Raw genomic sequence first — 115,343 nt, forward strand, 5'->3', positions numbered from 1 at the left:
CCCCAAAAACCATAAACAGAACCCAAGCAAAAACGGCTTCAAAACCGGACATTTCTATCTAGCCGGAACCCGGACATTTGAATCTGGCCATGACAATCGGTTGTAGCGGCTAAGTTGTAATCTATGGCCAGCCCGAGATCTGCAACCTCTGGTTCTGTGATCCTCGTGGCTTGCGCAAATCTATCCGGAATCGATGTTCCGCGATGAAAACCGCACCGGTCGATCCTCAAAATGTCGCCAGCTGCTGTGAGCTGTAGAACTTGTCAGGGTTTTCGTCCGGTCGCTGTGCCGTTGGATCATCAGATGCCCAGCAGTCGCAAAACCTGGTTGGGTGAATCGGTGAATCAGTATCAGTCCGCGAGTCTCAGGCGCGCGGCGTCGTACGCGATACGTCTGGTGAGTACGGCCCACGCGATCCTGGCAAGCTTGTTGGCCACGGCACAGGCGACGACGTTCGCGTGCCGGCGCGTGAGCATCGAGCGGATCCACTCGCCAAGCCGGTCAGTTCGCTGGTTCACGCGTTGCATGACGGCCCGCGCGCCTTGTACGAGCAAGTGACGCAGGTGCCTGTCGCCGCGCTGATATGACTCCCGATGTCAATTGGGATGGGTTTCCAGGGGCAGCTCCGTGGCTGAAGCAAATTTCCTGAGGGCGGCGTAGCAGTAACTCTCGACGGTGGATCACGCTGATATTCGCGGGTTGGTTGCCGCATTACAGAGGTCCGTCTCATGAGCCTGCCGCTTCCTTACTACGCAAGTCGACTGTTGCCGTTGCCAAACGCGGTCGCGGATTGCTCGAATACCGGGCTGCGCCGCCTTCAGGAAACTTGGAGTTTGCAGTGGTGCGCGATCTGTATGAGCTCCTTTATGCGACCTGTACGTTGGAAGGCAAAGCAAATGCCATCCCCATTCGGCCGACGTCCCAGATGAAACCTGCCAGCTCGCGCGCGAAAGCTTCTTGCGGAACACCTCGTGGCCCTTCGCATCCTGCGCACGCAGATGGAAGACATGTTTGCCCAGATCGATGCCGATCAGCGTGACCTCGTTCATGGCGCTCTCCTCTATCGTGGACCGAACTGCTCATGGTAGAGCGGTCGCTGGGATCGGGCTGGCCATTTCACTATGTCCGCTTCTAGCTCGCCATGATTGCGCCCGGCGGCGGCGTTCCATGGGAGGGTTGAGAGTGATGACCCGCGCCGCGTGCTTGCGCGGCGCATGTGCAGCTAGTTCGACAGCGAATGGTCCTGCATAAGCATATCGGCCGCGCGTTCGCCGATCACGACGCAAGGCGCCATGGTATTCCCGGTCGTTACACGCGGTAGCACCGACGCATCCGCAATGCGCAGCCTGTCAATTCCGTACACGCGCAACCGGGAATCGACCACCGACATTTCATCGCGGCCCATCTTCGCGGTGCAGCTCTGGTGCGAATGGCTGACGGTCGCGTTACGGATAAACTCGTCCAACCCCTCGTCGTCAAACGTACCGGGTAGCCATTCACGTTTTGTGAACGGCCGCAGCGGCGCCGAATTGCCGACGTCGCGATTGAACTCAATGCAGCGCTTGAGCGTCTGCCGGTCTTGCGCGGTGGCAAGGAAATTCGCTTCGATCTCGACCGGATCCGACGGCTGAGCGCCGGTTAGCCTGATTCTCCCGCGGCTTACCGGACGCAGCACCGCGGTAGTCAGAGACCATGCGTTGCCTGGCATGCCGCGTTCGCCCGCCGCCTCCGGACTCGCATACGGCAGTTCACACAAAAACGATTGCAAGTCGGGCCGATCCAGTGTGCTGTCGCTTTTCCATAGCGCGGTCATTTCGGCGAGGTTGTTGCGGCCTTCGATGGGCTGTGGCGCCTCCCAAACGCAAGGCGCCATGAAGTGATCCTGAAAATTGCGGCCCACACCTTGCAAATGCTGAATGACCCGAATGCCGAAACGTCCCAATTCCGCCTCGTCGCCGATGCCCGATTGCATGAGCAACTTCGGCGTATGTATCGCACCAAGCGATAAAACGGTTTCGCATGTAGCATGCGCGCGCTTGAGCTCCCCCCGATGCAGATATTCGACGCCGTTCACGGTGCGTTGGTCGAATATTAGCCGCGTAACAAGCGCATCGGACAGGACGGTCAGATTCGGCCGATCCAGATACGGATGCACGTAGGCACGATATAGCGACACCCGCTTGCCGTCGCGCACGCACAGGTTTGTCAGCGCGACGCCGCCAGCGCCCTCCATCATTGCGCCGTTCTGGTCCTCAAACACCGGCACGCCTGCCTGCGCATAGGCCATGAGCCCGGCGTGCGCGATCGGATGCGGGTCGGGCGGCGGCTGCACGAACAGCAGACCGCCAGTACCGCGCCGCTGCGCATCCGGCGCGCCGTGCCAGTCCTCGATGCGCCGGTAGAGGCCTAGCACCGCGCGATAGCTCCAGCCGGGGTCGTCGAGTTCCGCGGCAAGGTCATCCCAGTCGGCCTGATGACCGCGCGACCAGGCCATCACATTGATGCTCGAACCGCCACCTAGCACCTTGCCCATCGCCATCGGAATGCTGCGGCCTTCCAGATGCTGATTCGGCGCGGCGCGAAAAAGCCAGTTCTGCGGGGCGCGGCGCAGTGCCGGCCATGCTGTTGCGGCTGTGATCTCCGCGATATCATCGCTGCCGCCCGCCTCCAGCAGCAGGACCTTGACGTCCGGATGCTCCGCAAGCCGGCGTGCCACAACCGAGCCTGATGCGCCCGCTCCGCAGACGATGAAATCGAAACGCGCATCCGGTACGTCTGGGCCGCCCGGCTTGGGCGCGGCAGATAAATCTGTCATCACAACCTCGTTATGACGATGGTTAAGTGTGAAGCGCCTTGAAGCGCATCGATTGAAAGCCGCTTGTCATGCCGAACGACGACCAGCGGCGAGCACGCACTCAGCTTCCAAACGCCACGTTGACGCGTGACGTTCACCATCGCTGCGACCGCACCGCGACGCTCGACTGAATAAGGAGTCAGCATGTACCCGGAAGGTTACTGGCTCGCGTGTGCGTCCCGCCCAAGCAATGCCTCACGGAAGCGGCTGCGCAACCACGGCCCGTCGCGCGGCGGCAGGCAGGTCGGCTCCGGTTTCGCGCTCACCTTGATGGCGGCAAGAACTGGCCCCTTGGCGCTCAGAAGGACATCGACATAATCTTCCAGCTCCTGCTGAGCGTGGATTGTCGACGTGCGCTCGAATCCTGCCGCACGCGCGATTGCCGCGATATCGACGCCGCGCCCGGCGTGGGCAAGCTGCATGCCGGTCTCAGCGTAGTATCCGTTGTCGATCACGACGACCGACAGGTTCAAGGGTTTGTCCACGCCCACCGTCGCCAGCGATCCCAGCCCCATCATCATCTCGCCGTCACCGACGAACACCACCACCCGCTTTTGCGGTTGCGCTAGCGCAAGTCCGAGGCCGACCATCACCGCACCGCCCATTGCACCCCATAGATAGAAATTTCGCGGAGTGTCGCCCGCGGCCGCTGCGTCGAACGTTGGATTGCCAAGGCTCGTGACAGCTAGAACATCATCCCGCCGGTCCCTGAGAATTCGCTTCACTACCCGTCGACGGTTCAAAAGCTCTGCTTGCAGGGTCATTTCCTACTCCTTTTTGAAGTTCTTGGTGCCAATCACGCGCTGGCCAATCAGCACGGCAACCATGCGCGACGTATTGAAGCCAAAATTCAACGCTGCCCGAACCGTTTCACCGACGTCCCTCGCATCGTCCGCGCGATAGACGTACACGCCCGCCGACTCCAGCGCATTCTGTGTGGACTTGCCCATCGCGACCTGCCATGGGTTGAACTCGCCCCACTCGCCACGCATCGTCACGATCATCACGATTGGCATACGGCATTCGTGCTGCAAAGACAGCATGTTGATACAGTTCCCGACCCCGCTCGACTGCAGAAGCAGCACGCCGCGCTGGCCGCCGATCCAGGCGCCACCGATCATCGCGACCCCCTCCTCCTCCGTTGTCAGTGAAACTGCGCGAATTTCATCGTCATCCTCACAGAGTTCGATAAGGCGTTTGTGGCCCGCGTCAGGCACATACGCTACCTGACGTACATCGGTGGCTTTAAGATGCTGAAAGATTGTTTCTGGCCAGATCGTAGACATGAGATCGAAATCTCCTTGATGAACTGAGAAAGTTGTTGCGCTTTCGGAGGTGACGACGCGCGAGAGTCGGACGACTACGATGAGCGTTTCCTCAACTCGCGCTGAGGAAACGCCTTAAACGGTCGATTCCTGCGTCGATTAGCGCCGGTTCACACGCGTAACACCAGCGTACGAAGCCCTCACCCTCGTGACCAAAAGCGCTCCCCGGCGCGAGACCGAGACCGACGTCGCGCACTAGCGACTTGCATAGCGAAAGGCTGTCTGTTATATCGCGCAATGAAAAGAAGACGTACATTGCACCACAGGGCGACTTTGCATCGATGCCGCAATTCAGGGAGAGCGAACGCAAAAGATAGTTACGCGAGGCATGCAGGTGTCGAACCAGGGTCTGTATCGCCATTTCCCCGTGCTCTACTGCCGCTACACCTGCGTGCTGCACGAATGATGGTGCGCACGAGGTGTTGTACTCGATGAGCTTGCAGAGATCGTCCATCACCCCCAAAGGGGCGATCATCCATCCAAGACGCCAGCCGGTCATCAGCCACGCTTTTGAAAACGAATTCACACAGATGACGCGCTCGTTACGTGCTGCGAGGTCAAGAAAGGACGGCGCAACGCGCAAGCCCACCTCGTCCGGCGTGAGGTCGATTCCATAGTAGAGACGTTCATATACCTCATCCGCTACGATCCAGATACCGTGTCTGCGACAGTGATCGAGAACGGTTCGTTGATCGTCCCGGCTCATTACCCACCCGGTCGGATTGTTCGGTGAGTTGATCATCAGCATCCGGGTATCCGGAGTGAGTGCGTCCAGCAACGCATCGAGATCGAGCGCCCAGCCGTTCCGGCCGTACCTCAGTGGAACAGTCTCGACGTACGCGCCCAGGATCTTTGGCATCTCAACGAGGTTCGGCCATAGCGGCGTAATCGCGACGACACGGTCGCCCGCACCCACGATCAGTTGAGTCGCCAACATCAGTGCGTTCACCCCGGCACTCGTCACCGCGACGTGATCGACCGACGTCGTGCCATGCAATCTGCTCACGTAACGCGAAAGAGCAGCGCGCAATGGATCGATCCCGAGGTTGTGCGTGTAGAACGTCGCGCCGTTAGTCAGGGCCGCGATCGCCGCCTCCCGAATGAATCCCGGGGTCGCAGAGTCGGACTCCCCGAACCAGAAGGGAACGATATCGGGCACCCCCATGCTGGCGTTGGCCACCTCGCGAATCTGCGAGGAACGTAGGATCCGCACTGCATCGCGGGCGTTGGGACCGCACATACGTTTGAAATTCAACGTGCTCATTTGATGCAACCACCAACCTGTTCTTTGAGACAACGACCGGAAATTCGTAGCCTGACGTCAGTCCGGACTCCATCCGGATGGCGTTCGGGCGCGCTCGATCCTCGCCATATCGCAGACCATATCGGCAATACCCGAGAAGTCGATCGCCCCCCTTCCGTTTGCTCTGGCAAGACTAAACGATGCGTGTACCGCCGATCCCACCGGCATCGGAACCTGAGTCGCGTGAGCCGCAGCCATCACGAGAGACAGATCCTTGTGCGCAAGGTCGATCGTAAATCCAGGCGCAGTATCGTCAGCAAGTACCTTGCTAGGGAAGTTGAGTCGAAGCTGTCCGTTGCTGGCCGAGGTCCCAAGGAGCACCTTTATCGTGCTCTTCAAGTCAAGGCCAAAACGTTGCGAGAGCGCGAGCGCCCGCCTCAGCGTTGACCTGACACAGCGTGATGGCGACATAATTGTTGACGAGCTTGGTTCGTCCTCCTGCCCCCACTCCGCCGCAGTGATAGACCATGGTGCCCATTGCATCGAGCAACGGCTTGATCCTCACGAAATCCGCGTCGCCTGCACCCACCATAAACAGGGATTCGCCGCGATCCGCATGCTCAGCAAGGCGGCCGACAGGCGCATCGACAACCGACATCCCATGTTGAACGGCTTCCCGATAAAGGCGGTCCGTGGCGAGGGGGTCAATGGTACTCATATCCACGAGCACGGTCCCTTCAGTGGCATTCGCAAAGATGCCACCGCTGCCCAACGCAACAGATTCCACTTCGACGGACGTTGGCAGCATGGTGATCACGATCGTGCAATCGCGTGCGAGTTGCGCTACGTCCGAACTTGCACTGGCACCCATGTCAACAAGATCCGCAACCGGGAGCGGGTTCAAATCCATTACCACAAGCTTGAATCCCTTTCTGACCAGGTTCGAAGCCATGGGCTTGCCCATGCGGCCCAAACCGATAAAACCGATCGTTTCCATTTCCATTCCTTACATAAGAATCACCCGACGACACGAATGCCGGGCGTCTACCCATAAGCGACGTACGCGGTCTTGCTGACTGTATAAAATTCGACGGCGCTCTTTCCTTGTTCGCCCAGTCCATAGCTTGATGCGTTTCTCCCTCCGAACGGGACGTGATAGTCCAGTCCCGCGGTTGGCAGGTTGACCATCGTCAATCCACTTTTCGCGTTGAGCCGAAAGTGCGTAGCCAGCTTGTGCGAACGTGTACAGATTCCAGATGACAGCCCGTAGTCCGTGTCGTTAGCAATGGCCAGTGCCTCGTCGTAGTCCGAAGCGCAAATCACGCAAGCGAACGGTCCAAATATTTCGTCGCGGTTGATGCGCATGCTATTGGTACCCAGCATCAACGTCGGCCTCATGAAAAAGCCCGGCGTTTTTGCCTCGACAAGATCACCGCCCTCCAGGAGTTCTGCACCCTCGTCTTTTCCAATCTGGATAGAGCGCTGAATGGAGTCGAGTTGACGCTGATTAATGATTGGACCAATGTCCGTGTCTTCGACGAGTGCGTCGCCCACCTTCAGCGAGCGCATCCGCTTCACGAGCGCCTCGACAAAGCGGTCATAGATCCGAGACATGACCACCAGACGGCTTGATGCGGTACAACGCTGCCCGGCAGAGAAGAACGCGCCGTTAGCCGCGCACTCAACCGCGACGTCGAGGTCCGCGTCGTCGAGCACTACGAGGGGGTTTTTCCCGCCCATCTCCAGCTGAATGCGCGCCATGCTGGGGATGGCCCGGCTGACGATCTCCCGTCCGGTGCACACGCTCCCGGTAAAACTGATCGCATCGACCTTTTCCGTCAGCGCAGGTCCGACGAGAGCGCCCGGCGCATTGATCATGTTCACTACCCCTGGAGGAAGCCCGTTACGCTCGAGAATTCTCATCAACTCCCATGCAATCGCGGGGGTTTCTTCCGACGGCTTGAACACAACCGTGTTGCCGAACGCCAAGGCTGGGGCGAGTTTCCACGCTGCAATTGCAACCGGGAAATTCCAGGGCGTGATGACCGCGACCACACCGACGGGCTCACGACTTGTCAGCACGCCAATTCCTGGGCGGACCGAAGGCAGGTTCTCGCCGCCATAACGAACGGCCTCACCGGAAAAGAACTGGAAGATTTGCATGGCCCGCACAACTTCCCCAATACCCTCCGCTCTTGTTTTTCCCGCTTCGCGTGACACAAGTTCACCCAGTTCGTCCCTGCGCGCGGATATTTCCATCGCGGCCTTCATCAAGATGTCGCTACGAAGCTGGGTTGTCGTTGCAGACCATGATGGAAGCGCTTCGCGCGCAGCCACAACGGCTAACCGCGCTTGCTTCGGATTTGCAAGCGCGAATTCTCCGATGCAATCTCCCAGATTTGAAGGGTTGATGCTCGCGATCGATTCGCCACTGCCTACCCATTCGCCGTTAATGAGATTTGGTTTTGCTGCCATACATCTCTCCGTTCATTCGTTCCATACCTGCTGCTTTAAGCACGGTCTCATGTTAAGAGTTGATGCAAGACCGTGTCGAATAGCATATGCTGATGCAAGCATCAGAATGTGAGATGGACTGAGCAGGCGTGCGGGCATGGACATTCGGCAAATCAGGGCTTTCCTGGCAGTTGCAGACACTGGGACCGTTACTCGGGCTTCCGAATTACTGCATGTTGTTCAACCAGCGGTGACGCGGCAGATCAAATTGCTGGAACAAGAACTGGGTAGCGCGCTCTTTTTACGCACGCGCCACGGAATGCAATTGACCGAGGCCGGAAGTCTTCTCGTTGATCGCGCCCGGAGAGCACTGCGCGAACTCGACATCGCGCGAGCGGAAATCCATCCGGATGAATCCGGAAAGCTTTCGGGCGTTGTTCGACTCGGACTCCTGCCGAGCAGTTGCGATATGGTGTCTGGAGCGCTAATGAAGGCAATGGACGAAGCCTTTCCGCGCATTCGCCTATCGCTTTCAATCGATTACTCAGATCCGCTGCTCAAGGCCCTCCTGAATGGCGAGGTAGATGTGGCGTTGCTCTACGACCCTGCGCCCGCCAAAGCACTCGACATGGAGCCGTTGTTAAGGGAGCCGCTCAGCCTCGTTGGATTGGCGTCGCAAGGGCTGACCGACGACGCACCGGTACCCGTGGCGGCGCTCGGGCGATCTCCGCTGATCTTGCCCTGTATGCACCATCGGCTCCGCAGTCTTGTCGAGCGGGCATGCGCGGTCGAAGGGGTGGAGATCACTATTGCCGCCGAAACTCACGCCCTTGCCGTTCAGAAGAGTCTCGTAGTGCGAGGGTATGGTATGACCGTGCTACCCCGGATCGCGGTTAGAGACGAACTGGAGCGGTCCATGCTGAGCGCAGCGCTTATCGACGCGCCTGAGTTTGCACGCACGATCGCGCTGGTGCAACCTGCGCCGTCCGCCCGTCAAACTTCGCGACAGGTTCGATGTACCGCGCGAGTTCTGCGCGAATGCATGCATGACATCGTCTTGAGCGGGGACTGGCTGGGGGCTGAATGGATTCGACATGAACCAGACAGGTCGCGCATCAGATCGCAGCGGTTTTAGCTGCATGCACGTTTCAGCAGGTACAACCGGCCGGCCGATCGATATGTGTCCACGTCGCGATTTCGATCAGGTTTCGTTGTGCCGCTGTCGTAAGGCTGATCGTTAGTGGATAATATCGCAGCCGTTGGCGGAATTGATACAGACCGCCGGCTCGCGAGCCTTGCCGAGTTGCCACTGCAGATGGCACTTGCCAGGACTCCTTCTGTCGACGTTCCAGCTCGATAGAAATCGACGCCGCGACCTAATAGCGGTCGACGCCGGCGGTTTCCCCCCTCACGCTCTCTGCCGACGAAGTCTGACCCATCGATTGGTCAGCACCGGCACCATCGCGCTGAAACACCGTCGGACTATTCCCGTATTGATTCTTGAACGCCCTGCTGAAATGCGCCGCACTAACAAACCCACATTGCCAGGCCACATCACAAATGCGAACGCGCTCGCCGCCGCTCGACAAAATCTTCTTCGCCCTTTCGAGCCGCTGCTGCAACAGATACCGCATCACAGACGATCCGTCACGTTCAAACAGTCTCGTCAAGTAACGCTTTGAAATCCCCGTCGCGTTAGCAATCATCTCGGGGCCAAGGTCCTCGTTCCCAACGTTGCGCTCAATGAACTGTTTCACCTTCTTCAGCATCACATCGGAACTTTGCTTACGCCTGCGGTCGGTCCGATCATCGGTAATGATCTCCATCAGATCGATCAGGTGATCGGCCACAAGCCTGCTGCCGTATTCGCTGCATCGTTCGCCATAAGCCGCCGCAGCGCCGAGCAACGATCTGAGCAACGCAACATCGGGCGAAGTCGAGTCCAGCATAAACATCTCGTGACCGGACACCGTTTTTGCCCTTTCCTCAAGAGAAGACTTCGGTACCCGCAAGATCATCCCACGTGAGTTTCCCGTCGACGTCTGCATATAGGGAATTCGAGCGTCCAAAAGAACAAGCAATGAAGACTCGGTAAGTTGAACCTTCGAACCGTCCTGCTCTATTTCAACAATGCCGCTCTCGATCAGATAAATCACAACAGCGTTCTTGCGCCAATTGTCGCACCCCGGCCCTGGACTCCATATCCATTGCTGCCGGGATAGATCGGCCGCCTCAAACCTCAGATCGCCCATGAACCACGACGTCGTGAGCAGAGCGCGCTCGCCCCCAGAGGCGAAATCGCATTCCATGCTCCAGTTGTTTCGTACCAGTGCGCGCCACTCTTCCTCCGTTTTGGCGCTGGTGTTGCTAAGGGCATGTGTAGCGAAAAACATATATTCGATAGCGACAGGTGGATCACTCACATCATGCGGGGCGCTAGTCCGATAGTCCGTTAGTTCGCTCGCCCGCTAGCCGGATAGCCAGCCCGACAGCCGTCTGTCCACTCTCCCCGCGTGAGAACCCGACGGCCGTGATGATGCTGCCAGGGCTATTGTCGTTCAGAAGCGAACCTGTTTTCCGTTGGCAGTACGTTTTGGCTTTCTCCACGTCGCATTCGATCTCTTATCACAGCTGAGGTCGAAGGCATTTCTTCGATCCTGGACAAAGATGACCAACAAAAAAAAGTCCCAACCAGTCGATCGTACACACCATCGTGTCATCGAGAATCGCTATTGTAAGAACGCTGATTCGCTAGCGATAAACTGTCACGTAAGTGCTGTTCTTATGCCATTAAGCGCACCTGCGTTTCTTTAATATCTGATCAAACGATTCTCTCGCCCGTTCACACACGTTCTGCGAACTCCACGCAACGAGCGCTGTCGAGCACTTAACGATCTGCTGGTCAGACAAGCCGGCGCATAGCGCTTCGTCGATCAAGATTCGTTGGGAAATCCGCATCGCTGCTGTTTTGCAGACGCTCTCATCGCTTAACTTGCTGAGCGCTTCAAGACAATTCGCGACATGCTTGGCGGTGAGTCGATCGCACATCGACGAATCCGACACGAGTCGCCTTGCCAGTTGAACGGCCGCTTTTCGACATATTTCGTCCGCGTGCCAGTGTGCCAAAGCATCAAGACAGACTGCCAGATGTCTTCCGTTGAGGTGATGTCTTAGCGGCCCGTCTTCGGCGATTCGCTTCGCGAGCCTCAAGCCCGCGGCGCGACATAATTCATCGTCGCTCCATATGACGAATGCGCCAAGGCAATTGGCCACACGCACACCGTTTAGCTGAACGACCAGCGGGTCCTCTGTTGCAACGCGGCCTGCCAGTAGCCTGACCACATGGGCACATATCCGCGAATCGCTCCATTTCGCAAGCGTGTTCAGGCAATGTGCGACGGCGAGACCGTTCAAGCCATATAGCAACTTCCGATCGGCAACGAGGTGTCCGGCCAATAGCGTGCCCGCTTTCGCACACTCGCTCTCTTCGTGCCATCTCCCTAGTGCATTCAGACAGCCCGGAATGACTGCACTATTAAGGTTATCCCGCAACGCGCGATCGCCTGCGATTCTGGCCGCGACGCGTATGCCCGCATAGCGACACAACGGCTCTTTGTCCCACTTCGACAACGCATCAAGACAGTTGACGACCTGTTGAGCACTGAGCGACCGGATCAAACCGCTGTCTTCCGCCAGTCTCGCGACTAATGCGAGCGCCGCGTCCCGGCAGGCTTTGGCCTTATCGAACCGTGCTAGTCCCTGCAGACAATCCACCGCCTGCTGACCATCGAGCGCATCGCAAAGATTCTTGTCGAGTTCGAGTGCCTTAACAAATTTCTGCGCTTCATGCGAAAAGGGTTCGCCAGTCTTAAGACGAGTCAGTTCACCAACGAACGTTTTCACGGTGCGACCAAGGACCGCCGAATCAAATCGCGTTAGCGGTTCATGAAATTCTTCAGCAGGCGCCTTGCCATTACCAGCAGGCGACACGTGAAGAAGTCTTAAATCGCCATTCATCCAATTCCTCTCTACGGTGCGCGGCGAGCGTATCTTGTGCCAACGTTTTGGACGACGCTTGACTGCCTCACCACAATCTCTTGTCCACGCGGGCCAGCAAGCGCTTTTGCCCTCAATGATTTCGCACCGTCGCCGTAAATGGCTCTGAGGCGGCCAGCAATGAAACAGATGTGATGCCGATTCTCGACATTTCGTTGGTTCAAGCTCAACGTGTCCACGGAGAACCGTATGCTTAGCATTAACAGCAATATCCCTTCCCTGGTTGCTCAGGAAAACCTGAACTCTTCCGGCAGCACGCTGTCGCAAGCGATCACCCGTCTTTCGTCGGGCAAACGTATCAACAGCGCGGCGGACGACGCAGCAGGTCTCGCCGTTTTCACGTCGATACAGACGCAGATTCTCGGTCTGAACCAGGGCGTGCAGAATGCCAACAACGGCGTATCGCTGGTGCAAACGGCCGGCACAGGCTTGAACCAGATCACGGCCAGTCTGCAGCGTATTCGCCAGCTGGCTGGCGAAGCGACGGGCGGCACGCTCACGGCGGCCAACCAGGCAGCGCTGCAACAAGAGGTGGCACAGCAGATCTCGGAAGTGAACCGTATCGCTTCGCAAACTCAGTTCAACAGCATCAACCTGCTAACTGGATCGGCTGGTGTCATTCAGGTGCAGGTTGGCGCGAACGTCGGCCAGACCGTTGCATTGGACCTGAGCCAAGGCGTTTCGGCCGCCTCGCTCGGAACCGGTTTCGTGCAGGCTGGCGACACGCTCGGCTCGATCACGGGCTTGAACCTGAACGCGGACGGCACGGAAGCCACGACCGCGAATGGCGCGATCAAACAGATCAATGTCCAGTCGAACGGCACCGGTGGTTTTACGTTCACCGATCAGAACGGCAACGCGATCTCGACGGCCGCATCGTCAGCACTGTTCACGACGCAGACGGCCAACGGCATCTCAGCACTGTCGTTGAATACGAGCGGCAACAGCGCGCTCGATCCGGCAAACGAACTCACCGCAATCTCGGGCGCATTCAGCTCGACTGCCGCGGCCGGCACGGTGTTCGGCACCATTTCGGGCATCAACATCGATGGCGCGACGGGTAAAGACGCTGCAAACGGCACGGCTAACACGGTTACGTCGATTACCGCGGAAGCAGACGGCAAGGGTGGCGTCAAATACGTCGACCAGCACAACCAGGCGCTCAGTTCGAGTGCTCAGGCGGCATTGTTCGGCGCGTCGAGCACGACCATTCCGGCCACGTTTGTCACTGCTCCAACCAGCGCGATCGGTTCGACCGCCGCAGGCCCTCAGCCCGCAGGCAGCGTGCTGGCGAGCGTGAACACGCTGAACCAGCCGACGTCCGTCGCGCAAATCGATATCAGCACGACGCAAGGCGCGAACAACGCAATCGAATCGATCGATAACGCGCTATCCACGATTTCGGGTATTCAGGCTACGCTCGGCGCGCTGCAAAACCGCTTCACGGCGATTGCGCAATCGCAGCAGAACGAGTCGACCGATCTGTCGAGCGCACAGTCGCAAATCGCCGACGCCGACTTCGCAATGGAAACGGCGAGCCTGAGCAAGGCGCAGGTGCTCCAGCAAGCGGGCGTCTCGGTTCTCGCTCAGGCGAACTCGTTGCCGCAACAAGTGCTCCGGCTGCTGCCGCAGTAAGCACGGAAGGCAACCGGTAGCAGAGCAAAATCTGCTACCGGTTTTGTAGCGCCGGTACGCGTGTGCGCGTATTGCCTGCTGAGAGGGGCAGTATTCCGGGAATCACTTCCAGCCGCGTTCGATGTGGCGCCTATGCTTGCCCACGGGACGCGGCAAGCCGCGCCCTACCGACCATCAGTGCGAATCGGGCATTGCTGTAGAGATAGCGCCGCCACATGCGACGAGGCTCCTGCGCCACGCGAAACAGCCACTCCAGACCACAGCGCTGAATCCACTTGGGCGCACGCCGGACTCTTCCGGCGATGACGTCGAACGCACCGCCGACTCCCATCACGAAATCGACGCCCAGTTCATGCTTCCAGCGGTTGATAAAGTTTTCCTTTTTCGGTGACGTAATCGCGACGAAAACAAGCCGCGCGCCAGAACGACGAATCTTCTCGACAAGCGCTGCTTCATCGTCCCAAAAGTATCCGTGGTGATAGCCCGCGAGGCGCAAGCCCATGTATCGCTCGGTGCAAACTTGCGCAACACGATGAACTACGTCAGGCGCCGCACCCAGCAAGAACACCGGGTAGCCTCGCGCCGCGGACAAACAGAGAAGTTGCCCGAACAGGTCCACCCCGGCAACGCGTTCCGACACGTTGTGACCGAGAATCCGTGCCCCCCAAACGACACCCATCCCGTCAATATTGATGATGTCGCAGGTTGCCACCGACGCGAACAAATCTTCGTCCGTTTGCATGTTGACGAGTTTCGCGACATTGACCACCGAATGAAGCGTTAATTTCCGCTCCTCGATCCTCCGCTCGATGAGTGCAACCGTCTCGTGCATCGACAAGACGTCCATGGGACAGCCAAACATTTCGATTCGAAACATGAAATAGAGAACTAACCTATCAATAGACGGAACACGACATCAAACAATCGAATCGATTTGTCGCCGCAACAGGCGCCCAATTCGCGCTATTCCAAACGACGAATTTACCCATTCGCGTCCACTGCCTCGCGGGATCGATTCGGTGAGTTCCGCCGCATTGACGATTGCGCAGGCAAGCGTGGCAGGTTCCAGGCAATCGACGATCACCGCCCACTCCTGTCGCAAAACCTCCATCACCGGCGGATGCCGGAATGCGACGATCGCAACGTCATGGCACTGCGCCTCGATGAAACTCATGCCAAACGAGTCGACTGTACTGGGTAGGCAGAAAACGCTCGCACGGCGAAGCAACACCTCTTTGTCGCCGCCTGACACCCAACCGGGAAACTCGACTCGCCCTGCTAGCCCGAGCAAGACCGCTTCCTTTTCGATCTGGTTCCGCAGCGGCCCGTCCCCGGCAACAATCATCCGGTAGGAAGCGGGCAAGTGTGACAGCGCGCGCACAGACTCCAGAATGCCTTTACCTGGCACAAGTCGCCCCATGACCAGAACGATGTGCTCATTTGCCGGCAACGCGAGCCGCTCGCCAGGCTGCGGGCCCGGTTGGTATGGATTCGGCACGACCGCAGCCTTGGCTGCGAGACCATGCGTGCGGAGCAACGACATCGCAAAGAACGACAGGACGACGGTCCTCGATGACAACCGGCTGAGACAGCCAATGACACGGCGCCATAGTCCACTCGACATATATTGTTCAAGGTAGGGCGTATGCAAATACACAACGTGCTTGCGGCCACATGCGCGCAGGAATGTTGCGATTGCAAGCATCCTGAGCAGGCAAAGTCCTGAACCGGGATGCAAATGAAACACCACCTTCTCTCTGCGTGCCTGCGACATCACGTACAAGCACCGCGGGAAAGCGATAAGCCACGGTCCGACCTTGCCCCACGCGCCCGCACCATTGTGTGTCGGGATGAAGACAGCCCGGCCCATTGTCTTCAGAACCTGCAGGTGCATTGGCACTACCGTCGCAACGCCGCCCTTGCCATTGCTGGGCTCCGTCGAAAGAACGACGTTGCAGATCCGGCGACGTGATGTCTCGCCAGCAGTCGTCGACACATACGACTCGCTGTCGCGACGCGACAACTGAAACCGCGAGCTTCGCCTTTGCAACACCAGGTTCCGGCCAACCGTAACCACGAGACACGCTATCAGCACGAGTTCGAAGTTGGTCGCCCTATCGGCGAAATACAGGACCGCCAGCGTGGCCACGAATACGGCGCAGGCTACGAGATTGATGCGCGCCGATTCTTTTCCCAATTCACGGACCATCAACACGTTGCTGTGCGCGATGCTCAACATGCTGACGCTGCCTTGCGCAGTCATGGTTAAGCCGCAGACGAGCAAGTATCCGAATTCCCGCGTCGGGACTTCGATATAGGCAATGCCCACGATAACCATCGAAGTCGCAACGAAGGTCGCCACGCATGCAATCCGGACCTCGCGATTCATTCTCGACGTGACCGATACAAGCGAATCACCGGATCCAGCCAGTTTGCTCATCTCGGGAAGCCGATAGAGCGAGATAGCTCGAGGAATCAGCGCGCTGATTGCACAAAAAGACGCCATCAACGAGATCACGCCTGCAAACGCGGGGCCTCTCGCGAAGTTCGCAATCGGAACCAGGCTGAGTGCCATGCCACCGGACAGAAAGTTTGTCAGCCCGAATTCGAGTCCCTTGGGTTCAAATTTCCCGAGCGCCACGGGCCCCTGAGGGAGACCTATCTTCGTTAGCATCAGGAATGAGGCACCGGTCAGCGCTACCCCTAACGGGACAGCGGCCGCGATGCCGAAGCGTCGAAGCCCGATGAGCAACGCCGCGCTCAATACAACCAGCAGCACGTCATACGCGAGCACGCGTCGATAGGCACGGCTCGCCAGAAAGTAGTGGCGCGCAAGCTGATATGAGGTCCATCCGGCGAGCACCGCCACGACGTCGACGCCCGAAACGTCAGTCTTGAGGAACGGCACGGTTCCAAGCACGCCTGCGCAGACGACGAGCGACGAGATTGCCGCCATCCAGACTAGCCGGTAGAACTCGCGCACGGCGTCGGCGGAGTCGCGCGCGGCCGGCACACGCACGAGCACCAACCCCGCCCAACCGATCGCCGTGAAGAAGGACAACATTTGCGCGATCGAATAGGCGGAGGCGGCGCGCCCCAGCGCATCCAGCGTGTACAAATGCTGAATCAGCACGAATGCCAGGATCCTGTATAAACCCGGCATACCGGTCACCACGATGGCCTCGCCTTTTCTCAACAGATCCGGCGATAGCACCCTCTGTGCAAAACTGATCATGTCGATCGCAACGTTAAATGCGTTGTATACGAGTGGCCAAGGCGCCAGTGTCGTTCGCGATCTTTGCTCGCGAGCAGACGATCGATACGTTTGAACGGCCCATGTTCAACCGCGATCACCATCATGTCGGCGCGCTTGATGCAGTGCCAGGCCGCCGGCCTGCGAATCGATCGCGCCACGCGATCCACAATCCGCTATCCATGCGACAGCAAACCGCGTGTGTCGATGACGACCTTCGCCTGCAGACGCACCGGGTCGATCCGCTTGAATGGCGTGTGATCGACGAGAATCACGATCACATCGGCCGATGCGATCGCGTCGTAGAGTCCGCACAGTTCCGCCTTCCCTGCCAGCGCGGGCGGCACGGCGCCTATGTTTGGCTCGACCACAAGCACGCGCGCAATGCCACGCTCCGCCAGTTCGCGCACGATGCCAAGCGCCGGGCTTTCGCGCAGGTCATCGATATCCGCCTTGAACGACAACCCGAGGCACGCGACCACCGGCTCCTTGAAACGCGTCGTCGCGCGCTCGATCCGTTCGAGCACATGGCGCGGCTTGTCATCGTTCACGACGCGCGCGGTGCGAATCAGGCGCGCCGTCTCAGGCGCCGCATCGACGATGAACCACGGATCGACCGCAATGCAATGCCCGCCGACACCGGGACCCGGCTGCAGGATATTCACGCGCGGATGGCGATTCGCGAGCCGGATCAGCTCCCACACGTTGATATCGAGCTGCTCGCAGATCAACGACAGTTCGTTCGCGAACGCAATGTTGACGTCGCGAAAGGCGTTCTCGGTCAGCTTGCACATCTCCGCGGTGCGCGCGTCCGTCAAAATGCAGTTGCCCGTGACGAAAATCTGATACAGCGCGCGCGCCGCTTCACCGCAGCGGGGCGTCATGCCACCGATCACGCGGTCGTTCTCGACCAGTTCGCGAATCACGTGGCCCGGCAACACGCGCTCGGGACAATGCCCGATGCGAATATCGGAAGCCTCGCCCGCCTGCTGCGGGAAGCTCAGGTCGGGCCGCATGTCGGCCATCCAGCGCGCCATCTGCTCAGTCGCGCCGACCGGCGACGTCGATTCGAGCACCACCAGATCGCCCTTCTTCAACACCGGCGCGATCGCGCGACTGGCCGCCTCGATATACGCGAGATCGGGCTTGTAGCCTTCGGCGAAAGGCGTCGGCACCGCGATCAGAAACGCATCGGCGGGCTCGGGCGTCACGGTCGCGCGCAGATAGCCTTGCGACACGACCGCATGCACCAGCATGTCCAGTTCGGGCTCGACGATATGAATCGCGCCGCGGTTGATCGTATCGACCGCATGCGGGTTCACGTCGACGCCGATCACGCGTTTGCGCCGCGCGGCAAACGCGGCTGCGGTCGGCAGGCCAATGTAGCCGAGTCCGACGACTGAAATGACTTCGAATTCCATACGGTACCTTTCGTGGGTTGACGTGCGTGACCGGCGTGACCGCCTGTCACAGCCGGCATGAGCTTGATCTAGGCGGATGTGCACGCGCTGGCGTCGCGCCGCCACGCGTACTGCAGTGCATCGGCGATCCGTTGCGCGGCGCGGCCGTCGCCGTACGGATTCGCGATGCGCGTCATCGCCGCGTACGCGTGCGGATCGTCGAGCAACGCGGCGACGCCTGCGACGATCGTGTCGGCGTCCGTGCCGACCAGCCTGACCACGCCCGCATCGACCGCTTCCTGCCGCTCGGTGGTATCGCGCATCACGAGCACGGGCTTGCCGAGCGACGGCGCCTCCTCCTGCACACCGCCGGAGTCCGTCAGAATCAGATCCGCGCGGTCCATCAACCGCACGAACGGCAAGTACTGAAGCGGCTCGATCAGATGCACATTCGCGATGCCGCCAAGCAGCCGGTTCACCGGCTCGCGGACCGCGGGGTTCAGATGAACCGGATAAACGATATCGACCTCCGGCCTCGCGCGCGCAATCCGCGCGAGCGCCGTGCCGATCCGCTCGAAGCCCGCGCCGAAGCTTTCGCGACGGTGGCCGGTCACCAGCAGCGTGCGTCTGCCCGGCGTTAAAGGCGGCAGATGCGCATCCGATGTAGCGGCCAGTTCCGGATTGCGCGCGAGCAATGCGCGCACGTCGAGCAACGCGTCGATCACGGTATTGCCGGTGACCACAATGCGCGAATCGTCGATCCCTTCCGCGAGCAGGTTTCGTCGCGCCCGTTCAGTCGGAGCAAAGTGCAGCGCCGCGAGCGCGCCAGTCAGCTTGCGGTTCGCTTCCTCGGGCCACGGCGACAGCAGATCGCCGGTACGCAAGCCCGCCTCCACATGCCCGACCGGCACACGCTGGTAAAACGCCGCGAGCGAAGACGCGAGCGTGGTCGTCGTGTCGCCATGCACGAGCACAAGATCCGGGCGACAGTCGCGGATCACATCGCGCATGCCGTGCATGATCGATGCGGTGACGTCGTACAGATCCTGGCCGCGCTTCATCACGTTCAGGTCGAAATGCGCACGGATGCAAAAGAGTTCGAGCACCTGATCGAGCATCTCGCGATGCTGTCCGGTCACGCAGACAAAGCAGTCGATGTCCGGTGTGGCGCTCAACCGCTTCACAAGCGGCGCCATCTTGATCGCTTCGGGCCGCGTGCCGAAGACCAGCAACACTCTCTTGTTCATATCCGCTCCAGCGCTGATTGACAGTCCGTTCATGGCGCGACGCTCTCGTACGGCGAGAACCCGCCATACGCGGTTGCGCGTTGCGGCACATCGCACAGCACGATGCCGCTGACCGCGACGCCGGCGCTGCCGAGCAGACGCATCGCGTGGCGCAGTTCGGCGGCCGAATGACGGCCATGGCGCATTGCCAGCAAGGTGGTTCCCGCATGCTTGCCGATCAGCATCGAATCGGTCACCGCGAGCACCGGCGGCGTATCGACGATCACCACGTCGTACGCACCTGAAAATTGTTTGATCGCGAGCGTGAAGCGCTCGTCCATCAGCAGTTCGGCGGGCGTCGCGGTGCTCGTGCCGCGCGACAGCACATCGAGCCCCGGCAGCACCTGCGGTTGCACCGCCCTTTGCGCGGTGGCGCCCGTTAGAAGGTCCGCGAGTCCCGGCTCGCGCGCGACGCCGACATACGATTCGATGCTGCCGCGCCGCAGATCCGCGTCGATCAGCAGTACCCGTTTGCCCGCCGCGGCCAGCACTGCGGCGAGATTCACTGACAGAAACGATTTGCCGACGCCCGGCCGTGGCCCGGTGACCATCACGACGTTGTTGATCGCATCGCCGCCCATGCGGAATTGCAACGCGGTGCGCAAGCTGCGAATGCCCTCGACCGCGACGTCTTGCGGCGCGCTGACCGCGAGCACGGCCAGCACGTTGCGCCCGCTGCGTTGCATACGCTGCAATTTGGCCTGGCGCGCGCTGTGCGAAATCGATGCATAGACCGGCACGCCGGCCGCATGCTCGATATCGATCGTGTGCTCGAGCCCGCCCGTGAGCGAGCGGCGCACAAAGGCCGCGCTGACGCCGAGCGCCAGACCGAGCAACGCGGCAACGCCGATCACCAGCGCCTTGCGCGGCTTGACCGGCTGTTCGGCGGTCACCGCGTAGTCGACGATGCGCGCGCTACCCTGCTGCCCTGCGCGCAGCACACGCAGTTGCTGCGCGCTGTCCATCAGCTTTGTATACAGCACGGTGTTCACTTCGACGTCGCGCTGCAGACCGAGCGCGACCTGCTGCATATCCGGCAGCGCCTTGACCTGCTGCTCGAGGCGGTCCTGCTCGCGCCGCAGGCTCGCGAGTTGCGCGTCGAGCGCGGCAAGCGACGGATGGCCCGCTGCAAAGCGCGGCACAAGTTCGTCGCGTTGCTGTTGCAGCGCGATCATCCTCGCTTTGCCATCGACGATCGAGCGCAACAGCAGCCGCGTCTCTTCCGCGAGGTCGACGGTGCCATGCCGGTTGCGAAACGCGTTATAGCGCTGTTCCGCGCGATCGAGCTCCGCACGCAGCCGCGGCAGTTGCAGATCGAGAAAATCGAGCATCTGCTGCGCCTGAGCCGACTTCAGGTCGACGTTGCGTTGCACGTAGCGCTGCGCGATCGTATTGACGGTCTGCGCGGTTTGCTCGCTGTCGTTGCCTTCCAGCACGATTGAAATCACGCCGGACTGCCGTGCCTTCTCCTTCACGTCGAGCGCGTCTTGCAGTGCTTCGGTGGTCAGTTGACGCGACGCGCGCGCAAGCGTGAACTCGGTGCCCTCACGCGCGACGAACGCCTCGACGTAGACGCGCAGCGGACCGTAGCGCGTCTTGCCGTCGACGGACTCGCCGGTCTCGCCGATCGCGACGACGGTGCCGTTCGGGTCGATCAGCGTGAACGAACGGCCCGCGCCGACACGCAGCGTGAATGGCGTGTCGTATAGCACGGGCGGTACATCGAATTGTTTGACGCGCAGCACCTCGCCGCCCCACGCGAAGCGCCCGAAGCCCCACATCGGCGTGCCGGGCTGGCCCGGCGTCGCGCCGCGTGCGAGCCACGCGCCGATCAGCGGAAAGTAGTGCGGCCGCGCATCGATCTCCAGATGCAGCGTGCGCACCGCATAATCGACCACCTGCCGCGAGCGGATCAGCTCGATCTCCGCCTCGGCGGTTCCCTTGCTGTCGAACAGTGCGGCGAGATCGCCGAGTTTCTCGTTGAGGAGACTCGTGCTGTCGTCGACCTGCACGATCGCGTCGGCCCGATACTTCGGCGCTGCGACAAATGCATAAGTCACGCCGAGCAGAAGCACCGCGACGGTGACCAGTGCGATCAACAACGCGTTCTCGCGCACCACCGCCGCGACCATCGACAGATCGATCTCATCGGGCTCACCGTGCGCATGCACGCCGTAATGGGTTTGCGTAGACATGACTTAGCCGCGCAGTTCACCGATGGCGTGTCGCCAGTCGGTGAGCCCTTGCTCGATCTGTGCGATTGCCAGCTCGAAGATGAATGGATTGCGCCGGTACGGGTCGACTACATCGAAGCCGCCGGCCTCCCCCAGACGCCTGACCTTGGGTTGTGCATCCGGCCACTTGCGCAGCAGCGCGTCGCGTTGTTCGTGCGTCATCGTCAGAATCAGTGCGGCGCCGCGCACGTGCCGCTCCGCAAGCGGCGTTGTCACATGTGTACTCAGATCAAGGCCGCGTTTGGCCATCAGTTGCACGGCAAGCGCATCCGCGCCGCGGCCGGCCGGCGCACGTACGCCGGCCGATGCGACCGCGACGCCCGGCATGCGGCTCGCGAGCAGCGCTTGCGCGACCGGGCTGCGGCACAGGTTGGCCGTGCACACCATCAGCACCCCGCCGCTCATTTGCCCACCACCGCGGCAGTCAGGCCAGCATTGATCGCCGGCAGCAACTGGCTCAGCACGCGGCTAAAGCGCGCAAGCCCGGTGCTATCGACATAGACGACGTCCTTCGGCTGCAGCTCGAACTGGTTCGCGAGCAGCATCGCAACCGGCGAACGCGCGTCGAGGTGATACACGCTGGGCGCGCCCGACAGTGCGCCGCGAATCACATACATCTGCGCGGCGTCGGCCGTCGTCTGGTTCAGGCTGCCAGCCTGCGACAACGCATCGCTCAACGTCAACCGGCCGGTTTTCATCGGCACCGCGGTCGCCGGGCGGTTGATCTCGCCCAACACGTACACGCCGTTCTCGTCGCGCGAAACGACGCGCAGCAGGTCGCCGTCACGCAGCACGATCTTCGCCGGGTTCCTCTGCTGCTCGAACAGTTGCGAAAGATTGACCGGATACGAGCGGCCGTCACGCACCAGCACCATGCGGCTCTGGTCGGCTGCCGTCGTGAAGCCGCCCGCGCGGCTCACTGCTTCGTAAAGCGTCATCGGGATGTCGTTGATCGGCTGCACGCCGGGCGTATGCACTTCGCCATCGACGTAGACGTGTGCGGAACGGAACGAGGCGACGCGCACGGTCACCTGCGGATTGCGGAACACGTTTGCGAGACGCCGCGCGAGACGCTCGCGCGCTTCGTCGGTCTTCAGCCCGGCGACCTGCACGCTGCCCGCATACGGAAACTGAATCGAGCCGGTATCGTCGACGACAAAACCAGCGGGCGCGTCCGCGGCGCGTGCCTGGGTCTGTGGCTGAGCGCCTAGCGCGGCGGCGAGCTCCGGGTGATCCCACACGGTAATCTGCAGCACATCGCCGGCGCCGAGCGTGTACGGGCGGGTCGTCGAAAACAGATCGGGCGCGGCCGTGCTCGCCGCGCCATCGCGCAGCTGCGCGAGCAGCGCCGCGTCGATTTCGTGGATCGGCACGCCGTCGGCGCTGGCTGTACCGGCACGCGTGGCTGCATTCCCTACGTTGCCTGTATCGGCGCGCGAGGCCGCGCTGCCCGCCTGGCCCGGCGCACTCGTGGCATCGCGCGCCATGCGCATGCCCGGCGCGACGGTGCACGCGCACAGCGCGACCGACGCGACTACCACCGACAGTGCGCAACGGACCATGGCCGTTGCGCGCACACCTTTCGATATCCTGCACAACATGAATTGGATTCAGCCGGTTTTTCGCGGCTTGCGTGCTCGTCGGGCCGACATCGGCTCGACCATTGATCACCGGGCAACACGCAATGGAAAAACTGAAAACCTCCCTTTTAAAGAGCCGCCCATCGTAAAAGCGTGCCTCAACCAAGTTCAGCCAATCTCCGAACCGTTTTCGCCACGCACTCATCTCTTTTTTGTCAACGATGGCAACGACGCGCGCCGCCACACGGCGACGCAACGCACCTTCACTGTGCGCGGTGCGTAACGTGCCGAAACACTTTTAACCATCGCTGCCCGCGCGCGGCGGGAACCGTATTGCGCGACACGCAGTCTGTTAAAGCTGCTAATCGCGGCTTGTCGCCCTTCGGATCCGATGTCAAAAACGTCAACCCGTCTTGTCGAACTTGATTTTTTCCGCGGACTGGTGCTGCTCGTGATCGTCGTCGATCACATCGGCGGCAGCATCCTGTCGCGCTTCACACTGCACACGTACGCGTTGTGCGATGCCGCTGAAGTGTTCGTGTTCCTCGGCGGCTTCGCGACGGCGACCGCCTATTGCTCGCTCGCCGCCCGGCACACCGAAGCGGTCGCGCGACAGCGTTTCCTGCGGCGCGGGCTCGAGTTGTATCGCGCGTTTCTGATCACCGCGGTACTGATGCTGGTCGTCACCGCCGCGTTCACCGCGTTGCGCGTGAACGCACCGAACCTCGCCACCACCGATCTCGACGATCTGCTCGACACACCCGCGCCGGTGCTGGGCGACCTTCTGCTGTTCCGGCGCCAGCCTTATCTCGCATCGGTGCTGCCGATGTACACGTTTTTCGCGTTGTCGGTGCCGGCCATCTTGCCACTCGCGCGTAGCAAGCCATGGCGGCTGCTCGCGGGCAGCGTCGCGCTGTGGGCGCTAGCACCCGCGATCGCCAGCAGCCTGCCGATCGCGGATGGCACTCAATGGGACTTCAACCCATGCGCGTGGCAGTTGATGTTCGTGCTCGGCGTGCTGGCGCGGTGCCAGCCGGTGTATGAACGCGCAAGCACGCACCGGCTCGGCTGGCTCGCCACGGTGGCGGCTGTTTGCGTGGTCGCGGCGGGCGCGTACTACAAGCTGTTCGTCGAGAACACGCCGATGGACAGCAGTGTCAAACAGAATCTGTCGTGGCTGCGCATCTCGAACTTCATCGCGATTGCATGGCTCGCCGCGCACCTGGTTCGCATCGGCTGGGCCCGGGTGCTCGCGCAGCGGTTGCCGTGGGTTACCCACATCGGACGGCAAGGGCTGCTATGCTTCGTCGCGGGCACGGTGATCTCGCTGGTCGTCGATTCGCTGCTCTATCAGGCGACGGGCGGCCTCCTCAACGTGCGCCTCGGCCTCGTGGCTGACGCGGTGGCAATCGGTGCGCTGATTGCCGTTGCGAAGGCATCGGCGCCGGTTTCGCGGGTGTTTGCGCTACGGTTCGGCAATACGTCGGGTTAAGCGCGCGCCGGCTGTTCGCTTACGCTACCGTCGTTTTCATCGTCCATGCGCAGACTGTTCCGCCCACTCGCCGACTTGCTGTGTTGTGCCGTAGCGCTCGCCGTCCCTGCTCACGCCGCCTTTGCCGCAAGCAGTGAAACGACCGCGGGTGGCACCCCAAGCTTGACGCTGGCGTCGCCTGCCGCGCAACCCAGTACGGTCGAGAGCCGCTCGTTCCATTCGAATGTGCTGCAGCGTGACTGGTCGTACGTGGTCTACCTGCCGCCCGGATATCATGCGCACGGGCGGCGCTACCCGGTGCTCTATCTGCTGCATGGGAATAACGACGACGCGATGCACTGGGTTACGCAAGGCCGTCTGCAAACCACCGCCGACAGCCTGATCGCACACAAGGACATTCCGCCGGTCGTGATCGTGATGCCGCAAGGCGGCACCGACTGGTATGTCGATCGCAAGGAAAAGATCGAAACCGCGTTCTTCACCGAATTGCTACCGGCCATCGAAGCGCACTATGCGGTCTTTGCAGACCGGAAGAACCGCGTGATCGGCGGTGCATCGATGGGTGGATTCGGCGCGCTGCGCTATGCGATGCTGCGGCCCGAGCAATTTTGCGGCGTGCTGCTGCTAAGCCCCGCGATCTATTCGACCGAGCCGCCGCCGCAATCTGCCGCGCGGCACGTCGGCGTGTTCGGCGAACACGGCTTCGATCCGGAAGTCTGGCACGCGCTGAACTATCCCGCGCTTTGGCAGCACTACGTGAGCCAGCCCTACCGGCTGCCGATGTTCATCGGCGCCGGCGACTACGAACTGGTGATCCAGGCCGAAGCGTCGACGCTATACAAGCGCTGGCGCGAGGCGGGCAACCCGGCGGCGTTGCGCATCATTGGCGGCGGCCATAACTGGGACTTGTGGGCGGTATTGCTGCCCGCCGCGCTCAAATACGCGCTGGCGTGTACACAGCCCGCGTGACCGGACCAAAGCGGAAAGCCAGAGCGACCCAGGCGGAGCCCAGGCGGAACCCAGGCGACATGCCTCCTCACGCGCGACCGCGCAATGACCCGATTGCTCTTATCGGACGAAATCGGTCCATAACACCATCAGGATCGTCATCAGCGCGGGGCCGATAAACACGCCGAGTAATCCGAAGGTTTCCGCGCCGCCAAGGATGCCGAACAGCACGAGCAGAAACGGCAGCCGCGTCGAGTTGCCGATCAGCACCGGCCGCACGAAGTGTTCCGCGATGAATACGACCGCGAAGCCGAATACGACGAGGCCGATCGCGCCAGCGGTGCTGCCTTGCAGAAACAGCCATAAGCCCGCGCCGCAGAACACGACCGGCGCGCAGAACGGCAGCATCGCCGCAATCGCGGTGATCAGCCCGAGCAGCGTCGCATGCGGCACGCCGGTCACCGCGTACGCGATGCCGAGCAGCGCCCCTTCGCCGATCCCGACCACCACCAGCCCCGACACCGTGCCGCGCACGGCCGCCGCCATGCGCTCGGCAATCTGCGCGCTCTGCGCGCCGAACGCGCGGCGCATCCCCTTGAGCACCGCGCCCGACAGGCTCGGCCCCGCCTGAAAAATCACGAACAGCGTGACAAGCGTGAAGCCGAACACCATCAACGCGTGCACGGCCCGGATACCGAAATGCCGGCCGAACGTGACCACCGCGTTGCCATGCAGCCCCTTCATCGCCGGCGACGCCTTCAACGGCTGTCCTAAGTTGGTGTTCCACCATTGCGTGACCTGCTCCGACCCGAACGGCAGATTCGCGATGAAGTCAGGAATCTGAATACCGTTCTGTTCGACGCTGTGCAGCCATACCGCGAGGTCGTGCGCCTCAGCGGCCGCCTGCGCGATGCCGATGCCGACCGGCAGCACGAGCACCAGCGCGATCACGATCGTCAACAGCGTCGCGATGATCGTCGTGCGGCCGTTCAGCCCGGGTTGCCGCTCGAGCTTTCGAAAAAGCGGCCATAGCGAGGTCGCGATCACGCACGCCCATGCGACGGCCGGGATGAAATCGCGCACCACCCATAGCGCCAGCAACACAAGTCCGGTATAGAGCGCGACCGATGCGAAGCGCTGCATCCTGCGGCGACCTTGCATCTCGGCGCCGGGTGGCGGCACGCGTGGCGGGGGCCCCGGAGGAACAGCGGGCGGGCGTGGAATCATATGGCCTCTTCATGTGTTATCGGGTGGCGAGGGCTGTTTGCCGGCATGCGCGAGACGTGCCGCGCGCGCCGGACAAGCCGCCGGTCTGCACATCTTAAAGGACGGGAACGCCCCGCCTGGCGGACCGTGCCGGCTCGCGCGACATACAACAGCGTGTTGCGGTAATGGGATCGATGGGGCGCCGGGCGGTGCTCAGCCCATTAACGCCGTACGGTTAAAAGCTTTCATCTCAATTATTTCGGATCAGGCAACAGTATTTCAACGCCCGCACAATGGCGCTGACGCGCCGACGGGACTACATTCGGGCACACCCGAATTTACGGAGCCGACCATGACGACGTTAGAGTGCGTACCACTGATCGGTGCCAACGGCCTGCGCATCGAGATTCTCGAGCGCTCCGAAAATACGCTGGTCATCCGCTGGGTCGAGCCCGGCAAATGCCACTATGGCGAACAGCGTTGGCGCCGCCGCTCGGCACACACTTCAGGCACGTGCGCAGTATCGCGCCGCAAGATCCGCCGCGGCGACGCGGTGTTCAAACCGGCTGAGCGGCCTGCGCCGCTGAACGCAGCCGCGATGATCGCCGCGGACATCCTGACGAATCTGATCAACGGCGTGTAGCCCGCCAAAACTCCGCGCGAGACGACATCGGGACACTCATCTCTTCATTACTGTTCGTTACAGGAGCGCCCCACATCAGGGCAATGGACGACCACTCGCCGACCCAACACGGCGAGCCGTTATACGAATGCACAGCCGAACGGCAAAACGGCACACATCGTCCCAAACGGCTTTTCGTGACACTACCTGGGTATCCCGAATAGCTCGTCTGTTCGCCTGCGTGGGTCAGCGCACCGAGCGTTGCCGCATATCGCGCCGATCGTCGTTTTTTCGTGCGACACCACGTCACGCAAGCAAATTCGGCCGCTGCTGAATTGAAACCACTCGTTGAACTAGAATGTTGGTGACGCTGCATCGATCAGCCGGACCGGCGAGCAATCGACAGGACCGCAAAACGAGTGCAGCCCGATCCGCCGACGCTTGCAATCGACTTGCAAAAAGCAGTCCCAAGCGCGTCGCAACTCAAACCGGCAGCACGCGGGAGGGTACCTTGTTCAAGCAATGGATACACAGCGCGCACAGCATCTCGCGGGTCGCATTGAGCAATACCCCGCTTTGTGCAGCCGAATTGCTATCGAGCGCGCGCGCGAACACCGGGCTACACGATTTCGGTGCGGAGCCCATTGAAGACGCGCTCGACCAGTTGCAGACCGCAGTCCACGAGGAAGCCGACCTGAACCTGTTCGGCCGCGTATCGACTCACTGGGACAACCTGCGGCTCCTCACGAATCTGCTGATTCTGCGCGACCGGGAACTGGCTGATCCGACCATCCTGCAGCGGCCGGTCACACAGCCTATTTTCGTGCTCGGCATGCCGCGCAGCGGCTCTTCGTTTCTCCACTCACTGCTCGCCGAAGATGGCGCAAGCTTTACGCCGCGCTGCTGGCAAGCAATCTACCCGTATCCGGATCATCCGGCAGCCGGGCGCCGCGCTGGCCCGGGCAAGGTGCAACGCCAGTTCGACTTGTTTCACCGGCTGGCGCCTGAGCTGCGCAACGTTCATCCGTTCGATGCGCTGACACCGCAGGAATGCACCGAGTTCACCGCGCACAGCTTCCGCAGCCTGCGTTTCGAGACCATCTACCATGTGCCGTCGTACAAGCGTTGGGTGCAGCAGGCCGGCCACGTGCAGGGGTATCGCACGCATCGGCGCTTCCTGCAGCATTTGCAAGGCGCGCGCGCGGTACGCTGTGTGCTGAAGTGCCCCGACCATGTATTCGCGATGGAAGCACTGCGCGAGGTGTATCCGGATGCGCGCGTGATCTTCACGCATCGCGATCCGCTGAAGGTGCTGCCGTCGGTCGCGCGGCTCACCGAGGTGTTGCGCCGCCCATTCGCGAAGCGCATCGATACGGATGCGATCGGGCACCAGGTGAGCGCCGACTGGGCAAACGGCGCACAGCAGATCGTCGCGGCGGACAAGCTCGACCTGTGGCCTGAAAAGCACGTGTTTCACGTGCACTACAAGGCGCTCACCGCGGCGCCGCTCGACACGATCCAGCGGATTTACGACCACTTCGGACTCGAGTTCACGCCGTCGTTCCGCGAGCGGCTGCACGAGCATATCGCGCGCAAGCCGGCCGGCGGATATGGCAAGAACGTCTACCGGTTTGCGGACTTCGGGCTGCGGCCCGACGAGGAGCGCGAGCGATATCGCGACTACATCGCGCACTTCGGTATCGATGAAGAAGTCGTCGTCCAGTGATATCCGCTTCTAAAGCCGTCGCCTGACGGGTTCGTGTTTCCCAGTTCGTCAAAGCACCTCGCACCCGCGGACTGTCACGTGGTACAAGCGATTTGCGCGAAAGGATAATCGGCCGGCCGGGCCGGTTATCCGGCGGTATAGGCCGCCACATCCCACTGTATCCTGCCGTCCCTTTCCCCCAAACCAAAGTATTGGAGCGATCGACCATCGTCACGCCGCGGCGTTCGATCGTATCCCTTTACGCAAAGTCGCTCCAAAACTAAATTTCAACCCATCGCAAACGCGATTGCACTACCCGGTCGGCGCAGGACCATCCCTCACGGGCCAGTCCAGTGGTCAAGCGCTGAATGGACCAGCTCCAATGGCCAGCCCGGATGAGCAAGCAAATTTGCGCTGATCACGTTGTAGCGTTTTAGCCGGCTCGATAGCCAGGTTCCGATTTCTTATCCCACTGTTAAGGAGTGCAAGTCATGAACAAGTTCACCGTCGCCGCTGTGCTCGCCGTTGGTCTTCTCGCCGGTCCGGTCGCGTCCTATGCGCAAACGCATGATCCGGTGACCCGTGCCGAAGTGCGTGCGAATCTGATCGCCGTCGAGAAAGCGGGCTACACGCCGTCGGCCGGCGAAGACGTCAACTATCCGGCGGACATCCAGGCAGCCGATGCGAAGATCGCCGCGCAGCAGGACAGCTCGTACGGCGGCGTTGCGCAAGGCACGTCGGCATCGGGCATGAAGAAGCATGGGTCGATGATGCGCTCGAACTGTGTCGGGCCGGTCAGCTTCTGCAACATTTACTTCGGTAGCTGACGCATTCGTTGCGATGAGGGTCCTGTGCGAATCGCGCACGGCACAGGACGCCTCCAGCAAAGGTTGTCCGGTTGTCTCGAACTTGTGCGCAGATGTAGCGCTTTCGCTCCCCCGTTGCAGTTCCCCTCGATACGGATCTACACATGAAACTTTCTACTCTCGCCGCATCGGTTGTCGCATTGTCCGCCTGCCTCTTCGGATCGACCGCCGCGGTTGCGCAAGATGCGCAGCCTGCCAGCGGCCCGGTCAAGAACATCGTGCTCGTGCATGGCGCGTGGGTCGATGGCTCCGGCTGGAAGCCAGTCTATGAAATCCTGACCAGGGACGGCTATCACGTGACGATGGTGCAGGAACCGCTGACGTCGCTCGAAGCCGATGTGGATGCAACCAAACGCGTGCTTGATCTGCAGAACGGGCCGACGATTCTGGTTGGGCATAGCTACGGCGGATCGATCATCACCGAAGCGGGCGTGCATCCGAACGTCGTGGGTCTCGTGTATGTGGCCGCGCATGCGCCGGCGGTGGGCGAGGATGAAGGCACGCTGGGCAAGGGCAAGCCGAGCTTCACCGCGCAGCAGCCGGGGGCTATCAAGAAGACGGCCGATGGTTATACCTACCTGACCCGCGCCGATTTTCCGAAGGATTTCGCCGCCGATTTACCGCTTAACCAGGCGAAGTTCGAGGCACAATCGCAAATCCTGACCGCCGCCCAGGTGTTCACGACGCCGTTGACCGCCGCGGCGTGGACCTCCAAGCCGAGTTGGGGCATCGTCGCGGGCGACGACAAGATCATCAATCCGGACCTGGAGCGCTGGTATTACGCACGCGCGAAGAGCCATACGACGGTGATTCCGGGCGCAAGCCACTCGGTTTATGAATCGCGGCCGCAGCAGGTCGCCGCAGTGATCGAAGATGCGGCGAAGCACGCGCAGAAGTAACAGGCGCGGTTTCTTTCCGATGTAAGCGCGGCGGGTATCGCTGACCCGCACCAACCCGCGAGCGCCCCGAAGCCAACCCGGGGCTGCCGGTCGAAGCCCGCCGCCGATGTTTGACCGTAGTCATTCCCCTTCCTCGTCCCGGACACCCCGCATTGCAGCGTCCGACTGCATGCGTTAAGGTGATCGTCAACGCGCCGCACTGCGGCGCGGTCCGCATCAGCACCCGCACCCGCCCTCACCCTGATTTGCGCCCATTTGCGTCCGGAGACTGCTCATGGCCGACACCGACAACGAAATTCCCCCGCTCGCGCAGGCTATTGCGCCCCAACAGTTCTCGCTCGACGTGCTGCTGGAAAAGTACGCGAAAGGCGACGAACGCACCGCCGACGACGTCTATCGCCGCGTCGCACGCGGCGTGGCAATGGCCGAACCGGAGGCGCTGCGCGCGCAGGTGGAAGAACGTTTCGTCGACAACCTGCGGCATGGCGCGCTTGGCGCGGGCCGCATCATGAGCGCGGCGGGCGCCGGTATCGCGGCGACCCTGATCAACTGTTTCGTGCAACCGGTCGGCGACAGTATTCAGGGCGTCGACGAAGAAGGACTGCCCGGCATCTATGTCGCGCTGCTGCAGGCTGCCGAAACGATGCGGCGCGGCGGCGGGGTCGGCTACAACTTTTCGGCGATCCGCCCGCACGGCGCGCGCGTGCATACGACAAGCTCGTCCGCGTCCGGCCCTTGCAGCTATATCGACGTATTCGATGCGTCGTGCCGCACGGTCGAAAGCGCCGGTTCGCGGCGCGGCGCGCAAATGGCGGTGCTGGACTGCACGCATCCCGACCTGCTCGAATTTATCGAGGCCAAGCATTCGAAGGGCCGCTGGAACAACTTCAATGTGTCGGTAGCCGTGACCGACGAATTCATGCAAGCGGTCGAAAGCGATCTGCCGTGGCAGCTCGTGCATCGCGCGGAACCGTCGCCTTCCATGCGCGCGGCATCCGGCCTGCGGCAACGCGACGATGGGCTATGGGTCTATGGCGAGCGCCGCGCGCGCGACATCTGGGACAGAATCATGCGCTCGACCTACGATGTCGCCGAGCCGGGCATCGTGTTCGTGTCGCGCATGAACGAGGACAACAATCTGCGCGCGATCGAAACGATCCGCGCGACCAATCCGTGCGGCGAGCAGCCGCTGCCGTCGTACGGCTGCTGCAACCTCGGGCCGCTGAATCTGACGCGCTTCGTGATCGACCCGTTCGCGCAGATGAAGCGCGGCACACCGTCGTTCGACTGGGAGGCGCTTGGCGCGCGCACACGCACCCAGGTGCGTTTTCTCGACAACGTACTCGACGTGACGCTGTGGCCACTTGCCGAGCAATACGACGAGTCGCGCGCGAAGCGGCGTATTGGTGTCGGCTTCACCGGCCTCGGCGACACGCTCGTGATGCTCGGCCTGCGTTACGACTCCGCGCAAGGCCGCGAATTTGCCGCGAAGGCCGCGCGCCTGATGCGCGACGAAGCGTACCGCGCGTCGGTCGAACTCGCGCGTGAGCGCGGTGCGTTTCCGCTCTTTAACGCCGCGCAGTATCTCGACGCCGGCACGTTCGCGTCGCGCTTGCCCGACGACATCAAGGATTCGATTCGCCGGCACGGCATCCGCAATAGCCACCTGCTGTCGATCGCGCCGACCGGCACCGTGAGCCTCGCATTCGCCGACAACGCGTCGAATGGCATCGAGCCCGCGTTTTCGTGGACTTATTCGCGGATGAAGGTGATGGCCGACGGCAGCCGTGCGTCGTTTGCGGTCGAAGACCACGCGTATCGGGTCTATCGCGAACTGGGCGGCGACGTCGAGCGTTTGCCCGACTATTTCATCAGCGCGCTCGAGATGTCCGCGCGCGATCACCTCGATATGATGGCCGCGGTGCAGCCGTATATCGACACGTCGATTTCGAAAACCGTGAACGTACCGGCCGACTACCCGTTCGACGCATTCGAAAGCCTGTACTTCGATGCGTGGAAAAGCGGCTTGAAGGGTCTTGCAACTTATCGCCCGAACGAGACGCTTGGCGCGGTGCTGAGCGTCGACACGCCACAGGCATCGGACGCGCTGTCCGGCACCGACATCGACCTCGATCCGCTGCGGATCGCGATCGATCATCGGCCGAAGGGCGAAATGCCGGCGATCATCGAGAAGGTCGAGTATCTGACGCAAGCGGGCAAGAAATCGCTGTATTTAGCGGTGTCGTTCATGCAGGTGACCGGACGCGTCGGCGGCGAAGATGTGACGATCGAGCGGCCCATCGAATTTTTTATCCCTGCCGGGCAACGCGACGAGTCGCAGCAATGGATTACCGCGACCATGCGCTCGTTGTCGCTGGCCGCGCGCGGCGGCTTTGTCGCGCGCAACTTGCAGGACCTGCGCAAGGTGTCGTGGGATCGCGGCCAGGTACGTCTTGGCGACGTGCAGCGGATCGACGGCACGCGTTCGCCCCGCTGGCACGATTCGGAGGTCGCGGCGCTCGCGTATGCGCTACAGCAGATCCTGCACCGGCGTGGTTTTCTCGATGCCGAGGGCAATCAGGTGCCTTCGCGACTGCTTGCGCGGCTGCCGCATACGCATGCGCTAGCGCTGCCGATCTCCGCGAACCTGAACGCGCAGGAAGCCGCGCAAGCCGATGACGATGCTGCTGCACAGGACGAGCCAGCATTGCATGGGCTGAGCACGATGCACGGCCGCAAGTGCGGAACGTGCGGCGCGAACGCGGTGATCCGCAAGGATGGCTGCGATTTCTGCACAGCGTGTGGGGAGATCGGCGCATGCGGGTAGTTGCGCGCCCATCCACAGGACGCGGCGCATACGCTTGCCCCGGTCTGGGGACTCGATGTCACAACGATCGAGCGGGCCAACGCACGCCGCAGCTACGTTGTGCGCGCGGTCGCCCCTCAGAATTTCGGCGAGCAGCAGACGATCGCCGATACGTTCTGCCGCAATGGCCTGCTGCCCGCGGAAGTCCCGACAAAGCAAGCGCCGTACAGGGATTTCACCGCAAAACAGGCGAAGACGATCGGCGGCTAACACGCACGCCGGCTGGCCAAGACCCATTCCGGCGCAGCATGAGTCGCAGCGCTTCGACACGTCACGACAAACTTGCCAATCTAACCGTTATCGCGCGCCGCGACATTCACCGCATGGCGTTGCCGTCAGATTGCGCGAGTACAATACGGCGTCGTCTCGACTCAACGGATAGCGCCCGCCGTCACCGTTGCGGGCAAGCCTTCTCGTCAAGCGTTCATGCACGATCCGTCGAACTCCGCTGCGGGGAAATTTTCGGCGTTGCGCGATCTGGCAACGCCGGGGCGCAGTGTCGCGCCGCGCCTCACCCTGGTCATCGCGGCGTTATGCTGCGTCGTTGTGACGATCGGCGCGGTGCTCTGGGGCGAACGGTATGCGGCCCAGGAAGTCGAGGCGCGCGAAAGTCTGATCGGCCACGACATGGTCGAATCGCTCGACCGCGTGCTCACCACCGTGCGTTCGCAGCGCCGCGACGCACTACGCGAACTGGTCGGCCAAAGCTGCGCGAAAGTCGCGATGCGGCTCGCCGAACTGGAAACGTACGTGCAGTATGTGCGCGGCATTAACCTCGTTGACCACAACCGGCTCTCTTGTTCATCGGTATTCGGACCGATGGATGTGCCGTTATCCGCGTATGTGCCGCCGCGCGATACACCCGAAACGCGCGACATCATCGTCAATCTGCTCGCCGGCACGCCGTTTCAGCCCGGCACGCCGGTCATTTCGATGTTTGAACCCACCGACATCGGCAGCGGCGTGCAGTACACGATCGAAGGCATCTACGTCGCGGATGCGCTCGCGCACGGCATCCGTTATGGCGCGCAGCAGGTCATTCTGCTGATGCCCGGTTCAGGCGTGCTGAACGACAAAGGCGAATTCACTACGGCGATCAAGGCGCCGGACCATGTCGGCACGCGCGTGCACTCGACGCAATGGCCATTTTCAGTTGCCGTGCTCGCATCGGACGGACTCGTCACGGAAATGCGCTGGAAATACGGCCTGCTGTTCGCGGCCGGCGCGATCCTCGTCAATCTGCTGATCGCCGCGATCGCACTGCTTGCGCTCGCGCCCCACCGGCAGTTGCTGGCCGCGGTGCGGCGCGGCCTGCGGCTTGGACAACTATACGTCGTCTATCAGCCGGTGGTCGAGATGGCGACGCGGAAAATCGTCGGCGTCGAAGCGCTGATCCGCTGGACGCATCCGCGTTGGGGCACGGTGAGCCCGTCGGTATTCATGGCGCAGGTCGAGCGCAGTCCGTTGCTGTCGAGCGTCACGCGTTTTGCGCTACGCACCGCGGCTGCCGACATCGCGCAACGCACCGATATCCGCCCGCTGCGCGTCGCGGTGAACGTCGCACCGATGGATCTGCAACGCAAGGACTTCGTTGCCGATGTGTTGGCGATCAACCATGCGCTTCCCTCCGGCGTCACCCTCGTACTTGAACTCACCGAGCGCTTCCTGCTGGAAAAGCAATCGCGCACGCAAGCCGTTTTCGACACGCTGAAAGCGAACGGCGTGTTATTCGCAATCGACGACTTCGGCACGCAGCATAGCAATCTCGATCTGCTTGGGCGCTTTCCGTTCGACTACGTGAAAATCGACGGCCAGTTCGTACGGCAAGTCGACAAAGGCGGCGCCGCGCTGATCAAGGCGATTGCCGCGGTCGCGAAGCATTTCGGCATGGAAGCGATCGCAGAAGGCGTCGAGACCGAGGCGCAGCATGCGGCGCTGCGCGAAGTGGGTGTGCCGTTTGCTCAAGGTTATCTGTATCAACGGCCGGTGCGCGCAAGCGAGCTTTTCGTCGAGCCGGAACCCCACATGACGACGACGCGTCTTTAGCGATGCTTTCGACTGCGGCCGCTTGCAAGGCGCCGCCGTCCGCTAGCGATGAGCCGGATTCAAAACGCATCGCCCGCTGATATCGATGCACGGCAATCGGTCGCTGATACGCGCCATCTTCGCACGGTCTATGCAGGCGACAGGAACAAACGCCGTGCTTTCGCCTATAGTGGCAGCGAACGTCGAAGCGATACGTGTATTACAAAATGCTTCGGCATCGCAACCAACCAACGTACACAACCGTTACAGGAGTTTGTCAGATTATGGAATATCGTCAGCTTGGCCGCTCGGGGCTCATGGTGTCGACCATCACGCTAGGCACGATGACAATGGGCGGTAAAGGCAAGTTCGCGCATGTCGGCAACGTCGGCCTCGATGAAGCACGCCGTCAGATCGACATGTGCATCGATGCAGGCGTCAATCTGATCGACACCGCGGATGTCTACTCGAATGGCGCATCCGAAGAGATCGTCGGCGCCGCGCTCGGCGGCAAACGCAAAGGCGACGTGCTGATCGCGACCAAGGCGCGCTTCGCAATGGGCGACGGGCCGAACGACCGCGGGCTGTCGCGCTATCACCTCGTGCGCGCGTGTGAAGCAAGCCTCAAGCGGCTGAACACCGACGTGATCGACCTGTACCAGGTGCATCAATGGGACGGGCTCACGCCGCTCGAAGAAACGCTCGAGGCACTCGACCTGCTGGTGAGGCAAGGCAAGGTCCGCTATGTCGGATGCTCGAACTACTCGGGCTGGCACCTGATGAAAGCGCTGCACATCAGCGAGCGCGACCGTTTGCCACGCTTTGTGAGCCAACAGATCCATTACACGCTCGAAGCGCGCGAGGCCGAGTATGAACTCGCGCCGATCGCTCAGGATCAAGGCCTCGGCATTCTCGTGTGGAGCCCGCTCGCGGGTGGACTGCTGTCCGGCAAGCATCGCCGCGACACGACGCCGGAAGGCACGCGCCAGCTCGCCGGCTGGACCGAGCCGCCGATCCGCGACGCCGAGCGGCTGTGGAATATCGTCGATGTGCTGGTCGAGGTCGCGGCCGAGCTCGAGGTTTCCGGCGCGCAGGTCGCGCTTGCATGGCTGCTCGGCCGGCCGGCCGTTTCGTCGGTGGTCATCGGCGGGCGCAACGAACAACAGCTGCGTGACAATCTCGGCGCGGCCAACCTCGTGCTGACGGCAGAGCAACGCGCACGCCTCGACGCAGTGAGCCTGCCCCCGCTGATCTATCCGTACTGGCACCAGTCGTGGACGGCAAGCGAGCGCCTCGGCCCCGTGGACCTGTCGCTGATCGGCCCGCATCTGAAGAAAGCGTGAAGCCCGCGCAAACGCAAACTGCGTGAAGTGACATAGACGGACTTCGTCACGGGCCTGCATCCTGCATCGCGATGCAGGCCTCCCGTCCGCGACACGCGGGCATGGCGTTTGCAACCGGGCGTTCATCATGAAGCTCGCCACGTTCAACATCAACGGTATCCGCTCGCGCCTGCCCTCGCTACTAGCGTGGCTGGACAAGGAGCAGCCGGATATCGCGTGCCTGCAGGAACTGAAGGCACCCGATTCCGCGTTTCCCGCGGACGAGCTTCGCGATGCCGGCTACGGCGCGATCTGGCATGGACAGACGTCGTGGAACGGCGTCGCGATTCTCGCGAAAGGCACGACACCGACCGAAACGCGGCGCGGGCTGCCCGGTGGCGACGCCGATACGCACAGCCGCTATATCGAGGCCGCCGTCGATGGATTGCTGGTCGGTTGCCTGTATCTGCCCAACGGCAATCCGCAACCGGGACCGAAGTTCGATTACAAGCTCGCCTGGTTCGAACGCCTGATCGCGTACGCGCAGACGCTTTATGAAAGCGGTCACCCGATCGTGCTCGCAGGCGATTACAACGTCGTCCCGACCGACTTCGATATTTACAACACCCGCTCGTGGTTAAAGGATGCGTTATTGCAGCCGGAGAGCCGCGAGTGCTACACGCGGCTCCTCGCGCAAGGCTGGACCGATGCATTGCGCTCCATCTATCCGGACCAGAAAGTATTCACGTTCTGGGATTACTTCAGGCGGCATTGGGAAACGAACTCGGGGCTGCGTATCGACCATCTGCTGTTGAGCGCGTCCGTCGCGCCCGCGCTGCGCTCGGCAGGCGTCGATACCTGGGTACGCGGCGAGCCGCATGCCAGCGATCATGCGCCTGCATGGATCGAACTGGATCCCGGCAAGCTGTCAGGCAAAGCGGCATCGACTGGCGCAGCGAAAAAAGTGGCGAAAAATGCAGCCGCGCAGGCCAACGAAAAGGCCGGCAAGCATTCCGCTCAAGACATGGCAGACCTCGCCGACCAGGCGCCGCAGACAACCCCAGCCCGGCGCGCACGCAAAACAGCGCCCGTCAAATCCAGCCCGACCGCCGCCGCGAAACGCAAGTCACCGACAGCAGCCCGCAAACCCCACAAGTAGAACCGGCCAACGCGACGCGTGCGGATATGGTATTCATGCAGCACAGCCACTCGCCCGAGCGCGCCACGCCATGACCGACCGCACTGCCCGCCCCCGCCCGCCGATGGCGCGCATCAAACGTCACACGTTGCGCACCGATGATGGACATCGCATCGCCTTCGCGGTCGCGGGCTCCGACACCGGAATACCGATCGTCGTGCTGCACGGTGGACCAGGCAGCGGCACCAATCGCAGCGTGCTCGATCTGTTCGACCTGAACCGCTTTCGCGTGGTCATGATCGATCAACGCGGCGCCGGCGCGTCGCGCCCGACAGGCAGCCTGCGGCGCAACAACACGGGCTGTCTGACCGACGATATCGAAGCTGTGCGAAAACGCCTCGGCATCGACCGTTGGGGTGTGCTCGGGGGTTCCTGGGGTGCGGCGCTCGCACTCGCGTATGCGGGCAGCCATCCGCAAGCGGTGCGGGGCGTGGTGCTGCGAGGGATGTTCCTGACGTCGGCACGCGAAGTCGACGGACTTTTTCTCGCTTCGCGCGGTCGCGCGCCACGCGAATGGCAGGCACTCGTGAAAGCCGCGCGCTGCACGCATCGGCAGCGGCTCTTCGATGCATGCGCAACGATACTGCTCCACTCGTGCAGCCATGCCGCGCAAAGGGCCGTCGCGCTGGCATGGTCACGCTATGAATACGCGGTGCTGATGTCGGCGCACCGCCGGCGCCGCACTCGCGCAACACGCCACAAGCCTGCCGCGGTGCGCAGGCAGATCGCGATGTACCAGGTTCAGTCGCACTATCTGCTGCATCGATGCTGGCTTGGCGAACCGCGCCTGTTGTCGCTTGCGCGCCGTGCCGCGCTGGCCGGCGTACCGATCGCAGCCGCGCATGGCACGCGCGATCCGGTATGTCCGGTGATCAATGTCGAACGCCTCGCGCGAGCCGTGCCACAAGCGCGCATAGAACGGGTCAATGCCGGACATCTCGGTAGCGAACCCACGTTGCGCGACGCGGTGAAACGCGCGATCGAGTCGCTCTGGTCGTGAGGCGCGAAACGCCGAAGCAGGACCGCGAGCAATGCGCGTCTGCGGCTCTGTTCGCTACCGCGACGGCGAGGGACTTACGGATGCGAGTAATCCGGACCGAGGTAGTCGTTATGCGTGGCGGCAGGCGCGCCGGCTTGACCCGATTGCGATGTCCCGCTCGTGGCAGGACCATAACCGGTGCGCTGTGCGGCGCCGTTTTGCGCGACCACCGCTGCTTCGGTGTCCAGCATCCCTGACGGGTAATGTGCGTCACCCTGATCGTAGAGACTCGCGTGTTGCTGCGCCTGCTGGAACTGCGCCAGTTCAGCCTGCACCTGAGCACGCGTGACCGGACCATTGGACTGCGCGAAAGAAACCACTGGGGTAGCGAGCACTGCCGCGAGCGCGACAACCTTAACAAACGATTTCATGGCCGAATTTCTCCCTAAGCCGTTGACCTTGCAGGACAGACACCTCTGTCTGCAACCGTGGAAAAGAGTCTAGCGGCGGGAGGTTTTAGGGTAAACCCTAATCTGGAGAATGGGCCTTTGCCAATTTCGAAGCGAATTATTCCGCGCTTCGAATGTGCATCTTTCTGTTTGCGGAAGCGTAGCGCGTCTGACTTCTAGCGTGTTTCGACAGGTACGAACCGGTTTTCTTCCACGGCTGATGCGGTATGCTTGCGCCTCTTCGTTCAACCCGACAAGCAACGATGTCCGACGAATTCGAAGTTCACGGTCCACACGATCACGCAGTCGAGCATGCAGGCGCGCATTCCAGCGACCCCAGCGCGTCGCGTATCGCGGTGATGACGGCTATCCTCGCCAGCATCGGCGCGATTGCTTCGTACCAGAGCGGCGCGAACGAGAACCTTGCGCTCTTTTACAAGAACGAAGCGGCAATCCGCAAAACCGAAGCGTCCGACCAATGGGCGTACTACCAGGCCAAAGGAGAGAAGCAGAATCTGGCCGAACTGGGCGCCGCGCTGAGCGACCCCGCGTCTGCCGGGCATACGAAGTTCGTCGCTGACGTAAAGCGGTACATCGCCGAGAAGGAGCCGATTCGCGCGAAGGCAGAAGGACTCGAAAACGACGCGAAGAAAGACAACGACGTCAGCGAGTCGCTTCAGCACCAGCATCATCGCTGGGCACAAGCGACGACACTGATCCAGATTTCGATTGCACTCGCCGCGATCACGCTGCTGACGAAGAAGAAGTGGCTGCAGAAGATGACCGCCGGGCTTGCGTTGATCGGTATGGGTGTCTTTGTGGCCGCGTGGCTCGGCGTGTAGTCATTCGCCTGGTTGCTCGCTTAGCTACTTGTGTAGTCACTCGCGTAATCACCGGTTTCGTCTCCCCTGTCGCCCCGTGCTGTCGATCATCGCGCTAGTTCGACGGCGCCTCGCGTAGACGATGCGTCGTCTGCGGCGCAGCCGCGGCCGCCGACGCCGCTTCGGACACACCGCGCGGCCCCTCGCGCACATCGGCCGGACGTGTCGAGCGGCCCGCCGCAGCCGGATACATCACCATCAGTGTGCGCAGCACGCCGTTCGTCCAGCCAAACCCGTCCTGCAGCGGATATTCACCACCACCCGCGGCCGTCGACCCGGCCTTCGCGTCGACGTCGTACTTTTCGACCAGTTTTCCAGTGCGCTGGTAATACGCGACGTTCGTCTGAATCCAGCGCGTCGCAATGTCGCTTGCCAGCGCGGCCTGACCGTAACGCCGCAAGCCCGCCACCGCCAGGTATTGCAGCGGAGCCCAGCCATTCGGCTCGTCCCACTGCTGCCCGGTCTGTACGGTCGTCGTCGCGAGTCCGCCCGCCCGTAGCAGTCGCGCGCGCACCGTCGCGCCGATCGCGGTTGCCTGCGCCTTGTCCGCCACACCAAAATAAAGCGGATAAACGGTCGCCGCGCTGAGCCGATGAGTGAGCTGCCGCGCGACGAAGTCGTAATCGCCGAATGCATGCATCTGCGGGTCCCACAAAACGCGGCGGATCGCCGCCGCGCGCGCGGCCGCGCGCCGTTCGAAACGCTCCGCATTGGCCGCATCGCCTTTCAGCCGGTACGCATGCGCAAGCGCGCGTTCGAGATCGGTCAGCAGGCAATTCAGATCGACAGGAACCAGCGACGTGACCTCGACTGTGCCGAGCGTTTTGCCGTCCTCAAACCAGCGCGAGCTGAAGTCCCAGCCGGTTTCGCCTCCGGCGCGCAGATTGCGCCACAGATCACCCGCGTTGCGCTGCGGTGTGTGAGACGCGGTGTCCACGTCCTCCCGGTACGATTCGTCGCGCGGCGTATCGCGTGCATCCCAATAGCGATTGAACAACGTGCCGTCCGGTAGCCGCACCAGGTGCCGATACGCACTGCCCGGCGCGAGATGGTCTTCGCCATCCATCCAGTAACGGTATTCGGCAAGCAGTTCGGGCAGATAACGCAGATAGACGCGATCGCCCTCACGCTCGGCGGCCAACTGCACCATCTGTGCGAAAAACGGCGGTTGCGAACGGCTCAGATAGTACGTGCGATTACCGTTCGGAATATGCCCGTAACGATCGATCAGCGTTGAAAAATTGTTGAGTTCGTCGTCGAGCAGATCCTCACGGCCGCTTTGCTCGAGACCGAGCATGATAAAGAACGAATCCCAGTAGTAGATTTCGTCGAAGCGATCGCCGGGCACGATATACGGATATGGCAGCGGCAACAGCGACGACCACGCGCTCGCGCTCCGGTCCGGATCGCGCTTCAGCACATTCCACAGCGTGTCGATATGCGCGGTGACGCTCTGGTTCGGATCGGACACGTAGCGTTTCGTCTCGCGTGAGGGCAGCTTGAAGTGCGATTCGACGAAGCGTCTCAGGTCGAACGCCGGTTGCGACTTCTGTTGCGCGTACTGCACGACGATGCGCGATGGTGTGTCGTCGGGAATCATGTCCGCGAACGTTTTGCTATCGGGAAAGAGGTGTGCGAGTTCGACGTCGCGATACAGCGCGCCATAAAGTTCCGAAGGCGGTACCGGCACCACCGGCGACGGCGTGCTGCGACCCGCGGTGCCGCTTGCCGCGTTGGCCGCGGCGTTCGTGCTTGCGGGAAGACTTGCCGCGGTTGCAGCCGCCGCGCCAGCCGTTGCATGCGCATCGGTTGCGGCGCTTTGCGTGGCCGCATCGGCAGACGCCGTGGCAGCCGCGATGCAGCCGGTTGCGACGAGTAGGGAAAAAAGTGAAATGGCGATCGCCCGCGCGCGGCGAGACATGTGTTGCGGCAGCATCTATTCAAGTCCTCGGGGTGCGGTACATGCTGATGAAAGACGCGAGCCGGCGCGCAATGTTCCCCAGATTGCAATACTTTCAGCGTTGCGAAGCACCGGTTTTTGCGCTCGCTCGTGCATACGATCAAGCCGACGATCGAGGCGCGAAGCGTGCGCGCGCAGGTTTCGTGCCGACATCGAGCGACAATCAGGCGGCAACAACTCGCATATCGCTCACGGGTTCGTTGCACGACTCACCGACATGTGGACATAATTGGGAGACGTCGCACGTCGAGGTGAGCACCATGCATGAGTCCGGTTCATCCGAATGCAGCACCCTTCATGCTGTGAGCGAGGCAACGGCAACGGTGCGCGATTTACGCCGCGTGCCGATTCACCCGGATCACTGGTATCCGCTAGCGTTGTCTCGCGAAGTCAAGCGCGGCCGCGCGCACGGCGTGCATTTCGCGGGCGAACCGATCGTGCTGGTGCGCACCGCATCCGGCACGGTGTTCGCACTCGAAGACCGCTGCGCGCACCGGCAGATTCCGCTGCACGATGGTGTGGTGGACGGCGAAACGATTCGCTGCTGTTATCACGGCTGGACCTATGACTGCACCGGTCAGTGCGTAAACATTCCGTATCTCGGCCGCGAGCGTTTGCCCAATGGCGTGCGCGCCTATCCATGCCGTGAAGTCGAGGGCCTCGTGTTTGTCTTTCCGGGCAATCCGGCGCTAGCCGAATCGACACCCCTGCCCTCGCTCGGCTCGGTCGCAAGCGATGCGTACAAGACGCGCCGCTACGCGCGCGAGGTGGCGTGCCATTACTCGTTCATGCATGAAAACCTGATGGATATGAACCATCAGTTTTTGCATCGCCGGGTGATGGGGAAAATGAACGCGCATACCGTGGGCCGCCGCCATGGCGACAACTGGGTGGAAGTCGACTACAGGCTGGCGCGCGAGGCCGGTATCCGGCCCCTTGGCGAGGCCGTGGTGCTCGGACCGGCGAGCGCGCCCAGCGAGACCAATGAAGACGTGATGACGATCCGCACGAGTTACCCGTATCAAACGCTGCAGATCCGCCACGCGAACGCGGCGTTGATGCTCGATCTATGGGCCGTTTACGTGCCGCTCGATCGCGAACAGCGCAGGACACGCGCCTATGGCCTCGTATCGATCAAGCGGCCGCGCATGCAGATATTGCTCGATATCGCGTGGCCGCTACTGATCTGGTTCACCGAACGCATCTTCAAGGAAGATCGCTGGGCCGTCGAGCGCGAGCAGGAAGCGCACGATGCGCAAGGCGGCGACTGGAATCACGAGGTTTTTCCGGTTATCAACGAACTGCGCGATCTGTTGCGCCGCTGCGGCGGCCCGTCAATGCGGCGGGTGATTCCGCTCGAAACGCCCACCGCATCGGCGGATTGACAGCAACCGATCACGCGTGCGCGCACTGCGTTTCAGGCGCTTGCGCGCGCCGCGCCGGACATCAGCGGCACCAGTCGAGGCCGCTCGCGGTCGCGCCTTCCGGGTTGTACTCACCGGCCACCCAGCCGTCGTAGCCGAGCCGGTCGAGCGTGCGGAACAGGAACGGAAAGTTGATCTCGCCGGTGCCTGGCTGGTGCCGGCCCGGATTGTCCGCAACCTGTATGTGCCCGATACGCGGCAGTAGCCGCTCGATCGTCGCCGCGAGTTCGCCTTCGCTGCGCTGCATATGGTAGATGTCGTATTGCAGCCAGAGATTGGCCTTGCCTGCATCGTCGAGCGCGCGAATTGTCACCGCGGACGTGTTCAGCATGAAACCCGGAATGTCATAGCGGTTACATGCCTCGACCATCAGGCGAATCCCGGCCTTCGCGGTTGCGTCGGCCGCATAGCGCAGATTGCCGGTCAGCGTGCGCCATACGAGGTCCGGGTCTTCGTTCACCGGCATGATGCCGGCGAGGCAGTTCAGACGCTCGACACCGAGCGTGCGCGCATACTCGATCGCCTTGGCGACGCCCGCGCGAAATTCGTCGACGCGCGTCGGCAAACACGCGAGGCCGCGTTCGCCGACGCTCCAGTCGCCGGCCGGCAGATTGTGCAACAGCGGCGTCAACTGGTTTTCGTCGATCCGCTGTTTGATCTCGTGCACATCGAATGCATAAGGAAACTGGAACTCGACAGCCTTGAAGCCCGCTTGCGCGGCGGCCGCGAAGCGATCGAGAAACGGAACTTCGGGGAACATCATCGTCAGATTGGCGGCAAAGCGTGGCATGACTCTTCCTTGATTTGAATCGGCAACAACATCATCAGAAACTGCAAAGCGAAGCTAACCCGGTACTGAATGTTGCACGCCCGGGTCACGTGCCTGGGTCACACGCCTCGCTCACTCACTCAGCAAACCGCGCTTGCGCAGCATCGGCTCCGCCTTCGGATCGCGCCCGCGAAATGCACGGAATGCGGCGCGCTCGTCGCGGCTGTCACCGGCGCTGTACACATGGCGTCTGAGCCGATCTGCCAGCGCCGGGTCGAACGCGTTGCCGGCTTCCATGAAAGCATCGAATGCTTCGGCTTCGAGTACTTCGGCCCACATATAAACGTAGTAACCTGCCGCATAGTGCGCGCCGCTGAAGATATGCGAGAAGTGCGGCAGACGGTGACGCATGCCGACTTCGCGCGGCACGCCCAGGCGTTCGCGCTCCTGTGCTTCAAAGCGCTCGATATCGATACTGTCCGCGTCTTTTTGCAGATGCAGCGCCATATCGATCAGCGCCGACGACGTATATGACACGGTCTCGAACCCTTCGTTGAACGTCTGCGACGCGCGAATACGCTCGATCAGTTCGGCCGGTATCGGCTCGCCTGACTCCACATGGCGCGCGTGCTTTTCGAGCACCTCGGCCACGGTCGCCCAGTTTTCCATCAGTTGCGAAGGCAGTTCGACATAGTCTTGCGGCACGTTGGTGCCGGATAGACGTCCATACGTCACATCCGACAGCAACCCGTGCAGCCCGTGCCCGAACTCATGAAACAGCGTGCGCACGTCGTCGAAGCTGAGCAGCGTCGGGCCGTCACTGTTGCGCGCGAAGTTATTGTTGTTCACGACGATCGGCTGAGCATCAATGCCGTCGCTGCGCCCATTGCGCATCTGCCGGCGATAGACATGCATCCATGCGCCGCCCTGCTTGTTCGGCCGCGCATAGTTGTCGCCAAGAAACACGCCGACCGGTTCGCCGCCGCGCCGCACTTCCCAGATGCGCACGTCCGGGTGATACAGCGCAACGCCGGTCTGCTCGACGAACTGCACACCGAACAGGCGTCCCGCGCAGTCGAACATCGCATTGATCATCGCGTCAACGCTGAAATACGGCTTCACCTGCGCATCGTCGAGTGCATAGCGGGCGATGCGCACCTTCTCCGCGAGGTAATACCAGTCCCACGGCTCGATATCGGTTGGTTCGCCGAGCGCGGCGGCCTGCTCAACCAGTGCCGCGCGTTCGCGCGCGACGCTCGCCTTCGCCGGCTCCCACACCTGGTCCAGCAACGCGTACACCGCGCGTGCATTGCCCGCCATCCGGTCGGACAGCGCATAGTCCGCGAAGCTGTCATAGCCGAGCAGGCGCGCCTGTTCCGCGCGCAGCGCGAGGATCTCGCGGGCAATCGGCCGGTTGTCGCGCCCTGCTGTTTCGCCGCGCGTCGTCCATGCACGCCACGCGGTTTCGCGCAGGTCGCGACGCGTCGAAAACGTCAGGAAGGGTTGCACCAGCGAGCGTGACAGCGTGATCACGTACCCGTCGACGCCGCGCTCACGCGCCGCGCCGCGCGCGGCCGCACGCACGAACGCCGGCAGCCCGGCGAGATCCGCATCGGACGCGAGCCGCAACTGATAAGCGGATTCATCGGCCAGCACGTTTTGCGCGAACTGTGTCTGCAGATTCGCAAGCTGGACGGCGATCGCCGCGAAGCGCTCACGCGCGGCGCCTGGCAGCGCGGCGCCGGTGCGAATGAAATCGGTATGCGTGCGCGTGAGCAGCCGCTGCTGTTCTTCGGTCAATTGCAGGCTCGACGCCTGCCGGTGCACCGCATCGAGCCTCGCGAAAAAGGCGGCGTGCATCGTCACTTTGCTGTCGTGCGCGGCAAGCAGCGGCGCCATCTCGCGTTCAACCGCCTGCAGTTCGGGCGGCGATTCCGATCCGCACAGATTCTCGAAAGTCAGCCGCACACGGTCGAGCTGCGCGCCGGCGGCGTCGAATGCGGCGACGGTGTTTTCGAATGTAGGCGCTTCCGTATTCGTTGCGAGCGCATCGATTTCCGCGAGATGCCGATCGAACAATACGGAAAAGGCCGGCGCAAAGTGTTCGGCGCGGATCTGCTCGAACGGCGGCAGCTGGTAGCGCGTTTGCCAGTCCTGCAACAGCGGGTTGGGTTGTCTGGTCATATCGATCACCGTTTCGGCTCACCTTCCGCGGTCGCCTCGGTCGCGGATATCTTGCGGCTATTTGACGAATGTCTGCTTGCACGTGGCTTTCGTCACGCGTGTGCTGCAATGCGAATGAACGGGCAGCGGCGCTGCAACCGCCATGATATGACAACGCGACAACGCCTGAAGCCGCGAGAGCGCCGCACTTTCCCGCCCTATCGCACAAACGTGCCTGATCCGTCTTCGTCGTAGTACTCGAGCGTCACGCGATCGCTGAGAAAACTTGCCTTCGAAATCGTGCCTGGCGCGGCATTCTCGTTGTACAGCGTGAACGTGAACACATCGCCGTCCCAATGGGTAACCGGCACGATGATCGGCACCGGCCCGATCCCCAGTAAAAGCGCGCCATTCTGTTCGCTCACTTGCAGCGGCCCGTAGTAATCGTTGCGGTAAGTGCCGGTATAGGCGGACAGCGCACGCGCCGGGAACGGCGCCGCTGGCCGCTGCGCGCCGACCAGCGATCCTTCCGGTTTCAGCAACCCGGCCAGCGCACCCGCATAGAGCGATGCCCAGTCGCGCTGGATCGAACCAAACTGGACGAGATCGAAAAACTGCGCGGTAATCGTCTCGGGTACGCCGATCGGGTATCCGTTGGTCAACACGATAATCGCGAGACCGGTGGATGGCACGGCGACAAAGTTCGTCGCCGCGCCGAGCGCGAACGCACCCGAATGGCTATAGGTGTCGCGTCCCGCCGCCGTAATGCCGACGTTAAAGCCGTAGCCGTAAAAGCCGGCTGGCCGCCCGTTGCCCGGCGGCGAACTCTGCACCTGTTTCGATATCGCGGCGTTCAGCGGCGCTTCTTCGACGATACGCTGGCCGTCGAGCATGCCGTTGCCGAGCATCATTGCGAGCCACCTGGCCATATCGTTGACGGACGAACTGACGCCGCCCGCCGGCGACTGTGCATCCGGCATCCTGGCTGGGCCGATCACCCAGTGGTCGCCGGTCTTCACATGGCCGACCGCGCGATTCTCGCGCGCCGCGAAATCCGCATACCGCGAACTCGTGCGGGTCATCTTTAAAGGCTGGTAAATCGCCTGCTCGGATAGCGACGCCCAGTCGGTGTGCGCTGCGGCAGCGACCGATTCCGCCGCCGCGGTCAGCCCGAAGTTCGTATAGAAGTACGACTGGCGAAACGGATGCAGCGGCAGATAGCGCAGTCGTCGCAGGATCTCGTCCCGATCGAAGCCGAGGTCTTCGAGACGATCGCCCGCATGATCCGGCAGACCCGAGCGGTGCGCGTACAGATCGGCAATCGTCACTTCCTTGCTGACCTCCGGGTCGGCGAGCGAGAACCACGGCAAATGGTCCCGCACCTTGGTGTCCCAGCTCACGCTGCCAAGCCCGACTTGCCGCGCGACGACGCTTGCGCCGACTGGCTTCGACAGCGATGCGAGCTGAAAAACCGTGTCCGCGTCGACTGGCTGACGCGTGCCGGCCTGACGCGTGCCGAAGCCTTTTGCATAGACTGTCCGCGCGCCGCGCACCACGGCGACGGCCAGTCCCGGTACGCCCGTGCGCGCCATCTGCGCGTTCACGAGCCGGTCGAGCTGGGCGATCGCATCGTTGATCTGTGCCGGTGGGATGGGCGCCGCCGGCTGCCGCGTGCGCGTGGCCGCAGTATCGCGAGGCGGCTTGCCATGCGCCGCGATTGACGCAAACAGCGGCCCATACGCGGGTGATAAAAGCACTGTGCGAAGCAGTCGACGCCGTCGTTCAAAGCCTGTCATCGCGCGTCTCCTCAGGGAGCGATCACATGAGTCTGATCACATCGCGCGCGGATGCATAGTGCAGTGCCCCTCACAGCGCAGCGGATTGCAGTCGATCGCGCCACGCTCCGACAGATTGCGTCAGCCGGCGAGCTTGTACGTCAGAAACAGCGTCGTGCGGCGATATCCGACGCGCTGGTAGACCAGAAAGCCCGCCTGCGTCGCATGCAGCGACGCCGCACGACGCGAAAAAAATAGTCAGTCGCGCGAAGTGGACGCACAGTCAGAACAAGCGACTCCACGCACCTCGCACCTGTTTTTTCGTCATGCTGTAGACTCGCGCGTGTCGTCGTAACAGGCCACCGCTCGCGCCTGTCAGCGACATTCCGTTCGCTTTCCACCTGTAATCAGGACTTTTCCTTGCAACTTCATATCTGGATCACTTACGCGCTGACGTGCTGCGCGATCGCGCTGTCGCCCGGACCCGGAGCGGTACTCGCGATGAGTCATGGCCTGTCGTACGGCGGCAGAAAGGCAACCGCGACGATCATCGGCCAGGAGTTCGGCCTCGCGTTTATTCTGATCGTGGCCGGCGCCGGCGTCGGTTCGCTGCTCACCGCATCGATGTGGGCTTTCATTGCGGTCAAGTTTTGCGGCGCCGCGTATCTGATCTACCTGGGTCTCGCGCAATGGCGCTCGAAGCAGGCGCCTTCCGAAGCCGACGCGCTCACCGCGCCGCCCGCATCGTGGCGAAAGCGATTCACGACAGGCCTGCTAACCAACGCGACCAACCCGAAGGGAATCGTCATTCTGGTCGCGATCCTGCCGCAATTCATCGACGCCCACGCGCCACTGGTGCCGCAACTGGCGATCATGACAATCACCATGAGCGTCGTCGATACGGTCATCATGCATGGCTACGCGTATGGCGCGAGTGCATTCCGGCGCGTACTGCGTAGCGAACGGGCGAGGCGCGTGCAGAACCGCTTCTTCGGCGGTCTGCTGATGGGCCTCGGCACCGCGCTCTTCTTTGCACGCCGGATTCCGACCACCTGAGCGTTAAGCGTTGCATTGCTACGGCGTGCGCCGGTGCCGGTCAGTCGAGCCGCGCGCCGCATCGACGTTACAGCCGCAGTTTGCGCACCACACTTGACTGGCTCATCCCGAGCGCCTTCGCGACATCACGCGTATTGCCGTACTCGCGCATCGCATCTTCAACCAGACCGCGCTCGAACCGCTCGACCTGCTGGCGGAACGTGCCGGGCTGCTGCTCCGCGATCTCGGGCGGCAGCACGCAATCGAGAAACTCCGGGCCGATCACATCGCTATCGCAGGTAACCATCACCCGTTCGATCACATTGCGCAATTCCCGCACATTGCCTGGCCAGTCGCACGCAATGAGCAGGGCCATCGCCTGTTCCGACATCACGCGGGACACGCCGTATTTCCGGTTGAACTCATTGACGAAGTGCAGCACGAGCGGCGCAATGTCGTCCTTGCGTTCGGTTAGAGGCGCAATTGCGATCGGCACGACATTGAGCCGATAGAACAGATCGTCGCGAAACGTTCGCTCGGCGACCATCGCTTTCAGATCGCGGTTGGTCGCCGCGATCACGCGCACGTCGACCGGAATCGCGCCCGTGCCACCCAGCCGCACAATCACCCGATCCTGCAGCACTTGCAGCAGCTTGACCTGCAGGTCGAGCGGCATATCGCCGATTTCGTCGAGAAATAGCGTCCCCTGCGACGCGAGTTCGATCAGCCCGGCCTTGCCTTGCCGCAGCGCACCGGTAAACGCGCCGGGCTCGTAGCCAAACAGTTCCGATTCGAGCAGCTCGCGCGGCAGCGCGCCGCAATTGATCTTGATCAGCGGACCACGCGCACGCGCGCTTTCCTTGTGAATCAACTGCGCGATCACGTCCTTGCCGACACCCGACTGGCCGGTGATCAGCACGGTCGCGTCCACTTTCGCGACGCGCATCGCCAGCGTCGCGATCCGCTGCATCGCGTCGCTGCGCAGCACGATGCCGTCGACCTGCAGGTTCTGCAGCCGCAGCGCTTCGATTTCCTGATCGACGCGCCGCAGATCCGCGCGGGCCTGAGCAAGTGCATCCTGCAACTGCAACAGTTCGGTGGTGTCGCGCGAGTTGATGATCACCTTGCGCACTCTGCCCTGCTCGTCGAACAGCGGTATGCCGGTTGCGAGGATCGTCTTGCCGGCGTGCGTCTGCTGCGTGGTTGAAATCCGCTGCCCGGTACGCGCGACCTGCGCGGCGACGACCGGACGGATCCAGCCTTTCTTTTCGAACTCCACAACGTGCTGTCCGATCATCTCGGACGCGTTCACGTCGTAGTTCCGTTCGCATCCGGGGTTGACCATCAGTGTCTTTCCGTTGCCGTCGGTGACAAAGATGCCATCGTACGAATACCGGAAGATTTCCCCGAAGTCGAGCGCCGCCTGACACAGCCGTCTGATCGAAGGAAAGAGCCCCGCATGCTCGCCCGCGGGCAATAGCAGCACGAGTGTCTGTTCGCTCACACGATGCACGCCGACATGAAACTCGCGGCCATCGATCGTGAAGTTGCCGTTATCGGGCGCGTTGGACGGCGCTGCGGATTGGTCGCCGTCATTGCCCGCGGCGGGTTTGGCGACGAACGCGTGCAGCGCCCGCGGATCATGTGTATCGATGCATTCGCGCACGAACGCGTTGTGCCAGACCCGTTGCGATCGCACAAACCAGGCAATGCCAACCGGTAGATCATCGAGCAGCGCTCGTAACGCGATGGCATCCATTAACCCGTCCTCTTCGCAGTCGTTTTCTCGAGCGACGCAGAATACAGCAGCGCTCCATCCCGCGCGCACGCATCGCCGATCCGATTCAATATTGACTCGCGGTGATTCAGCAATGGTTCGCAAACTGTATGCGATATGCGGCCGATCCGCGCTCATGCGGGCGAGCGCCGCGCTGCGCGCGACATTCGCGACTGTGGCGCAGAGCTTGCTTTAGTCGCGTACACCTATCGTCGCGTCACAACATTTCGGGTGAAATCGATGAAACCGATCAAAGGCGTTGTTTTCGATCTGTACGGCACGCTGTACGACGTGCACTCGGTCGCAAGCTTGTGCAGCCAGTTCTATCCCGGCCGGGGCCTCGAAATCAGTATGCTGTGGCGGCAAAAGCAGCTGGAATACACATGGCTGCGCAGTTTGATGGGCAGCTATGCGCCGTTCGAGCAGGTCACCGACGACGCGCTCGGCTTCGTCAGCAAGCAACTGAAGCTGAACCTCACGCCCGGCGCGCACGAAGCGCTGTGTAACGAATATCTGCAGATCAAACCGTATCCGGAGGTGCCCGGCACGCTCGCGAAGCTTCGCTCGCTGGGTCTGCCGCTCGCGATTCTGTCCAATGGATCACGACACTCGATACGCAGTGTCGTCAATCATTCCGACCTGGCGCCGCAATTCGACTATCTGCTGAGCGTTGACGAAGTGAGCGTGTTCAAGCCGCATCACGCTGCGTACGAACTCGCCGAACAGCGGATGGGCATTGCGCGCGGCGATCTGCTATTCGTGTCCTCGAACGCGTGGGATGCGAGCGGCGCGCGCCACTTCGGCTTCACGGTGTGCTGGGTCAACCGCAGCGGCAACACCTTCGACGAACTCGGAGAGCGTCCCGATCGCGTGATTGCGGGCCTCGACGAACTGGTCGGCCTGGTCGGCAGCGCTTCTGCATAGGCTCGTCACGTCGAGCCGCACGTGGACGCGACCGACCTCGCGTTCACCCGAACTTACAGGGTGCCAGACGTCACGCAGTCATCAGGCATCCGCGTCGTAACTGGCAACACTGGCAGATGGCTTTAGAAGAACATTCATTGATCCACATCCTGGACGCTGTGCCCGCGCTCCTATGGAGCGGTAGACCCGACGGACGCGCCGATTACGTCAACCGGTCATGGACGATTTTCACCGGCCGTGAGCACCGTGATCTGATCGGCGCAGGCTGGCATAACGCGTTGCATCCGGACGATTTGCGCCGCGTGCTCGATGCGCTGGGGCAGATCGACCGCAACGCGCGCGATCGCCAGATGGCCGTGCGTGTGCGCGATTCGCTAGCGCGCTATCACGTGTTCCTGATCGACATCGGCAAGAACGTCGAGCCGCGCGACGGATCGTCGTCGTTTTACGCGGCCGCGATCGAAATGTGCAATAGCGACGACGGGCATTATGCAAACCGCGCACTGGAACCTGATCGGGATTCACCGTGGACCCGCATACCGGTGATGATGTGGAGCGCACGCGCGGACGGCTATCTGGACTTCGTCAACGAACGCTGGACCCAACATACTGGCCTGCCGCTCGATGAAGCGCGCGGCGCCGGATGGCAGTCGGCGATTCACCCTGACGATCTGAATACAGCAACACGCGCGTGGCGAAAGCTGATCGAAAGTCACACCGAAGGCGCATCCGAATGCAGGATGGGCAGCACCGAGCACGGCTATCGCTGGAGCCTGTCGGTCGCCCATCCGCTGTGCGACGACTCCGGTAGCGTGATCCGCTGGTACGGCGCGGTGCTCGACATTGATGACTGCAAGCGCGCCGAAGACAAATTGCGGTTGAACCAGGACTATCTGAACGATGCGCAGCGATTGACCCAAACGGGTAGCTTCGCGTTCGATCCGTCGAGCGGCGCATTCTGCTGGTCCAGAGAAATGTACCGGATCTACGGCTACGAACCGAGCACGCAACCGAGCCTCGAACGGATCCTCGCGCGCACGCATCGCGAAGACGTCGGGAGCGTCGCTCGCATGTTCGATCAGATCGCCGCCGAACGGCACGATGTCGACATCGAATACCGCCTGCTGATGCCCGACGGCGAGATCAAACAGATCCGCATGCTTGCGCATCCGGTCGACCATCGAGGCAGTCAGTATCGATATGCGGGGACAGTGATCGACGTGACCGAAGCAAGAGCGGCGGACCGGCGGTTGCAGGAAGCTCACGCGGATCTCGCGCATGCGACGCGTATTGCGACGCTCGGCGAACTGACCGCGTCGATCGCGCACGAAGTGAGTCAGCCGCTCACCGCAATCGAAACCAACGGCGCGGCCAGCCTGCGCTGGCTGCAGCGCGACACGCCGGACCTGCACGAAGTGGAACTCGCGATCGAACGGATCAGACGCGATGCAAGACGCGCGAACGATGTGATTCGCCAGTTGCGCGCGCTGGCGCGCAAAGACGTGTCGGCGCGCAAGTCCGCCAGCATCAACGCGGTGATTCGCGATGCGATGCTGCTTGCGCGATCTCAATTGATCCGCGATCACGTGACGCTCGTACTCGATCTCGCGACCGGGCTGCCGCGCATCGACCTCGATGTCGTGCAAATGCAGCAGGTGATTATCAATCTTGTGACCAACGCGAGCCAGGCGATGAGCGGCATCGTCGGTCGCGCGCGCACGTTGACCGTGCGCACACTGCTGAACGATCGCGACGGCGTGCGCGTGATCGTGCGCGATGCGGGCACCGGTTTTCCCGACGACCACAACGAAACCATGTTCACACCATTTTTCACGACCAAACCGAACGGGATGGGCATGGGGCTATCGATCAGCCGCACGATTATCGAAAGCCATGGCGGCACGATCTGGGCGCTGAATAACGCGGGCCACGGCGCGCAGGTGATTGTCGATCTGCCGGGTCAGGAAGATCGCGTCGTCTGGCGTGACGGCCAGGCAGGCTAACCAAAGGAGCCGTTTTGGCGTCAAGGCCGCTCGTTGATCGGCCCCTCGACGTCAATCTTGCCGACCGCGCCCGCGGGCCCCTTCACAACCAGCGGACCGCGTACTTCGAGATCGCCATGCACGATAAGCGGCCCGCGCACGGTAAGCGGGCCGTAATAATTATTGTCGCCCGCGCGCCGGTCGGCATCGTCGGGCACGAGTTGCGCGACGCGCTCCGCGGTGAGCGGCCCGCGTACCTCGAGATTTCCTCCGACCTTAAGCGGTCCTTCGACCGTCACCGGCCCGCGCACGACCGCGGAACCGATAATGCTGAGCGGCCCGGTGGTGACCGGTTCGGCCGCGGCCGGAATGGATGCGACGATTGAAATGAGTCCGCACGCGGTTGCGCACAGACACGCGCGTACGCGCGCGCGCCGCGCGCCATCAGCGATAGAGTGATTCACGATGCCTCCCATGCAACGATGTTGCGTGAGGCCGTGCCGCGATTGGCCGGCGCCCGTTGTCTTTCTGTCCGTTCAGTCTACTTGTGTGAACGGCGAATGACAAACCGCTGCTCGGCGCGAATCTCTACCACCGCGCAACCAGCGAATTGACACCGCGCAGATTGCCGCGCTGATTCCAGCTCAGATTGTCGAGTTCCGTCAGTTCGAGATCGGGCAACCGTTCGAGCAACACGCCAAGCGCGGTCTCGAGTTCGATCAATGCCAGCCGGTAACCGATGCAATGGTGAATGCCTGCGCCGAACGACTGTACCCGGCCTTCGTCACGTCCGATATCGAGGCGATCCGGGTGAGTGAACTTCGCCGGGTCGCGATTGGCGGAACCGATCATCACGAAGATCGACGTATCGGGCGTCAACTCGACGCCATCGATTTCACTGTGTTCGAGCGGCGTGCGTATTGTGGCCTGAACCGGGCTGTCATAGCGCACGCATTCGAGCACCGCGTTGGGCATGCGCGACGGGTCGCGCTTGAGCAGCGCAAGCTGTTCCGGATGACGATGCAGCGCAATCAGCGCGTTGCCGATCATGTTCGACGTTGTTTCATGTCCGCCGATAAAAAGCAGAATCACGTTTGACACGATTTCATCTTGTGTCAGTTTCTCGCCATGCTCCTCGACGGTAACCAGCATCGATATCAGATCGTCGCCGGTGCGTGCGCGGCGCGCGTCGATCACGCCGATGAAATAACGCTCCAGTTCGTCGTATGCGGCCGTCGCGCGCACCAGATCCTCCGGCGTTATCGGCGCGGGGTCGAATACCTTTGCCACGCAACTTGCCGCGGCGCCGAGCGTTATCGCATCTTCGACAGGGATATCAAGCATCCGGCCGATAATGCCGACCGGCAGCGGAAACGCAAATTGTCGGGTGATATCGGCGGTTTCGTCATGCGCGAACGCATCGATCAGTTCATGACAGGAGCGGCGCGCGACATCCTTCATCGCTTCGACTTGCCGCGCATTGAACGCCTGCATCATCAGGCCGCGCAGGCGCGTATGCATCGGCGGGTTCAGCAGCAGAAACATACGGCTGAACCCCTGAAACAGCTTCATTTGCGGCGCGTCGTCGCCATACCGAACGCGCACGCTTTCGAGGTAGCTCTTGCCGAAGCGACGGTCGTGCAAGATCGAATCGACCACATCATAGTGCCCGCACATGACCGCTGTCGGCGCAACGCGCACAAAGCGCCCTTGCGCGCGAAGCTTTTCGTAGAACGGGTAAGGATTGTCGAAATTCTCACGCGTCGCGAGATCGGCCAGTTTCATGTCGTTTCCGGAAAAGATGGGATACGACTTAAAGACAGCCACGCCGGGCACTTTATTCCGTTTCCACGCCGCGTGCCCTGCACACGGCGCGTGGATCTTTTATCTCCGTCAGAGTTCTCAAATCGGTCAGATCGGCGTCAACACCGCTTCGCCGGCGAAATGACGCGTTGCGTTGTCGATGAAGTTGTTCACCGAAGCGGCGATCGCCTCGGGAGACGTGCCGGCCACATGCGGCGTTAGCACGACGTTGCGTAGCGACAGCAGCGCCTGCGGCGGCTCCGGTTCACCTTCGTACACGTCGAGCCCCGCGCCGGCAAGCGTGCCATGCGCGAGCGCATCCGCAAGCGCCGCCGTATCGACGACGCTGCCGCGTGCGACGTTCACGAGAAACCCGCGCGGCCCAAGGGCGTCGAGCACGGTACGGTCGACCATATGACGCGTGGCCGGCCCACCCGGCGTCGCGATGATCAGATAGTCGCTCCAGCGTGCAAGTTCGACAACGCTGTCGAAATACCGATACGCGGCATCGGCACGCGGCTTGCGATTGTGATAGCCGGTTTCGATGTCGAAACCGGCCGCACGGCGCGCGACCTTCAGGCCGATATTGCCAAGACCGACGATGCCCATCCGCTTGCCCGACACGGTCGGACGCATCGGCAACTGGTCGCGCCAGATGCCGTCGCGCGTCGCGCGGTCGCGATAAGCGACGTCGCGCACCGCGGCAAGCAGCAACGCAAATGCGTGATCGGCGACGCAGTCGTCATTGGTGCCCGCTCCGTTGCACAGCACGATGCCGCGTGCGCGCGCGTGATCGATTGCGATGTTTTCGTAGCCCGCGCCAAGTGCGCTGACGAATTCCAGCTTCGGCAACCGGTCGAGTTCCGCGGCCGTGAGACCGGTCGTGCCGTTAGTCAGCACCGCGCGAATCGCGGCGCCATGTGCCTCGATAGCCGCGAAGCGTTCCGCGGGAGTCGGCGCATAAACAATGTCGAAACCGGCGGCGACTGCCGAATAGCTGTCGTCATCGAGCGGTATCAGCACCAGTAGCGAAGGTTTATTCATAACCGGATACAAGCACGAAACGGTAAATAAAGGGGGAGAAAGGGAAACGGCTGACAAACATTAATCGGCTAACCGGACATTCGGGACACGCGAAGTTTAGCAGCGTGCGCTCAGTCATCGGACGTTCCTATACCTTGCGTCAGCGCGACATCCCTCAAGGTGTTCACATGGCCGCGCTCACCGGTTACGGCAATCCCACTCAACGTGATTCGCACGGTGCGCGAATACGAGCACGCCGGCGTGGCTACGATTCATCTGGAAGACCAGGTCCGCGCGAAACGCTTCGCCGATTTCACCGAAACCGTCGGCTTGCGTGAAATCGACTCGCTTGCGCAACGCTATCGTTAGCGCTGCGGCTAAGCGCGGGTTTATTTTTGGCAGCATCGTCAACCTTTACACGCACGTTTTACAACCGCCTTTCCCCGCAATTCCGCAGGCTTTCACCCGTCACGCTTCGCGCCAGCGCCCCCTCCAAAAATCTTTTTTGATCAGCTTGCCCGGTTATTTTGAGCCGTGCATTGTGCATTGTGCATCGCGTCATCCCAGATAGCGGAGACGCCGTTGCCGCGGCCGCCTGCGCCTGTGCGCTTGCGGAATCGATGAACCCGTTCGATGCCGATCACGATGCCGATCAACGCCCATGCCCCTTCCCCACCCGCGACGCCGCGCGATGCGGCCGCGGCGCCCGCGCGACTGCACGTCGCCGAACTGACTCACACGTTCGAAGCCGAAGACGGCGCGCCGGTGCCGATCTTTTCAGGTCTCGACTTCAGCGTCGGCAGCGGCGAGATCGTCTCGATTGTCGGCCGCAGCGGCGCGGGCAAGAGCACGCTGTTCAATCTGATTTCCGGGCTTTTACCGCCGCAATCGGGACGCATCGCGATCGGCCCGCGCGCCGACGGGTCGCCCGGACGCATCGCGTACATGCTGCAGAAAGACCTGCTGCTGCCGTGGCGTTCGGTGCTCGAAAACGCGGTGCTTGGCATCGAACTGTTTCGCAAGGTCACATCGCAAGACCTCGAGCGCGCGCGCCATATGCTCGCGCGCTACGGCCTTGGCACCGTCGCCGACGCGTATCCGCACGCGTTGTCGGGCGGCATGCGGCAGCGCGTCGCGCTGACGCGCACATTGCTGGTCGATCCGACGCTGGTGCTGCTCGACGAACCGTTCTCGGCACTCGACTACGAAACGCGTCTCGCGCTCGAGGACGACGTGATGGCGCTGCGCGAGACGAACGGCACCAGTGTTGTGCTCGTTACGCACGATATCGAGGAAGCGATTGCGATGAGCGATCGCGTGATCATTCTCGGCGGCCGGCCTGCGCGCATCGAACAGGCGCTCGATATCGAACTGACCGTCGACGGCACGCGTAGCGCCATCACCGCGCGCGAGGCGCCCGAATTTCGTACATGGCATGCGCGAATCTGGGGCGCACTACGCGGCCAGACGAGCGGACATGCGGGCGGACATGCAGGTCAACCCAATGGCCAACCGGGCCCATACCGAGGACTAGCAGCATGAGCGAAGCGATCCTTTCCAACCCGCCCGCGCCGGTGCGCGCGAGGCGCCGCGCGTCGCGCGATTACACCAGCGCCGCTGCGGTCACCGCGATCATGCTTGTACTGGTCGCGCTGTGGCAGACCGCCGCCGCGCGCGGATGGATCAACGGCCAGTTGTTCGGCTCGCCGGCCGGCATCTACAAGACCGCGCAGATCGGGCTCACGCAAGGCACGCTAATACCGGACACGCTAACCACGCTGTATGAAACGGTCGTCGGGCTGGTAGCCGGCAGTGGCCTTGGCATCGGTCTCGGCCTGCTGCTGTGGTTCGTGCCGCGCGTGTCCGGCGTCGCGGAAGGCTTCTCGGTGCTGCTCAACAGCATTCCGAAGATCGCGCTCGGACCGCTGATCGTGATCTGGTTCGGCTCGGACATGACGTCGAAGGTGTGGCTCGCCGGCATCTCGACGTTCGCCGTGGCGATGATCTCATCGTGCGCGGCCGCGCGTGAAGTCGACCGTGACCTGCTGAACCTGTTTCGCTCGTTCAACGCCCGGCCATCGATGATTTTCCGCAAGCTGATCGTGCCCGGCGCGCTGCCGTGGATCTTCTCGACGCTGCGCGTGAACATCGGCTTCGCGCTGATCGGCGCGGTGGTCGGCGAGTACATCGCGTCGCAAGCGGGTCTCGGGCATGAAGTGTTTGTCGCCGGTTCGCTGTTCGACCTCAATACCGTCTGGCTCGGCATTATCGTGCTGACGCTGATGGCCACGCTGCTCACCTGGATCGTTCAATTCGCTGAAAAAAGGATCGTCACATGGAAAACAAAACGATAAAGCGGCTGGCCGTCATCGCCGCCCTCTCGCTCGCTACGGGACTCGGATTTCAATGCGCGGATGCAGCGCCGCCTGAAAAGGTGGTGGTTTATCAGGCGTTCCAGTCGATCCAGTATCTGCCGCTTTATGTCGGTATCGATAAAGGTATCTTTGCGAAGTACGGGCTCGATGTGCAGAAAGTGACGGCCGGTGGCGGCGCCGCCGGTGTCGCGGCAGTAATCGGCGGTCATGCGGACTTTTCGCTGCAGGACCCGATGACCGCGATCCTCGCGAACCTGAAAGGCGCGACGCTGGTGAACGTCGCGAATGTGGTGGCGGGCGTGCCGGTCTGGGTGATCGCGCCGGGCAATTCGCCGCTGAAAACGCCGGCTGATCTTGCGGGCAAGAATGTGTCGACCGCGCTGCCACCGACCACCAGTACCTATCTGCTGCAACGTTTGATCAAGGAACAGAAGATCAACGACGTGAAGCTCAATACCGTGCAGATCGGCACGGAACTGTCGCCGGTCACCGCCGGGCGCGCGGACGCTGCCGCGCTTTACGAGCCGCAGGTCGATGAAGGCCTCGCGCAAGGTTACAAGATCGTCTACGGGTTCCCGAAAGCATACCCCGGCGGCTATGCATTCTCGACCATCGACACGCTCGCATCGACGATCAAGGACAAGCCGCAGATGGTGGCTGCGTTCGTCAAGGCGCTCGGCGAAGCGGAAGCGCTGATCCAGTCGTCGCCGGAAACCGCAAAGGCGGTCGCCGGCGCGGAATTTCCGACGCTGTCGAAGACCGTGGTCGATAATGCGGTCGAGCGCCTGATCAGCCAGAAAATCTACGCGCTAACGCCGGAGATTTCCGAACAGGCGTTCCGTAACGCGCTCGACTTGCAGGAATACATCGGCAACATCAAGCCGGGCTCGGTGACTTACGCTAGTGCAGTCGACAACTCTTTCGCAAAGGCGGCCGCCGCCGGAAAATAGGCTCACCATGCCGACGTGGCGGGCGCGACAGTTCAACTGCTGTCGCGCCCGCCACGCGGCAACGCACCTCATCCCTTCACGTAGAACAAACCTTCATGAACCTCGACAACCCGCCTTGGGTCACGACACTGATCGCGAGCCGCGGCGATGCGCAAGCGTGCGCATCGCGGCTCGAGCAGGCGCGTGCACGCGCCGACGAACTTGACCCGCAGTTGAAGGCTTTTACCTTTCGGCCCGATCATTACGACGGCGTGGACCACGCGGCTGCGAAGCCGCTCGCCGGCATGCCGATCGCCGTGAAAGACCTGATCGCGACCGCCGACATGCCGACCACTTATGGCTCCCCGGCGTACGCGGGCTACCTGCCCGCCGAAGACGCCGAGATTGTCTCGCGCATTCGCGCACTCGGCGGCATCGTGTTTGGCAAGACCGTCACGACTGAATTCGCGTGGCGGCAGCCGGGGCCCACCGTGAACCCGTGGAATCCGCTGCATACGCCGGGCGGCTCGTCGAGCGGCTCGGCTGCCGCAGTCGGCGCGGGTATCGTGCCGCTTGCGGTCGGCACACAAACGCTCGGTTCGGTGATCCGCCCTGCCGCTTATTGCGGCGTGGTCGGCTACAAGCCGACGCATGGCCGCGTACCGACCGCGGGCGCGCATCCGCTGTCGCAATCGCTTGACCATATCGGGTTCTTTGCGAAGCGCGTTGAAGATGTCGCGCTCGCGCAGGCGCTGTTCGTCGACGGCAAAGCCGACGTGCTCGCCTCTATCGACGCATGGAACGGCGCGTTCACGCCGCGCCGGCCGGTGTCGGTCGGTGTGATCCGCACGTCGCTCTGGTCGCGCGCCGACGCGCAACAGCAGGCGAATTTCGACCAGTCGATCGAGCGGTTGAAAGCCGCCGGCGTTGAGCCGCACGAACTCGAGTTGCGTGTGGACTTGCCGGTCATCGTCGACGCGTTGAATACGATCTTGCAGGTCGAAGCGCATCGCAACATCGGTCCGGTTGCTGCGAAGCATCCGGATAAGGTCAGCGACCGGATGAAAGCGCTAGTCGAAGCGGGCGCCGCGGTGCCGGCCGCGAAGTACGACGAAGCGCGCGCGTTGCAAAAGGAGCTTTCCGCGCAGTCAGCGGCATTTGTCGGCGGCTACGACGTGCTGGTATCGCCGCCGGCTACCGGTGGCGCGCCGCGCGGACTCGACGACACCGGCGACGCGACGTTCTGCGCCGCGTGGAGTTTTCTCGGCATGCCGGCCGTGACGATTCCGTCGGGTCGCACCGCGGACGGGATGCCGCTCGGCTTGCAACTGATCGGCGCACGCGACACGGACTTAAGCGTGCTGCAGTTCGCCGCGTGGGCGCAAGCGACGTTGCCTGCGTTCGGCTAGCCGTTTCATCCTCATCGACAAAAAGGCGCGCCTTGACCAGACACTTCCAGACCGCGCAGCAATATGTGTTGAATACGTTGCGCGCGGAGATTCTGAGCGGGCTTCATCCGGCGAATACGCGGCTGCGGCAGGAGGAAGTCGCGGCGCGCTTGCAGGTCAGCACGACGCCGGTACGCGAGGCGTTTCGCGATCTGCGCGCCGAGGGGCTGGTATCGATTGGGCCGAATCGGGGCGTCGTCACGCGCGGGCTGACCGCGACCGATGTCGACGAGATTTACGAGTTGCGGATGGTGCTTGAGCCGATGCTCGCGCAGAAGGCCTGCTTGAGAGCGAGCGGCACGCAGCTCGATGCGGCTCAAGCGTGCCATCGAACGATGCTCGCGACAGATTCGCCGGAAGCGTGGTCGGTGCTCAATGAGGCGTTTCATGAGCATCTGGTCGCGTGCGAGGCGCACACGCGGCTCTTCGCGATGGTGGGCGCGCTGTTCGCGGTCGCGCGACCGTATGTGGCGCTGGCCATGCATGTGCAGCAGGACATCATGGCCAGCAATAACGATGAGCATGCGGCGTTGCTGGCGGCTTATCGCGCGCGTGATGACGCCGCGGTGTATGAGCAGACGCGCGAGCATTTGAAGAACACGCTGGCCGCGGTGGTGCGCTGTGTGAGTGGCGGAGCGAACGGGGCGGCGGTGGTTGCGGTGGCGTGAAGGTAGCCATACAAGGATGTTCTCGATGAAGTCGAGCGCATCGCGTACTCCCCAAACCCGCTATTGCTTGCCCTGCGCATCGCATTGCCGGTCCGTGCTGTCGTGATCGGTAAGCCGCCCGGCTTCGGGGTGCGCTGAGGCCTCGCCTTGTTCCAGAGGGCACCCGTTGACGGTTTCGGGCGGATCGATAATACGGGCACCCGCCCTCTCGAGCGCTTCCTGGAATTCCGGGGACGCGAGGATGATCGTGCGTGCCGCGCTGCGCAAACGATCGATCGCGTCATCCGGCAACGCCAGCGATGTTGGCAATTGATTCAGATTACCCCGCTCGGATTTGTCAGAGAGCGCGTCGAACGACACATCGACGACATAGATATCGGTATCGGGTGCCTCCACGGCTTGGGCCAACGCTGGGTCCTTGTTATCCGCGAATGCGTCGGAATGGCGAATCTGGCGCAACAATGCCCAGCGCGCCTTGATGTCCTGCAGTAACTCAACTGATTCGGCGGAGAACCGGTCGATCGGCACGCCGACGGCCTGGACCAGCGTCCTGATTCCGCCTGGAGGACGCTCCGACAGGTTCCAGCTGGTCGACGGAGACGACGCCGCGTTCACCACAAAGATAATCAGTCTGCGCACGTTATCGAGCGGCGCAGGTTGCCCGGCTTCGTGCAGTGCCTCGAATGTTCCAATGAAATCCAGCACGCCGCGCAGGCCCAGATTGTCGGCCACGCCGCCATCCACCAGATGCAGGTACGGGTTCTGGGTCGCGTCGACAATTTCACGCAAGTCCTGCAATCGATTCAGAATGCGGCTCGCGGATCGCTGCTTGCGGTCGGTTTTGACAAGCGACAGAATCCACGCGGGTTCCTCGTAACCACACGTGCCGCCATAGTTATTGATCGTAATCGGAGCTAGCACCACCGGCACTGCCGACGATGCCGCGGCCGCCCGCGAAAGCTTGAACGGGCCGAGATCGGCACACATGACATCGAAGTTCTGCTGGAGAAAGACGATTCGCGATCCCGTCGTCAGCTCTGTTGAGCTGACTGCGATCATCGGACCGCCTGTGCGCTCGAGCTCAGCGAAGGTCGCATCGTTGAACAGGATTTCGTCATAGAGCTGCGCCGCGATCTCGGAGCGGCTCCAGCCCGCTGAGGCCAGCGCGGGCCAGTTCAACGGATTCAGGATCCGGGCGATGAGTTCGCCCTGCACGTTTCGCTTAAGAAAGCGATGCTCGTAGAAGTTAAACAGCTGCTCGCCGTACATCCCATACGCGAGCGCGGTAAAACTGCCGCCGGACACTCCGGTGATCAGGTCGACCTCATCGAGCAAACGGATCTTCTTGCCCGACGTGGTGGTCACTTCAATGCGCTGCAGCGTCTCCAGTGTGCCGTATGAAAATGCGGCCGCGCGCATTCCGCCACCGGAGAAAGCCAGAATGACCATGTCCTGCCTGCCATCCCTGCTTTCATCCAGACGGTCGAATGGGCTAATCTGCTCCGGATTGTATTTTTTGATCGGCGGGTTCACGGGTCGCGTCGCACAGCCGCCGAGCAACAGCAACGGTGTGACGACCAGTATTGCGGAGTGCTTCCATAAACGCGCGGCCATGTCCTCGGCGCCTGTCTGAATTCACCTGCCCAGCGGGCTATTTCGCTTTCGTCGCGCCCAGCGACACGGGCGTATGCGAATCGGCGATATCCACCCAGCCGCCACCCATCGCCTGATACACGCTGATCACCTGGATATAGCGCGACGCCTGCAAGCTGGCGAGGCTGAGCTCAGCGGCGAACAGGTCGTTTTCCGACACCAGCACGTCGAGATAGCCGATCAAACCATCTTCGAACTTGAGCCGCGACAGCCTCGCAAATTCGCGCAACGCATCGACGCGTTGTTGCTGAAAGTCAGTCTGCTCGATGGTCTTCTGTGAGCTGACCAGCGCATTGTCGGTATCGCTAAACGCGCCCAGTATCGTCTGCCGGTAGATCAGTTCGGCCTGGCGCTTTTGCGCCTCGGCCGACTGTACCTGGCCGCCAATCGCTCCCGACGTGAAGATCGGCCCAGTCACGCCGGCCGCGACTGACCAGAGCTGTGCCGGTCCGGAAAGAAAATCGCCGAAGGCCGTGCTGACCGAGCCCAACGCGCCGGTCAGCGAGATGGTTGGATAGTAAAGCGCCCGCGTGGCGCCGACGTTCGCATTGGCTGCGACCAGATTCTGTTCGGCTTGCAGAATATCGGGACGCCGTTCGAGCAAGGTCGAAGGCAGATCCGCCGGAATCACGGGAAGGTCCAGTTCTCTGACCGACTTGCCTCGCGGAATCGACTCCGGGTTGTGCCCCAGCAGGATCGAGATGCCGTTTTCCACGATTGCAATCTGCTGCTCGATCGCCGGTATCGCGGATTGCGCCAGCTTGTACTGGGAGCGCACCTGCGCGAGTTCCGTCTGGGAGACGAGACCGTCCCGGTAGCGCAACTCGAAGATACGTAGTGTTTCGCCAAAATTACGCGCGGTGGCCCGCGCGACTTCGAGTTGCCGGTCAAGTCCGCGCAGCGTGATGTAGCTGGTTGCAACGCCGGTCACGAGAGACAGCACGACGCCTCGCTGGGCCTGCTCGCTGGCGTATACCTGCGCTTGCGCGGCTTCGGTCAGACGTCTTACCCGACCGAACAGATCGATTTGCCAGGAAGCGGACAGCATGCCCTGATAGAGATTGAATACCGGATCGAGCGTCGGCGGCAGCGGTGGCATTCCGACCTCGCTAGCCCGGTTGCGGCTCACGTTAGCCCCATAGTTGATCTGCGGCAGCCCCTGTGAGCGTGTTGCGCGCAGCAAGCCGATGAACTGGTCGACGCGCGCCGCCGCGATGCGCACATCCAGATTCTCGCGCAGCGCGGTCAGGACCAGATCGTTCAACACCGGATCGTCGAACTGCTCCCACCACGCGGTGTTCACGACCTCTTCGGCCTCGGGCATTTCGATTCGCCATGTCGCCGGCACCTCCACCGTGGGGCGGCTGTAATCGGGTCCGACGGCCATGCAGCCGACCAGGCAAACGGTCGCGCAGGCAAGGATCGCAGCAAGCGTCAGCGTTCTCATGACGTACTCCAGGTTCTCAGGCGATCGTGTCAGCCGTGCGCAGGCGGTGCGCTCGCTCGCGCCACACACCTTAGCGCGCGACCGCCAGCAGACCACCGAACAGCAGTGCGGCCAGCAGCAGCGTCAGACAGGACACGGACCATCGCCGCACGAATGCATCCGTGCCCGAGCAGTACTGCGCGGCAACCACGCCGGCGCGCACCACGTGAGGCAGGACATCGCCGACATCCGTCGCTGGCAGGCACAACCGCTTCCTTCTAAATCGATTCCAGCCGATCGCGAGCACCCCGCCGGCCAGTACGGGCCAGAGTGCGGACCACAGCGCCGCCGGCGCCAGCGCCTCAGGTAACGTGCCGACAGGAATATCCAGATACAGCGCCCACGGGACGGCCAGCGACGCCAGCACCATCGCCAGCCATGCACCTGTCAGCGCCGCCGGAGCGCGAGCATGGGAATCCGCTGCTGCGCTCGCGCCCAGACATTGCAGGAAATGCAGCATCAGCACCGTGGTCGCGACTGAAGACGCGACCGCGATCGAACCCGCGAGACTATCGCCCAGCACATCCTTGGCCGCGAATTTGGCCAGTGCGCCGCCGGTAAGCGGCAATCCGCCAAGCCCGAGCGCAATGACAGCGGTGGGCACGCGCACCCGCCGCAACTTTGCGGTCCCCGTCAGCGCGACCACGCCCACAGCCAGAAACAGCGTGCCTTTTACCAGCAGATGATGGGCGGCATAGAACGCGGCGGCCACGACGGTAGAGGGATCGCCAGACGCGAGTCCGATGCCGATCACCGCCATCACGAAACCCATCTGGCTGACACTCGAATACGCCAGCACGATTTTCGGCTGAGCGTGCGTGATACCGATCGCCACACCATAGAACGCGCCGAACAGCCCCAGCGCCGCGAGGGGCATGCCGAAGTCTGGCCACGCGTGACCGAATGGCAGAAAGCGGAGCAACGCGATCACGCTCGCCTTGACCGCTGCGCCGCTGAGCACCGCCGCCGCCGGCGTCGGCGCTGCGCCATAGGCATACGGCATCCAGAAATGCAGCGGCACCAGGCCGGCCTTTATGCCAAGGCCGACAAGCAGCAAAAGCAAGGTGGGATCGCGCCATGGCGACTCCGGCAACGCCGCCGCGGCATCGCGAATCAGCAGACTGCCGCCTGGCGTGGCCTGGGCCAGCAGGACCAGCCCTCCGAGCAGGAAAGCCTCGGCTAGCAGCGCAATGCCAAGATAGAGCGCACCCGCGTACCGTGCATCGGGTCCATCGCCGTCGAGCACCAGCCCGCTCGCGCCGACGCTCAATACCGCCAGCATCAGATAGAAGCCAATCAGATCGGCGACCAGAAACACGCCCATGCTGCCGGTCATGGCCATCAACCAGCAGACGACGAATCCGTCGATACGTCGGCGATCGCGTAGAAAACGGGCGGCAAAAATTCCAGCGAACAGCCACAACAATGCCGCGCTGCCGAGCAACAACGCGCCCGGCGTATCGAGCGCGAAACGTAACGCGAAACGGCTGTTGCCGAGCACCAGGGTTTCGCTCTGACTGGCGCCGGCCGCCGCCAACGCAGGCAACGGAGCGATCGCGAACCACGCAGGCAACCGTCTGCGCAGATGCGCCGACGCACACAGCAGCAACATCAGCAACGGCACGCCGATGGCTGCGGCCATCAGACCTTCGGAGAGAGTCATGGCATCCCCGTCGCCGACATCACGGTGCGGCCGATTTGCGTCACGTCGACCGGCAGCAGCACCGCCAACCCGAGCAGGAACGAGCACATTGCGAGGCCCAGCACGGCGATCTGCCGATAACGGGGCACCTGCGTTTCAGGGATCCAGTCGGGCGCGGCGGGCTCCATCGAGCGCACGACCACCGTGAACACATAGATGCTCGTGAGCAAGCCACCGACGAGTATCACCAGCGCCCACCACCATTGCCCCGCCGCGAGCGCCGCCGATAGCAGCAGCCACTTGGCCAGAAAGCCCCCGGACGGCGGCAAGCCAATCAGCGCGATACCGGCCAGCGCGAAAGCGGTCACCGTCATCGGCAACGCCCGCGCGACTCCACGCAGGTCGGCCAGACGGTCGTGACCCAGCGTGCCGTAGATCAGCCCGGCCGCCAGGAACATCGCCGATTTTGCGGTCGCATGCGATACGGCCTGCAACAGACCACCCGTGACCGCCTGCGCGCTGTCGTGCTGGCCCGCGGCGATCGGAAACATCAGAAACAGATAGCCGATCTGCGCGACCGTCGAGTAAGCGATCAGAAGCTTCAGCCGTATCTGGCGCAGCGCCACCACATTGCCGAAGATAATCGCCGCGGCCCCCAGGCCCGCGAGCAGTTGCGTGAACGAGCCGCTGACGATGGCGGCGAATACATCGAGCCACAACCGCACAATCACGAACCAGGAGCCTTTGACGACGATTGCCGAAAGCAGCGCACTCGCGGCGGCGGGCGCGCCGGCGTGCGCAGGCGGCAGCCACAGGTGCAGCGGAAATAGCGCGGTTTTGGCCAGCATGCCTGCGCTCATCAACGCCACCGCAGCCCAGGCTAGCGGCTGCGCACCGATTCGTTCGGCGAGTAGCGCGATGTCCAGCGTGCCATACGCGCCATAAAGCAGAAATACGCCCAGCAAATAGAGCATCGAACCGATCAGCGCGAACAGCAAATAGCGTAACGCGGCCTGCAACGTTTCAGCCCGGCCATCGAGCGAAACCAGCGGGACACCTGCAAAGGTCAACAGTTCGAGCGCGACGTAAAGCGTAAAGATGTCTCCGCTCACGAACACCAGATTGAGCGATCCCCAAACCGCCAACAGCAACAGCCAGAAAGCGAACGGCGCACGCGCCTCGCCCGTGCCGGCCGGCGTGCCGAAATCGCCATTCGCGTAGAGCGCAACCGCGCCGGTCACCAACGCAACCACCAGCATCATGCAGACCGAGAGTCCGTCCGCGCGAAGCATCACGCCAAGCGGCGGCAACCAGCCGCCGAGCGGGTACCGCAAGGCGTCGCCGGAGTCCAGCAACCGTCGTGCAATCGCCAGCACGACGCCCAGGCCGCAGATGATCGTCACCCACGCCACGCTTTGCGCACGTCGACCGCCGAGCGCGAGGCCGGCCAGCATGCCGGCAAACGGCAACAACACGGCAAGCACTAGCAGCAGACCACCTGGTGTGGCCTGCTGCATGAGCGCGAGCGTGGTCACCGGGCCTCCACATCGGCGCAAGCTTGCGCCGATACGACGTCGCCGTCCGTAGAGAGAGAATTCGAGCCCGTTTCCGCAAACGTGCGCAGCATCAGCCCGACCGCCAGCGCGGATGCAGCGAACGAAACGACAATCGCGGTAATCAGCAGCGCCTGCGGCACCGGATCGCCGGACATGCCGGCGGCCGCGCCGCGGCGCGCGATCACCGCACAGGCGAGAAACACGCCGTTGCCGGTCAGGTTAAACGCAAGGACCTTGCGCAACGGCTGCGGGTTGACGATCAGCCCATATAGGCCAAGACCCACGAGCACCGCGGCGGTCAGGCCGAACAGCTGGGGCACGTTCATGCGCTCACCTCCGGCCGCTGCGGCGGCCCGACCAGCAGAAGCACCAGCGTGACCGCAAGCGAAGGCAGCAGCGCGACTTCGATCACGATGATCCACACTTTCGCCCAACCATCGGGGTACGCGAGGAAGGCGCCCGCGAGCGCGGCGCCAAGCAGCCCGAGCGCGATAAAGATGGCCGGGCCGACAACCAGCACGACACGCAACCAGCGCCAGCTCACCGCGGGCGCATCGCGCAGACCGGACATCATCACGAGCAGCCACATCGCGGCGATCACCGTGGCGCCCTGAAATTTGCCGCCCGGGTGATCGGCGCCGACCCAGAAAATGTAGATGCCGATCACAACGCCGACCGGCGGCAATACGCGCGCGAGATACACGAGGATGTCATTGGGACCGACCGCCTGCGCGAGACCCGGCCTGCCGCCCCAATAGCGGTCCGGCGCGAGCGACCACACGCCGACCACACCGAATAGCAACGCGATCGCTTCGAGCAGCGTATCGATCGCGCGGAACGACAGCAGCACCGCGGTAATCGGGTTACCTACACCTGTCGACTGAATCTGCCGTGATACGTCGGGCGCGAGACTTGGCGCGGGGTCCGGCAAGCTCAGCAGACACGCGGCGATCACACCGGCAACCGCCGACGCGAGCACCGCAGCCGCTACACGCGTCGCGAGGCTGGGTTCCTCAGCCTGCGCTGCCGCTTCGGTTGCATGCAGGCGGGACGCCGCGCGGATCAGCAGCGCACCGGTCAAGCCTGCGCCGATGGCCGCTTCGGTCAATGCGACGTCGACCGCGGCAAGCACCAGCCAGGCCAGCGTGAGCAATAAGCCATAAGGAATGAACCCGGCGACCGCGGCGAAGGTGTCGCGCACGACGATGGTCCAGAGCGCAAGCCCCAATAACAGGATTGCGATGCCGGTGCAGATCGCGAGGATCATCGGCTTTTCTCCTGCCGGCGTGCAGCACGCGCGATGAGTTGCGACACATCGGACGAGGTCAGCAGCACCAGTAGCCACACCACGATCAGCTTGAGCGCGACCAGCGGATGACCGGCTTGCGGCAGCAGCCCCAGCACCACGAGGCCCAGGCCGAGATTATCGGCCTTGGTCAGCGCATGCAGCCGCGTGTACGTATCAGGAAAGCGCAATAGCCCCACTGTACCGGCCACAAAGAAAAAAACTCCGGCAAGCAAGGCGACGGTCGTGTAGATATCAGCCAGGGTTTTCATCTTGTCTCCTCGTCGCGCACTCCGCTTTCTCCTTGCCGGTCCGCTTTGACGAACGCGACCGATGCAAACGCCGCGAGCACGGCAAGCGTCAACGCGACATCGACGACCGCCTCCACGCCGCTCGCGGTGCCCACCAGCAGCAGCGCCGCAATGCCCCCTGTACCGAACAGTTGCGCGGCCATCATGCGGTCGGCGCGCGTCGGACCGCGCAGCACGCTCGATAGCCCGACCGCCACCATCAGCAGCACCAGCGCGCAGATCGTAATCAGCACGTCAACCATTACGTTCTCCACTGATGAACGCGTTGGCGAGGCGCCGCTCTTCGTCAGCCAACTGCTCGCCAATCGGCTGCGACACATCGAGACAGTGGTAGACAAGCCCGTCGTCGGTGTCGTCAACCGGAAGCGAACCCGGCAGCAGACTGGTGACGATCGCGAAACCGTTGCGCGCCATGCCTGGCGGAAAACCGACGCGGTAGACCACGATGCCCGGATTCAATCGCAGCCGCGGGTTCAATGCGCGGCGCGCGACGTCGATTCCCGCGAGCAGAGACTGCGCGAGGAAATGCGGCACGAAGATCAGCAGCGCACCCACGCGCAACTTTCCCGCGGAAGGCGGCAGCAGACGCAGGCTCATCTGCGTCGCGACGAGTGTCGCGATCAGGCCGCAGATGAGATCGGACGGCTTCGCGCTCGGCATCAGGATGATCCAGAGCACCAGAAAACACAGCGCGCGTGCCAGCGCGACACGCCAGTGCGAACGCATATCGATCAGGAATACATGAAGGGATGTCGTGTTCATCGAAGAGTCACGCCTCCTCTATCGAAATTGCGCCGATCGCAACACTGGCGGCCGTCCGCCGGACGCAACCGGCGCAAGCTGCTTACGTCGGCCCGCCGGCCGTATCGGCACGCTGCAACGGCGCTTGGTCTGCATTGGCGAACACCACCATGTACAGCGCCGGCAGAAACACCAGGGTCAACAAGGTTGCCACCAGCAACCCGCCCATGATCGCGAAGGCCATTGCGCCCCAGAACACGGTCGGTGCGATCGGAATCAGGCCGAGCACGGTCGAAATCGAGGTCAGCATCATCGGCCGTATGCGCGACGTGCCTGACGCAACAACCGCTTCCAGCACACCTTTGCCCTCGTCGCGGAAGGTTTCGATCTGCACGATCAGGATCAGGCCGTTCTTCGCGATCATGCCGATCAACGCGAGAATCCCGAGAATGGCGACGAAGCCGAGCGGCCGGTTGAAAACCAGCAGCGCCAGCACCACGCCTATCAGACCCAAAGGCATCACCGAGACCACCATGGCCAGTCGTTTGAAGCTCACCAGCAGCACCATCATGCTCGTCAGCATCAACACGATCATCAGCGGGACGACGGCGAATACCGATGCTTGCGAGGCCGCACTTTCTTCGGACAGGCCGCCGGTCTCAACCCGGTAACCCTTGGGTAGCTTCGCGTTGAACGCCTTGATCTTCGGCTTCAGTTTTGCGACCACCTCGTCGGGCAGCGTGCCGTGCATCACGTCCGCGCGCACCGTGAGCGTCGGTACGCGGTTTCGCCTCCATATCAGCGGCGACTCCTGTTCCTCCGTGAACGTCGCGAACTGGCTGAGCGGAACCATCCGCCCGGCCGGTGTCGGCACCTGTAACGCACTCAACGTCTGCACGGTCACGGGCTGCTCTTCTTCCGCCCGCGCCACCACATTGATCAGGTAGATGTCGTCGCGCACCTGGGTGATCGGCGTGCCGGTAATGATGGTGTTCATGATGCTCGCCAGCGCAGCGGTGCTCACGCCGAGCTGACGTGCCTCATCCTGGTTGATGTGAATCCTGATCTGCCGGGCCGGCTCCATCCAGTCGAAGTTGATGTGGCGCGTTCGCTCGTCGCTCCCCAGGATGCCGGCCAGATCGAGTGAGATCCCGCGCACCTGCGCCGGGTCGGGACCCGACACGCGGTACTGCAATGGCCATCCCACAGGTGGCCCCAGTTCCAGCGGGGACACGCGAGCAACGATGTCGGGAAACTGGTCGCTCAGCACCTTCTCCAGTTTCAATTGCAAGCGATCCCGCGCCTCGAGATTTTTCGCGACCACAATGATCTGGCCGAAAAATGGATTGGGTAACTGAACATTCAGGGTAAGAATAAAGCGAACTGCGCCACGACCCACATAACTGCTAATGTGATCGACATCGGGATCGCTCTTCAGAAAGCCTTCGATCCGCTCGACCTGCGTCTGCGTCGCGTGAATCGACGCGTTCTGCCGCAAGGTCAGATCCACCGTCAGTTCGGGCCGGTCGGAGGCGGGAAAAAACTGCTGCGGGACGAACCTGACCAGCACGAGCGACACCGCGAATGCCGCGAGCGTAACGGCAATCGTCAACCACCTCAGCCGCAGCGCGCCACGCAGGAAGCGGTCATAGGCCATCAGCACCTTGCTGGGTTTCGGCGCTTCCTTGCCGGGCTTGGGCGCTTTCAGGATCGCCTGACCGACCAGCGGCGAGAAAATTACCGCGCCGAACCACGACACGAGCAGCGCAATCGCGACCACCGCAAAGATGGAGAACGTGTACTCGCCTGCCGAACTCTTCGCGAAGCCGATCGGCACGAAACTGGAAATCGATACGAGCGTGCCGATCAGCATCGGCGCGGCCAGTGTCCGGTACGCGAAGGTCGCCGCCTGATGTTTGCTGTCACCGGCGGCGAGCCGGTTGATCATCGCGTCGACGGTCGTCATCGCGTCGTCGACCAGCAGGGTCAACGCGATGATCAGTGCCCCTAGCGACACGCGATGCAGATCGATGTGCACGATGTCCATGATCGCAAACACGATCGCGAGCGTCAGCGGGATCGACAAGGCGACCACCGTCCCCGGCCGGACGCCGAGACTGACGAAGCTGCACACGAGGATGATGATGATGGCCTGCCACAGCGAGGCCATAAAGTCGTTGATCGCCACATCGACGGTATCGGACTGATTGGCGACCAGGAACGGTTCGATGCCGGCCGGCAGGTGCGCGGTAAGGTCGGCCATCTCGGCCTTCAGATTGCGGCCGAGTGCAAGGATGTCACCCGAATCGCGCATCGCGATCGCAAGACCGATGGCCGGCATGCCGTTGACGCGGAACATCGGCTGTGGAGGGTCGGAGAAGCCGCGTCTGACGGTGGCGATGTCGCCTAAGCGCACGATGCGCCCCCCGAGCACCAGGTTGACATTCTCGATGTCGCGTTCGGAACCGAAGGCGCCCGTCACCCTGAAGAACACTCGCTCCTGTCCGGTCTGCAGCACACCGGTCGGCCGGATGACATTCTGCGTTCGCAACGCCGCGACGATGGTCGGGTAGTCCAGACGCAAGCCCGCCAGACGGGTGGTCGAGAACTCGATGTAGATCTGTTCGTCCTGCGCGCCCAACACGTCGATCTTCGAAACATCGGGTACCAGCAGCAGACGGGAGCGAATCGCTTCGACGCGATCGCGTAACTCGCGCATGTTGAAACCGTCGGCCGTGAACCCGTAGATGATGCCGTAGGTGTCGCCGAAGTCATCGTTAAAGAACGGTCCGACCGTACCGGCCGGCAGCGTGAGCCGCATATCTCCGACGTTCTTGCGAACCTGATACCAGACGTCCTGGACTTCCGAAGGCCGCGTGGATTGCAGCAGATCGACAAAGATGGTCGTCTGACCCGCCGTCGTGTAGCTGCGTATCCGGTCGAGGTGCCGGGTCTCCTGCAAGGTGCGCTCGAGCCGCTCGGTCACCTGGGAAAGCGTGTCGTCGATCGTGGCGCCTGGCCATACCGCGGACACCACCATCGTGCGGAATGTAAAGACCGGATCTTCGGCACGTCCCAACCCGAGAAATGACAGGGTTCCCGCGACGAGCGCCGCGATCATCAGGAACACCACCAGAGGGCGCTTCGAAAGTGCCCACTCGGAAAGGTTGGGGCCGATCACCTGGGTGCCTCGGCCCAGTTGACTTGTTGTCCTGGCCGCAATGCCTGGACGCCCGCAGTCACGACCACGTCGCCCGGCGACAGGCCTCGCGATACCTGAACGCGGCTCTCGCCATACGCCTCGAGCTCGATGTCATGCAACGAAACCGTTCCCGCCTTTGTGTCCACCACCCAGACGGCCGGTTTGCCACCGCGCTGAATCAGCGCACTTGACGGAATTTCGATGGCCGGCGCGCTCTGCAGCTCAAGGTTGCCGACCACCGTGCTGCCCAGACGCATGGCGGCCGGTGGATTGGGCAATCGAACCCTGACCGCGAACGTTCCAGTAACGGGATCGGCGCGGGGCGATACTTCGCGTACCCTGCCGACCGTGGTCACCTGTGGGTTGCTGGCGAGCGCAACGACGATATCCGGATTGCCGGGTGCGGCGTCCTTGATCGCCGCCGGCACGTCGAACACGGCATCCATCGCGCCTTCGCGAGCGATCTGCACGATCATGCGGCCGGCCGCGACGACTTCACCCTGCTCCGCACCGCGCGCGGTCACCACGCCGGCGACATCCGAAACCAGATTCGTATAGCTCAACCGGTTCTGTGCGATGTTGACCAGCGAACGGGCCGAATCGACCTGCGACTGGGTGATTTTTGACATCGCTTCAGATTGCTCGAAAGAAGCGCGCGACACCGCATGTTCCGCAAGCAGATCGCGCATCCGGTTGAACATGGAGCGCGCTTCGAGGGCCTGAGCCTCGGCGGCGGCCAGCTGTGCCCGAGCCGACTGCAGATTGCTTTGCTCGTTCATCGGGTCAAGTCGCGCGAGAACCTGGCCCGACCTGATCCGGTCTCCGACATCGACGCTCCGGGAGATCATTCTTCCGTCGATACGGAACGATTGATTGATCTCGGCCTGTGCCTGCAAGGTCCCGGTCAACGCGATGCGGGTTCCCGCCGCCTGTTTTTCGATCGTGACCACGCGCACCGGACGAACCTCCGCTACCGGCGCCTCTTCACCTTTACGGCACCCCGCGAGCAGGGTGCCCGCCGCCAATACACACAGCGTCACGGTCAAAGGCAGGCAAACCACTCGCGCCGTTGCATGGTTAGCAAACACTGGTGTATTCCTCTGCATCGCTGAACCGGCTGCCGGTGCCCATCCTGATCTCACTTCGCGCCCCGCAGCAGCCACCGGGAGGCACACGGGTGCTCCATCCACCCGCGCAACGACGACTGAAGTGTTAGAGCTCGACCGGATCGCGAATGATCGGACAGGTCATGCAATGACCGCCACCGCGCCCACGCCCCAGCTCCGCACCGACGATCGTCACAACCTCGATACCCGCCTTGCGCAGCAGCGTGTTCGTATAGGTGTTGCGGTCATACGCGAACACCACGCCCGGCGATGTACAGACCAGATTCGCGCCACTGTCCCATTGCGTACGCTCGCGCTGGTAGTCGCTGCCGCCCGCTTCGACAACACGCATTTTCTTGATCCTGAGCGCATCGCTTACCACGTCGACAAAGGGCTTTTTCTCCTGGTGCAGTTCCAGGCCGGCAGGATGGTCGCTTGGCCGATAGGTGAAGGTCCGGGTCCGCGCGAGGAAATCCGGCGCGATCAGCACGCAATCGCGGTCGGCGAACGTGAACACCGTATCGAGGTGCATCGCAGCGCGAATTTTCGGCATCGCGGCGACGATCACCTGCTCGGCCGCGTCGCGCTGAAACAGCGTAGCGGCGAGCTGGCTGATCGCCTGGCGCGAGGTGCGCTCGCTCATGCCGATCAGCACCGTCTTGTTGCCGATCGGCATTACGTCGCCGCCTTCGAGCGTGGCGAGCCCATGGTCCTGGGTCGGGTCGCCCCACCAGACGTTGACCTTCCCGGCAAAATCCGGATGAAACCGGTAGATCGCCGTGGTGAGAATCGTCTCTTCATGACGAGCGGGCCAGTACAGCGCATTGAGCGTGACGCCGCCGTAAATCCAGCAGGTGGTGTCGCGCGTGTACAACGTGTTCGGCAACGGCGGCAGCAGATATTCGGTGGACCCGGCCGCTTCGCGCACGACCTTCAATGCCGCGCCGCCATGCGCTTCCGGGAAGTCGTGGATCGAGAGCCCGCCAAGCAAGGTCTCGGCGAGCTTGCGATTGTCGAGCCCTTCCAGATAGCTCCGCAATTCATCGATAAAACCTAAACCGACCTGGTTCGGGACGACCTGATTATCGAGAATCCATTTCTTGCCTTCGGGAACGGCGACCGTTTCGGCGAGCAGGTTATGCATCTCGACCACATCGACGCCGCGGTCGCGCATCTTGGTCACAAAGTCGAAATGGTCGCGCTTCGCGTTATCGACCCACAGCACGTCGTCGAACAGCAACTCGTCACAATTGCTGGGTGTCAGGCGGGAATGCGCGAGTCCGGGCGCACAGACCATGACCTTGCGAAGCTGGCCGACTTCCGAATACACCCCATAGGGGCTTTCGTCTTTCGCATTGCTCTTCGCACCGCTCTTTACCTTGGACATATCGATCTCCGCTCGTTCTGATCAGATTGTCATGAGGCCCGTAGCCAGCGCGACGATGCCCACGATCGCCGCTACGGCCGCCACGATGAAAATCACCCAGTCACGCACGCCTTCGAAGACTTTTAGCTTGCGCTCGCGTCGCGCGATGAAATACAGCACCGTACCGGGTGCGTAAAGAATCGCCGACAGCAGAATAAATTTCAGGCCGCCTGCGACGATCATGAATAAGGTATAGATGACGGCGATCGCAGCGATCGCGAGATCGCGCCTGCGTTCTTCGGGCCGCACCTCGTAGCTCTCGCCGCGGCTCGAGACAATCCACCCGTAAGCCGCGACGAACAGATAGGGAATGAGCGACATCGAACTCGTGAGATTGAGCATCAGCGCAAACGCATCGCGCGAGAAATACGTGCTCGCCACCAGGAACTGCACGACGATGTTGGTGATCCAGAGCGCATTGGCCGGTACGTTGTTCGCGTTTTCCCTCGCAAAGAGGGCCGGCATATCCTGGTTGCGCGCTGCCGCGAACATCACCTCCGCGCAGATGAGCGACCAGGCCAGATATGCGCCGAGCACCGACACGATCAGGCCGATGCTCACAAAGATTCCGCCCCACGGTCCTACCACGCTTTCGAGCACGGCAGCCATGGACGGCTGCCGCATGCCCGCGATATCCTCGCGCGGCAGCACGGCGAACGGCAGCATCGAAACCAGCACCATCAGCGCGGTCACGCCGACGAAGCCCATGATCGTCGCGCGCCCCACGTCCGAGCGCTCCTTCGCATATCGCGAATACACGCTCGCGCCTTCAATGCCGATAAACACGAACACCGTCACCAGCATCGTCGCGCGAATCTGCTGCAGAAGGTTACCCTCCGCTGCCGCGGACTCGATATTCAGGCGGAAGGTGCCGTACTTGACAACGAAGATCAGGATGACGATGAACACCAGAATCGGGATGACTTTGGCGAACGTCACGACCGTGTTGATGAATGCGGCCTGCTTGACGCCACGAAGAATGAGGAAGTGAAAGAGCCAGATGCCGACCGACGCCACCACGATCGCCACCACGGTATTGCCGTCGCCGAACACCGGAAAGAAAGCCCCGAGCGTGGACTTGATCAGCACCCAGTACGAAACGTTGCCGATGCAACTGCCTATCCAGTAGCCGAACGCCGACAGGAAGCCGGGGTAATCGCCGAAGCCCTCCTTCGCGTAGACGAAAACGCCGGCGTCGAGCTTCGGTTTGCGCTCGGCCAGTGCCTGAAACACACGTGCGAGCGTGTACATGCCGATGCCCGCCACGAGCCACGCAATGACCGCGCCGACCGGACCGGTTGCATTAGCAAATGTCTGCGGGAGAGAAAATATCCCGGCACCCACCATGCCGCCGACCACCATCGCCGTCAACTGCAGGCGACTCATCCTCTGCTCGGTATCGGTCATCGGTTTCCTCGCTTCGACTTGAACTTCGCGTTATCGAGAGACCAACCACACTGAGTCGCGCATCGCGAACTGTCACCTCCAAGCGACGCGTCGGGTCCGAGCAGCACGCGGACCGGCTTGCACAAAAAATCTATAAAGCGACTTTTGGCATTGTTGACAATATTCTGGTGAGGTCACGACCCACTCGGTCATGGCCGAAGACAGGTTTGATGAATTGGCGTGAACTCGCTATCGCGTTCGTGTTACGAAGGCGTGGTTTGTGACACGAGTGCCACCGATCCGCATGCAGCACCGGGCATGATCTTGCTGATTGCCGGCCAGCGTGGATATGCCTCCTTCGTCCATTTTTTTCATCAAGGCTACTGGACGGTAGTTTTCGATCCTTGCCTATAGGCAAGTTTTAGGACAGCAACCGTCTGAGATCAATGGCTTATCCAGGTTTTTCAGCCAGCATCGGAAACGCATCACGATGTCAGATCGTTCGCCGGGCGCGACAAAACCGTTATTTTCGGCGTTCCCAGATGCAGGGAAAATGCACATTTGATGAACCGTTTCGCTGTGGAGCTTACTGCGCACCATTAGTGCGTTGATGTTCTGTCCGACAAATACCGTCGCTTCCGACGCAAATGCCAAATGGCGGCAGTGGTCGTCGATGGGTTCCAGACGGGGCATCCACTGTACCTCTGCGTCCGATCACATCGTTAGCTATCCATACAACTCCGATGATTCCTCCTATGAGGCGTTCAGCGCATCGTATTTTGCATGCGGAATTCATCCGGCATTCACTGGCAACAGCCGTGCCGGATCACCCAGCCAGCCTGACATCAGCGCGATGCAAAGCAGCGTGAGCACGTTGGGCGACGCAGTCTTATTCAGCAAATGGCGACGATGCTTGCGCGCGGTCTCGTTGCTGATGCCAAGCGCGCGTGCTATCTGCTTGTCGCTCAACCCGCTCGCAAGCAGATTCAACACTTCGCGCTCGCGCGGCGAACACGGATCGATATGCGCGAGGCCGCCATTCTGTTTGAGTGCATCGGGAAAAAGAACGAAATACTTCACCACCAATTGCGACGACTTTTTCAACCCCGATTTAGCCAGCAGATTTTCGCGATATTTACGCGCAGTCGAAAAAGAAAACTCCAACTGCCTTGCAATTTCCCGATCGGTCATCCCTTGCGCAATCAGGCTGAGCACACCGGTTTCCCGTCGGGTGAGATTCAAGATCTTTTCCTTAAGATGGCATCTTTCTGACCACCATCCTCGCGTAGCGTCATTCCCGATTCCTGACCATTTCTGGCTTCTTTTTCTTTCTGGATCACCCCGCCCCGCTGCATACCCCATTTGCCGAATAGCTGCATCGGCACACGTGCTCGCAGAATGATTTCGCGTGCTGCTGACAGTGCGCCGATACGAAGAACCGCTTGATGGTCGCCGAACTATTGCCTTGAAAGCGCATAGCCGAACTGCGGGTATGCATCGCAATAGATTGAAGCGTCTGGCCGTTTCTGCACAAACCACTGCTTCACCTTCCGCGGAGTTGTCCGTGGCCATCCTGGCCGCGGGGCCTCGCCTGGTCTTCAATCAAGGAGAAAACCATGAACTGGAATCGCGCATTCACGGATCTGATCCGCAATGGTCGTCCGTCCTACTGGGGTAACTGGACGCTTTCGCCGAAACTCACCCCGGGCGCGGTCGGCATCATTACGCCGGACACCGGCGACTTCACGCTCGTCAAGGAAGCGACGCCCGGCGTGACCGTCAGCAGCCGGACGGTGCCGAATCAATGGAAACTATCTTCGAATAATGTCCACCGCACGGAAACCAATGTGAATCTGGATGGATCGGGTACCGATCCGGATACCGGCACGAAGGTCAAAGCAGGCGTCGAAGTGAAGTGGGAATTCGCGTCGGTCGGCTCGATCGCATCGGAATTCGGTATCGCGTCGGAGGCATACATCAGCGATCTGACCACGTTGACGAAGCCCGACACGCTGAAGTGGCTCGCCGAACAGGCGCAATCGGTCAGCATGGGTTCGGGTGGGCATATCTCGCAAGGGTTCGGCGTGGTCACCAGCACAGTCTTCGCGCATAGCGGACTGAACGTCGGCTCGCAGGACACCAGTTCATCGTTCTCGCTGACGGGCTCCGCCAGCGCGATTCATGACATGCTGGGCGGCGTCAACGGCAGGGGGTCGTTTCTTTCAGCCACGCAGAACAAGAGCGTCGATCAGCACTTGTGGCCTTTCAAGGCCGAAGAAATCGCCGCCAGCCCGATTCCGATCGCATACACGGTCGCATCGTTCGACGGCTCGCTGCTGATTCCGAACTGGATCACCCGCCTTGGCGCATTTGAAATCTACTTCAACAACAAGCCTGGCTGCACCTACGTGACGCAAATCAAGCTCGCGTACGACACGCCGCAGGGCAAGCGCAATGACGAGTTTTCGCTTTCCGGCGGCATTTCGAAGACGGTCGGCAATATTCCGCTGAACGCGACGAACATCCATGTGGATGTGAAGTTCAAGGGCGTGATGAACGATGACCACTACGCGTTCAATTGGCCAAGCCCGTTGGGCCAGTGGCTGACCGGCCGTCGTGAAATCGAAATGACCGGTGTCTGGCCGGGCTCGACCCACGCTCGCGAGTTGTAAGCGCGCGCGATTGCCGGCCGCGTAGACGTGCTCACGCCAGGCGCTTGTCGCCTGGTGATCGAGTTCCCGTAACCGCCCACGCTGCGCAATCCCGCTCGACGACGGAATCACGATATCGAACCCTGCGCCCGCCGTGTTCGATGCGCGCGTTTGCGGCCATCGATCTAAAAAACACTCCGCTCGCTGGCCTTGTTCATCGATTTGTTATCTTTCAGTCTCGGGCCGCATTCCGCGCCTCTCTATCGTCCTTCAACCGATCCACGCCAACACCCGGGAACGCCTGATGCCGCTTCGCCTTCCGCCGCTATCGTCGCTGCGTTTTTTCGAAGCGGCCGCGCGGCATCTCAGCTTCAAGCTCGCCGCGGCGGAACTGCACGTGACGCCGAGCGCGGTCAGTCATGGCATCGTCGGCCTCGAGCAGGCGCTCGGCGTCGAGCTGTTTGTGCGCGAACCGCGCGGACTGTCGCTGACGCCGGAAGGCAAGCAGTATTTACCGTATATCTCCGAGGCTTTCGCGCTGATTGCGATCGGCACACAGCGGCTGCCCGACCGGCGCGCCGACCGCACGATCGCGGTCAGTTGCGCGCCGACGCTGGCGATGCGCTGGTTCGTGCCGCGCCTGGCGCGCTTTCGCGACAGCTGGCCAAACGTCAATGTGACGGTCGACACGTCACGCCGTCTGATGGGTTTTCCGGCCGATGGGTTCGATTTCGCCCTGCGTCTAAGCCGCGGGCCGGTCGCGGGTGCATCATGCGACCGGCTGTTCGGAGAACGGCTCGTACCCGTGTGCAGTCCCACGTACCTCGACACATGGATCGCTGCGTCGGGAACCGGATCATCGGACGGAAGCCCCGATGCAAAACCGGACCTGAGACGCGCGACGCTGATTCACGTCGATACCGCGAGCGCCGACTGGCAAGCATGGCTCGACGGCGCAGGCTATAGCGGCATCGATGCAGCCGGCGGCCTGCACTTCGACACCGTGCAACTCGCGCTGGAGGCCGCCGCCGGCGGTCTTGGCGTCGCTATCGGGAGACTGCCGCTGGCCGATGCGGACCTCGCCGCGCGCACGCTCGTCGCGGCCAGCGACCGGATCGTCGACGCTGAACCGGCGTACTGGCTGATCGGCGCGCACGGAGCCGATGCGCGCCCCGATCTGCTCGCGTTCAGGCAGTGGCTGCTCGCGGAAGCGGCGCTCATCGAACCGGTCGCGCGGGCGGTTGAGTGAAAGGAAGAAGCAGAAAGCAGCGGCAGTGAAAGCGGACTCAAAAGCAGGCGCCCCAACCCCCGGTGATCAGGTGACCCGGCGCGCAGGTGAAAATCTTTCACCCGTCGTCAAAATCTTTTCCTTTGCTGCCACTACGCATCGCTGCCACTATCGCGGCGAGGAGGAGACACCACTATGTCGACGGCCATCCGCAGTCATTCGCTATCCTTGAAAACCCATCTGACGCTGGTGATCGTCGCCGCTGCGCTCGTCATGAGCGCAGCGATGGGCGTGCGGCAAACCTTTGGTCTGTTTATCGGGCCGTTCTCGTTCGACCGCGGCGTGCCGGTCACGCTGATCGCGTTTGCGATCGCGCTGCACAATCTGGTATGGGGCTTTGCGCAGCCGTTCGCCGGCGCTGCGGCCGACCGTCACGGCGCCGCGCCGGTCGTCGCGTTCGGCGCGGCGGTGTTCGCGGCGGGTCTTGCGATCGCCGCGTCCGCATCGTCGGGCTGGGCGCTGGTGCTCGGACTGGGTGTGCTGGTCGGAATCGGCATCAGCTGCACGAGCTTTGGCGTCGTGCTGACCGCGGTCGGTCGCGTCGCCACGACGGAACAGCGCAGTCTCGCGATGGGCATCGCCAGCGCCGGCGGCTCGCTCGGGCAAGTGCTGATGGTGCCGCTCGCGCAAGCGGTCCGGTTGAGCGCGGGCGTCAGCACGTCGCTGCTCGTGCTTGCATTCGTGATGCTGATTGCAGCGCCGCTTGGTATTCTGCTCGATCGTCGCGGCGCGCGCGGCGCCGCCGCTGCGACGTCCGTCCCCGCAGCAACGTATGACCACAGCCCGCCCACGTCGTTGCGCGACACACTCGCGCACGCATCGCGGCATCGCGGCTATCGGCTGCTGACGCTCGGCTTTTTCACCTGCGGCTTCCAGCTCGCCTTCATCGCAACGCATCTGCCCGGCTATCTGTTTCTGTGCCATATGCCGATCGGACTCGGCGCGACCGCGCTATCGCTGATCGGCCTCTTCAATATGGCCGGCAGTTGGGCATGCGGCTGGCTTGGCGGGCGCTTTCGTCAGCAAATCGTGCTTGGCTGGCTGTACCTGATCCGCGGCGCGACGATTGCAGCGTTTTTCCTGCTGCCGAAGTCGACCGTCTCGGTCGTGCTGTTCGCGGCCGTGATGGGCCTCACCTGGCTGGGCACCGTGCCGCTGACGAGCGGACTCGTCGCCAAGGTGTTCGGCACGCGGCACCTGGGCACGCTGTTCGGCGTGTGCTTTCTGAGCCATCAGCTCGGCTCGTTTCTCGGTGCATGGCTCGGCGGCTTTGTGTTCGACATGACCGGCTCGTATTCGCTGATCTGGGGCGCCACGGCGTTAGCCAGCGTGTTCGCGGCGGCGCTGCACTTTCCGATCGACGACACGGTCGTGGACGGCACGCGATGCATGACATGAGCCGACGATGCGCGCGCTTATCCGTCAATGCGCAAGTGTTTGCGCGAGAAACCGTTGCGTGCGCGTGTGCGTCTTGTGCGACGCGTCGAAGAACTGCTCGGGCGGTCTGTCATCGAGAATGCGGCCGCCGGCCATAAACAGCACACGGTCGGCTATGGAGCGCGCGAACTCAAGCTCGTGCGTCACGACGAGCATCGTCATGCCTTCCTGCGCGAGATTCGCGATGATGCCGAGCACGCTGCCGACCTGCTCCGCTTCGAGGCCCGCGGTTGGATCGTCGAACAGCATCACTTCGGGGTCCAGCACCAATGAGCGCGCAATGCCCGCGCATTGCTGTTGCGAACGCGACAGTTGATGCGGAAATTTCGACTCGGCGGCGCGCAATCCGACGCGTCCGAGCAGGGCGCGGCTGCGAAAGCTCGCTTCGTCACGCGAACGGCGCAGCACCTGGGTTTGCGCAAGATCGAGGTTTTGCAGAACGGTAAGGTGTGAAAACAGGTGAACGCCCTGCAGCACGACGCCGACCCTCACGCGATGCTCGGGCGCCACGCGGCGACCCGGACGCAAGGTCCGCGCGCCAATCGTGATCTCGCCGCGCTGGAACCCTTCGATGCCGTTGATGGTTTTGATGAAGGTCGACTTGCCGGCGCCGGCCGGCCCGCACAACACCGCGACAGCACCTTTGTCGAGCGACATGCAGCAGTCGTCGAGCACCAGGGTATCGCCATACCACTTCGACAGATGGTCAATCCGAATCATCACTTCACTCCAATCCGGCGCGCCCCCCACCGCGCGCGCGATACACGACGCAACAGCTGACACGGCACAACGCTCAACGCATCGGTTTGATGTTCTGGTTGAGACTGAAGAAATTCGTCGGGTCGTACTTCGTCTTCAGTGCTGCGAGCCGCGCGTAGTTCGCACCGAACGCGACCTTGGCCTGGTCGGGCACTTCGTCACTGAAGAAGTTCGGCAGATACGCGCCGGTCGACTGAGGCCGCAGCGCATCGAATAGCGCGCGTGTCCAGCCGATATGCTGGTCGGTTTCCGCCGCATCGAGCCATTGCGCGGTCAGGTTGATGTTGTACTGCGGCGCGCGGTGCGCAAACGCGGTCTGTGTGGGTTCGACGCGGGTCGGAGCGCCGGCGTAGTACTCGATGATCACCGAGGTCAGCGGCGACGTCGTGCGCGCCGCATGCTCGATCAGCAGATCGATCGTGTCGTCGTCGATCGCTTTGACGAACGTCGATTTCCAATAGTTGTACGACTTGTCCGGGAACGACTGCTCGATCAGCGACTGCATCACCGGAAACGGCATTGGCTCGATGCCGTCGAGCACCGGCGTACCGAACTGCCGGATCGGCGCTAGCACGCGCTCGCCCTCGGCCACATCGCCGCAATAGCAGACGATCATCCCGACCACCGGCACGCCGTCCGGCGTCGAGAGCAGCGCCCCGTATGCAGTCAGCTCTTCGGGCGCGGTCTTCATGAAATCGCGGTAGTGGCGCAGCACCTCGCGCGCGTCGGCGCGCGGATACAGCAACAGCCCGCTCAATACGGTCTTCACTGGATGCGCGCGAAACACGAACGACGTCACGATGCCGAAATTGCCGCCGCCGCCGCGCAGCCCCCAGAACAGATCGGCATTCGAATCGGCACTTGCGGTGACCAGGTCGCCATTCGCGGTCACGACTTCGCACGACAGCAGATTGTCGATCGTCATACCATACTTGCGCACCAGAAAGCCGACGCCGCCGCCGAGTGTCAGCCCCGCGATGCCCGTTCCCGATACGACACCGGTCGGCACCGCGAGCCCATGCAGGTGCGTTTGCCGATCGATATCCGCGAGCAGTGCGCCGCCTTGCACGTACACCGTGCGCGTTTCCGCGTCGACTGAAACGTGCTTCATTTGCGACAGATCGATCACGAGGCCGTCGTCGCACAACGAGCGCCCCGCGACATTGTGTCCACCGCTTTTCACCGCGACCAGCAAATCGTTCGCGCGCGCAAAGTTGACTGCGCGAATCACGTCGGACGCGCTCGTGCAGCGTGCGATCAGCCCCGGATGTTTGTCGATGCTCGCATTCCAGATGGTGCGCGCCGCTTCGTAGCCTGCGTCGCCGGGCAACAATGCCTGCCCTTTGAATTCGCCGCGAAAAGCCGAAATGGCGTCGGGGTCGACGTGTTTTCCGTCGCGCTGCCTGAGCGTGGCCAGGTGCATTGATGTCCTCCTCGAAATGGGGTGTGACTTCGGATGGCGCTGGGGACAAACTGATTTTGCGGTTCGCACAAAAATGCCCGCGATGAAACAAGAACAGTTGACCTGGTCGCGTTATTCCAGTTCTCGATCGGAAACTGCCGCCGCGTACCACGCATCGATCACCGTTAGCCGGTGCGCGCAAGTTCGCGACGGTTCGTTGGAGCGGCGAAAAACCCACTTTCCAGCAAACGCTGACTTTGCGCGTGTGCAAACATGGGTAAACGAAGCACGAAGCCAAGCGATCCTAACTTCATTTTGATCGATGCCGCAGCAATCGAGGCCGTCGGGTGGATTACCGGTGTCCAAACTTGGCAGGACGGCACTCCCGCGCATCATGCCCGATAGCCAGATGTGACACGCTCGCCCGCTGTGCGCGAATAAGCCACATCAAACCGGCAATGGCAATGCCACTTTGGCGAGCGTGTTGATCGACGTGTAGATCGCGGTGACGATCGCGTTAAAAAGCCTTTGAACCTCGACGACGATCATGCCGATCAGCGTCTGCGCGAAACCCATCGCCATCTGCTTGAGGCCGATCAGGTAGAACTTGAGCTCGTCATCCGTGAACTGGTTCGCTTCGATCATGCCGGTGATCAACGCCGACTGATGCGCGAGCGACTGAAGCTGATTCTGCGCAAATCCTTCGATAGCCGGCGCGTCCTGGCCTGTCACGTTCTTGACCGCGGTTCCAATACTGTTGACGAACAGGTTCGCGGTGTCCTTGAGATCCAGTGCCATGGCTGCTCCTTACTTTCCCTGCCCCTGCCGGTCGAGGAAATCCTCGTATGCGAGCGCCTCAAACATGAAGTGCTGCACCTGTCCTTTGTTCAACAGCACATCCTCGGCGCGTAGTCCTTGCGCGCAGTCCATGCTTCGCATATAGGCCAAGCTTCGCGACGCTTGTGTCAGCGCCATCGCACTGGGGATCGGATTCTCACGACCCCCGTCCATCACCGGGCCTGCGCTCTGTATTGGCGCAGTGTGCTTGAGCTTCGCGGCGCAACGCGCCGCCATGCGCGCTTCGATCGCGGCAAGATCGCTTGCATCGGCATCCGAAAGCCTGGTTGGATACGCGTTCCGGTCTTTCAGGTACTGTTCTACCTTGCCGCGCAATGCATCGTCGGGAATCGGGCGGCTTTGCGATTGCAGCGCCAGCGCATCGAGGCTGCCAATAATCTGGTCGTAGCGGTCCGCGCGTTCGGCGAACGTGTCGGCGGATGTACCCATACTGGTCGACGAGTAGAGACTCATGATCTCGCTGTTCACGTTGCGAATGCCGCTCGACAACGCCGGGTCATAGTCCGGCGCGAGTTGTACCGTGCATGCGGCGATTGACAACACGCTCGCGACGACACCGACCCACGCGCGACATAGTCTGCGAACGGAGCACAGTGGGCTCATGCCGAACTCCTATAGCCTGGGTGCCGTGTGGCGCGGAACGCGATTCGGATTGAGTTGACCGGGACTTTAATGATTTATTAAAGCGATTTCAGAATTTTTAAAATCACGCTTTATTGACTGAAAGATACATCCGCGGACGAAGATCTTTGAGTCATTCGATACGCGTATGTGCGCTATCCCACAGTTCGCCGTATGAAAATAATTCCAATAAAGACGGTCTCACACGCGGATATAACACGCGGAAATAAATATCCGAACCGCTTACGATCGTGTTTCGACGTATGTGCGTGGCTTTACGAATGGCGAGACGTTAGCTTGCACGTCTATCACGCATTGAACACCGTGCGCGGCACCGGCCCCACCGATGCACGCATCGTCACCGACACCGGAAACTCGCGCACGATATCCCACGACGTGCGATAGCAGCGGTTGATCAGCCAACGCACCGCGTTCTGCGTGAGCTCAGCAGTCGGAATATGCACCGACGTCAGCGCGGGCGCCGCGTATGCAGCGGCATAGTCGTCGTCGTAGCCGATCACGGAAACATCGCGCGGCACGACAATGCCCGCCTGCTGAAATCGCGCGAGTGCACTGATCGCCATCGTGTCGTTCGCGCAGAATAGCGCGGTAAAGGGGCGCTTCATGTCCAGCAGCATTTGCGCGGCCGCGTAGCCGCCTTCCGGCGAGAAGTCCGACTCGACCAGTGGCACCGTTTCGCGCGCTATGCCGTGGCGCGCGAGTTCGTCGAAAAAGCCGGCGAGCCGCTCGATGTTGTCCGATGCGGTAAACGGCCCCGAGATGACCGCGATCTGCCGGTGCCCGTGTGCAAGCAAGGTCGCCGCGGCCAGTTCGCCGCCGCGGCGATGGTCCGCGCAGAACGACGCATCCGGCAGCGCGTCGAACGAGCGATTCAGGAACACGACGCGTGGGTGCAGCCGGTGCAGCACATGCAGATCTTCGTCATGCAGGTCGTGGCTGATCACGACCACGCCATCGCAGTCGCGGCCGATCAGAAAACGCACCGCTTCCATCGCCTGATCGCGCGGCGACGCCTCGCCGCAACCGGTCGCGACCACCACATGGCGGTGCACCGCGCGCAGCTCCGTATCGGTTTCCTTCAGAATCGTGCCGTAGTACGAGCCGAAAAACGTCGGCACGAACAGGCCAATGATGCCGAGCGACCGCGTCGCCATCGCGCGCCCGATCGACGACGGCCGGAAATTCAGCTCCGCGATCGCCGCGTGCACGCGCGCGGCCGCATCGGCCGACACCGGCCCCTTACCGGAAATCGCGCGCGAAGCGGTCGACAACCCCACCCCGGCGCGCCGCGCCACGTCTTTCAGCGTTGCCACACACTTGTCTCCGTCAGCGGCTGCTGGTCAGAGGCGCGTGCCGCTTGCCTCGTCGAACAGCGAAATGTGCGCGCCGTCGACCACGAACGCTGCCGTATCGCCCACCGCGACCGGCGTCTTTTTCTGATCGATCGACGCAACCTGCGCGCCATGATAATCGAGCCAGATAACCCGGTGGTTACCCATCGGTTCGACAAGTGACACTTTCGCACGCTCGCCGCCGGTATTCGCGGCAATCTCGCCGTCCAGTTCCACTCGCACGTCCTCGGGCCGCACCCCCAGCACGCACGGCAAACCGGGTACAGGCGCGCTGCGGAACGCGTAGCCTGACACATCGAGCGTGAAATGCGCGCCTTGAAAGCGCACACGGTCGTTATCCACCGTCAGCACGCCGTTCATCAGGTTCATCGCCGGCGAGCCGAGAAAAGTCGCGACAAACAGGTTTTCCGGCCGGGCGTACACCTGCGCCGGTGTGCCGAACTGCTGGATCACGCCGCTCTTCATCACCGCCATGCGCGTCGCCAGCGTCATCGCTTCGACCTGGTCGTGCGTGACGTAGATCATCGTCGCGTTCAGGCGCTGGTGCAGTTGCTTCAGTTCCCGGCGCAGTTCGGTGCGCAGCTTCGCATCGAGGTTCGATAACGGTTCGTCGAACAGGAATACGTCTGCTTCGCGTACGATTGCGCGGCCGATCGCGACGCGCTGTCGCTGCCCGCCCGATAGCTGCGCGGGCTTGCGTTTGAGCAGCGGCCCGAGTTGCAGCATGTCCGATGCGCGCGCGACGCGCCGCTCGATCTCCGCCTTCGGCGTGCCGTTGATGCGCAGCGCGAACGACAGGTTGCGCTCGACGCTCATCGTCGGATACAGCGCATACGACTGGAACACCAGCGCGACGCGACGGTCTTTCGGGTCCGCCCAGGTCATGTCCTCGCCGGCAATTTCAATGCTGCCGTCGGCTACGTCGATTAGCCCGGCAATGCTGTGCAAAAGCGTCGACTTGCCGCAACCGGACGGCCCGAGCAGCACGACGAACTCGCCGCCGCGTACGTCGAGATCGAGCGCATCGATCACCGTGTTTGCGCCCAGTTGCACCTTCAGGTCGCGCACCGACACGTTCGCGAGGCCTGCGGGATTCGCTGCTACCGTTGCCATAGTTACCCCTTCACCGCGCCGGACGCGATACCGCGCACGAACCAGCGCCCCGAAATGAAGTAGACCGCGAGCGGCACCAACGATGTCAGCAGCGTCGCTGCCATATTCACGTTGTAGAAGCGCTCGCCGGTTGTCGTATTGATGATGTTGTTCAGCTGCACGGTCATCGGCAGGTTTTTCGTGCCGGCAAACACGAGGCCGAGCAGGTAGTCGTTCCAGATATTGGTCACCTGCAGGATCATCGCGACCACGATGATCGGCAGCGACATCGGCAGCATCAGTTGCAGGAAAATGCGCCAGAAACCGCCACCGTCGATCCGCGCGGCCTTGAACAGCTCGAGCGGTATGCCCGCGTAGTAGTTGCGGAACAACAGCGTCATCACCGGCATGCCGAAAATGGTATGGATCAGCACGATGCCGGGCAGCGAGCTAAACAGGCGCACACTCGCCAGCACGCGCACCATCGGGTAGATCATCACCTGGTACGGAATGAACGCGCCGACCAGCAATACGCCGAATAGCCACCCGGCACCGCGCGGCCGCCAGAACGACAGCGCATAGCCGTTCACCGCACCGACCGCGATCGACAGCACGGTGCTCGGCACGACGATACGCACCGAGTTCCAGAAGCCGACCTGAATGCCATTGCAGTCAAGCCCGGTGCACGCGGCCTGCCATGCGTCGACCCAGGGCCGCAGCGTCAGATGCGCGGGCCACGCGAGCAGATTGCCGAGGCGAATCTCGTCCATCGGTTTCACCGACGTCACCAGCATCACATAGAGCGGTAACAGGAAAAACAGCGCGGAGAAGATCAGGAATGCATAGACGCCGATTCGCGCCGGTGAGAAGCGCGAGCGGCGCGGGCGTGGCCGCCGTGCGCGCGTGGCCGTGCCGGCATGCTGCGTGCCGCGTGTTTGCGGCATACGTGCGGCGTTTTCAGCGGGATCGAGCGTGCTCATCACACGTCCTTTCGCGCAGCAGCGCGACTGCGTGCATAGAAAAACGGCGCGAGAATCGCGAGCACCGTCAGCAGCATCACGACCGACGCTGCCGACGCGAGCCCGATATTCGCACGGCCGAACAGATAATCCATGATGAACTTCGCGGGCACTTCGCTCGCGGTGCCAGGACCGCCCTGCGTCATTGCGACCACCGCGTCGTACAGCTTCACGACCATCACGAAGAGCAACACGAACGCGGTCGATAGCGATGGCCCGAGCATCGGCACCACGATGCTCAAGTAGACGCGCCAGCGCGGAATGCCATCGAGGCGCGCCGCCTTCCATATTTCATCGTCGACGCCGCGCAAGCCCGCGAGCATCAGCGCCATCACGAGGCCCGATGCCTGCCAGACCGTCGCGATCACGATCGTATACACCACCCGGTCCTGATCGACGATCCAGTCGAAGCGCGCATGCTCGAAGCCGATCTTGTGCAACACCGCTTGCGCGCCGAGCGACGGATTGAGCACCCATTGCCAGACGAGGCCGGTCGCGACAAACGACATCGCGTACGGATACAGGAAGACGGTGCGCAACACGCCTTCGGCGGCCACGCGCTGATCGATAAAAATCGCGAGCAGCATGCCGATCACGATGCACGCGACGATAAAGCACGCGCCGTACAGCACGATATGCTGCAGCGACACCAGCCAGCGGTCGTTATGAAAGAGCCGCACGTACTGCGTGAAACCGACGAAGTCGTTCGACGGAAAGGTGCGCGAATTGCTAAGCGACACGCGCGCGGTCCATACCATCGTGCCGAGGTACGCGAACACGACGGTCAGCGCCATCGGCACCAACGCGATCCATGCGGCGATCGGCCAGCGCTTGCGCAACGGCCGGCCGCGCCCGCTGGCGCCTACGGTACGCGCTCCGGCGCCGGAGCCCGAGCGTCCTGCCTCGTTCGCGACGTCCGGCAATGCATGCGACTTCAGCGCACCCATCGTTCGCTCATCCCTTCAGCGCGCCGGCGAACGCCTTTTGCGCATCGTCGACCGACTGGTTCCTGTTCCAGAAGTTCGTGATCACGTCCGTCAATGCGCCCTGCACGTCCGGCGTCACCAGCATTTCCGGATTCGGCAACTGCCGCGACTTGTCTTTCATGATCGCGATCCCCTCTTTCGCGCACACATCGAGCTGGCTTGCGTCGATGTCCGGACGAATCGGAATCGAGCCCTTGCGCGCGCTGAACGCCACTTGCGCGGACGGTGAGGTCATCACTGTCGCCAGCAGATTCTGCGCTTTAATCGCGTTCGCGTTGTCGGTCTTCGGAAACACGAACACGTCGCCGGCCACCAGATACGGCGAATGCGGACCAAAGCCCGGGAAACAGCCGAAATCCTTGCCGGCCGATTGCTTCGCCGCCGAGAATTCGCCTTTCGCCCAGTCGCCCATGATCTGCACGCCGGCCTTGCCGGAAATCACCAGCGCGGTTGCGTCGTTCCAGTTTCGTCCGGGCGAACCGGGGTCGACGTAGTCATGCAACTTCTTGAACGACGCGAGCACCTTCTTGAACGCATCGGATTTCACCGCGTTCACGTCGCGGTCGCGGTACACCTTCAAATACAGGTCCTGCCCGCCGACGTCCGCGAAAATCGCGTCGAACGTGATCTTTTCCTGCCACGGCTGGCCGCCGAACGCGAGCGGAATCACGCCGGCTTTCTTCAGCTTGTCGAGGTCGCCGACGAATTCGTCGAAATTCTGCGGCTCGTTCGTGATGCCTGCTTTCTGGAACAGCGGCTTCGAATAGAAGTACCAGCCTTGCATGTGAATATCGACCGGTGTTGCATAGTAATGGCCGTTCACACGAATGCTGTCGAGAATCGACTGCGGGAAGATCGCCGCCCAGTTTTCCTTCGTTGCAACCGTATCGACGTTATTCAGCAGGCCCTGGTCGATCAGATCGTGAAACTGTTTGGACGTATTGAACTGCGCGGCGGTCGGCGGATCGCCACCGACAATCCGGTTGATCGCGGTCGCGCGCGCCTGGTCGGCGCCGGCCACTGCGTTGTCGATCCATTGGCCGCCTGCCTTGTCGTACGCATCGGCAAACTGACGGATCGCCGCCGATTCGCCACCCGACGTCCACCAGTGAATCACGTTCGCCTTCAGCGGCTCGGCCGCGTGTGCGAGCACGCCGCATAGCGTCAACGCGGATGCGAGCGCCACGGCGACGCCGCCCGACGCGCTGAATCTTCTGCTCTTCATTCCGTCTCCTTCAGGCTTCGCGCCTGCTTTTTTCAAAGTAAGCTGCACACGCATCGCCGGCGATGCCGGCATGCACGATCAAGAGTAGGACGAAAGACGCAGGATCAGGCGCGCGAGGCGCGTTCCTGCAGGAACTTAGCGATCAGTTGCGCGCTGCGTTTGACGGTGCGCTGCTGCGTCCGGTAGTCGACATGCACGACGCCAAAGCGCCGCTCATAGCCGAACGCCCATTCGAAGTTATCGAGCAGCGACCAGACGAAATAGCCGCGCACATCGACGCCCTCCGCGATCGCCTGATCGACCGCCGCGAGGTGGCGCTTCAGGAATGCAATACGCTGCGCGTCGTCGACGCGGCCGTCGCTGACCCTGTCGTCGGACGCCATGCCGTTTTCGGTGATATAGATCGGCGGCAGCGCCGGATAGTTGCGGTGGAAACCGATCAGCAGATCGCGCAGCCCTTCCGGGTAGACTTCCCAGCCCATCTGCGTGCGCTCGACGCCGGCCAGCGGCACTTCGGTGTAGCCGTGCGCGCCATCGCTTTGCACGTTGGTGCGGAAGTAATAGTTGATGCCGAGGAAATCGAGCGGCGCGTGAATGGTCCGCATATCGCCGTCGAGCACGAGCGGCTCGGCCTCGGGCCAAAGCGACCATAGGTCTCGCGGATACTCGCCTTTGAGCAGCGGGTCGAGAATCCACGCATTGTGCTGCACCTCGAACAGATGCGCGGCGCGCTTGTCCTCGGCGCTCAGCGAATTCGCCGAGCTCTTGCCGACATTCGCGACGATGCCCTTTTTCGAAGCCGGATCGTTCTCGCGCAATACCGCGGTCGCAAGACCATGCGCGAGCAGCAGATGATGCATCGCCTGCGTCGCATAGCGCGTATTCGCGAGGCCCGGCGCATGATGGCCGTTGCCATAGCCGAGAAACGCGGAGCACCACGGCTCGTTGAGCGTCATCCATGCATCGACGTGGCCGCCCAGCTCACGGCTCATCAGGTCCGCGTAATCGGCGAAACGGTAGGCGGTATCGCGATTGAGCCAACCGCCGCGATCTTCGAGATGCTGCGGCAAGTCCCAGTGGTAGAGCGTGACGAAGGTCTGCACGCCATTGTCCTTCAGCTTGCCGAGCAGACGCTTGTAGAAATCGACGCCTTTGCGGTTCGGCCGGCCCGCTTCATCCATCACGCGCGGCCATGCAATCGATAGCCGGTACGCTTCGAAGTTCAGTGACGTGAGCAGTTCGATGTCGCTTTCCCACCGGTGGTAGTGGTCGCACGCGACTGCGCCGGTGTCGCCATGCAGCACCTTGCCGGGCGTCGCGGAGAACGTGTCCCAGATCGACGGCAGGCGGCCGTCTTCACTGACCGCGCCTTCGATCTGATACGACGCGGTCGCCGCACCAAGCAGGAAGTTCTTGCGCCAGAGCGCGGAGCCGGCAGGCGGCGTGAAGGGGTCGCTGAGGGCATCACTGACCGCTTCGCTGCGTGCGGTGTCAGAGGATTCAACTGCGTGTTGAGTCACGGAAACTCCTTGCCAGATTGAACCGCGGGGTCGCTGAACGCGCCGGGATGGAAGCGCTTCCATCCGTCCGTTGCGCACAATATCAGCGGCACTTTCCGCGCAGCAATCCGGGTTTCTCTGGAGGACCAGAAAGCACGTGCCATGGCGCACTCGGCCATGCATGCGACACGCATCAGCGCATGCGCGATTGACGAACGTCGCACGTCGGGACGCCCTGTGCCTCTCGAAGAGGGAGCCGCCCCGCGCAATTCCACGATGCTTTACGCAACACCGACATCGCTCTTGTACACGTAGTTCTCGCTGCCGGGATGTTTCTTCTGGTAGATATCGACCACCTCGTCGCGCAACGTATTGGTCCGCTCACGCAGATTGCTGGCTTCGAGTTCCTCCGAAATGTTCCCCAGCGCGATGCCTGCCAACGCAAAGCCGATCGAAACAAACGGCCCGAAGACCGGAATGAACGAACTCATGCCGCCCGCTACACCAAGCACGCTCGCCGCAAGATTCAACTTGTCCTGCGTCGTCACGCTGCCACTCGCGACCTTCTTGATGTACGAATCGATGCGCGCGCCCATGTCCGCGACTGCGAATGTGGTATTGATGGCCGCCGGCCCAAGTTGCGCCTTCAACGCGGGGGAGATCTTGAGCCATTCGGGGAGGTTCTCCGAAGGCGCGGAAATCGCCTTCTGATACTTGAGGAAGTTCTCGCGATAGTCGGTCTTCAGTTTCTCCAGCTTGCTGACCTGCTGCTCCGGTGTGAGTCCGGCCAGGCTATTGGCCTCGGTGAGCGTGTTCACCTGCTGATTCAGCATCTCAAGACTCGTGGGAACGTCTTCAGTGGCCAATTCGAAGCCCTGCGCCAGCTCCTCTTCGCGGCGCCGATACGACAGCAACTTCGCGCCAAGCCGTTCGGCCGCATCGGCCTTCGACAGCCCCGCAACCGAAGCATCGGTGTACTTGCCGGACTTCAACTGGTCGCGAATCGGTTTCATCTCGTCTTCCAGCTGCGCGAAGTCTGACTCGCGCTGCGCCTTGGTTGCGGAAATGTCCCGCTTGTTTGCCGCAACCAGTTGCTCGGCCAGTTCGATTTTGCCCTCGGCTTGCGTCGACAATTCGGCAAGACTCGCGGGCTTCTGGTTGTCCGGCACTTTCTCCAGCTCGTCGACAATGTGCTGCTTCTGCTGATCGCGCATCTCCTGCAGTTGCTGATCGAGCCGCTCGAAGTACTGCCTCTTGCTCTGCGCCATCGTCGCTTCGTGCTCCTGTTGCGACATCGCCGGCGTATGGGCCAGCGCGCTGTCGGCGTCGGTTTTCAATGCACCGGCCGGCAGCGGCGTACCGCTGCCGGCTTCGAGCACGACGCTATCCGCCGGCACGGTCGACGGCAGACTGCCGATGCTGGTCGGGTTACCCATTTGCGTCTGCCATTGCTTCACCAGATAGTTGCCGACGTCGGCGCCAAGGCCGGCGGTTACTTCGGTGAAGCCTTCACCCATCAGGGCGGTGGCGGAAACGATGTCGTCAGTCGCGTCCTCGCCGGCTTTGCGCTTACGCTGCGCGCTTTCGATATACGACGCTGCCTTCGAAAAGTTCGCTGTAGCCGAATTCAGGCGCGTCAGCCCAAGCGTGCCAACCCGCACACCTGGCGGCACATAGCCGCCTTTCACCTGCAGCTTGCTCAATACGGAGTCGACCACCAGTTTCGAGTTGTTAAAACGGCTGTCGCCGAACAGCAGCTGACGGACAATGGTGCTCGCGTACTTCGCGTACGTGTTGTATTCAGCGAGCGTGGCCAGCTTGGCGGGTTTTTGCGGGTCGGGCGTTTTTGACTGCGTGGCGGCCATGCTGTCCGTGTCGCCAGATTGGCGCTGCCCGGCGGGTTGGACGGCGATATTTCCATTTGAGCCGCTCGAGGCCGCTGGCTGGGCCCCGGTTAGTGTGTCGCGTTGCGCGCCTTCTGTTTTCATCGTGTCTCCAGAGTTGATCTTGCGATTCATTCGACATCCGAACCGTCACGGCTTGCTTGACGGCGATTCATTGTGAATGACCGATCTTCCCCGATTGGCGTAATGCTGCATTTTCCATGGTGTGCTGTACCGCGTCATGGCCCCGGCCAGCGCAACGCTTGTTGATTCCCCGTGTCCTCCCGTTGACGGCGCTGCAACTGCGCGCGTGCGCGGCAATTCTCATGAGACGCGCGGAATATTCTCGCGCTTCAGTTGTTCTTCGAGCTGAAGGAGCCACCGCGCTGTGTACTGCCTCGTCACCGCCCCCCCCTGACTCAGGCGAGTTCGCCTTCGCGATCAGGCTCGCCGCAGAGCATTGTTAGCATCTGGAAAGGATTGCATCCAATCGAGAAAAGGAAACGGTCGGGCATGGACAGCGGTTTTTACGAAACGAGTTGGGATGGTGCGCCGCAAGGCCGGCCCGCCTGGATCGATAGGGTTTCGACGCAGGGCATGTCTTGCCGCGTTGACGCTTACCGTTCCGGCGCATCGTCGTTCACCTTCGCGGGCGCCGGCCAGACGGGCATCATCAACGTCAATCTTGCGTGGCAATCGGTATCGCCGGCTACGCGTTGCGACGCGAGCAACTGGAACGGCGAGCATCTGTTTGTGAAGGTCGTGAAGAGCGGCACGATGTCGATCGAACAGCGCGGACAGACGACCACGTTCGGCCCGGGCGACATCGCCGTGGTCGATCCGCTGCATACGTTCAACGAGTCGTTTTGCGAACCGACACGCGTGTCGATCCTACGCATGCCGAAGTCGGCGCTACGCGAACGCGGACTGCGCCACCAGTTTGCGGCAATCTGCTGTCCAAACCCGGCGTCAGCCGATGTCGTTGCGGTGCGCGGGTTCGTGCTGAATCTCGCGTCGCTGGCCGGCCACGCAAGCGACGCGCTGCTCGCGCGCCTCGGCGAACAGTGTCTCGACCTGATGGACGTGCTGGTCAACGACCGCGACGGACCGGCAACCGGCCGCACCAGCGCCGCGACCGTGCTACGCGCGAAGCAGGTGATCGCGCGCCGGATTGGCGACCCCGAACTGAGCGTGGTCAGTCTCGCGGCCGAGCTGAATATTTCGATCAGTTGCCTGACGCGCGCGTTAAAGGCGAGCGGGCTGTCGCCGATGCGCCATGCGTGGGCGATGCGCGTCGAACATGCGGCGCAGTTGCTTGCGCGGGCGCCGCAAGGCGCGATTCAGGACGTCGCATACCAATGCGGCTTTGCGAGCGCGGCCCACTTCAGCCGCGCGTTCAAGGAGCGCTACGGGATGACGCCGCGCGAGTACGCGGCAAGCCATAAGACTTCGCGCGGCGGGGCGGCTCGACCGAACGTGAACGGATCGCCGGACAGCGCCGGTTAGCGCCGCCGGTTAGCACCGGGTAGCGCCCCCGCGGCATTCGACGGCCGTTGGGTCGGCTACGCGATCAGGCCTTTTGCCCGAGCCGCGCCAGCAGCCACGTACGCAGCGCGGCAATCTCCTCCGCGCACACCGAATGCGGCATCGGATACGCGTGCCATTCGACATCGCTGCCGCGCGCGCGGGCGAAGTCGCGCGCCGCTTCGCCCAGGCTCACGGCCAGCACGTCGTCCTGCGTGCCGTGCGCCGCAAAAATCGGCGTATACCGGTTCGCTTCGCTCGCGCGGCTTTCGATATACGGCTGCGACGGCACGTAGCCCGACAGCACGATCAGACCGGCAAGCGCTTGAGGGTGAGTCAGCCCGGCCGAGTATGTCATCGCCCCACCTTGCGAAAATCCGGCGAGAAAGATGTTGGAGGTTGCGATACCGCGCGTGTTCTGTGCGTCGATAAGCTGCCGCACGGTCGCGCACGACGCGTCAATGCCCGCTTCGTCGACTTTCCGGTTGATGCCCTGAAAAGACAGGATGTCGTACCACGCCCGCATCACGTACCCGTTGTTCGCCGTCACCGGAATTTCCGGCGCGTTCGGGAAGACGAAGCGCACCGCGGGCGCGCCCGCGAGGCGCAGTTCGGGGATCAGCGGCACGAAATCGTTAGCATCGGCGCCGAGGCCGTGCATCAGGATCACCGCGAATTCGGGGTTCGGCGCGGTTTCGATTTCGATCGTCGACAGCGGGTCGTTCATTTTTTACAGCTCCTCGTAAGCAATGGCCTGCATCAGATCAGCCGGGAAAGTATCAGCAGGATACCCGCGAGCGACGCGGCCCACACAAGCGAGCGCAGATACGGAACGCCAGCCGCATAAAGCGGCACGTACACGATACGCGCGAGCAGATAGAGCCAGGCGCCCAGTTGCGTTTGCGCGCTGTCGCGGCCCGCGACATGCGCAATCAGCACGGCGGCCGCGAACACCGGCAGTGTCTCGAACAGGTTGCTTTGCGCGCGCATCAGCCGCCCGGTGAGCTTGCCGACCGGCGCGCCCGGCGCATCGCGCGCGCTCGCGTTGTACGCAATGCCGGTCTCGCGGTTGCGCAGCAACGCGGGCACTAGAACCTGAATCAGCGCGACGACAAGCGTCCACGCGAGCAGCGTCAGTTCGATGGTCATGCTTTCTTCTCCTGATGGCTTCAGTTATTGCGGTATGCCGATGTTCCGGATGCCCAGACTTACCCTTCTTTCTGACATGGCCCGGCGCATCTTAAAATGGCGCTTTCGCCGTTGATGAAGCCACCATGCCTTATATCGCCTCTGCCGATCACGCGCCGCAGGACCTCGCGACACCCAGCGACGACGCCGACATGTTCGAGCTCGCCCCGGTGTCGCTATGGCTCGAGGATTTTAGCGGCGTACGCGCGCTATTCGACGAATGGCGCGCGCAAGGCGTCACCGATTTGCGTACATTCCTGCAATCGAACCCGCCGCGCGTGGCCGAATGCGCAAGCCGCATTCGCGTGATCAAGGTGAATCACAAGACGCTCGCGCTGTTCGATGCAACGGACTTCGGCGAACTTACCGGCAATCTCGCGGCCGTGTTCCGCGACGACATGCTGAAAACGCACCTCGAAGAGCTGTGCCAGCTATGGTCCGGGCAAAGTCACTTTATGAGTCAGACCGTCAACTACACGCTCGGCGGCCGGCGCCTCGACGTGCTGCTCAAGGGAACCGTGCTGCCCGGACACGAAGCGCGGTGGGACCGCGTGCTGGTGTCGGTCGAAGACATCACCGAACTCGAACGCACGCGTCAGCGCATCGCGCACGCCGAACAATACGCGCGCGGGCTCTTCGAGCATTCGCCGGTGTCGTTGTGGGTAGAAGACTTCACTGCGGTCAAACGGCTGCTCGATGAAGTGCGCGCGCAAGGCATCGTCGATTTCCGCGTGTTTACCGATGTGCATCCGGAGTTCGTCGAGCGCTGCATGCAGGAAATCCATGTGCTCGACGTGAACCAGCACACGCTCGAGATGTTTGCCGCACCTGATAAACACACGCTGCTCGCGCGTCTGCCCGACGTTTTCCGCGACGACATGCGTCCGCACTTTCGCGAGCAATTGATCGACCTGTGGGAAGGCAAGCTGTTCCAGCAACGCGAAGTGCTGAACTACTCGCTCGACGCGAACGAGGTGCACGTGCATTTGCAGTTCTCGGTGTTGCCGGGACACGAACGCGACTGGGACCTGGTGCTGGTCGCGCTCACCGACATCACCGCGCGCAAGAAGGCTGAAGCGTATCTCGAGTACCTCGGCAAACACGATGTGCTGACCAAGCTGCGCAACCGCTCGTTTTATGTCGACGAGTTGAACCGGCTCGAGCGCAAAGGCCCGTATCCGGTTACCGTCGTGATGGCCGATCTGAACGGACTGAAGCGCGTGAACGACCAGTTAGGGCATGCGGCCGGCGACGCGCTGCTGCGGCGCGCCGGCGAAGTGTTGTCGAAGGCGATGGAAATGCCGTTTGTCGCCGCGCGGATCGGCGGCGACGAGTTCGCGATTCTGATGCCCGGCACCGACGAGCGCGGTGGTGTAGCGATGATCGAAACGGTCCGCAAGCTCGTCGAGTTGAACAACCAGTTCTATCCGGGTTCGCCGCTCAGCTTTTCGATGGGAGCGGCCACGGTGCTGCGCGGCGAGCGTGTCGAAGCGGGCGTGCAGCGCGCGGACCTGCTGATGTACGAGGATAAACGCGCGATTTACGCAGAAGAGCAAACGCGTGCGCGCAATGCGTAGCTGCGCAGCGCGTTGGCTTGATCAGGCCTTGACGCCCGGCAGCTTCGCCGCGAGCACATCGATCCGTTCGATCTTCGGCGGCTGAGCAAGCAGCTCGCCTGCTCGCTCCATCAATGCGGCGGCTACCTTGCCGGACAGATGCGCATCGCGGCCCGCTTCGTCGTTGAACGCATCGAAGATGCCGAATGTGGACGGGCCCATCCGTATCGCAAACCATGCGGTTGTGCCCGGCTCCGCTTCGACGAGCGGCACAGCGCCGAGCAGAAACTGCTCGACGTCCTTCTCCTTGCCGGGCTTCGCTTCGAGGCGGACATACAGCGCGAGTTTGACCATCATGCACCTCCCGTTTTCAAGAGTCTCGGATCATGCAGTATAGTCTCGCGCAGCGTGACGTTCCGTGAGGCGGGCAAGTCGCGAGCGGCCTCGCTTACACGCTGCCGGAGCGCACCGGCACGCCGTACATTTCGACGATGCGGCGGTCCTGTTCCTGCGCAGAAAACTGCTCCCACTCGATGCCGTTGACGTCGACGGTGCTGGTGAAACCCTCGGTGCCGTCCTCTTCGAAACCGACGTGGCGCAATTGCCCCGCGCGCTGCGGATTCTCGTTAATCGAAAAGTTGAGCAAGTCGGTGCGCCACATCGCGTAGCGGCCGGGCACGATTGCTGCGGGCGATTGCCCGAGGCGGCGCGTGTAGTCCGTAATCGATGCATCGAGGTTCGCGACAGCCAGCGCGATATGAAAACGTTTCATGGTCTCTGTCCTTTCGCTTTGGTTCGTGAAGGCACTGCGCAGAGCATCGTACGAAACGTGCGCGGGCTTAACCAGTCAAGCGGGGATGCTGGTATAAGGATTACCCGCTTTTGTGGCGCGTCCGCACGCGCCTGCCAAGCCAGCCCATCGCGCCGACGCGCCGAGCTCAGCGCGCGTCAACCAGATGCCGCGGCGCCGGCGCAATGCTGACCGGCGGCGCCTCCAGCGAGCCGCGCATGCGCCGCACTTCGTCGGTCGGCGTCAGGCCGAAAAGCCGCTTGAATTCGCGGCTAAACTGCGACGCGCTTTCATAGCCGACGCGCGCCGCCGCCGCGCCCGCGTTGAGCCCGTCCTGCAGCATCAGCAGGCGCGCATGATGCAGGCGCGTGGTCTTCACGTATTGCATGGGTGACGTCGACGTGACGTTCTTGAAGTGCGCGTGAAACACTGCGAGACTCATGCCCGCCTCGCGCGCGAGCGTATCGACATCGAGCGCGCCATCGTAATCGCTATGAATGCGCCGTAACGCCTTCGCAATGCGGCCGAAATGCTGCTGATGCGTGAGCGCCGCGCGAATCGCGTGGCCCTGCTCGCCAGTCAGCACGCGGTAGCAGATCTCGCGCACGATCGACGGCGCGAGCACCCGCGCATCGAGCGGCGCCGCCAGCGCTTCGAGCAGGCGTTCGACCGCGTCGCACAGCGTCGGGTCGAGCGGCGTCGAATAAATGCCGCGCGGTTCGTCGTGCGCGTCGGCGCGATTGTCTTCGACCAGCATCAACAGCTCGGCGACCATTCCAAGGTCGATATCGATGCCAATGCCGAGGAACGGCTCGGCTTCGCTCGCCTCGGTCTCGCATTCGAAAGGCATCGGCACCGATGCGACCAGATACTGCTGCGCGTCATACACATACGACTCGCCGCCGAGATAACCGCGCTTGCGGCCTTGGCAGACAATCACGATCATCGGGTCGTACATCACCGGGTGACGCGGCATCGGGCGGCTCGCGCGCATCAGCTTGACGCCGGGCACGCACGAAAAGGTAAAGCCGTCGGTCGGCGCGAGCCGGTCGAACAGATCGGCCATATGCCGCTGCGCGCGGCTGATCGCACGGGGCTGCGCGCGAGTCGCTGATGCGTCGTTCAGTTTGGGTAGTTCGGAAAGTTCGGGAAGGAACGTCATGACGGTACCTGTCGGGGGGGAACGGCTCTGCACATCTCTTGTGCTTCACAGAATCAGGCTTGAAATCTAGCATTAAATGCACTTCCGCGTACGACGACGCGAGAAATAGGCAAGCCTTCAAGACGTCCAGGTATTCCCTGGACCGGTCGCGCTGCTTAATATGGGAACCCTGACGAGAGACCTTCCATTTGGCGTCAAGCCGCGCTTGCCGTGCCGATTGCGTCGATGCTACGCCCGCCGGATAGCGGAATGCGGGAACGCGATGATGCGAATGACTTAAGCCCAAGGTCTCTTTTGCAGGAATCCACATGACCACGACGGGCGGCAGCGCATTGACCCTCGCTTTTTTTGCCGTGTTGCCTTTTGCCCATTAACCGCCGCGTGCAGTTCAGCGGCATGACCCGAGTTCTACCCCGCAGTGCCGGCGTGCCTTTCCGACTGGAACGGCACGCCGGCCGCTCGTCGTTGCTGCATGTTTGATCAGGAAGTTCTTCAGTGGAGAAGCCCTGTGATTGACCGTATTCAGGCCATGCGTACTTTTATCCGGATCGTCGATACGAATAGTTTCACGCGCGCCGCGGAATCGTTGAACATTCCGCGGGCGAGTGCGACGACGATCGTTCAGAACCTTGAAGCGCTGCTCGGCACCGCGTTGCTGATCCGCACGACGCGGCGTCTGTCACTCACGCCGGAGGGCGCCGCGTACTACGAACGTTGCGCGCAGATTCTCGCCGATATCGATGAGATGGAAGCGAGCTTGCGGCAGACCAACGCGAATCCGAGCGGACGACTGCGCGTCGAGATGCCGGGCGCAGTGGCGACTGCGCTCGTGTTGCCCGCGCTCGACGATTTTCATGCGCGCTTTCCTAACATCGAGCTGTCGATCGGTGTCAGCAATCGCCCGGTGGATCTGGTTGGCGAGGCGGTCGATTGCAGCATCCAGTTAGGCGAACTGCCGGACTCAGGCCTCAATGCGCGGCGCCTTGGCACGCTCGAACATGTGACGTGCGCGAGCCCGGCGTATCTCGAACGCTTTGGCATGCCGGAAGGTCTCGACGATCTCGCGCGGCACGTGGCGGTGAATTGCACCGGGCGGCAAAGCGAGCGTTCGGCCAGCTTCGATTTCGAGGTCGACGGCAGTCCCCTCGCGGTGAAGGTGGACGGCTTTGTCAATGTGAACGACGAGCAGGCTTGCCTGACCTGCGGGCTGCAAGGGCTCGGGTTGATTCAGCCGGCGAGAATCGCCGCGCAGCCGTGGCTCGACGCTGGGATGCTGCGCGAGGTGCTGCCGGAATGCCGACCGCTGCCGACTACCGTGTCGATTGCGTATGTGAAGGGACGGCGCGTGTCGCCCCGCGTGCGGGCGTTCGTCGATTGGCTGGCGGAGTTGTTCGAGCACGCAGGCCATGTCGAGGCGGATATGTCGCGGGTGCGGGAGCTGATGCGTGGCGGGTTGCATACCGCGTAACTCTGTCGGCGTTGCAGGCCGCGACAGGGCCAACAACGTCTTGCGCAGGGGCAGCGCGATCTTTCTTTGTATAGCGCCGCCCCGTGCACGCAGGGGTAATCGGACTACCGCGCCGCTTCCCGCTGCGCGCGTGCGCGGGAAATCATCTGCTGGACAGCCGGATTTGCATTGACCGGTAACAGCTGCGTTTGCGGGTGCTCATCGACAAACACGCGAAAGATCTGATCGGCGAACGCCTGTCCAATCGTGTCGACGTTCCTGAAGTCGAGCACCACCCTTCTGAACTGATCCAGTCGCGCGAGCAGCCGTTTCGCCTGGGACCGCGATACCAGGTCGTCGGTCCCATATTTGGCGAGATCGACCGGTACGACCGTTTTGTCGAACGTGTAGTCATCACTTTCGGTGTACTCGTCGAAGATTTCCCTGGCCGTGTGCGTGGCGCGGTTACTCAGCGTCAGGAAAACCGATGTACCGGGCGCGGCCCGCTCGCGCTCCATCACGATGTCTTCGTACGACTCCTTGTGGTGATCGAAATAGAGCGCGCCCGACAAAATGCCGAACTGGTCGAACATCCGCGACGTAAAGAAGATGCCCTCGCCCGAGTGATTCCTCGGGTCGGTCGTCAGTTTGCCTTTGGCCAGTTCGAAGATGGCGTGCCGCTCGTCGAGAAGGTTCAGGTGCGTTTGAATCTTCGTGAAGATGCCGACGCCGTCGTCGGAGATCATCATTTCCGTCGACACCGCGGTTTGCGTCACCTTGACGAGAATCGCGGTGCCGCTGGAGTGGTCGATCGCGTTGTTGAATATCTCGGTGAAGCCGTGGTGCCAGATATTCATGACGTTCGCGGGAAGCGGCTCGATCAGCGGCTTGACCACTTCGTTCCATACCACGTCTTCTTCGAGCGGTTGCGTCAACGGGAACCGGAAAGTCTCCGTGAACAGCGGAACGAGCCGGTAGCGCGCATCCCGTGTGCTGCCTTCCTTCACGATTGCGCCTTGCTCGCGCAGGAGCAACAGGTGCTTGTTGACGGCCTGGCGACTGATAGAGAACCGGTCCGCGGTGAGCGACACCACGTCGACGTGCGATTCGATGTGCTCGAGCAGAAACGTTCGAACCTGTTCGCCCTCTGTGCGGACCCTGCTAGACACGACGGCACCCTTTTGACAACTTTAGCTGGCTTTATTGTCAACTTTAAGGGTTTTATTGTCAACCTTACGTGGCGATGCGGGTGCCGGTGGCGTCGCTTCAGCGCAGGCAGACGTGGGCCGAGCGCGGGGGACGCCGGCTCGGCCAACCTGCTTCAGGTCAGGACTCTTCGGACCAGACCATATTCTCCCGCGTCACCAGTGCGGTCGATGCGCCCGGACCAAACGTGCCGGCCGTATAAGGCCGTGGCCGGTCGCCGGCAAGCTTCCATCCTTCGATGATCGGATCGGCCCACGCCCATGCGGCTTCCAGTTCATCGCGGCGCATGAAGTGCGTGAGACGGCCGCGCACGACGTCGATCAGCAGCCGCTCATACGCTTCCGCGCGGCGGCCGGTGAATGCCTGCTCGAGGTCCAGATTCAGATTGACCGGCAGCGTGCGCATGCCGCTGCCCGGCTCTTTGGCGAGCATCTGCAACTGGATCGATTCGGCAGGCTGCAATTGAATGACGAGCCGGTTGCCGCAATTGCGCGGGCCGCACGGGCTATTCGGCATGATCGAGAACGGCAGGTCTGCGAACTCGATCACGATCTCCGACAGCTTCTTTGCCATCCGCTTGCCGGTGCGCAGGAAGAACGGCACGTGCGCCCAGCGCCAGTTGTTGATGTGCGCACGCAGTGCGACGAAGGTTTCCGCGTGACTGTCCTTCGGCACGTTGTCTTCTTCGAGATAGCCCTTCACGGGCTCGCCGCCGACCGCGCCGGAGGTGTACTGGCCGCGCACGGTATCGCGAGAGATGTCCTCTGCCGTCATTGGGCGCAGCGAGCGCAGCACCTTCAGCTTCTCGTCGCGGACCGCGTCCGGATCGAGCGATACCGGTGGCTCCATTGCAACGATGCACAGCAGTTGCAGCAGGTGGTTCTGCACCATGTCGCGCATTGCGCCGGTCTGATCGTAGAAGCCCGCGCGGCTGCCCACACCGACCGTCTCCGCGACTGTGATCTGCACGCTGCGGATATACGGCGCCTGCCACAGCGGACCGAAGATCGCATTGCCGAAGCGCAGCACCATCAGGTTCTGCACGGTCTCTTTACCCAGATAGTGGTCGATCCGGTAGATCTGCGTTTCGGCGAAGTGCTTGCCCACCGAATTGTTGATTGCTTGCGCGGATTCGAGGTCGTGGCCCAGGGGTTTTTCGAGCACGACGCGGGAGTTTGCGTCGATCAGCGACTTCGACGCAAGGTTGTCGCAGATCGTCGTGAAAAGGTCCGGCGAGGTCGCGAGATAGAAGATGCGCTGGGCGTTGGGGCGCGAGGCTTGTGCGAGGCGTGCGTAGTCCTCTGCGTTGTCGACGTCGACGCGCACATATTCGAACAGCGCGATGAATTTGTCCCACGCCGCCGCATCGAGCGCCTTGCGGTCGATAAACGGCTTCGAATGCTCGTCCATAAAGTTCACATATTGCTCACGCGTCCAGTCGCGACGGCCGATCGCGAGGATGCGGGTGTCGGCGGGCAAGTTGCCGTGTGAGTGCGCCATAAATAGCGCGGGCAGCAGCTTGCGGGCGGACAGGTCGCCGGCGCCGCCGAAGATGATCATGTCGAGGGGGTGGTCCGGCGTAGTGGAGGCGGTGGCAGTCGTCATAGCGCGGAAGGGCCAAGGTAGGAGCGGTTCAGGGAAAACGTGCGCGGCGACATAGGTGGTCGCTTCTTCCACAGCCGCACACAAGCTCACTATGGTGCAACGTTTTTGAGGAATTTGCACATGTGGAGTGCCGATAGTGGCGAACGGTCGTGCGGACTTCACTGGTGCCGGATGCATCGGACATTCGGGGACGTTGCGCGGTCTGTTTGCCACCGCTTGATCATTAATTAACTTCGGATAGCAGTTTAAATTCGAAAGTATGTTCCAGATCATATTCGCGCGCCACGCGCCCGCAATAAATACATTCACGCTAAATAACATAAAAATTCTTGAATTTATGAGATCGTTAACATTGCCAATATTCTCCTATAAACCTACAGTGAATGTACCGCTCGATCGCCAGCCGCGATCCGTTGACAAACACATTCGATCTTATCCAGGTGAAGCCATGAAATGGACCGTCAACCCGCAAAACAATATCGAAGAAACCGTCTGGGATAATTTTGGCAGCATCAGTAATCTTGGGATAAAGTTCACATACGATACAAATAATGTGACCACTGGTTTCTTAACGGCTGACGGCAAAAGCCAATTGAGCATCACCGTTTCGGCAAAATTCCTCGACAAAAACAACCAGCCGATGACCGGGTTTTCGGGGCAGGATCTGGCCGATGCGTTGTCTCTTGTCTATAACGACGATCAAACTCCGGTTTCACAAACCGATGAGTCGACAATGGCCACCACCGGCAATCCGCTCGCCTATCAGTGGAACGGTGAATATTCGATAGACAGTGGCACGGGGGTATCTCAAATCCTCTTTCTGGTGTCCGCTCCGTCGAGTCAGACTGGCATTAATAAAGATATTGCTGCAATGTTCGTGCAGCCGGGCACCTCGGCTTCCCCAACTGTCAGCAGTGGGCATCTGACGATTTGCCCGAAAGCGGATGCATTCGAAGATCTGGGGAAAATCAGCAATCTGACGATTTCTTTCGATGCCTATCCGACTTCGACGAGCAGGCAAATCCAGGCCGACGGTAGTACTCAGATCGCGGTGACGCTGTCCGTCACATGTCTTGATGCGTCGGGAAATCCGCTGTATCAAATACTCCCGGACAATTTGCCGGGCGTGCTCGACCTGATTTACTACGATTCAGGTACGGAACTCACATGGACTGAAAATCCGTCGCCCGATATCCAGGGAAATCCACTTTTCTATACGAGCCATGCTGCGAGTCAGACAAGTGCGAGCAAGGATGTCGATAAGCTCCCGGTTGGCAACATCGGCGGCAGTTCAGACGGCACTTGCTATATTACTTATTATGTGTCTGCACCGGCTAGCGCTGACGGCACAACCAGCCAGATCGCTGCAAAATTCAGCGCTCATGGCGTGACGTCCACTACGCAAAGCGGATCCGCTTATGATAAGGCGTTGACAATCGTTGCGATCAGTAGTGCCTGGTGGAATCTGAAAGACGTAACGAAGCTCTCCATTTCCTTTACGGATTATTCCTCTTCGAAAGACAAAACGATAAAGGCGGATGGCCTATATCAAATTGCTGTTACCTTTTCGATTACCTGTACCGACCAGGATGGACAACCGCTCACTGGTCCCACGAACAATGATCTTTTTGGCCCAGCCTCCTTGATTTACTATGACCAGGGGAACGAATTGCAATGGACCAGTAGCCTTACGTCCAGTACCCCCGGTAATCCGCTCACATACACCAGCACGCCATCCAGCGAATATAACCCGCCTCAGATCAAGCGACGGACAACAACCGCAGGCGACGGGCAGCCTGGTACATACTCGGCCACCTTCTACGTTTCGGCGCCGGCGGCATCAGATGGAACAAAATCGGTGATAGCCGGGAAGTTCACAGTTGGTGGGCAGACATATACGACTCAAGCTGGCTCTGCTTTCGATTGCTCATTAACGATAACAGCGAGCGCCGGCGAATGGTGGAATTTAGGCAGTTTAACTGGTTTAACTTGCATGTTTGAAGACGACACAGACAGTTCACAATGCGCGATATACGCAAACGGCCTCAACCAGGTCGGTGTTGTCGTCGACGTGAAATGTAATGACACCGACGGACTTCCATTGACCGGGATATCAAATCAGGCGTTGCTCGATGCAATTTCCCTTGTCTACGATTCGGACGGGATGCCGCTTAACTCCGCCAGTGACCGAGGCCTGGGTTACACGACTACCAGGAACGACTACGCCGTTGCGAGATTCGACGTTTCAGCGAGTGCAAGAAAACTAACAGTACGTCCATCGGACAATGCCCCAGGCGAGTATTCCGTTATTTATTATGTGTTCAATACCGACCCGATGGACAGCACAACCATAACGATTGCCGCTCAATTTGAGGCCGGATCCATTAATCAAACAACACGATCGAATAGTGGGTCATTCGCTAAAACGTTGAATATTGCCGTTGACCCGCCTAGAATCTATAGCGCCAGCGATTTTCAAATGAAATATCTTGATGGCGCCGATCAAGGGGGAAATATCGATTTCCAAACAAAGACCGGTGTATCTTACACTGTTAAATATTATTACCTCTGCCCCGCCAGCTCGGATTCCAATGCCGTTTTAATTAAAAGTGCTAGCGTGCGGTGCACCGCGCCGGCAAACGGTCCGGACTATAACGTGATGGGAATCAACGATGATCAGATGGATCATCTGGACAATGCATTTTGTTTTGGCGGAAATTATCCGGGAAATGTCCACGCACAGGCATGGTTTTTGACATTAAATGACGGGACACACTCTGATCCTTTTTGGCCGGCATCGAACGATTGTATCGACGTATCGTCCGATCAGACGGATGGACCAGCATTCTATACATTACATGCACCAACCAATGCCGACTATTATGACGCAGGCGATTCCGGCTACTGGGTTGCAACGGTGAATTTTTATGATCAATACGGCAACACGGGATTGGTCTGGGTTTGCACACAAAATAATGTCACAAGCTTTTTTGTCATGGATCCAAATTAGGTCACTTCTTATCAGAATGGAATAGAAATGCCCTCCACTTTCTTCAGCCAGGCCGGCTCAAATTTCCATAATCCTGCAAGTGGCAACGTCAATGCCCGGACTGGGCAATTTACTGCCAAACTGAATATTGCGGATCTGACAGGAAATAATGCCATGGGCCCCAAGCTATCTTTGGCGATCCAGTATGCTCCATTCAACCCCGACAATTCATCTGCACTGGGAATTGGCTGCGCACTCGGCCTTTCCTCCTATGACCGATTAAATCATCTGTTGACGACAAGCACCGGCGAACAATACAAAACAATAGAATCTGGTGATGGATTGTCGGTCAGCATCAAGCAGAAAAACGCCGAGAATTTTTCTTTTATTAAAATATCGAACACCGAATATCACTACATCAAGAAATCAGGTGAAGTCGAAATCTTGAGTTCCATCGGGATGTCACCCGATTATTTTGTCCCGATTCAAATCATAACGCCTGTTGGCTATCAGTTAAATCTGTCATGGCAAACCAATGCAGGACAAAACCAGCTTGTCTGGGTTAAGGACGAAAAAAACCTGCTCTGCGAATTCACATACGATCCCGCCTGCAGTATCAGAATTTACCCTGATACATCGGAGGAGTATCAGATTTCGATCGGAACACAAAACAACTATCTGACTTCGTACCAAATCTCGGCCGGCTCGGACATTTATACGTGGAACCTGGAATACACTACCGTGGGCGGTGAAATGTTGCTGACGCGTATCACTGACCCGTCGGGATATGTGGAGTCCGCCAGCTATAAAGACGCCGTGATGCAGTTTCCTCCGAGCGCAAATATGCCTGCATTGCCAGCCGTAGTGCAATACATTCAGTCCCCGGGAATGTCTCAACCCGACACGACGACCACATACGCCTATAGCAGCTATAACTATCTGGGTTTCGGGATTGCAAACTCATGGGATGCAGAACAGGACAACTGTAGCACTGTACTGAGCGACACCGTTTTCTATACAAGTACCGAAACCGTATCGGACGGCAGTGAGAACACGAAAACCACGACTCGCAAATTCAACAATTATCACATGCTGGTTACTGAAACGATCGAGACGGGTTCAAGTACGCGAGAAACCAACTTTTTATACTATGCACAGCCGGGCCTGGAATATGAAGATCAACCGCCGCAATTTCAGCAACCGACCACGCGGACGATGGTCTGGACTGAGGGTGGTATGTCGCGAACAGAAACGGTGGACACGACCTACGATGAACACGGAAACCGGTTGACAAAACACACGACCGGCAAGGAATCGATCGAATGGACGTACTATCCCGCCGCAGGCGAGCCAGACGACGAATACACTGGTTGCCCGCCCGATCCGTACGGCTTCGTTACCAACCTGAAGACCAGAACGGTTACTCCCGTCGCATCGGACCTCAATGATTTCTCGTGCAAACAGGCGCAATTCAAGTACACAAGCGTCGACACGCGTTCGGGCAGCCCCGCAGCGACTTGCGCTCTACTGTGCATGACGACAGGTTTCCGCGACGACAGCAAGGTGCAATCGAACGGCATTACATACGAAACAGCGGATGCGGACAACTACGGCCGTGTCGCGAGTGTGACCAATACACTAATCGATGACACCCCCGGTTACACCCTTTCGCTTACGTACGAAATCGAATCGGACGTGCTGAAACAGACCGCCACACTGACGGGGTATGACAAAACCATGAAAACAAAGTCAACCAGCCATTCGCGGTTAAGTAATAAACTGTTGTCCGAGCAGGACAACCTGGGGAACGATACTGAATATACTTATGACCCGCTAGGCCGGCTCGTGTCCCGGGTTCTCAATCCGGGCACGCCATACGAGAATCAGATTTCTGTTTCATACGAAATCAAGCGCGATGACCCGGGTGACGAAAGCAAGGTAACCGACGTTATAACGACATATACAGATTCATCCGGCAACGTACAACAGATCCATTACGACGGACGACATCGCCCGATCCGTTTGTGCCAAAACTCGATTGATTCCGGTCAAAACAGTAATTTTTTTGATATCGCCGTCATCAACTACAACGCATTCGGCCACCCGGCAAACCTGACAACCACGGATTACCCCGATCCATTAAACACCGGCACGGTTTACCAGAAACAAATGGTTTTTCTGTACGACGACTGGGGCGCTCGAAAGGGAATCCAATATGACAGCGGACAAACAAAGTATGAAATCTATGACCCGGTCGCACTGACCCAGACCGAGCAGATTACCGATAATACGGGAACGCCGCTGGTCGGATCCCAGATCACCACATTCGACGTAAACAGGAATCCACTCAAGGTTGAAAGAAAGGATTTGGACCAGGGAACCGTCGGCACAACGACCTATGTGTATGACGGCGCCGGGCGGCAGCGCCAGATGACGGATGAGTTAGGCCATAGCACCGGGTACGACTATGACGAGTTCGATCGGGTGAGCAAACAGACCGCACCCGACGGCACAGTGATAGAGAAAACATACGACACCCACTCGACAGAATCTCTGATCGCGAGCATCAAGGTCAGCCAGTCCGCCAATCAGGTCGATCTGGGAACCCAGACATTCGATGGACTCGGCCGCACGACGCAAACACAGACCGGCGGCCGCACTGAGATTCGCTCTTATAGCGGTGGCAGTGATGACCCTGCAACCGTCACCGACAACGCGGGCATCACGCTTTCCTACAGCTACGTTTCACAACTGCAAAATGCGATTAGCCATGTGGGCGACGGACAATCGTTTGCTCAGGACTTCACGTACGAAGCCAGGACAGGACGCCCAATCGACGCGAACGAAACCGGCAGTCTTTTCCGCTCATCGCAATGGACCCCCGCTGGCCGTCTCTCTGCCGAGCAGTTCACCTGGAAGAGTGACCCGCCACGTGAAGCCAACTACGGTTGGACGCTGCAGGGCAAGATTCTCTCCTACACGGACGTCTCGGGCGACGTTCAACAAATCTCGTACGATGCGTACGGCCGGCTATCGAAAATCGCCGACAGTGCTGTCTCTGTCGCGTTCGCCTATGATTCCGCTGGGCGCCTGTACACGCAGAAAGCGACAGACTCGAGTTCAGGCGCATCGCTTACGACGCAGCTGACGTACGACGACCTGGGCCGGGAGATCACTCGCGAACTCGCCCCAAGCGGTGGCGCGCCGATCGTGACGATCACGAGCACGTACTACGCGAACGACCAATTGCAGTCACGCAAGACAGTGCGAGGAAGCGAAGTTCTGAGAGACGAGCAGTACGAATACGATAGTCGCAATCGCCTGGTCAACTATTCGTGCTCGACTGGGAGCCAGCCTCCGGTCGACGGCTACGGTCAGGCGATCGCGTCGCAAAGCTTCACTTACGACATGCTCGACAACATCACGCAATGCGTGACGGCGATGGCGCAGAACGCCGGGGACCAGGACACGGCGACCTTCCATTACGACAATGCGTCCGACCCGACGCAATTGACATCGGTGACGCACGCTGGAAACAGTGCCTACCCGTCCAGTATCGCTCTCTCATACGACGCGAATGGTCGCATGAGCAAAGATGAAAAGAGCCGGACGCTGAGCTACGACAAAGCCGGGCGGCTCGCTTCGGTTACTTCGCCAGATGGGTCGACCGCCGAGTACCACTATGACGCAAACGACATGCTGGCGGCGCAGATACTCAACGGAAGCGACCTACGGCAGCTGTACTACCGTGGGCAAACGCTCGTGGACGAGGTGCGGGCAGCGCAAAACCAGGTGAGCCGATTTATCCGGACCGCCAATGGATGCGCCGCGGTCAGCGACGGGACGATGCCTTCGTCATGAGCGTATCGGCAAAACGTCTCGATACGCGCCGTCGACCTGGACTGCACATCAACCACCAAGTGGAGAGGAGCCATGACGTCATACCTGACGGGTACCGACCGATCCGGAAGCGTGCTGCTGGCGATATCGGCTGGACTATCGCAGGACCTCGCTTACTCGCCGTTCGGCAGCACCGTGTCGCCGTCTGTGGACGACGTTACCTTGCCCGGCTTCAATGGTGAATGGTGCGACCCGCTGTGGGGGGTCACGCATCTCGGAAATGGGTATCGCGCCTATAGCCCGACTTTGATGCGCTTCAGTTGTCCGGACAGCGAAAGTCCGTTCGGAAAGGGGGGTATTAATGCCTACGCGTATTGCGGAAGCGACCCTGTCAACAACATCGACCCAAGTGGCCAACAGTGGATCATCGGCGCGTTGATCGGGGCGGTTCGGGCCACAAGACGAGCGCTCACGGCGACCGCCGCGACTGCGGGAAAAGCAACCGTTGGTTTTGCGACATCCACTACGGGGCAGCTGGTCGGAATTGGCAGCGGCCTCGTATCGACAGCCATGAATATTGGCGCCTCACATGCAGACAACCCGAATGCGAAAAAAGCACTCAGCATATTGGGCATTGCTTTCGGCGCAACGACGACTTTGTCAGTCGTTACAAACGTCTACTTTGTCTGGAGCCTCCGTAGGCAAGCCAGGGCAGCCGCCAGACGTGCCGCTGCAACCGTTCAACAGCAAGTCAGGGTCAACGTCTACACAGGCGGTAGGGGCAGCGATATCGAGCTGAACGAAATCAGGCATATCGACAGTCCGCAAGTGAGCATGGACGGCCCGCCTGACTACGCGCCGCAAAGCGTCGAAACGCAGACCGAGGCAACGTCGTCAAGGACGGCAGCCACGCAGACCGACGCACCATCGCCATGGGAGACATCGCCCTCGAACACAACTGATACTGACGAACAAGCTGAAGCGTCTAGCTCTCCCAATCGCAGTGCTCGCCGCCACTCCTCTCCCGCCGCCTTTTCGCACTTCGATATTCAAAGCGGGCATGAACCGAAAATATCGGGCATCAGAATTATGGAGGATCCTGGATCGACGAGGCTATAACGTATTGGACTACGGCTGTGCGATCTTCGTTACCAGTGAGCGCAAATTGCGCGCAAGCCGGCAGGCGGCAAGATCCCACGCCGCGCATCCAACGGTCTTAAAAGCGCACGCGGCGCGGGCACCGTCGGCGCTGCCATGCCTTGCGGCTAGCGCGGCGGCAATCCCCGTGACCTTCCCCCACTCCACCCTCGCTTGAA

Annotated in this window: 91 protein-coding genes and 4 pseudogenes (1 of these 95 running past the window's edge); 34 read left to right on the forward strand and 61 right to left on the reverse strand. The window is 61.5% G+C overall.

All coding sequences use genetic code 11. From position 1 onward, the window contains the following. Nucleotides 1-350: 350 nt before the first annotated feature. The 9 genes and pseudogenes from BX592_RS18885 to BX592_RS18920 all read right to left on the reverse strand — a co-directional run. Nucleotides 351-581: pseudogene (locus BX592_RS18885) on the reverse strand (IS110 family transposase); the annotation flags it as partial. 362 nt (nucleotides 582-943) lie between these two features. After that, nucleotides 944-1,049: pseudogene (locus BX592_RS18890) on the reverse strand (IS110 family transposase); the annotation flags it as partial. 173 nt (nucleotides 1,050-1,222) lie between these two features. Beyond that, the gene (locus BX592_RS18895; protein ID WP_134193337.1) at nucleotides 1,223-2,815 is read right to left on the reverse strand and encodes a GMC family oxidoreductase; all 1,593 of its coding nucleotides are present in this window, start codon (nucleotides 2,813-2,815) and stop codon (nucleotides 1,223-1,225) included. A gap of 197 nt (nucleotides 2,816-3,012) precedes the next feature. Further along, complete coding sequence (locus tag BX592_RS18900; protein WP_134193338.1) at nucleotides 3,013-3,618, reverse strand: thiamine pyrophosphate-dependent enzyme; 606 nt, start codon at nucleotides 3,616-3,618, stop codon at nucleotides 3,013-3,015. A 3-nt stretch (nucleotides 3,619-3,621) separates the two neighbouring features. After that, entirely contained in the window at nucleotides 3,622-4,140 is a 519-nt protein-coding gene (locus BX592_RS18905) for a thiamine pyrophosphate-binding protein (protein WP_134193339.1), read from the reverse strand. A gap of 91 nt (nucleotides 4,141-4,231) precedes the next feature. Further along, complete coding sequence (locus tag BX592_RS18910; protein ID WP_134193340.1) at nucleotides 4,232-5,443, reverse strand: pyridoxal phosphate-dependent aminotransferase; 1,212 nt, start codon at nucleotides 5,441-5,443, stop codon at nucleotides 4,232-4,234. 57 nt (nucleotides 5,444-5,500) lie between these two features. After that, the gene (locus BX592_RS35215; RefSeq protein ID WP_377681458.1) at nucleotides 5,501-5,893 is read right to left on the reverse strand and encodes an NAD-binding protein; all 393 of its coding nucleotides are present in this window, start codon (nucleotides 5,891-5,893) and stop codon (nucleotides 5,501-5,503) included. Beyond that, the gene (locus BX592_RS34175) at nucleotides 5,823-6,419 is read right to left on the reverse strand and encodes an NAD(P)-dependent oxidoreductase (RefSeq protein ID WP_208327922.1); all 597 of its coding nucleotides are present in this window, start codon (nucleotides 6,417-6,419) and stop codon (nucleotides 5,823-5,825) included. The genes BX592_RS35215 and BX592_RS34175 overlap by 71 nt, the downstream gene beginning before the upstream one ends. 47 nt (nucleotides 6,420-6,466) lie before the next feature. Beyond that, a complete protein-coding gene (locus BX592_RS18920) occupies nucleotides 6,467-7,897 on the reverse strand; it encodes an aldehyde dehydrogenase family protein (RefSeq protein ID WP_134193341.1) in 1,431 nt (476 codons plus the stop codon). Nucleotides 7,898-8,033: 136 nt separating this feature from the next. Here BX592_RS18920 and BX592_RS18925 point away from each other — a divergent pair, with 136 nt between their 5' ends. Beyond that, nucleotides 8,034-9,011: a LysR family transcriptional regulator gene (locus tag BX592_RS18925; protein ID WP_134193342.1), complete on the forward strand. Its 978-nt coding sequence runs from the start codon at nucleotides 8,034-8,036 to the stop codon at nucleotides 9,009-9,011. A gap of 241 nt (nucleotides 9,012-9,252) precedes the next feature. On the opposite strand, the gene BX592_RS18930 is transcribed toward BX592_RS18925, so the two are convergent. Both BX592_RS18930 and BX592_RS18935 read right to left on the reverse strand, forming a co-directional pair. Then, nucleotides 9,253-10,299, reverse strand: coding sequence for a helix-turn-helix domain-containing protein (locus tag BX592_RS18930; protein ID WP_166676400.1), 1,047 nt, complete (start codon nucleotides 10,297-10,299; stop codon nucleotides 9,253-9,255). Between the two features lie 367 nt (nucleotides 10,300-10,666). Next, nucleotides 10,667-11,893: a hypothetical protein gene (locus tag BX592_RS18935; RefSeq protein WP_134193344.1), complete on the reverse strand. Its 1,227-nt coding sequence runs from the start codon at nucleotides 11,891-11,893 to the stop codon at nucleotides 10,667-10,669. Between the two features lie 228 nt (nucleotides 11,894-12,121). On the opposite strand from BX592_RS18935, the gene BX592_RS18940 reads away from it, so the two are divergent. After that, nucleotides 12,122-13,567, forward strand: a complete 1,446-nt coding sequence (locus BX592_RS18940; protein ID WP_134193345.1) for a flagellin N-terminal helical domain-containing protein — start codon at nucleotides 12,122-12,124, stop codon at nucleotides 13,565-13,567. Between the two features lie 130 nt (nucleotides 13,568-13,697). On the opposite strand, the gene BX592_RS18945 is transcribed toward BX592_RS18940, so the two are convergent. From BX592_RS18945 to BX592_RS18975, 7 genes are all read right to left on the reverse strand, one after another. Further along, the gene (locus BX592_RS18945; RefSeq protein WP_279589199.1) at nucleotides 13,698-14,414 is read right to left on the reverse strand and encodes a WecB/TagA/CpsF family glycosyltransferase; all 717 of its coding nucleotides are present in this window, start codon (nucleotides 14,412-14,414) and stop codon (nucleotides 13,698-13,700) included. A gap of 69 nt (nucleotides 14,415-14,483) precedes the next feature. Next, nucleotides 14,484-16,802, reverse strand: coding sequence for a glycosyltransferase family 4 protein (locus BX592_RS18950; RefSeq protein WP_134193347.1), 2,319 nt, complete (start codon nucleotides 16,800-16,802; stop codon nucleotides 14,484-14,486). Nucleotides 16,803-16,996: 194 nt separating this feature from the next. After that, the gene (gene wecC / locus BX592_RS18955; protein ID WP_134193348.1) at nucleotides 16,997-18,241 is read right to left on the reverse strand and encodes a UDP-N-acetyl-D-mannosamine dehydrogenase; all 1,245 of its coding nucleotides are present in this window, start codon (nucleotides 18,239-18,241) and stop codon (nucleotides 16,997-16,999) included. Between the two features lie 68 nt (nucleotides 18,242-18,309). Continuing rightward, a complete protein-coding gene (gene wecB, locus BX592_RS18960) occupies nucleotides 18,310-19,467 on the reverse strand; it encodes a non-hydrolyzing UDP-N-acetylglucosamine 2-epimerase (protein WP_134193349.1) in 1,158 nt (385 codons plus the stop codon). A gap of 29 nt (nucleotides 19,468-19,496) precedes the next feature. Beyond that, nucleotides 19,497-21,701: a polysaccharide biosynthesis tyrosine autokinase gene (locus BX592_RS18965; protein WP_134193350.1), complete on the reverse strand. Its 2,205-nt coding sequence runs from the start codon at nucleotides 21,699-21,701 to the stop codon at nucleotides 19,497-19,499. Nucleotides 21,702-21,704: 3 nt separating this feature from the next. Further along, nucleotides 21,705-22,145 (reverse strand): arsenate reductase/protein-tyrosine-phosphatase family protein, encoded by a 441-nt coding sequence (locus BX592_RS18970; protein ID WP_134193351.1) that lies wholly within the window; start codon nucleotides 22,143-22,145, stop codon nucleotides 21,705-21,707. Then, nucleotides 22,142-23,302: a polysaccharide biosynthesis/export family protein gene (locus BX592_RS18975; RefSeq protein WP_243849620.1), complete on the reverse strand. Its 1,161-nt coding sequence runs from the start codon at nucleotides 23,300-23,302 to the stop codon at nucleotides 22,142-22,144. Before BX592_RS18975 ends, BX592_RS18970 begins: the two co-directional genes overlap by 4 nt. Here BX592_RS18975 and BX592_RS18980 point away from each other — a divergent pair. The 3 genes from BX592_RS18980 to BX592_RS18990 all read left to right on the forward strand — a co-directional run bounded on the left by BX592_RS18980 (nucleotide 23,301) and on the right by BX592_RS18990 (nucleotide 25,781). Next, nucleotides 23,301-23,603, forward strand: coding sequence for a hypothetical protein (locus BX592_RS18980; RefSeq protein WP_166676399.1), 303 nt, complete (start codon nucleotides 23,301-23,303; stop codon nucleotides 23,601-23,603). The genes BX592_RS18975 and BX592_RS18980 overlap by 2 nt on opposite strands. Before the next feature lie 108 nt (nucleotides 23,604-23,711). Next, entirely contained in the window at nucleotides 23,712-24,812 is a 1,101-nt protein-coding gene (locus BX592_RS18985; RefSeq protein ID WP_134193354.1) for an OpgC domain-containing protein, read from the forward strand. A 45-nt stretch (nucleotides 24,813-24,857) separates the two neighbouring features. Next, a complete protein-coding gene (locus tag BX592_RS18990) occupies nucleotides 24,858-25,781 on the forward strand; it encodes an alpha/beta hydrolase (protein ID WP_134193355.1) in 924 nt (307 codons plus the stop codon). A gap of 99 nt (nucleotides 25,782-25,880) precedes the next feature. Here BX592_RS18990 and BX592_RS18995 read toward each other — a convergent pair whose 3' ends face one another. Then, entirely contained in the window at nucleotides 25,881-26,987 is a 1,107-nt protein-coding gene (locus tag BX592_RS18995) for an AI-2E family transporter (protein WP_134193356.1), read from the reverse strand. Between the two features lie 331 nt (nucleotides 26,988-27,318). Between BX592_RS18995 and BX592_RS19000 the strand changes: the two genes are divergently transcribed. From BX592_RS19000 to BX592_RS19045, 10 genes and pseudogenes are all read left to right on the forward strand, one after another. Beyond that, nucleotides 27,319-27,609: a DUF3331 domain-containing protein gene (locus BX592_RS19000; RefSeq protein ID WP_134193357.1), complete on the forward strand. Its 291-nt coding sequence runs from the start codon at nucleotides 27,319-27,321 to the stop codon at nucleotides 27,607-27,609. Between the two features lie 490 nt (nucleotides 27,610-28,099). Then, nucleotides 28,100-29,314, forward strand: coding sequence for a sulfotransferase family protein (locus BX592_RS19005; RefSeq protein WP_166676401.1), 1,215 nt, complete (start codon nucleotides 28,100-28,102; stop codon nucleotides 29,312-29,314). A gap of 470 nt (nucleotides 29,315-29,784) precedes the next feature. Next, the gene (locus tag BX592_RS19010) at nucleotides 29,785-30,120 is read left to right on the forward strand and encodes a DUF4148 domain-containing protein (protein WP_134193359.1); all 336 of its coding nucleotides are present in this window, start codon (nucleotides 29,785-29,787) and stop codon (nucleotides 30,118-30,120) included. Between the two features lie 143 nt (nucleotides 30,121-30,263). After that, entirely contained in the window at nucleotides 30,264-31,058 is a 795-nt protein-coding gene (locus tag BX592_RS19015; RefSeq protein WP_134193360.1) for an alpha/beta hydrolase, read from the forward strand. Nucleotides 31,059-31,332: 274 nt separating this feature from the next. After that, nucleotides 31,333-33,885: an adenosylcobalamin-dependent ribonucleoside-diphosphate reductase gene (locus BX592_RS19020; RefSeq protein ID WP_134193361.1), complete on the forward strand. Its 2,553-nt coding sequence runs from the start codon at nucleotides 31,333-31,335 to the stop codon at nucleotides 33,883-33,885. Then, nucleotides 33,886-34,134 (forward strand): annotated as a pseudogene (locus tag BX592_RS19025) (aliphatic sulfonate ABC transporter substrate-binding protein); the annotation flags it as partial. A 216-nt stretch (nucleotides 34,135-34,350) separates the two neighbouring features. After that, the gene (locus BX592_RS19030) at nucleotides 34,351-35,970 is read left to right on the forward strand and encodes an EAL domain-containing protein (RefSeq protein WP_134193362.1); all 1,620 of its coding nucleotides are present in this window, start codon (nucleotides 34,351-34,353) and stop codon (nucleotides 35,968-35,970) included. 263 nt (nucleotides 35,971-36,233) lie between these two features. Beyond that, nucleotides 36,234-37,292, forward strand: a complete 1,059-nt coding sequence (locus tag BX592_RS19035) for an aldo/keto reductase (protein WP_134193363.1) — start codon at nucleotides 36,234-36,236, stop codon at nucleotides 37,290-37,292. 127 nt (nucleotides 37,293-37,419) lie between these two features. Continuing rightward, nucleotides 37,420-38,223: pseudogene (locus BX592_RS19040) on the forward strand (exodeoxyribonuclease III); the annotation flags it as partial. Nucleotides 38,224-38,500: 277 nt separating this feature from the next. Further along, on the forward strand, nucleotides 38,501-39,469 hold the full coding sequence (locus BX592_RS19045; RefSeq protein ID WP_134193365.1) for an alpha/beta fold hydrolase: 969 nt from the start codon (nucleotides 38,501-38,503) through the stop codon (nucleotides 39,467-39,469). Between the two features lie 74 nt (nucleotides 39,470-39,543). Here BX592_RS19045 and BX592_RS19050 read toward each other — a convergent pair whose 3' ends face one another. After that, nucleotides 39,544-39,879, reverse strand: a complete 336-nt coding sequence (locus BX592_RS19050; protein ID WP_134193366.1) for a DUF4148 domain-containing protein — start codon at nucleotides 39,877-39,879, stop codon at nucleotides 39,544-39,546. 281 nt (nucleotides 39,880-40,160) lie between these two features. On the opposite strand from BX592_RS19050, the gene BX592_RS19055 reads away from it, so the two are divergent. Then, nucleotides 40,161-40,739, forward strand: a complete 579-nt coding sequence (locus tag BX592_RS19055) for a DUF4337 domain-containing protein (protein WP_134193367.1) — start codon at nucleotides 40,161-40,163, stop codon at nucleotides 40,737-40,739. 94 nt (nucleotides 40,740-40,833) lie between these two features. Here BX592_RS19055 and treF read toward each other — a convergent pair whose 3' ends face one another. Further along, nucleotides 40,834-42,714, reverse strand: coding sequence for an alpha,alpha-trehalase TreF (gene treF, locus BX592_RS19060; RefSeq protein WP_243849621.1), 1,881 nt, complete (start codon nucleotides 42,712-42,714; stop codon nucleotides 40,834-40,836). A 284-nt stretch (nucleotides 42,715-42,998) separates the two neighbouring features. On the opposite strand from treF, the gene BX592_RS19065 reads away from it, so the two are divergent. Further along, on the forward strand, nucleotides 42,999-44,123 hold the full coding sequence (locus BX592_RS19065; RefSeq protein ID WP_134193368.1) for an aromatic ring-hydroxylating oxygenase subunit alpha: 1,125 nt from the start codon (nucleotides 42,999-43,001) through the stop codon (nucleotides 44,121-44,123). 61 nt (nucleotides 44,124-44,184) lie between these two features. Here the strand turns inward: BX592_RS19065 and hyi are convergent, their stop codons facing one another. From hyi to BX592_RS19080, 3 genes are all read right to left on the reverse strand, one after another. Continuing rightward, nucleotides 44,185-44,952: a hydroxypyruvate isomerase gene (gene hyi / locus BX592_RS19070; protein WP_134193369.1), complete on the reverse strand. Its 768-nt coding sequence runs from the start codon at nucleotides 44,950-44,952 to the stop codon at nucleotides 44,185-44,187. 111 nt (nucleotides 44,953-45,063) lie between these two features. After that, nucleotides 45,064-47,115, reverse strand: coding sequence for a M3 family metallopeptidase (locus BX592_RS19075; protein ID WP_134193370.1), 2,052 nt, complete (start codon nucleotides 47,113-47,115; stop codon nucleotides 45,064-45,066). Nucleotides 47,116-47,312: 197 nt separating this feature from the next. After that, entirely contained in the window at nucleotides 47,313-48,890 is a 1,578-nt protein-coding gene (locus BX592_RS19080) for a serine hydrolase (RefSeq protein WP_134193371.1), read from the reverse strand. A 399-nt stretch (nucleotides 48,891-49,289) separates the two neighbouring features. On the opposite strand from BX592_RS19080, the gene BX592_RS19085 reads away from it, so the two are divergent. After that, complete coding sequence (locus BX592_RS19085; protein WP_134193372.1) at nucleotides 49,290-49,925, forward strand: LysE family transporter; 636 nt, start codon at nucleotides 49,290-49,292, stop codon at nucleotides 49,923-49,925. A 67-nt stretch (nucleotides 49,926-49,992) separates the two neighbouring features. Here the strand turns inward: BX592_RS19085 and BX592_RS19090 are convergent, their stop codons facing one another. After that, on the reverse strand, nucleotides 49,993-51,663 hold the full coding sequence (locus tag BX592_RS19090) for a sigma-54 interaction domain-containing protein (protein WP_134193373.1): 1,671 nt from the start codon (nucleotides 51,661-51,663) through the stop codon (nucleotides 49,993-49,995). Nucleotides 51,664-51,921: 258 nt separating this feature from the next. Between BX592_RS19090 and BX592_RS19095 the strand changes: the two genes are divergently transcribed. Both BX592_RS19095 and BX592_RS19100 read left to right on the forward strand, forming a co-directional pair. Further along, complete coding sequence (locus BX592_RS19095; protein WP_134193374.1) at nucleotides 51,922-52,605, forward strand: haloacid dehalogenase type II; 684 nt, start codon at nucleotides 51,922-51,924, stop codon at nucleotides 52,603-52,605. Between the two features lie 137 nt (nucleotides 52,606-52,742). Next, a complete protein-coding gene (locus BX592_RS19100) occupies nucleotides 52,743-54,608 on the forward strand; it encodes a PAS domain-containing sensor histidine kinase (protein WP_166676402.1) in 1,866 nt (621 codons plus the stop codon). Between the two features lie 20 nt (nucleotides 54,609-54,628). On the opposite strand, the gene BX592_RS19105 is transcribed toward BX592_RS19100, so the two are convergent. The 3 genes from BX592_RS19105 to BX592_RS19115 form a co-directional block, all read right to left on the reverse strand. Further along, complete coding sequence (locus BX592_RS19105) at nucleotides 54,629-55,051, reverse strand: hypothetical protein (RefSeq protein ID WP_243849622.1); 423 nt, start codon at nucleotides 55,049-55,051, stop codon at nucleotides 54,629-54,631. 124 nt (nucleotides 55,052-55,175) lie between these two features. Continuing rightward, a complete protein-coding gene (locus tag BX592_RS19110; protein WP_134193376.1) occupies nucleotides 55,176-56,372 on the reverse strand; it encodes a cytochrome P450 in 1,197 nt (398 codons plus the stop codon). A 126-nt stretch (nucleotides 56,373-56,498) separates the two neighbouring features. After that, complete coding sequence (locus BX592_RS19115; protein WP_134193377.1) at nucleotides 56,499-57,434, reverse strand: 2-hydroxyacid dehydrogenase; 936 nt, start codon at nucleotides 57,432-57,434, stop codon at nucleotides 56,499-56,501. 612 nt (nucleotides 57,435-58,046) lie between these two features. Here BX592_RS19115 and BX592_RS19125 point away from each other — a divergent pair. From BX592_RS19125 to BX592_RS19145, 5 genes are all read left to right on the forward strand, one after another. Further along, nucleotides 58,047-58,955, forward strand: coding sequence for an ABC transporter ATP-binding protein (locus BX592_RS19125; RefSeq protein ID WP_243849623.1), 909 nt, complete (start codon nucleotides 58,047-58,049; stop codon nucleotides 58,953-58,955). Continuing rightward, nucleotides 58,952-59,767 carry an ABC transporter permease gene (locus tag BX592_RS19130; RefSeq protein ID WP_134193379.1) on the forward strand — a complete coding sequence of 272 codons (816 nt, stop codon included), beginning with the start codon at nucleotides 58,952-58,954 and terminating at the stop codon, nucleotides 59,765-59,767. The genes BX592_RS19125 and BX592_RS19130 overlap by 4 nt, the downstream gene beginning before the upstream one ends. Next, entirely contained in the window at nucleotides 59,749-60,738 is a 990-nt protein-coding gene (locus tag BX592_RS19135; RefSeq protein WP_134193380.1) for an ABC transporter substrate-binding protein, read from the forward strand. The genes BX592_RS19130 and BX592_RS19135 overlap by 19 nt, the downstream gene beginning before the upstream one ends. A gap of 95 nt (nucleotides 60,739-60,833) precedes the next feature. Further along, nucleotides 60,834-62,126, forward strand: a complete 1,293-nt coding sequence (locus tag BX592_RS19140; protein WP_134193381.1) for an amidase — start codon at nucleotides 60,834-60,836, stop codon at nucleotides 62,124-62,126. Between the two features lie 32 nt (nucleotides 62,127-62,158). Then, a complete protein-coding gene (locus BX592_RS19145; protein WP_134193382.1) occupies nucleotides 62,159-62,833 on the forward strand; it encodes a GntR family transcriptional regulator in 675 nt (224 codons plus the stop codon). A gap of 60 nt (nucleotides 62,834-62,893) precedes the next feature. Here the strand turns inward: BX592_RS19145 and BX592_RS19150 are convergent, their stop codons facing one another. The 14 genes from BX592_RS19150 to BX592_RS34185 form a co-directional block, all read right to left on the reverse strand. Beyond that, nucleotides 62,894-64,447, reverse strand: a complete 1,554-nt coding sequence (locus BX592_RS19150; protein WP_134193383.1) for a patatin-like phospholipase family protein — start codon at nucleotides 64,445-64,447, stop codon at nucleotides 62,894-62,896. A 37-nt stretch (nucleotides 64,448-64,484) separates the two neighbouring features. Continuing rightward, nucleotides 64,485-65,933: an efflux transporter outer membrane subunit gene (locus tag BX592_RS19155; protein WP_134193384.1), complete on the reverse strand. Its 1,449-nt coding sequence runs from the start codon at nucleotides 65,931-65,933 to the stop codon at nucleotides 64,485-64,487. A gap of 70 nt (nucleotides 65,934-66,003) precedes the next feature. Continuing rightward, nucleotides 66,004-67,635: a complex I subunit 5 family protein gene (locus tag BX592_RS19160; RefSeq protein ID WP_134193386.1), complete on the reverse strand. Its 1,632-nt coding sequence runs from the start codon at nucleotides 67,633-67,635 to the stop codon at nucleotides 66,004-66,006. Further along, nucleotides 67,632-69,149 (reverse strand): complex I subunit 5 family protein, encoded by a 1,518-nt coding sequence (locus BX592_RS19165; RefSeq protein ID WP_208327923.1) that lies wholly within the window; start codon nucleotides 69,147-69,149, stop codon nucleotides 67,632-67,634. The genes BX592_RS19160 and BX592_RS19165 overlap by 4 nt, the downstream gene beginning before the upstream one ends. Next, complete coding sequence (locus BX592_RS19170) at nucleotides 69,146-69,496, reverse strand: sodium:proton antiporter (RefSeq protein ID WP_134193388.1); 351 nt, start codon at nucleotides 69,494-69,496, stop codon at nucleotides 69,146-69,148. The genes BX592_RS19165 and BX592_RS19170 overlap by 4 nt, the downstream gene beginning before the upstream one ends. Next, nucleotides 69,493-70,437: a hydrogenase subunit MbhD domain-containing protein gene (locus BX592_RS19175; protein ID WP_134193390.1), complete on the reverse strand. Its 945-nt coding sequence runs from the start codon at nucleotides 70,435-70,437 to the stop codon at nucleotides 69,493-69,495. Before BX592_RS19175 ends, BX592_RS19170 begins: the two co-directional genes overlap by 4 nt. Further along, complete coding sequence (gene mnhG, locus BX592_RS19180) at nucleotides 70,434-70,727, reverse strand: monovalent cation/H(+) antiporter subunit G (protein ID WP_134193392.1); 294 nt, start codon at nucleotides 70,725-70,727, stop codon at nucleotides 70,434-70,436. The genes BX592_RS19175 and mnhG overlap by 4 nt, the downstream gene beginning before the upstream one ends. After that, nucleotides 70,724-71,008 carry an MrpF/PhaF family protein gene (locus tag BX592_RS19185; RefSeq protein ID WP_134193394.1) on the reverse strand — a complete coding sequence of 95 codons (285 nt, stop codon included), beginning with the start codon at nucleotides 71,006-71,008 and terminating at the stop codon, nucleotides 70,724-70,726. Before BX592_RS19185 ends, mnhG begins: the two co-directional genes overlap by 4 nt. Then, on the reverse strand, nucleotides 71,001-71,528 hold the full coding sequence (locus BX592_RS19190; RefSeq protein WP_134193396.1) for a Na+/H+ antiporter subunit E: 528 nt from the start codon (nucleotides 71,526-71,528) through the stop codon (nucleotides 71,001-71,003). Before BX592_RS19190 ends, BX592_RS19185 begins: the two co-directional genes overlap by 8 nt. Nucleotides 71,529-71,610: 82 nt before the next feature. After that, on the reverse strand, nucleotides 71,611-74,688 hold the full coding sequence (locus BX592_RS19195) for an efflux RND transporter permease subunit (protein ID WP_134193399.1): 3,078 nt from the start codon (nucleotides 74,686-74,688) through the stop codon (nucleotides 71,611-71,613). Further along, nucleotides 74,685-75,749, reverse strand: a complete 1,065-nt coding sequence (locus BX592_RS19200; protein ID WP_243849629.1) for an efflux RND transporter periplasmic adaptor subunit — start codon at nucleotides 75,747-75,749, stop codon at nucleotides 74,685-74,687. Before BX592_RS19200 ends, BX592_RS19195 begins: the two co-directional genes overlap by 4 nt. 172 nt (nucleotides 75,750-75,921) lie before the next feature. Continuing rightward, nucleotides 75,922-77,202 carry an arginine deiminase gene (locus BX592_RS19205; RefSeq protein ID WP_134193401.1) on the reverse strand — a complete coding sequence of 427 codons (1,281 nt, stop codon included), beginning with the start codon at nucleotides 77,200-77,202 and terminating at the stop codon, nucleotides 75,922-75,924. A gap of 21 nt (nucleotides 77,203-77,223) precedes the next feature. Further along, complete coding sequence (locus BX592_RS19210) at nucleotides 77,224-78,648, reverse strand: basic amino acid/polyamine antiporter (protein ID WP_134193403.1); 1,425 nt, start codon at nucleotides 78,646-78,648, stop codon at nucleotides 77,224-77,226. Nucleotides 78,649-79,419: 771 nt separating this feature from the next. Further along, nucleotides 79,420-79,989, reverse strand: a complete 570-nt coding sequence (locus tag BX592_RS34185) for a response regulator transcription factor (RefSeq protein WP_208327925.1) — start codon at nucleotides 79,987-79,989, stop codon at nucleotides 79,420-79,422. A 254-nt stretch (nucleotides 79,990-80,243) separates the two neighbouring features. Here BX592_RS34185 and BX592_RS19220 point away from each other — a divergent pair, with 254 nt between their 5' ends. The 3 genes from BX592_RS19220 to BX592_RS19230 all read left to right on the forward strand — a co-directional run bounded on the left by BX592_RS19220 (nucleotide 80,244) and on the right by BX592_RS19230 (nucleotide 83,964). Beyond that, entirely contained in the window at nucleotides 80,244-81,299 is a 1,056-nt protein-coding gene (locus BX592_RS19220; RefSeq protein ID WP_134193405.1) for a hypothetical protein, read from the forward strand. A gap of 283 nt (nucleotides 81,300-81,582) precedes the next feature. Beyond that, nucleotides 81,583-82,527 (forward strand): LysR substrate-binding domain-containing protein, encoded by a 945-nt coding sequence (locus tag BX592_RS19225; protein ID WP_134193407.1) that lies wholly within the window; start codon nucleotides 81,583-81,585, stop codon nucleotides 82,525-82,527. A 174-nt stretch (nucleotides 82,528-82,701) separates the two neighbouring features. Continuing rightward, nucleotides 82,702-83,964 carry an MFS transporter gene (locus BX592_RS19230; protein WP_134193409.1) on the forward strand — a complete coding sequence of 421 codons (1,263 nt, stop codon included), beginning with the start codon at nucleotides 82,702-82,704 and terminating at the stop codon, nucleotides 83,962-83,964. Between the two features lie 24 nt (nucleotides 83,965-83,988). Here BX592_RS19230 and BX592_RS19235 read toward each other — a convergent pair whose 3' ends face one another. The 11 genes from BX592_RS19235 to BX592_RS19285 all read right to left on the reverse strand — a co-directional run bounded on the left by BX592_RS19235 (nucleotide 83,989) and on the right by BX592_RS19285 (nucleotide 96,855). Then, a complete protein-coding gene (locus tag BX592_RS19235) occupies nucleotides 83,989-84,723 on the reverse strand; it encodes an amino acid ABC transporter ATP-binding protein (RefSeq protein ID WP_134193411.1) in 735 nt (244 codons plus the stop codon). A gap of 73 nt (nucleotides 84,724-84,796) precedes the next feature. Next, the gene (locus tag BX592_RS19240; RefSeq protein ID WP_134193413.1) at nucleotides 84,797-86,185 is read right to left on the reverse strand and encodes an FAD-binding oxidoreductase; all 1,389 of its coding nucleotides are present in this window, start codon (nucleotides 86,183-86,185) and stop codon (nucleotides 84,797-84,799) included. Nucleotides 86,186-86,611: 426 nt separating this feature from the next. Then, nucleotides 86,612-86,962: a hypothetical protein gene (locus BX592_RS19245; RefSeq protein WP_134193415.1), complete on the reverse strand. Its 351-nt coding sequence runs from the start codon at nucleotides 86,960-86,962 to the stop codon at nucleotides 86,612-86,614. A gap of 9 nt (nucleotides 86,963-86,971) precedes the next feature. Then, nucleotides 86,972-87,625 (reverse strand): hypothetical protein, encoded by a 654-nt coding sequence (locus tag BX592_RS19250; protein WP_134193417.1) that lies wholly within the window; start codon nucleotides 87,623-87,625, stop codon nucleotides 86,972-86,974. Nucleotides 87,626-87,951: 326 nt separating this feature from the next. After that, entirely contained in the window at nucleotides 87,952-88,977 is a 1,026-nt protein-coding gene (locus BX592_RS19255; RefSeq protein WP_134193419.1) for a LacI family DNA-binding transcriptional regulator, read from the reverse strand. Between the two features lie 27 nt (nucleotides 88,978-89,004). Further along, nucleotides 89,005-90,129, reverse strand: coding sequence for an ABC transporter ATP-binding protein (locus BX592_RS19260; protein WP_134193421.1), 1,125 nt, complete (start codon nucleotides 90,127-90,129; stop codon nucleotides 89,005-89,007). A 2-nt stretch (nucleotides 90,130-90,131) separates the two neighbouring features. Next, nucleotides 90,132-91,052 carry a carbohydrate ABC transporter permease gene (locus BX592_RS19265; protein ID WP_134193561.1) on the reverse strand — a complete coding sequence of 307 codons (921 nt, stop codon included), beginning with the start codon at nucleotides 91,050-91,052 and terminating at the stop codon, nucleotides 90,132-90,134. Nucleotides 91,053-91,087: 35 nt separating this feature from the next. Beyond that, entirely contained in the window at nucleotides 91,088-92,074 is a 987-nt protein-coding gene (locus tag BX592_RS19270; protein ID WP_134193423.1) for a carbohydrate ABC transporter permease, read from the reverse strand. Nucleotides 92,075-92,081: 7 nt separating this feature from the next. Further along, nucleotides 92,082-93,338 (reverse strand): ABC transporter substrate-binding protein, encoded by a 1,257-nt coding sequence (locus BX592_RS19275; protein ID WP_134193425.1) that lies wholly within the window; start codon nucleotides 93,336-93,338, stop codon nucleotides 92,082-92,084. A 104-nt stretch (nucleotides 93,339-93,442) separates the two neighbouring features. After that, nucleotides 93,443-94,858 (reverse strand): GH1 family beta-glucosidase, encoded by a 1,416-nt coding sequence (locus BX592_RS19280; protein WP_243849624.1) that lies wholly within the window; start codon nucleotides 94,856-94,858, stop codon nucleotides 93,443-93,445. Between the two features lie 260 nt (nucleotides 94,859-95,118). Next, nucleotides 95,119-96,855: a hypothetical protein gene (locus BX592_RS19285; protein ID WP_134193429.1), complete on the reverse strand. Its 1,737-nt coding sequence runs from the start codon at nucleotides 96,853-96,855 to the stop codon at nucleotides 95,119-95,121. Between the two features lie 378 nt (nucleotides 96,856-97,233). On the opposite strand from BX592_RS19285, the gene BX592_RS19290 reads away from it, so the two are divergent. Further along, on the forward strand, nucleotides 97,234-98,226 hold the full coding sequence (locus BX592_RS19290; RefSeq protein WP_134193431.1) for a helix-turn-helix domain-containing protein: 993 nt from the start codon (nucleotides 97,234-97,236) through the stop codon (nucleotides 98,224-98,226). 64 nt (nucleotides 98,227-98,290) lie between these two features. Here BX592_RS19290 and BX592_RS19295 read toward each other — a convergent pair whose 3' ends face one another. Then, nucleotides 98,291-98,971 carry an alpha/beta hydrolase gene (locus tag BX592_RS19295; protein WP_134193433.1) on the reverse strand — a complete coding sequence of 227 codons (681 nt, stop codon included), beginning with the start codon at nucleotides 98,969-98,971 and terminating at the stop codon, nucleotides 98,291-98,293. A gap of 32 nt (nucleotides 98,972-99,003) precedes the next feature. Next, a complete protein-coding gene (locus BX592_RS19300) occupies nucleotides 99,004-99,393 on the reverse strand; it encodes an MAPEG family protein (protein ID WP_134193435.1) in 390 nt (129 codons plus the stop codon). A gap of 125 nt (nucleotides 99,394-99,518) precedes the next feature. Here BX592_RS19300 and BX592_RS19305 point away from each other — a divergent pair, with 125 nt between their 5' ends. After that, nucleotides 99,519-101,009, forward strand: a complete 1,491-nt coding sequence (locus BX592_RS19305; RefSeq protein WP_134193437.1) for a sensor domain-containing diguanylate cyclase — start codon at nucleotides 99,519-99,521, stop codon at nucleotides 101,007-101,009. Nucleotides 101,010-101,030: 21 nt separating this feature from the next. Here the strand turns inward: BX592_RS19305 and BX592_RS19310 are convergent, their stop codons facing one another. The 3 genes from BX592_RS19310 to BX592_RS19320 all read right to left on the reverse strand — a co-directional run bounded on the left by BX592_RS19310 (nucleotide 101,031) and on the right by BX592_RS19320 (nucleotide 102,940). Next, nucleotides 101,031-101,342 (reverse strand): putative quinol monooxygenase, encoded by a 312-nt coding sequence (locus BX592_RS19310; RefSeq protein WP_134193563.1) that lies wholly within the window; start codon nucleotides 101,340-101,342, stop codon nucleotides 101,031-101,033. A 94-nt stretch (nucleotides 101,343-101,436) separates the two neighbouring features. After that, a complete protein-coding gene (locus tag BX592_RS19315; protein ID WP_134193439.1) occupies nucleotides 101,437-101,760 on the reverse strand; it encodes a VOC family protein in 324 nt (107 codons plus the stop codon). A 166-nt stretch (nucleotides 101,761-101,926) separates the two neighbouring features. Next, entirely contained in the window at nucleotides 101,927-102,940 is a 1,014-nt protein-coding gene (locus BX592_RS19320; protein WP_134193441.1) for an AraC family transcriptional regulator, read from the reverse strand. Nucleotides 102,941-103,448: 508 nt separating this feature from the next. Between BX592_RS19320 and BX592_RS19325 the strand changes: the two genes are divergently transcribed. Continuing rightward, nucleotides 103,449-104,408, forward strand: coding sequence for a LysR family transcriptional regulator (locus BX592_RS19325; protein ID WP_134193443.1), 960 nt, complete (start codon nucleotides 103,449-103,451; stop codon nucleotides 104,406-104,408). Nucleotides 104,409-104,512: 104 nt separating this feature from the next. On the opposite strand, the gene BX592_RS19330 is transcribed toward BX592_RS19325, so the two are convergent. Continuing rightward, the gene (locus tag BX592_RS19330; protein ID WP_134193445.1) at nucleotides 104,513-105,556 is read right to left on the reverse strand and encodes an STAS-like domain-containing protein; all 1,044 of its coding nucleotides are present in this window, start codon (nucleotides 105,554-105,556) and stop codon (nucleotides 104,513-104,515) included. A gap of 157 nt (nucleotides 105,557-105,713) precedes the next feature. Continuing rightward, nucleotides 105,714-107,198, reverse strand: coding sequence for a glucose-6-phosphate dehydrogenase (zwf, locus tag BX592_RS19335; RefSeq protein ID WP_134193447.1), 1,485 nt, complete (start codon nucleotides 107,196-107,198; stop codon nucleotides 105,714-105,716). Between the two features lie 448 nt (nucleotides 107,199-107,646). On the opposite strand from zwf, the gene BX592_RS19340 reads away from it, so the two are divergent. From BX592_RS19340 to BX592_RS19350, 3 genes are all read left to right on the forward strand, one after another. Next, nucleotides 107,647-110,208: a hypothetical protein gene (locus BX592_RS19340; RefSeq protein ID WP_134193449.1), complete on the forward strand. Its 2,562-nt coding sequence runs from the start codon at nucleotides 107,647-107,649 to the stop codon at nucleotides 110,206-110,208. 27 nt (nucleotides 110,209-110,235) lie between these two features. Continuing rightward, a complete protein-coding gene (locus BX592_RS19345) occupies nucleotides 110,236-114,048 on the forward strand; it encodes an RHS repeat domain-containing protein (RefSeq protein WP_134193451.1) in 3,813 nt (1,270 codons plus the stop codon). A gap of 72 nt (nucleotides 114,049-114,120) precedes the next feature. Next, nucleotides 114,121-115,146, forward strand: a complete 1,026-nt coding sequence (locus BX592_RS19350) for an RHS repeat-associated core domain-containing protein (protein ID WP_134193453.1) — start codon at nucleotides 114,121-114,123, stop codon at nucleotides 115,144-115,146. 9 nt (nucleotides 115,147-115,155) lie between these two features. Here the strand turns inward: BX592_RS19350 and lhpI are convergent, their stop codons facing one another. Further along, nucleotides 115,156-115,343 carry the final stretch of a bifunctional Delta(1)-pyrroline-2-carboxylate/Delta(1)-piperideine-2-carboxylate reductase gene (gene lhpI / locus BX592_RS19355; protein WP_134193455.1) on the reverse strand. Its footprint extends 751 nt past the window's final position, so the window shows 188 of its 939 coding nt (coding positions 752-939); the start codon falls outside the window, past its right edge; the stop codon is at nucleotides 115,156-115,158.

It is taken from the genome of Paraburkholderia rhizosphaerae (genome assembly GCF_004366595.1).
Taxonomy (GTDB): Bacteria; Pseudomonadota; Gammaproteobacteria; order Burkholderiales; family Burkholderiaceae; genus Paraburkholderia; species Paraburkholderia rhizosphaerae.

What these genes read in the sequence shown, in the direction of transcription:
- BX592_RS18895 (WP_134193337.1), bottom strand. Translation starts at nt 2,815, where the DNA reads ATGACAGATTTATCTGCCGCGCCCAAGCCGGGCGGCCCAGACGTACCG.
- BX592_RS18900 (WP_134193338.1), bottom strand. Translation starts at nt 3,618, where the DNA reads ATGACCCTGCAAGCAGAGCTTTTGAACCGTCGACGGGTAGTGAAGCGA.
- BX592_RS18905 (WP_134193339.1), bottom strand. Translation starts at nt 4,140, where the DNA reads ATGTCTACGATCTGGCCAGAAACAATCTTTCAGCATCTTAAAGCCACC.
- BX592_RS18910 (WP_134193340.1), bottom strand. Translation starts at nt 5,443, where the DNA reads ATGAGCACGTTGAATTTCAAACGTATGTGCGGTCCCAACGCCCGCGAT.
- BX592_RS35215 (WP_377681458.1), bottom strand. Translation starts at nt 5,893, where the DNA reads ATGTCGCCATCACGCTGTGTCAGGTCAACGCTGAGGCGGGCGCTCGCG.
- BX592_RS34175 (WP_208327922.1), bottom strand. Translation starts at nt 6,419, where the DNA reads ATGGAAACGATCGGTTTTATCGGTTTGGGCCGCATGGGCAAGCCCATG.
- BX592_RS18920 (WP_134193341.1), bottom strand. Translation starts at nt 7,897, where the DNA reads ATGGCAGCAAAACCAAATCTCATTAACGGCGAATGGGTAGGCAGTGGC.
- BX592_RS18925 (WP_134193342.1), top strand. Translation starts at nt 8,034, where the DNA reads ATGGACATTCGGCAAATCAGGGCTTTCCTGGCAGTTGCAGACACTGGG.
- BX592_RS18935 (WP_134193344.1), bottom strand. Translation starts at nt 11,893, where the DNA reads ATGAATGGCGATTTAAGACTTCTTCACGTGTCGCCTGCTGGTAATGGC.
- BX592_RS18940 (WP_134193345.1), top strand. Translation starts at nt 12,122, where the DNA reads ATGCTTAGCATTAACAGCAATATCCCTTCCCTGGTTGCTCAGGAAAAC.
- BX592_RS18945 (WP_279589199.1), bottom strand. Translation starts at nt 14,414, where the DNA reads ATGGACGTCTTGTCGATGCACGAGACGGTTGCACTCATCGAGCGGAGG.
- BX592_RS18950 (WP_134193347.1), bottom strand. Translation starts at nt 16,802, where the DNA reads ATGATCAGTTTTGCACAGAGGGTGCTATCGCCGGATCTGTTGAGAAAA.
- wecC (WP_134193348.1), bottom strand. Translation starts at nt 18,241, where the DNA reads ATGGAATTCGAAGTCATTTCAGTCGTCGGACTCGGCTACATTGGCCTG.
- wecB (WP_134193349.1), bottom strand. Translation starts at nt 19,467, where the DNA reads ATGAACAAGAGAGTGTTGCTGGTCTTCGGCACGCGGCCCGAAGCGATC.
- BX592_RS18965 (WP_134193350.1), bottom strand. Translation starts at nt 21,701, where the DNA reads ATGTCTACGCAAACCCATTACGGCGTGCATGCGCACGGTGAGCCCGAT.
- BX592_RS18970 (WP_134193351.1), bottom strand. Translation starts at nt 22,145, where the DNA reads ATGAGCGGCGGGGTGCTGATGGTGTGCACGGCCAACCTGTGCCGCAGC.
- BX592_RS18980 (WP_166676399.1), top strand. Translation starts at nt 23,301, where the DNA reads ATGGCCGTTGCGCGCACACCTTTCGATATCCTGCACAACATGAATTGG.
- BX592_RS18975 (WP_243849620.1), bottom strand. Translation starts at nt 23,302, where the DNA reads ATGGTCCGTTGCGCACTGTCGGTGGTAGTCGCGTCGGTCGCGCTGTGC.
- BX592_RS18985 (WP_134193354.1), top strand. Translation starts at nt 23,712, where the DNA reads ATGTCAAAAACGTCAACCCGTCTTGTCGAACTTGATTTTTTCCGCGGA.
- BX592_RS18990 (WP_134193355.1), top strand. Translation starts at nt 24,858, where the DNA reads ATGCGCAGACTGTTCCGCCCACTCGCCGACTTGCTGTGTTGTGCCGTA.
- BX592_RS18995 (WP_134193356.1), bottom strand. Translation starts at nt 26,987, where the DNA reads ATGATTCCACGCCCGCCCGCTGTTCCTCCGGGGCCCCCGCCACGCGTG.
- BX592_RS19000 (WP_134193357.1), top strand. Translation starts at nt 27,319, where the DNA reads ATGACGACGTTAGAGTGCGTACCACTGATCGGTGCCAACGGCCTGCGC.
- BX592_RS19010 (WP_134193359.1), top strand. Translation starts at nt 29,785, where the DNA reads ATGAACAAGTTCACCGTCGCCGCTGTGCTCGCCGTTGGTCTTCTCGCC.
- BX592_RS19015 (WP_134193360.1), top strand. Translation starts at nt 30,264, where the DNA reads ATGAAACTTTCTACTCTCGCCGCATCGGTTGTCGCATTGTCCGCCTGC.
- BX592_RS19020 (WP_134193361.1), top strand. Translation starts at nt 31,333, where the DNA reads ATGGCCGACACCGACAACGAAATTCCCCCGCTCGCGCAGGCTATTGCG.
- BX592_RS19030 (WP_134193362.1), top strand. Translation starts at nt 34,351, where the DNA reads ATGCACGATCCGTCGAACTCCGCTGCGGGGAAATTTTCGGCGTTGCGC.
- BX592_RS19035 (WP_134193363.1), top strand. Translation starts at nt 36,234, where the DNA reads ATGGAATATCGTCAGCTTGGCCGCTCGGGGCTCATGGTGTCGACCATC.
- BX592_RS19045 (WP_134193365.1), top strand. Translation starts at nt 38,501, where the DNA reads ATGACCGACCGCACTGCCCGCCCCCGCCCGCCGATGGCGCGCATCAAA.
- BX592_RS19050 (WP_134193366.1), bottom strand. Translation starts at nt 39,879, where the DNA reads ATGAAATCGTTTGTTAAGGTTGTCGCGCTCGCGGCAGTGCTCGCTACC.
- BX592_RS19055 (WP_134193367.1), top strand. Translation starts at nt 40,161, where the DNA reads ATGTCCGACGAATTCGAAGTTCACGGTCCACACGATCACGCAGTCGAG.
- treF (WP_243849621.1), bottom strand. Translation starts at nt 42,714, where the DNA reads ATGCTGCCGCAACACATGTCTCGCCGCGCGCGGGCGATCGCCATTTCA.
- BX592_RS19065 (WP_134193368.1), top strand. Translation starts at nt 42,999, where the DNA reads ATGCATGAGTCCGGTTCATCCGAATGCAGCACCCTTCATGCTGTGAGC.
- hyi (WP_134193369.1), bottom strand. Translation starts at nt 44,952, where the DNA reads ATGCCACGCTTTGCCGCCAATCTGACGATGATGTTCCCCGAAGTTCCG.
- BX592_RS19075 (WP_134193370.1), bottom strand. Translation starts at nt 47,115, where the DNA reads ATGACCAGACAACCCAACCCGCTGTTGCAGGACTGGCAAACGCGCTAC.
- BX592_RS19080 (WP_134193371.1), bottom strand. Translation starts at nt 48,890, where the DNA reads ATGACAGGCTTTGAACGACGGCGTCGACTGCTTCGCACAGTGCTTTTA.
- BX592_RS19090 (WP_134193373.1), bottom strand. Translation starts at nt 51,663, where the DNA reads ATGGATGCCATCGCGTTACGAGCGCTGCTCGATGATCTACCGGTTGGC.
- BX592_RS19095 (WP_134193374.1), top strand. Translation starts at nt 51,922, where the DNA reads ATGAAACCGATCAAAGGCGTTGTTTTCGATCTGTACGGCACGCTGTAC.
- BX592_RS19110 (WP_134193376.1), bottom strand. Translation starts at nt 56,372, where the DNA reads ATGAAACTGGCCGATCTCGCGACGCGTGAGAATTTCGACAATCCTTAC.
- BX592_RS19115 (WP_134193377.1), bottom strand. Translation starts at nt 57,434, where the DNA reads ATGAATAAACCTTCGCTACTGGTGCTGATACCGCTCGATGACGACAGC.
- BX592_RS19125 (WP_243849623.1), top strand. Translation starts at nt 58,047, where the DNA reads ATGCCGATCACGATGCCGATCAACGCCCATGCCCCTTCCCCACCCGCG.
- BX592_RS19130 (WP_134193379.1), top strand. Translation starts at nt 58,952, where the DNA reads ATGAGCGAAGCGATCCTTTCCAACCCGCCCGCGCCGGTGCGCGCGAGG.
- BX592_RS19135 (WP_134193380.1), top strand. Translation starts at nt 59,749, where the DNA reads ATGGAAAACAAAACGATAAAGCGGCTGGCCGTCATCGCCGCCCTCTCG.
- BX592_RS19140 (WP_134193381.1), top strand. Translation starts at nt 60,834, where the DNA reads ATGAACCTCGACAACCCGCCTTGGGTCACGACACTGATCGCGAGCCGC.
- BX592_RS19150 (WP_134193383.1), bottom strand. Translation starts at nt 64,447, where the DNA reads ATGGCCGCGCGTTTATGGAAGCACTCCGCAATACTGGTCGTCACACCG.
- BX592_RS19155 (WP_134193384.1), bottom strand. Translation starts at nt 65,933, where the DNA reads ATGAGAACGCTGACGCTTGCTGCGATCCTTGCCTGCGCGACCGTTTGC.
- BX592_RS19160 (WP_134193386.1), bottom strand. Translation starts at nt 67,635, where the DNA reads ATGACTCTCTCCGAAGGTCTGATGGCCGCAGCCATCGGCGTGCCGTTG.
- BX592_RS19170 (WP_134193388.1), bottom strand. Translation starts at nt 69,496, where the DNA reads ATGAACGTGCCCCAGCTGTTCGGCCTGACCGCCGCGGTGCTCGTGGGT.
- BX592_RS19175 (WP_134193390.1), bottom strand. Translation starts at nt 70,437, where the DNA reads ATGATCCTCGCGATCTGCACCGGCATCGCAATCCTGTTATTGGGGCTT.
- mnhG (WP_134193392.1), bottom strand. Translation starts at nt 70,727, where the DNA reads ATGAAAACCCTGGCTGATATCTACACGACCGTCGCCTTGCTTGCCGGA.
- BX592_RS19185 (WP_134193394.1), bottom strand. Translation starts at nt 71,008, where the DNA reads ATGGTTGACGTGCTGATTACGATCTGCGCGCTGGTGCTGCTGATGGTG.
- BX592_RS19190 (WP_134193396.1), bottom strand. Translation starts at nt 71,528, where the DNA reads ATGAACACGACATCCCTTCATGTATTCCTGATCGATATGCGTTCGCAC.
- BX592_RS19205 (WP_134193401.1), bottom strand. Translation starts at nt 77,202, where the DNA reads ATGTCCAAGGTAAAGAGCGGTGCGAAGAGCAATGCGAAAGACGAAAGC.
- BX592_RS19210 (WP_134193403.1), bottom strand. Translation starts at nt 78,648, where the DNA reads ATGACCGATACCGAGCAGAGGATGAGTCGCCTGCAGTTGACGGCGATG.
- BX592_RS34185 (WP_208327925.1), bottom strand. Translation starts at nt 79,989, where the DNA reads ATGGGGTATGCAGCGGGGCGGGGTGATCCAGAAAGAAAAAGAAGCCAG.
- BX592_RS19220 (WP_134193405.1), top strand. Translation starts at nt 80,244, where the DNA reads ATGAACTGGAATCGCGCATTCACGGATCTGATCCGCAATGGTCGTCCG.
- BX592_RS19225 (WP_134193407.1), top strand. Translation starts at nt 81,583, where the DNA reads ATGCCGCTTCGCCTTCCGCCGCTATCGTCGCTGCGTTTTTTCGAAGCG.
- BX592_RS19230 (WP_134193409.1), top strand. Translation starts at nt 82,702, where the DNA reads ATGTCGACGGCCATCCGCAGTCATTCGCTATCCTTGAAAACCCATCTG.
- BX592_RS19235 (WP_134193411.1), bottom strand. Translation starts at nt 84,723, where the DNA reads ATGATTCGGATTGACCATCTGTCGAAGTGGTATGGCGATACCCTGGTG.
- BX592_RS19240 (WP_134193413.1), bottom strand. Translation starts at nt 86,185, where the DNA reads ATGCACCTGGCCACGCTCAGGCAGCGCGACGGAAAACACGTCGACCCC.
- BX592_RS19245 (WP_134193415.1), bottom strand. Translation starts at nt 86,962, where the DNA reads ATGGCACTGGATCTCAAGGACACCGCGAACCTGTTCGTCAACAGTATT.
- BX592_RS19250 (WP_134193417.1), bottom strand. Translation starts at nt 87,625, where the DNA reads ATGAGCCCACTGTGCTCCGTTCGCAGACTATGTCGCGCGTGGGTCGGT.
- BX592_RS19260 (WP_134193421.1), bottom strand. Translation starts at nt 90,129, where the DNA reads ATGGCAACGGTAGCAGCGAATCCCGCAGGCCTCGCGAACGTGTCGGTG.
- BX592_RS19265 (WP_134193561.1), bottom strand. Translation starts at nt 91,052, where the DNA reads ATGCCGCAAACACGCGGCACGCAGCATGCCGGCACGGCCACGCGCGCA.
- BX592_RS19270 (WP_134193423.1), bottom strand. Translation starts at nt 92,074, where the DNA reads ATGGGTGCGCTGAAGTCGCATGCATTGCCGGACGTCGCGAACGAGGCA.
- BX592_RS19275 (WP_134193425.1), bottom strand. Translation starts at nt 93,338, where the DNA reads ATGAAGAGCAGAAGATTCAGCGCGTCGGGCGGCGTCGCCGTGGCGCTC.
- BX592_RS19285 (WP_134193429.1), bottom strand. Translation starts at nt 96,855, where the DNA reads ATGAATCGCAAGATCAACTCTGGAGACACGATGAAAACAGAAGGCGCG.
- BX592_RS19290 (WP_134193431.1), top strand. Translation starts at nt 97,234, where the DNA reads ATGGACAGCGGTTTTTACGAAACGAGTTGGGATGGTGCGCCGCAAGGC.
- BX592_RS19295 (WP_134193433.1), bottom strand. Translation starts at nt 98,971, where the DNA reads ATGAACGACCCGCTGTCGACGATCGAAATCGAAACCGCGCCGAACCCC.
- BX592_RS19300 (WP_134193435.1), bottom strand. Translation starts at nt 99,393, where the DNA reads ATGACCATCGAACTGACGCTGCTCGCGTGGACGCTTGTCGTCGCGCTG.
- BX592_RS19305 (WP_134193437.1), top strand. Translation starts at nt 99,519, where the DNA reads ATGCCTTATATCGCCTCTGCCGATCACGCGCCGCAGGACCTCGCGACA.
- BX592_RS19310 (WP_134193563.1), bottom strand. Translation starts at nt 101,342, where the DNA reads ATGGTCAAACTCGCGCTGTATGTCCGCCTCGAAGCGAAGCCCGGCAAG.
- BX592_RS19315 (WP_134193439.1), bottom strand. Translation starts at nt 101,760, where the DNA reads ATGAAACGTTTTCATATCGCGCTGGCTGTCGCGAACCTCGATGCATCG.
- BX592_RS19320 (WP_134193441.1), bottom strand. Translation starts at nt 102,940, where the DNA reads ATGACGTTCCTTCCCGAACTTTCCGAACTACCCAAACTGAACGACGCA.
- zwf (WP_134193447.1), bottom strand. Translation starts at nt 107,198, where the DNA reads ATGACGACTGCCACCGCCTCCACTACGCCGGACCACCCCCTCGACATG.
- BX592_RS19340 (WP_134193449.1), top strand. Translation starts at nt 107,647, where the DNA reads ATGAAATGGACCGTCAACCCGCAAAACAATATCGAAGAAACCGTCTGG.
- BX592_RS19345 (WP_134193451.1), top strand. Translation starts at nt 110,236, where the DNA reads ATGCCCTCCACTTTCTTCAGCCAGGCCGGCTCAAATTTCCATAATCCT.
- BX592_RS19350 (WP_134193453.1), top strand. Translation starts at nt 114,121, where the DNA reads ATGACGTCATACCTGACGGGTACCGACCGATCCGGAAGCGTGCTGCTG.